Source organism: Williamsia limnetica (assembly GCF_003217475.1).
Taxonomy (GTDB): Bacteria; Actinomycetota; Actinomycetes; order Mycobacteriales; family Mycobacteriaceae; genus Williamsia; species Williamsia limnetica.
This window is the reverse complement of sequence record NZ_QJSP01000005.1, coordinates 170,558-285,900: the sequence shown is the minus strand read 5'-3', so window position 1 is coordinate 285,900 and position 115,343 is coordinate 170,558. Positions and strand designations below refer to the sequence as shown.

General features: G+C 65.0%; 105 protein-coding genes and 4 pseudogenes (2 of these 109 running past the window's edge). 42 read left to right on the top strand and 67 right to left on the bottom strand.

Features of this window, described 5'->3' with window-relative positions:
* Both DFR67_RS10610 and DFR67_RS10605 read left to right on the top strand, forming a co-directional pair.
* Positions 1-1,148, top strand: partial view of a lysylphosphatidylglycerol synthase transmembrane domain-containing protein gene (locus DFR67_RS10610; protein WP_110469474.1) — the 3' portion only. It extends 13 nt beyond the left edge of the window; the window shows 1,148 of its 1,161 coding nt (coding positions 14-1,161); its start codon lies beyond the left edge, outside the window; the stop codon is at positions 1,146-1,148.
* A gap of 30 nt (positions 1,149-1,178) precedes the next feature.
* Positions 1,179-1,580: a DUF3054 domain-containing protein gene (locus DFR67_RS10605; RefSeq protein ID WP_110469473.1), complete on the top strand. Its 402-nt coding sequence runs from the start codon at positions 1,179-1,181 to the stop codon at positions 1,578-1,580.
* Here DFR67_RS10605 and DFR67_RS10600 read toward each other — a convergent pair.
* A complete protein-coding gene (locus DFR67_RS10600; RefSeq protein WP_110469573.1) occupies positions 1,548-2,465 on the bottom strand; it encodes an RNA polymerase sigma-70 factor in 918 nt (305 codons plus the stop codon). The genes DFR67_RS10605 and DFR67_RS10600 overlap by 33 nt on opposite strands.
* A gap of 146 nt (positions 2,466-2,611) precedes the next feature.
* On the opposite strand from DFR67_RS10600, the gene DFR67_RS10595 reads away from it, so the two are divergent.
* Positions 2,612-3,364, top strand: coding sequence for an SDR family oxidoreductase (locus DFR67_RS10595; RefSeq protein WP_110469472.1), 753 nt, complete (start codon positions 2,612-2,614; stop codon positions 3,362-3,364).
* Positions 3,365-3,366: 2 nt separating this feature from the next.
* Here the strand turns inward: DFR67_RS10595 and DFR67_RS10590 are convergent, their stop codons facing one another.
* A complete protein-coding gene (locus DFR67_RS10590; RefSeq protein ID WP_110469471.1) occupies positions 3,367-3,978 on the bottom strand; it encodes a TetR/AcrR family transcriptional regulator in 612 nt (203 codons plus the stop codon).
* 10 nt (positions 3,979-3,988) lie between these two features.
* Positions 3,989-5,629, bottom strand: a complete 1,641-nt coding sequence (locus tag DFR67_RS10585) for an NTF2-like N-terminal transpeptidase domain-containing protein (RefSeq protein ID WP_110469470.1) — start codon at positions 5,627-5,629, stop codon at positions 3,989-3,991.
* 141 nt (positions 5,630-5,770) lie between these two features.
* Here DFR67_RS10585 and DFR67_RS10580 point away from each other — a divergent pair, with 141 nt between their 5' ends.
* Positions 5,771-6,520, top strand: coding sequence for a pirin family protein (locus DFR67_RS10580; protein ID WP_245937865.1), 750 nt, complete (start codon positions 5,771-5,773; stop codon positions 6,518-6,520).
* Positions 6,521-6,760: 240 nt separating this feature from the next.
* Here DFR67_RS10580 and DFR67_RS10575 read toward each other — a convergent pair whose 3' ends face one another.
* From DFR67_RS10575 to DFR67_RS10565, 3 genes are read right to left on the bottom strand one after another with little or no spacing between them, the layout of a single operon-like run.
* Positions 6,761-7,564 (bottom strand): ABC transporter ATP-binding protein, encoded by an 804-nt coding sequence (locus DFR67_RS10575; protein WP_245937864.1) that lies wholly within the window; start codon positions 7,562-7,564, stop codon positions 6,761-6,763.
* On the bottom strand, positions 7,548-8,600 hold the full coding sequence (locus DFR67_RS10570) for a taurine ABC transporter substrate-binding protein (protein ID WP_110469468.1): 1,053 nt from the start codon (positions 8,598-8,600) through the stop codon (positions 7,548-7,550). The genes DFR67_RS10575 and DFR67_RS10570 overlap by 17 nt, the downstream gene beginning before the upstream one ends.
* Before the next feature lie 54 nt (positions 8,601-8,654).
* A complete protein-coding gene (locus tag DFR67_RS10565) occupies positions 8,655-9,524 on the bottom strand; it encodes an ABC transporter permease (RefSeq protein WP_110469571.1) in 870 nt (289 codons plus the stop codon).
* A gap of 471 nt (positions 9,525-9,995) precedes the next feature.
* Here DFR67_RS10565 and DFR67_RS10560 point away from each other — a divergent pair, with 471 nt between their 5' ends.
* Both DFR67_RS10560 and DFR67_RS10555 read left to right on the top strand, forming a co-directional pair.
* Positions 9,996-10,679, top strand: a complete 684-nt coding sequence (locus DFR67_RS10560) for a PAS and ANTAR domain-containing protein (protein ID WP_110469467.1) — start codon at positions 9,996-9,998, stop codon at positions 10,677-10,679.
* A 55-nt stretch (positions 10,680-10,734) separates the two neighbouring features.
* Positions 10,735-12,732 (top strand): M13 family metallopeptidase, encoded by a 1,998-nt coding sequence (locus DFR67_RS10555; RefSeq protein ID WP_110469466.1) that lies wholly within the window; start codon positions 10,735-10,737, stop codon positions 12,730-12,732.
* 68 nt (positions 12,733-12,800) lie between these two features.
* Here DFR67_RS10555 and DFR67_RS10550 read toward each other — a convergent pair whose 3' ends face one another.
* A complete protein-coding gene (locus DFR67_RS10550; protein ID WP_245937863.1) occupies positions 12,801-13,721 on the bottom strand; it encodes a L,D-transpeptidase in 921 nt (306 codons plus the stop codon).
* Between the two features lie 242 nt (positions 13,722-13,963).
* On the opposite strand from DFR67_RS10550, the gene DFR67_RS10545 reads away from it, so the two are divergent.
* Positions 13,964-14,656, top strand: coding sequence for a GAF and ANTAR domain-containing protein (locus DFR67_RS10545; RefSeq protein WP_110469465.1), 693 nt, complete (start codon positions 13,964-13,966; stop codon positions 14,654-14,656).
* Between the two features lie 17 nt (positions 14,657-14,673).
* Here DFR67_RS10545 and DFR67_RS10540 read toward each other — a convergent pair whose 3' ends face one another.
* The 6 genes and pseudogenes from DFR67_RS10540 to DFR67_RS10515 all read right to left on the bottom strand — a co-directional run bounded on the left by DFR67_RS10540 (position 14,674) and on the right by DFR67_RS10515 (position 21,496).
* A complete protein-coding gene (locus DFR67_RS10540) occupies positions 14,674-15,525 on the bottom strand; it encodes an alpha/beta fold hydrolase (protein WP_110469569.1) in 852 nt (283 codons plus the stop codon).
* 74 nt (positions 15,526-15,599) lie between these two features.
* Positions 15,600-16,265, bottom strand: coding sequence for a TetR/AcrR family transcriptional regulator (locus tag DFR67_RS10535; protein WP_110469464.1), 666 nt, complete (start codon positions 16,263-16,265; stop codon positions 15,600-15,602).
* A gap of 228 nt (positions 16,266-16,493) precedes the next feature.
* Positions 16,494-17,219 (bottom strand): annotated as a pseudogene (locus DFR67_RS10530) (ABC transporter ATP-binding protein); the annotation flags it as partial.
* A complete protein-coding gene (locus tag DFR67_RS10525; protein WP_110469462.1) occupies positions 17,216-18,049 on the bottom strand; it encodes an ABC transporter ATP-binding protein in 834 nt (277 codons plus the stop codon). The gene DFR67_RS10525 and the pseudogene DFR67_RS10530, both read right to left, overlap by 4 nt.
* Entirely contained in the window at positions 18,039-20,063 is a 2,025-nt protein-coding gene (locus DFR67_RS10520; RefSeq protein ID WP_110469461.1) for an ABC transporter permease, read from the bottom strand. Before DFR67_RS10520 ends, DFR67_RS10525 begins: the two co-directional genes overlap by 11 nt.
* A 164-nt stretch (positions 20,064-20,227) precedes the next feature.
* Positions 20,228-21,496 carry an ABC transporter substrate-binding protein gene (locus tag DFR67_RS10515; RefSeq protein WP_211324996.1) on the bottom strand — a complete coding sequence of 423 codons (1,269 nt, stop codon included), beginning with the start codon at positions 21,494-21,496 and terminating at the stop codon, positions 20,228-20,230.
* Between the two features lie 413 nt (positions 21,497-21,909).
* Between DFR67_RS10515 and DFR67_RS10510 the strand changes: the two genes are divergently transcribed.
* Positions 21,910-22,731: an SGNH/GDSL hydrolase family protein gene (locus DFR67_RS10510; protein WP_110469460.1), complete on the top strand. Its 822-nt coding sequence runs from the start codon at positions 21,910-21,912 to the stop codon at positions 22,729-22,731.
* A gap of 64 nt (positions 22,732-22,795) precedes the next feature.
* Here the strand turns inward: DFR67_RS10510 and DFR67_RS10505 are convergent, their stop codons facing one another.
* Together DFR67_RS10505 and DFR67_RS10500 are read right to left on the bottom strand one after the other, a co-directional pair.
* Positions 22,796-24,973, bottom strand: coding sequence for a 3-hydroxyacyl-CoA dehydrogenase NAD-binding domain-containing protein (locus tag DFR67_RS10505; RefSeq protein ID WP_110469459.1), 2,178 nt, complete (start codon positions 24,971-24,973; stop codon positions 22,796-22,798).
* A gap of 45 nt (positions 24,974-25,018) precedes the next feature.
* On the bottom strand, positions 25,019-26,230 hold the full coding sequence (locus DFR67_RS10500; RefSeq protein ID WP_110469567.1) for an acetyl-CoA C-acetyltransferase: 1,212 nt from the start codon (positions 26,228-26,230) through the stop codon (positions 25,019-25,021).
* Positions 26,231-26,377: 147 nt separating this feature from the next.
* On the opposite strand from DFR67_RS10500, the gene DFR67_RS10495 reads away from it, so the two are divergent.
* On the top strand, positions 26,378-27,622 hold the full coding sequence (locus DFR67_RS10495; protein ID WP_110469458.1) for a TetR/AcrR family transcriptional regulator: 1,245 nt from the start codon (positions 26,378-26,380) through the stop codon (positions 27,620-27,622).
* Positions 27,619-28,569, top strand: a complete 951-nt coding sequence (locus DFR67_RS10490; RefSeq protein WP_211324995.1) for an adenylate/guanylate cyclase domain-containing protein — start codon at positions 27,619-27,621, stop codon at positions 28,567-28,569. The genes DFR67_RS10495 and DFR67_RS10490 overlap by 4 nt, the downstream gene beginning before the upstream one ends.
* Positions 28,570-28,652: 83 nt before the next feature.
* Here the strand turns inward: DFR67_RS10490 and DFR67_RS10485 are convergent, their stop codons facing one another.
* The 4 genes from DFR67_RS10485 to DFR67_RS10470 are packed head-to-tail and all read right to left on the bottom strand — an operon-like array spanning position 28,653 to position 31,682.
* Complete coding sequence (locus tag DFR67_RS10485) at positions 28,653-29,714, bottom strand: sulfate/molybdate ABC transporter ATP-binding protein (protein ID WP_110469457.1); 1,062 nt, start codon at positions 29,712-29,714, stop codon at positions 28,653-28,655.
* Complete coding sequence (locus tag DFR67_RS10480) at positions 29,711-30,517, bottom strand: ABC transporter permease (protein WP_110469456.1); 807 nt, start codon at positions 30,515-30,517, stop codon at positions 29,711-29,713. The genes DFR67_RS10485 and DFR67_RS10480 overlap by 4 nt, the downstream gene beginning before the upstream one ends.
* Positions 30,514-31,281: a molybdate ABC transporter substrate-binding protein gene (modA, locus tag DFR67_RS10475; protein WP_110469455.1), complete on the bottom strand. Its 768-nt coding sequence runs from the start codon at positions 31,279-31,281 to the stop codon at positions 30,514-30,516. Before modA ends, DFR67_RS10480 begins: the two co-directional genes overlap by 4 nt.
* Positions 31,278-31,682 carry a TOBE domain-containing protein gene (locus tag DFR67_RS10470; protein WP_110469565.1) on the bottom strand — a complete coding sequence of 135 codons (405 nt, stop codon included), beginning with the start codon at positions 31,680-31,682 and terminating at the stop codon, positions 31,278-31,280. The genes modA and DFR67_RS10470 overlap by 4 nt, the downstream gene beginning before the upstream one ends.
* A gap of 152 nt (positions 31,683-31,834) precedes the next feature.
* Here DFR67_RS10470 and DFR67_RS10465 point away from each other — a divergent pair, with 152 nt between their 5' ends.
* From DFR67_RS10465 to DFR67_RS10455, 3 genes are all read left to right on the top strand, one after another.
* On the top strand, positions 31,835-32,650 hold the full coding sequence (locus DFR67_RS10465) for a VOC family protein (protein ID WP_110469564.1): 816 nt from the start codon (positions 31,835-31,837) through the stop codon (positions 32,648-32,650).
* 248 nt (positions 32,651-32,898) lie between these two features.
* Positions 32,899-33,894: an ATP-binding cassette domain-containing protein gene (locus tag DFR67_RS10460; protein WP_110469454.1), complete on the top strand. Its 996-nt coding sequence runs from the start codon at positions 32,899-32,901 to the stop codon at positions 33,892-33,894.
* Positions 33,891-34,745, top strand: a complete 855-nt coding sequence (locus DFR67_RS10455; RefSeq protein ID WP_110469453.1) for an ABC transporter permease — start codon at positions 33,891-33,893, stop codon at positions 34,743-34,745. The genes DFR67_RS10460 and DFR67_RS10455 overlap by 4 nt, the downstream gene beginning before the upstream one ends.
* An 86-nt stretch (positions 34,746-34,831) precedes the next feature.
* Here the strand turns inward: DFR67_RS10455 and DFR67_RS10450 are convergent, their stop codons facing one another.
* The gene (locus DFR67_RS10450) at positions 34,832-36,154 is read right to left on the bottom strand and encodes an ROK family protein (RefSeq protein ID WP_110469452.1); all 1,323 of its coding nucleotides are present in this window, start codon (positions 36,152-36,154) and stop codon (positions 34,832-34,834) included.
* 410 nt (positions 36,155-36,564) lie between these two features.
* On the opposite strand from DFR67_RS10450, the gene DFR67_RS10445 reads away from it, so the two are divergent.
* Genes DFR67_RS10445 through DFR67_RS10435 form a run of 3 tightly spaced genes read left to right on the top strand, consistent with a single transcriptional unit; the run spans position 36,565 to position 40,110 of the window.
* Positions 36,565-37,743 (top strand): LLM class flavin-dependent oxidoreductase, encoded by a 1,179-nt coding sequence (locus DFR67_RS10445; RefSeq protein WP_110469451.1) that lies wholly within the window; start codon positions 36,565-36,567, stop codon positions 37,741-37,743.
* Between the two features lie 28 nt (positions 37,744-37,771).
* Positions 37,772-38,890 carry a dimethylsulfone monooxygenase SfnG gene (sfnG, locus tag DFR67_RS10440; RefSeq protein ID WP_110469450.1) on the top strand — a complete coding sequence of 373 codons (1,119 nt, stop codon included), beginning with the start codon at positions 37,772-37,774 and terminating at the stop codon, positions 38,888-38,890.
* Positions 38,887-40,110: an SfnB family sulfur acquisition oxidoreductase gene (locus tag DFR67_RS10435; RefSeq protein ID WP_110469449.1), complete on the top strand. Its 1,224-nt coding sequence runs from the start codon at positions 38,887-38,889 to the stop codon at positions 40,108-40,110. Before sfnG ends, DFR67_RS10435 begins: the two co-directional genes overlap by 4 nt.
* A gap of 9 nt (positions 40,111-40,119) precedes the next feature.
* On the opposite strand, the gene DFR67_RS10430 is transcribed toward DFR67_RS10435, so the two are convergent.
* Both DFR67_RS10430 and DFR67_RS10425 read right to left on the bottom strand, forming a co-directional pair.
* Positions 40,120-41,100: a YihY/virulence factor BrkB family protein gene (locus DFR67_RS10430; protein ID WP_110469563.1), complete on the bottom strand. Its 981-nt coding sequence runs from the start codon at positions 41,098-41,100 to the stop codon at positions 40,120-40,122.
* Between the two features lie 60 nt (positions 41,101-41,160).
* Positions 41,161-41,979, bottom strand: coding sequence for a DUF72 domain-containing protein (locus DFR67_RS10425; protein WP_110469448.1), 819 nt, complete (start codon positions 41,977-41,979; stop codon positions 41,161-41,163).
* 129 nt (positions 41,980-42,108) lie between these two features.
* On the opposite strand from DFR67_RS10425, the gene DFR67_RS10420 reads away from it, so the two are divergent.
* Positions 42,109-43,146 carry a sigma-70 family RNA polymerase sigma factor gene (locus DFR67_RS10420; RefSeq protein ID WP_110469447.1) on the top strand — a complete coding sequence of 346 codons (1,038 nt, stop codon included), beginning with the start codon at positions 42,109-42,111 and terminating at the stop codon, positions 43,144-43,146.
* On the opposite strand, the gene DFR67_RS10415 is transcribed toward DFR67_RS10420, so the two are convergent.
* The gene (locus tag DFR67_RS10415; RefSeq protein ID WP_110469446.1) at positions 43,125-43,529 is read right to left on the bottom strand and encodes a VOC family protein; all 405 of its coding nucleotides are present in this window, start codon (positions 43,527-43,529) and stop codon (positions 43,125-43,127) included. The two genes, DFR67_RS10420 and DFR67_RS10415, sit on opposite strands and share 22 nt — an antisense overlap.
* A gap of 134 nt (positions 43,530-43,663) precedes the next feature.
* Here DFR67_RS10415 and DFR67_RS10410 point away from each other — a divergent pair, with 134 nt between their 5' ends.
* The 3 genes from DFR67_RS10410 to DFR67_RS10400 all read left to right on the top strand — a co-directional run bounded on the left by DFR67_RS10410 (position 43,664) and on the right by DFR67_RS10400 (position 46,333).
* Complete coding sequence (locus DFR67_RS10410) at positions 43,664-44,926, top strand: sensor histidine kinase (protein ID WP_158539940.1); 1,263 nt, start codon at positions 43,664-43,666, stop codon at positions 44,924-44,926.
* Entirely contained in the window at positions 44,923-45,585 is a 663-nt protein-coding gene (locus tag DFR67_RS10405) for a response regulator (RefSeq protein ID WP_110469562.1), read from the top strand. Before DFR67_RS10410 ends, DFR67_RS10405 begins: the two co-directional genes overlap by 4 nt.
* 88 nt (positions 45,586-45,673) lie before the next feature.
* Positions 45,674-46,333, top strand: coding sequence for an NADPH-dependent F420 reductase (locus DFR67_RS10400; protein WP_110469444.1), 660 nt, complete (start codon positions 45,674-45,676; stop codon positions 46,331-46,333).
* A 102-nt stretch (positions 46,334-46,435) separates the two neighbouring features.
* Here the strand turns inward: DFR67_RS10400 and DFR67_RS10395 are convergent, their stop codons facing one another.
* The gene (locus DFR67_RS10395) at positions 46,436-47,071 is read right to left on the bottom strand and encodes a TetR/AcrR family transcriptional regulator (protein WP_110469561.1); all 636 of its coding nucleotides are present in this window, start codon (positions 47,069-47,071) and stop codon (positions 46,436-46,438) included.
* Positions 47,072-47,263: 192 nt separating this feature from the next.
* On the opposite strand from DFR67_RS10395, the gene DFR67_RS10390 reads away from it, so the two are divergent.
* From DFR67_RS10390 to DFR67_RS10365, 6 genes are read left to right on the top strand one after another with little or no spacing between them, the layout of a single operon-like run.
* Positions 47,264-48,832 (top strand): amino acid permease, encoded by a 1,569-nt coding sequence (locus DFR67_RS10390; protein ID WP_110469443.1) that lies wholly within the window; start codon positions 47,264-47,266, stop codon positions 48,830-48,832.
* A gap of 31 nt (positions 48,833-48,863) precedes the next feature.
* Entirely contained in the window at positions 48,864-49,718 is an 855-nt protein-coding gene (locus tag DFR67_RS10385; protein ID WP_110469442.1) for an urea amidolyase associated protein UAAP1, read from the top strand.
* On the top strand, positions 49,718-50,386 hold the full coding sequence (locus DFR67_RS10380; RefSeq protein WP_110469441.1) for an urea amidolyase associated protein UAAP2: 669 nt from the start codon (positions 49,718-49,720) through the stop codon (positions 50,384-50,386). The genes DFR67_RS10385 and DFR67_RS10380 overlap by 1 nt, the downstream gene beginning before the upstream one ends.
* A 5-nt stretch (positions 50,387-50,391) precedes the next feature.
* Positions 50,392-52,395, top strand: coding sequence for a 5-oxoprolinase/urea amidolyase family protein (locus tag DFR67_RS10375; RefSeq protein ID WP_110469440.1), 2,004 nt, complete (start codon positions 50,392-50,394; stop codon positions 52,393-52,395).
* Positions 52,392-54,053 (top strand): allophanate hydrolase, encoded by a 1,662-nt coding sequence (gene atzF / locus DFR67_RS10370; protein ID WP_110469439.1) that lies wholly within the window; start codon positions 52,392-52,394, stop codon positions 54,051-54,053. The genes DFR67_RS10375 and atzF overlap by 4 nt, the downstream gene beginning before the upstream one ends.
* Positions 54,054-54,108: 55 nt before the next feature.
* Positions 54,109-55,974: a glycosyltransferase gene (locus DFR67_RS10365; RefSeq protein WP_110469438.1), complete on the top strand. Its 1,866-nt coding sequence runs from the start codon at positions 54,109-54,111 to the stop codon at positions 55,972-55,974.
* Between the two features lie 2 nt (positions 55,975-55,976).
* Here the strand turns inward: DFR67_RS10365 and DFR67_RS10360 are convergent, their stop codons facing one another.
* Genes DFR67_RS10360 through DFR67_RS10345 form a run of 4 tightly spaced genes read right to left on the bottom strand, consistent with a single transcriptional unit; the run spans position 55,977 to position 60,980 of the window.
* A complete protein-coding gene (locus DFR67_RS10360; protein ID WP_110469437.1) occupies positions 55,977-57,035 on the bottom strand; it encodes a class I SAM-dependent methyltransferase in 1,059 nt (352 codons plus the stop codon).
* Complete coding sequence (locus DFR67_RS10355) at positions 57,025-59,772, bottom strand: HAD family hydrolase (protein ID WP_245937862.1); 2,748 nt, start codon at positions 59,770-59,772, stop codon at positions 57,025-57,027. The genes DFR67_RS10360 and DFR67_RS10355 overlap by 11 nt, the downstream gene beginning before the upstream one ends.
* 52 nt (positions 59,773-59,824) lie before the next feature.
* A complete protein-coding gene (locus tag DFR67_RS10350; protein ID WP_110469435.1) occupies positions 59,825-60,685 on the bottom strand; it encodes a TIGR03621 family F420-dependent LLM class oxidoreductase in 861 nt (286 codons plus the stop codon).
* 58 nt (positions 60,686-60,743) lie between these two features.
* Positions 60,744-60,980 (bottom strand): DUF3263 domain-containing protein, encoded by a 237-nt coding sequence (locus DFR67_RS10345; protein ID WP_245937861.1) that lies wholly within the window; start codon positions 60,978-60,980, stop codon positions 60,744-60,746.
* Positions 60,981-61,138: 158 nt separating this feature from the next.
* Between DFR67_RS10345 and DFR67_RS10340 the strand changes: the two genes are divergently transcribed.
* Positions 61,139-61,825 carry a histidine phosphatase family protein gene (locus tag DFR67_RS10340; RefSeq protein ID WP_110469434.1) on the top strand — a complete coding sequence of 229 codons (687 nt, stop codon included), beginning with the start codon at positions 61,139-61,141 and terminating at the stop codon, positions 61,823-61,825.
* Positions 61,826-61,938: 113 nt separating this feature from the next.
* Entirely contained in the window at positions 61,939-63,420 is a 1,482-nt protein-coding gene (locus tag DFR67_RS10335; RefSeq protein WP_110469433.1) for an SDR family oxidoreductase, read from the top strand.
* A gap of 6 nt (positions 63,421-63,426) precedes the next feature.
* Here the strand turns inward: DFR67_RS10335 and DFR67_RS10330 are convergent, their stop codons facing one another.
* The 4 genes from DFR67_RS10330 to DFR67_RS10315 all read right to left on the bottom strand — a co-directional run bounded on the left by DFR67_RS10330 (position 63,427) and on the right by DFR67_RS10315 (position 67,185).
* Complete coding sequence (locus DFR67_RS10330) at positions 63,427-64,173, bottom strand: SDR family NAD(P)-dependent oxidoreductase (protein WP_425451267.1); 747 nt, start codon at positions 64,171-64,173, stop codon at positions 63,427-63,429.
* A 17-nt stretch (positions 64,174-64,190) separates the two neighbouring features.
* Positions 64,191-65,216 carry a phosphotransferase family protein gene (locus DFR67_RS10325; protein WP_110469431.1) on the bottom strand — a complete coding sequence of 342 codons (1,026 nt, stop codon included), beginning with the start codon at positions 65,214-65,216 and terminating at the stop codon, positions 64,191-64,193.
* On the bottom strand, positions 65,213-66,427 hold the full coding sequence (locus DFR67_RS10320; protein ID WP_110469430.1) for an acyl-CoA dehydrogenase family protein: 1,215 nt from the start codon (positions 66,425-66,427) through the stop codon (positions 65,213-65,215). Before DFR67_RS10320 ends, DFR67_RS10325 begins: the two co-directional genes overlap by 4 nt.
* Before the next feature lie 113 nt (positions 66,428-66,540).
* Entirely contained in the window at positions 66,541-67,185 is a 645-nt protein-coding gene (locus DFR67_RS10315) for a TetR/AcrR family transcriptional regulator (RefSeq protein WP_110469429.1), read from the bottom strand.
* Positions 67,186-67,293: 108 nt separating this feature from the next.
* On the opposite strand from DFR67_RS10315, the gene DFR67_RS10310 reads away from it, so the two are divergent.
* Complete coding sequence (locus tag DFR67_RS10310) at positions 67,294-68,529, top strand: MFS transporter (RefSeq protein WP_110469428.1); 1,236 nt, start codon at positions 67,294-67,296, stop codon at positions 68,527-68,529.
* On the opposite strand, the gene DFR67_RS10305 is transcribed toward DFR67_RS10310, so the two are convergent.
* Positions 68,513-69,145, bottom strand: coding sequence for a TetR/AcrR family transcriptional regulator (locus tag DFR67_RS10305; protein ID WP_110469559.1), 633 nt, complete (start codon positions 69,143-69,145; stop codon positions 68,513-68,515). The two genes, DFR67_RS10310 and DFR67_RS10305, sit on opposite strands and share 17 nt — an antisense overlap.
* A 109-nt stretch (positions 69,146-69,254) precedes the next feature.
* On the opposite strand from DFR67_RS10305, the gene DFR67_RS10300 reads away from it, so the two are divergent.
* The gene (locus DFR67_RS10300; protein ID WP_110469427.1) at positions 69,255-70,139 is read left to right on the top strand and encodes an oxygenase MpaB family protein; all 885 of its coding nucleotides are present in this window, start codon (positions 69,255-69,257) and stop codon (positions 70,137-70,139) included.
* Between the two features lie 61 nt (positions 70,140-70,200).
* Here the strand turns inward: DFR67_RS10300 and DFR67_RS10295 are convergent, their stop codons facing one another.
* Both DFR67_RS10295 and DFR67_RS10290 read right to left on the bottom strand, forming a co-directional pair.
* The gene (locus DFR67_RS10295; protein ID WP_110469426.1) at positions 70,201-70,908 is read right to left on the bottom strand and encodes an SDR family oxidoreductase; all 708 of its coding nucleotides are present in this window, start codon (positions 70,906-70,908) and stop codon (positions 70,201-70,203) included.
* An 82-nt stretch (positions 70,909-70,990) separates the two neighbouring features.
* Positions 70,991-72,295, bottom strand: coding sequence for an alpha-hydroxy-acid oxidizing protein (locus DFR67_RS10290; protein ID WP_110469425.1), 1,305 nt, complete (start codon positions 72,293-72,295; stop codon positions 70,991-70,993).
* 132 nt (positions 72,296-72,427) lie between these two features.
* Here DFR67_RS10290 and DFR67_RS10285 point away from each other — a divergent pair, with 132 nt between their 5' ends.
* The gene (locus DFR67_RS10285) at positions 72,428-73,447 is read left to right on the top strand and encodes an NADP-dependent oxidoreductase (protein ID WP_110469558.1); all 1,020 of its coding nucleotides are present in this window, start codon (positions 72,428-72,430) and stop codon (positions 73,445-73,447) included.
* Between the two features lie 71 nt (positions 73,448-73,518).
* Here the strand turns inward: DFR67_RS10285 and DFR67_RS10280 are convergent, their stop codons facing one another.
* Together DFR67_RS10280 and DFR67_RS10275 are read right to left on the bottom strand one after the other, a co-directional pair.
* Positions 73,519-74,328, bottom strand: coding sequence for a siderophore-interacting protein (locus DFR67_RS10280; RefSeq protein ID WP_110469424.1), 810 nt, complete (start codon positions 74,326-74,328; stop codon positions 73,519-73,521).
* Entirely contained in the window at positions 74,325-75,392 is a 1,068-nt protein-coding gene (locus tag DFR67_RS10275) for an ABC transporter substrate-binding protein (RefSeq protein WP_211324994.1), read from the bottom strand. The genes DFR67_RS10280 and DFR67_RS10275 overlap by 4 nt, the downstream gene beginning before the upstream one ends.
* Before the next feature lie 114 nt (positions 75,393-75,506).
* Here DFR67_RS10275 and DFR67_RS10270 point away from each other — a divergent pair, with 114 nt between their 5' ends.
* Entirely contained in the window at positions 75,507-76,367 is an 861-nt protein-coding gene (locus tag DFR67_RS10270; RefSeq protein ID WP_211324993.1) for a helix-turn-helix transcriptional regulator, read from the top strand.
* A gap of 219 nt (positions 76,368-76,586) precedes the next feature.
* Here DFR67_RS10270 and DFR67_RS10265 read toward each other — a convergent pair whose 3' ends face one another.
* The 3 genes from DFR67_RS10265 to DFR67_RS10255 form a co-directional block, all read right to left on the bottom strand.
* Positions 76,587-77,690: an NAD(P)-dependent alcohol dehydrogenase gene (locus tag DFR67_RS10265; RefSeq protein ID WP_110469423.1), complete on the bottom strand. Its 1,104-nt coding sequence runs from the start codon at positions 77,688-77,690 to the stop codon at positions 76,587-76,589.
* Positions 77,687-78,154: a DUF4334 domain-containing protein gene (locus tag DFR67_RS10260; RefSeq protein WP_110469422.1), complete on the bottom strand. Its 468-nt coding sequence runs from the start codon at positions 78,152-78,154 to the stop codon at positions 77,687-77,689. The genes DFR67_RS10265 and DFR67_RS10260 overlap by 4 nt, the downstream gene beginning before the upstream one ends.
* 70 nt (positions 78,155-78,224) lie before the next feature.
* Positions 78,225-78,845 carry a LysE/ArgO family amino acid transporter gene (locus DFR67_RS10255; RefSeq protein ID WP_110469421.1) on the bottom strand — a complete coding sequence of 207 codons (621 nt, stop codon included), beginning with the start codon at positions 78,843-78,845 and terminating at the stop codon, positions 78,225-78,227.
* 73 nt (positions 78,846-78,918) lie between these two features.
* On the opposite strand from DFR67_RS10255, the gene DFR67_RS10250 reads away from it, so the two are divergent.
* Entirely contained in the window at positions 78,919-79,827 is a 909-nt protein-coding gene (locus DFR67_RS10250; RefSeq protein WP_110469555.1) for a LysR family transcriptional regulator ArgP, read from the top strand.
* Here DFR67_RS10250 and DFR67_RS10245 read toward each other — a convergent pair.
* From DFR67_RS10245 to ku, 8 genes and pseudogenes are all read right to left on the bottom strand, one after another.
* Complete coding sequence (locus tag DFR67_RS10245) at positions 79,765-81,126, bottom strand: MFS transporter (protein ID WP_110469420.1); 1,362 nt, start codon at positions 81,124-81,126, stop codon at positions 79,765-79,767. The genes DFR67_RS10250 and DFR67_RS10245 overlap by 63 nt on opposite strands.
* A 184-nt stretch (positions 81,127-81,310) precedes the next feature.
* Positions 81,311-82,369: a DUF8129 domain-containing protein gene (locus DFR67_RS10240; protein ID WP_211324992.1), complete on the bottom strand. Its 1,059-nt coding sequence runs from the start codon at positions 82,367-82,369 to the stop codon at positions 81,311-81,313.
* A 144-nt stretch (positions 82,370-82,513) separates the two neighbouring features.
* Entirely contained in the window at positions 82,514-84,118 is a 1,605-nt protein-coding gene (locus DFR67_RS10235; RefSeq protein WP_110469419.1) for an FMN-binding glutamate synthase family protein, read from the bottom strand.
* 9 nt (positions 84,119-84,127) lie between these two features.
* Complete coding sequence (locus DFR67_RS10230; RefSeq protein ID WP_110469418.1) at positions 84,128-85,690, bottom strand: flavin-containing monooxygenase; 1,563 nt, start codon at positions 85,688-85,690, stop codon at positions 84,128-84,130.
* Between the two features lie 55 nt (positions 85,691-85,745).
* A pseudogene (locus tag DFR67_RS31585) lies at positions 85,746-86,468 on the bottom strand (energy-coupling factor transporter transmembrane component T family protein); the annotation flags it as partial.
* A gap of 261 nt (positions 86,469-86,729) precedes the next feature.
* Positions 86,730-87,116 (bottom strand): annotated as a pseudogene (locus DFR67_RS31580) (ATP-binding cassette domain-containing protein); the annotation flags it as partial.
* Between the two features lie 291 nt (positions 87,117-87,407).
* A pseudogene (locus DFR67_RS31575) lies at positions 87,408-88,544 on the bottom strand (DUF2232 domain-containing protein); the annotation flags it as partial.
* Between the two features lie 89 nt (positions 88,545-88,633).
* Positions 88,634-89,566 (bottom strand): non-homologous end joining protein Ku, encoded by a 933-nt coding sequence (ku, locus tag DFR67_RS10220; RefSeq protein ID WP_110469416.1) that lies wholly within the window; start codon positions 89,564-89,566, stop codon positions 88,634-88,636.
* 61 nt (positions 89,567-89,627) lie between these two features.
* On the opposite strand from ku, the gene DFR67_RS10215 reads away from it, so the two are divergent.
* Together DFR67_RS10215 and DFR67_RS10210 are read left to right on the top strand one after the other, a co-directional pair.
* Entirely contained in the window at positions 89,628-91,970 is a 2,343-nt protein-coding gene (locus DFR67_RS10215) for an ATP-dependent DNA ligase (RefSeq protein WP_110469415.1), read from the top strand.
* Positions 91,971-92,076: 106 nt separating this feature from the next.
* On the top strand, positions 92,077-92,820 hold the full coding sequence (locus DFR67_RS10210; protein ID WP_110469414.1) for a metallophosphoesterase: 744 nt from the start codon (positions 92,077-92,079) through the stop codon (positions 92,818-92,820).
* A 10-nt stretch (positions 92,821-92,830) separates the two neighbouring features.
* Here the strand turns inward: DFR67_RS10210 and DFR67_RS10205 are convergent, their stop codons facing one another.
* The gene (locus DFR67_RS10205) at positions 92,831-93,778 is read right to left on the bottom strand and encodes a YdcF family protein (RefSeq protein ID WP_146240416.1); all 948 of its coding nucleotides are present in this window, start codon (positions 93,776-93,778) and stop codon (positions 92,831-92,833) included.
* 218 nt (positions 93,779-93,996) lie between these two features.
* Here DFR67_RS10205 and DFR67_RS10200 point away from each other — a divergent pair, with 218 nt between their 5' ends.
* Positions 93,997-94,572, top strand: a complete 576-nt coding sequence (locus DFR67_RS10200; protein WP_245937860.1) for an LURP-one-related/scramblase family protein — start codon at positions 93,997-93,999, stop codon at positions 94,570-94,572.
* Between the two features lie 2 nt (positions 94,573-94,574).
* Here DFR67_RS10200 and DFR67_RS10195 read toward each other — a convergent pair whose 3' ends face one another.
* The gene (locus DFR67_RS10195; protein ID WP_110469412.1) at positions 94,575-94,847 is read right to left on the bottom strand and encodes a hypothetical protein; all 273 of its coding nucleotides are present in this window, start codon (positions 94,845-94,847) and stop codon (positions 94,575-94,577) included.
* A gap of 36 nt (positions 94,848-94,883) precedes the next feature.
* Complete coding sequence (locus tag DFR67_RS10190; RefSeq protein ID WP_110469411.1) at positions 94,884-95,474, bottom strand: TetR/AcrR family transcriptional regulator; 591 nt, start codon at positions 95,472-95,474, stop codon at positions 94,884-94,886.
* Between the two features lie 122 nt (positions 95,475-95,596).
* Here DFR67_RS10190 and DFR67_RS10185 point away from each other — a divergent pair, with 122 nt between their 5' ends.
* Complete coding sequence (locus DFR67_RS10185) at positions 95,597-97,372, top strand: acyl-CoA dehydrogenase (protein WP_110469410.1); 1,776 nt, start codon at positions 95,597-95,599, stop codon at positions 97,370-97,372.
* A 105-nt stretch (positions 97,373-97,477) separates the two neighbouring features.
* Here DFR67_RS10185 and DFR67_RS10180 read toward each other — a convergent pair whose 3' ends face one another.
* The 7 genes from DFR67_RS10180 to DFR67_RS10150 form a co-directional block, all read right to left on the bottom strand.
* Complete coding sequence (locus DFR67_RS10180) at positions 97,478-97,915, bottom strand: MaoC/PaaZ C-terminal domain-containing protein (RefSeq protein WP_110469409.1); 438 nt, start codon at positions 97,913-97,915, stop codon at positions 97,478-97,480.
* Positions 97,916-97,920: 5 nt separating this feature from the next.
* On the bottom strand, positions 97,921-99,363 hold the full coding sequence (locus DFR67_RS10175; protein WP_110469408.1) for an NAD(P)(+) transhydrogenase (Re/Si-specific) subunit beta: 1,443 nt from the start codon (positions 99,361-99,363) through the stop codon (positions 97,921-97,923).
* The gene (locus DFR67_RS10170) at positions 99,360-99,689 is read right to left on the bottom strand and encodes an NAD(P) transhydrogenase subunit alpha part 2 (RefSeq protein ID WP_084839465.1); all 330 of its coding nucleotides are present in this window, start codon (positions 99,687-99,689) and stop codon (positions 99,360-99,362) included. Before DFR67_RS10170 ends, DFR67_RS10175 begins: the two co-directional genes overlap by 4 nt.
* 3 nt (positions 99,690-99,692) lie before the next feature.
* Positions 99,693-100,808 (bottom strand): Re/Si-specific NAD(P)(+) transhydrogenase subunit alpha, encoded by a 1,116-nt coding sequence (locus DFR67_RS10165; protein ID WP_110469407.1) that lies wholly within the window; start codon positions 100,806-100,808, stop codon positions 99,693-99,695.
* Positions 100,809-101,039: 231 nt separating this feature from the next.
* The gene (locus DFR67_RS10160; protein WP_110469406.1) at positions 101,040-101,843 is read right to left on the bottom strand and encodes an anti-sigma factor; all 804 of its coding nucleotides are present in this window, start codon (positions 101,841-101,843) and stop codon (positions 101,040-101,042) included.
* Positions 101,836-102,417 (bottom strand): ECF RNA polymerase sigma factor SigK, encoded by a 582-nt coding sequence (gene sigK, locus DFR67_RS10155; protein WP_110469405.1) that lies wholly within the window; start codon positions 102,415-102,417, stop codon positions 101,836-101,838. Before sigK ends, DFR67_RS10160 begins: the two co-directional genes overlap by 8 nt.
* A 26-nt stretch (positions 102,418-102,443) precedes the next feature.
* Positions 102,444-104,054, bottom strand: a complete 1,611-nt coding sequence (locus DFR67_RS10150; RefSeq protein WP_245937859.1) for a molybdopterin-dependent oxidoreductase — start codon at positions 104,052-104,054, stop codon at positions 102,444-102,446.
* Positions 104,055-104,318: 264 nt separating this feature from the next.
* Here DFR67_RS10150 and DFR67_RS10145 point away from each other — a divergent pair, with 264 nt between their 5' ends.
* Positions 104,319-104,990, top strand: coding sequence for a fasciclin domain-containing protein (locus DFR67_RS10145; protein WP_110469404.1), 672 nt, complete (start codon positions 104,319-104,321; stop codon positions 104,988-104,990).
* A 180-nt stretch (positions 104,991-105,170) separates the two neighbouring features.
* Positions 105,171-105,695 carry a GtrA family protein gene (locus DFR67_RS10140; RefSeq protein ID WP_245937858.1) on the top strand — a complete coding sequence of 175 codons (525 nt, stop codon included), beginning with the start codon at positions 105,171-105,173 and terminating at the stop codon, positions 105,693-105,695.
* 89 nt (positions 105,696-105,784) lie between these two features.
* On the opposite strand, the gene DFR67_RS10135 is transcribed toward DFR67_RS10140, so the two are convergent.
* The 3 genes from DFR67_RS10135 to DFR67_RS10125 all read right to left on the bottom strand — a co-directional run bounded on the left by DFR67_RS10135 (position 105,785) and on the right by DFR67_RS10125 (position 108,778).
* Positions 105,785-107,236, bottom strand: a complete 1,452-nt coding sequence (locus DFR67_RS10135; RefSeq protein ID WP_110469402.1) for an FAD-binding protein — start codon at positions 107,234-107,236, stop codon at positions 105,785-105,787.
* Positions 107,237-107,279: 43 nt separating this feature from the next.
* Positions 107,280-108,143, bottom strand: a complete 864-nt coding sequence (locus DFR67_RS10130) for an LLM class flavin-dependent oxidoreductase (protein WP_158539939.1) — start codon at positions 108,141-108,143, stop codon at positions 107,280-107,282.
* 83 nt (positions 108,144-108,226) lie between these two features.
* Positions 108,227-108,778, bottom strand: coding sequence for a helix-turn-helix domain-containing protein (locus tag DFR67_RS10125; RefSeq protein ID WP_110469400.1), 552 nt, complete (start codon positions 108,776-108,778; stop codon positions 108,227-108,229).
* Positions 108,779-108,868: 90 nt separating this feature from the next.
* Here DFR67_RS10125 and DFR67_RS10120 point away from each other — a divergent pair, with 90 nt between their 5' ends.
* On the top strand, positions 108,869-109,561 hold the full coding sequence (locus tag DFR67_RS10120) for an AzlC family ABC transporter permease (protein ID WP_110469399.1): 693 nt from the start codon (positions 108,869-108,871) through the stop codon (positions 109,559-109,561).
* The gene (locus tag DFR67_RS10115) at positions 109,558-109,884 is read left to right on the top strand and encodes an AzlD domain-containing protein (RefSeq protein WP_110469398.1); all 327 of its coding nucleotides are present in this window, start codon (positions 109,558-109,560) and stop codon (positions 109,882-109,884) included. The genes DFR67_RS10120 and DFR67_RS10115 overlap by 4 nt, the downstream gene beginning before the upstream one ends.
* 15 nt (positions 109,885-109,899) lie before the next feature.
* Here DFR67_RS10115 and DFR67_RS10110 read toward each other — a convergent pair whose 3' ends face one another.
* Both DFR67_RS10110 and DFR67_RS10105 read right to left on the bottom strand, forming a co-directional pair.
* Complete coding sequence (locus DFR67_RS10110; RefSeq protein ID WP_110469397.1) at positions 109,900-110,265, bottom strand: GNAT family N-acetyltransferase; 366 nt, start codon at positions 110,263-110,265, stop codon at positions 109,900-109,902.
* Between the two features lie 38 nt (positions 110,266-110,303).
* Positions 110,304-111,278: a pirin family protein gene (locus DFR67_RS10105; RefSeq protein ID WP_110469551.1), complete on the bottom strand. Its 975-nt coding sequence runs from the start codon at positions 111,276-111,278 to the stop codon at positions 110,304-110,306.
* Between the two features lie 213 nt (positions 111,279-111,491).
* Here DFR67_RS10105 and aqpZ point away from each other — a divergent pair, with 213 nt between their 5' ends.
* On the top strand, positions 111,492-112,274 hold the full coding sequence (gene aqpZ, locus DFR67_RS10100) for an aquaporin Z (RefSeq protein ID WP_110469396.1): 783 nt from the start codon (positions 111,492-111,494) through the stop codon (positions 112,272-112,274).
* A 98-nt stretch (positions 112,275-112,372) separates the two neighbouring features.
* On the opposite strand, the gene DFR67_RS10095 is transcribed toward aqpZ, so the two are convergent.
* From DFR67_RS10095 to DFR67_RS10080, 4 genes are all read right to left on the bottom strand, one after another.
* Positions 112,373-114,604: a heavy metal translocating P-type ATPase gene (locus DFR67_RS10095; RefSeq protein WP_110469395.1), complete on the bottom strand. Its 2,232-nt coding sequence runs from the start codon at positions 114,602-114,604 to the stop codon at positions 112,373-112,375.
* A 4-nt stretch (positions 114,605-114,608) separates the two neighbouring features.
* A complete protein-coding gene (locus DFR67_RS10090) occupies positions 114,609-114,812 on the bottom strand; it encodes a heavy-metal-associated domain-containing protein (RefSeq protein ID WP_110469394.1) in 204 nt (67 codons plus the stop codon).
* A gap of 16 nt (positions 114,813-114,828) precedes the next feature.
* Positions 114,829-115,137, bottom strand: a complete 309-nt coding sequence (locus DFR67_RS10085) for a metal-sensitive transcriptional regulator (RefSeq protein ID WP_110469550.1) — start codon at positions 115,135-115,137, stop codon at positions 114,829-114,831.
* A gap of 98 nt (positions 115,138-115,235) precedes the next feature.
* Positions 115,236-115,343, bottom strand: partial view of a hypothetical protein gene (locus DFR67_RS10080; protein WP_146240415.1) — the final stretch only. 606 nt of this gene lie beyond the right edge of the window; 108 of the gene's 714 nt are visible here — the last part of the coding sequence; its start codon lies beyond the right edge, outside the window; it ends in the stop codon at positions 115,236-115,238.

Here is a 115,343-nt window from a genome sequence, read left to right as displayed (position 1 = left end):
AACCGACCCGCCGCCGCTTCTGGTGGGTGCGCTGGGTGGCACTCGCGTTGGTCGTGGTGATCCTCTCGGTCGAGGCATACCTGGTCTGGCCGAAGCTGCAGGAAACCTGGTTCCACCTCGACGAGATCGAGTGGGAATGGGTGGTCCTCTGCATCCTGGCGGCCATGCTCTCGATGGACAGCTTTGCCCAGGTACAGCGGACACTGTTGCGGTCGGCCGGAGTCAAGGTCAAACAGTGGCAGTCCCTGTCGGTGGTGCTGGCGGCGAACTCCCTGAGTCAGACGATGCCCGGCGGGCAGGTTCTGGCGCCCGCGTTCACCTACCGCGAAACCCGCAAGTGGGGAGCGACGCCGGTCATCGCGTCGTGGCAGGTCGTCATGTCCGGGTTGTTGATGGGGGTCGGTCTCGCGGTTCTCGGACTCGGCGGCGCACTCCTGGCCGGTGCCAAGACGAGCCCCTTCTCGGTCATCTTCTCGATCAGCGGCTTCATCGCCTTCGCTCTCGTCGCCCAGTACATCGCCAGGCATCCCGAATCGATCGAGAGCGTCGGCGTCACCCTCCTCAAGTGGGTCAATCACGTTCGTGACAAAGCCCAAGACCACGGCGTCGTGCGGTGGGGTGAGATCTTGCGGCAACTACAGGCCGTGCAGCTCAAACCCAAAGAAGCGTCGCAGGCGTTCGGGTGGTCGCTGTTCAACTGGGTCGCCGACGTCGCCTGCCTGGCGTTCGCCTGTTATGCCGTCGGTGGGCAGCCCAGCATCGCCGGGCTGATGGTGGCCTACGCGGCATCGAAGGCAGTCGGCACCGCGATCCCGCTGCTGCCCGGTGGGCTCGGGGTCGTCGACGGCGTGCTCGTGCCTGCCTTGACGTCTGCCGGTATGGGCGCGGCGGAATCGGTCACCGCGGTCCTCGTGTACCGCATGATCAGTTACCTCTTGGTGGCGTTGGTCGGCTGGATAGTGATCCTCGTCATGTTCCGGGGTACGTACCGAGCCGAAGCAGACAGCGCGGACACGATCGAGAAAGAAGTCTCCGAAGAGCTCGGCGACGTCGCGGAAAACCGCTCGAGAGGTGTCCGTTCCGACCCCGACCCACCGGTCATCCAACCGTCCGACGAACGGCCGGATTCGCCCGATTCGGTTCGCTGAGCCGGCGCCGCGCCCGCTACGGTGGCTCGTATGCGCCGAACGCTCACCGCCCTCAGTGATCTACTCGCGGTGCTCGTCTTCGCGTTCATCGGCCGATTGAATCACGCCGAGGGCATGTCGATCGAGGGCGTGTTCAGCACCACCTGGCCCTTCGCGATCGGCGCAGCGACCGGCTGGGCCCTGGCGTATCTTTTCGCGCACATGCGGGACGACCACGGATTCGACTACAACTTCCGGCCCGAACGACTCCTGCCTGATGGCGTGCTGGTGTGGGTCGGTGCGGTCGCCATCGGCATGACCTTGCGGCATCTCTTCCACCAAGGCGTCGCATTCAGCTTCGTCATCGTCGCGACCATCGTGCTCGGCGCGTTCCTGCTCGGCTGGCGGGCGGTTCGCGTGCTACTCGTGCGCCGCTCGGTCTTGACCGCCTGACGCCGGTTCGGCAGGCGGGATCAGCGAGCGCAGCCGCGTGAGCTTGCCAGGGTTCCGTACGAACATCAGCGTGCTGATCCCTCCCTCTGTCACCTCGAACGCGAGGAGCGTGTCGGGCTCCCCGTCGCGCACCGTCAACACCGCAGGCCCACCGTTGCACTCGACGAGCAAGGGGTACGACCCGACCGCGAACTTCGTAAGGGCACCGAGGAAGAACCGGGCGACCTTGTCGCGACCTTGCAACGGGACGCGTGCCGCACTCACCACACCACCACCGTCGCTGATGGACACCACATCCGCGGTGAGCACCGTCTCGAGCGCTGCGAGATCACCTGCCTGAGCAGCCGCGACAAACGCGGTCATGATGCGAGCCCGCTGCTCGGGGTCCACCGAGGAGTGGCGTTCGCGTCCGACGTGCTCCCGCGCCCTGCGGGCCAGCTGCCGGGCATTGGCCTCGCTGGTCTCGAGCAGCTCGCCGATGGCGCGGTAGGGGTAGTCGAAGGCTTCGCGTAGGACGTACGCCGCTCGCTCCCGAGGATCGAGCCGTTCGAGGAGCAAGACCACCGCCATCTCGAGGGCCTCGGCACGATCGGCCCCGAGTGCGGGATCCCCGACCGTCGACACCGGCTCCGGTAACCAGGGCCCGATGTAGGTCTCTCGTGTCGCTCGCGCCGATGTCACCGCATTGATCGACAACCGGGTGACAACGGTGACGAGGAACGCCTCGGCATTGCGAACCGTCTCGCGGTTGGTCTTCTGCCAGCGGACCCAGGCATCTTGCACCACGTCCTCCGCTTCACCTGCGGCGCCGGTCATGCGGTAGGCGATACCGAACAGACGTGGACGTAGTCGCTCGAACTCGTCGAGCGCGGTTGCCAGCGTCATCGCATACCCTTTCGCCAGGTCACGGCCGCCCGATCCGACCATGTGTCCGCCCTGTCGATGAGCTTGTCACATTCGAGATGCCTCGCCGGTCTGAGGTTTTGCCAGGGCAAACACACGCCGGCCGACACAGCGAGAGGCAGAGCACAATGACGACATTTCTGGTCACCGGAGCCACCGGGAGGATCGGTGTCCCGACCACCACTCAACTGCGCGCCGCCGGGCACGACGTCCGCGCACTGAGCAGGCGCGGCGGTCCGGGCCTGGTCACCGGAGACTTGCTGGTCGGGCTCGATCCCACAATTCTCGATGACGTCGACATGATCATCCATCTGGCAACCACCAACGGTCCGAAAGACATACGCGTCGCGGAGAACCTCTTCCGTGCGGCTTCTGCGGCAGGCGTCCCGCATGTGGTGCTGCTGTCGATCGTCGGCATCGACTCCATCCCGATGGGGTTCTACAAGCAACGCGTCGAGATCGAGAACATCGCGCTGAGATCCGGCGTCCCGCTGACCCTCCAGCGGGCCACGCAGTTCCACCCTTTCGTGGAGGCGATGTTCACGGCGCAGCGATTCACCCCGGTCTTCGTGAGTCCGTCGATCCGCTTCCAGCCCATCGCCACCGACGAGGTCGCGGCGAGACTGGTCGACCTGGCGGCGGGTGCACCTGCAGGCCGTGTCGATGACATCGGCGGTCCCGAGCAACGCACCGCCGCCGATCTGCTCGACGCCTGGAAACAGGCCACGCAGCGACACCGCCCGCGGATTCCACTACGCCTTCCGGGCAAGCTGTTCACAGCCTTCGCAGCCGGCGAGAACCTGGTCCCGGGACCAGGTTTCGGCTCACAGACCTTCGAACAGTACCTCGCGGAGAAGTACCAGACCGTGCACCAGCACTGAGCTCATCGGGCCCGGTGACCCACCGCATCGCGGGCCACTGCCTGATAGCGCGCGATCACCTGCTCCTCGGTGGCCGCACCACCGGGCCGGAACCACATCGCGACAGCCGTGCACGCGGTGACCACGAACCGGGAGGCCTCGACCGGGTTGTCCGTGTGGAACTCGCCTCTCCGGACTCCGTCGGCGACGACGCGATCGAAAATCCGCTGTTGCGCATCCCGGTTGGCGATCACCCGTTCCAGGGCAACGGGGTCGAGACTGCGGAGTTCGGAGTTGCCGATGTAGCTCTCGAGTGGGTTCTCGGCGTGCACACCTACGTGTGTTCGGACGATGGCGTCGAGTCGCTGAGCCGGCTCTGCAGGCGCGTCGAGCAGCGCCCGCTCGGTCGCCTCGACCAGCGCTTCTCCGCCGCGAACCAGAATGGTCACCAGCAGTTCGTGTTTGGACCCGAAATGGTTGTAGATCGAACCGGCGCTCAGGCCCGCGAAACCGGCGATGTCGCGGACGGAGGTGCCGTGGTATCCGCGGGCGGCGATCATCTGCACGGCCGCACTGAGGATCACCCGGGCTGTGGGGTCGTCGCTGTCGCGGATCGCGGCAGTGGTGAAGGTCATCGGCGAGAAACTACTGCGGATACACGCGTGGGGTGAAGAATCGTTGCGCCACTGCCAGTGCCCCGGAACCGGATCGCTCGCCCTCGGTGTAGACGACGATGACCCGATCACCCGATATGCCGACAAACCATCCGGGTCCCTGGGGACCATTGGTCCCGACCAGTGCCCGCAGTCCCGGCGCGTTCGTGAGATCGCTGGCATCGCCGGTGGTCGCGGTCGACTTCATCGCACCGTTGACCGTTGCCAGCACCTTTTTGTCGACCGCGCCGAGATCGCCGCCCTCGACCCGCCCGGGTTGGCCGGAGATGATGGACGGGACAACCGAATTCGTCCGCGCGATCGCGACGCCCAGTGCCCCCATGTTCAGTGCGGACACCTTGAGGTCTTCAGGCCTGAAGGTGACCGGCTCGGCGGTCGGACCACTCTGCGGGGCCGACGGACGGATGCCCGGAATCGTGAAGTCGACGTCGAGGCCGAGTTGCGCCAGCAACTGCGCGGCGCGGGCGTCGTCGGATCCGGCCAGCTGATTGATCACGGACGCAACCGGTTCCAGAGTGCTGCCCGGCGTGTAGTCCTTGTCGATGGTGATGTCCTGCTCGGCCGCGGCGTCGTTGCGCATGGATGCGCGAATGGTTCCGGACTTGGCATCGAGCACCAGAATGCTCGCGGGTTGCGCAACCTCGACCACGGCATCGAGTGCGTCGAGCTGCGTGAGGGGATCGATGGTGGTGCCCACGTTGGGTCCGGGAGGCCCTTGCTCACCGGCGAGTTGCACGGGCCGAACTCCCGGGGCGACCATCTGCGCCGACCAGCCGGACGTGGCGTCGCGAATCGCCTGCCAGTAGTCGTTGACGCCGTCCAGGACGGGCGAGGCAATCCGCCGGTCGAGAAGAACGAGTTGTGGCACCGGCTTGACCGACACCCCCGGCACCGATTTCGGGTCGCCCGCGAGGGCGACCATGTCCGAATCCCGCACGGACACCACTGTCACCGGCTTGTTCTGCGCAGCCGCGAGTTGATCGCGGATGACGGTCGGGGTGACCAGTTGTGCGAGTGGCTCGATGATGGTCGCGAGCGACCCGATCGACGAGTTCAGGTTCGGGGTGGCCGCGGGGTCGAGGACGATCTCGTTGATCGTCTGCAGGGTGAGCATGTTCTTGCCGTGCCGGTCCTGCACCACGGGTGCCGGGCGCGCGTCGGTGCGTAGGTTCCGCAGGCTGCCACCGGCGGGCATGTTGTGGGCGAGCACTTCGGGCTGCCACTGGATCCGCCAGCCGAGCGACAGGCGGCGAGCCGATCCCGAGGTCTCGGTCTTCAGCTCCCGGTCGCCGCCGAGCAACCACGTCGTCGTGAGCTCGAAGGTGGCGGTGCCGTCGGTGTACTCCTCTGCTCGTTCGACGTCGACATTCACCTTCTGCGCGCCCATGCCGTCGAACGACGCCGCCAGCGATCCTTCGGCCTGCCCCGGCGCCGAGGTGAGTGCGGCGGCTGCGAGTGCGTCCTGGTCTTCCATCGCGGTGGCGAACGAATCGAGCAGCGCCGCCGCGCCGGTGTCGAGAGGTTTGCTGAAAGCGCCGCACGAGGTGACACCGAGCGCACAGACGAGCGCGATAACAGCAGTGGCCGCGAGGCGGCCGGGGGAACGACGCATAGTCCCAATTTTCACTCCTGTAACAGGGTGAATGCCACCAATGTGGTTCCCAACTTGCTTACGAGGTCGTCACAATCGAGTAACTACCCTTAATCTGCCCTCATTTGGGGCCTTTTCCGGCACCGGAGGATGATGGTCGGGGTGAGCGATCGCTATCAACTTCACCGGGCCGACGACCGCCCGGACACCCGAACCGAGTGGCTCGAGTCGCGACACAGTTTCTCGTTCGGCGACAATTACGACCCCGCCAACACCCACCACGGGACGTTGATGGTCCACAACGACGAGATCGTCGCGGCCCAGCAAGGCTTCGACAGCCACCCCCACCGCGACATGGAGATCATCACCTGGGTGCTGTCGGGTTCGTTGGTCCATCAGGATTCGATGGACCACAGTGGGGTGATCTTCCCGGGGCTGGCGCAGCGTATGAGCGCCGGCACCGGCATCCGGCATTCAGAGCGGAACGACACCTGGCGCGCCGATGCGACGACGGGCACCGAGCCCGTCCATTTCGTGCAGATGTGGGTGCTCCCGGATGAGTCGGGCATCGAACCGGGCTACGACCAACTCGACATCTCCGACCAACTGGCGACCGGTGGGCTCGTCACGGTCGCCTCCGGGATGCCGGCGTACGACTCGGCGATCCGCATCGCCAACAAAGACGCCGCGTTCCATGTCGCGCGGCTGCCTGCCGGGCGCTCCGCGACTCTCCCCGACCTGCCGTGGGGCCACGTCTTCGTCGCCTCCGGCACAGCGCGGCTCGAAGGCACCGGCGCGGATCTGCGGACCGGCGACGCAGTCAGGATCACCGGTGGCGGCGGAGAGAAACTCACCGCCATCACCGATGCAGAAATCCTGATCTGGGAGATGCACAAAAAACTAGGAGGCTAGCCGAAGTTATCGGCACACTCGACGGCGTTATCGGCACGCTCGACGGGTCGACCCCCGGGAGGCAACCACCTAGAACTGGCACCGCCCGTGTGCGGCCCGCGTGCTCTGGACGAGGGAGCGAGGGAGCGCAGCGAGTGAGTCGACGTAGGAAGAGCACACGACAAAGGGCCGCACACCCCGCGTAGCGAAGCGGAGCGAAAAAACCCAGCTGGTGAGACAAACAACAGGCCTGAGCCCAACTCAAGCGGCCGCCGCCTTCACCGCATGACTCACTTCCGAACGCAGTGAGTTGTAGTCCCGTGAGTTCCTGAGTTCGTCGAAGTCGATCCTCCCGCGAGGCAGATCCACCTCGAGGTCGAGAGCGATCTGCCCCGGGCGCTTGGAGAGCACCACGATCCGCGATCCGAGGAACACGGCCTCGTCCGCGCTGTGGGTCACGAACACCGAGGTACGGCCGGTGTCGCTGCTGACTCCGCGGACGTCTTCCTGCAGCCGTTCCCTGGTGAGCGCGTCGAGCGCCGCGAACGGCTCGTCGAGCAGGAACAGCGGGTTCTCGGCGGCCAGCGCCCGCGCGATGGCGACGCGCTGTTGCTGGCCGCCGGAGATCTCCCAGATCCGCCGGTCGGCGGTGCCTTCGAGTCCGACCCGCTCGAGTAGCTGATCGCGCCGGGCCCCGCGGTCGGCCTTGGCAATCCCGGCATACTTCAGCGCGACGTCCACGTTGCCGCCGACCGTCCGCCACGGGAAGAGCCGCGGCTGCTGGAAAACGACTCCGGCGGACTCGCCCGGTGTCGGGGGTTTGCCGAGGACGTCGACCTGACCGTCGGTGGGTTGTTCGAAACCGGCGATCAGCCGCAGCAGCGTGCTCTTGCCGCACCCCGATGCTCCCACCAGGACGAGGAACTCACCGGCCGGGACATCGAGGGAAACCGGGCCCACTGCGGTGACGGTGTCGTCGCCTGTGCCGTAGCGATGCGACACGTTGTCGAGGTGGATCGCACCCGACCCCTCTGTTCCGATCGGGCGGTCACTGGTCGAAGGCACCGGGCAGACCTTCGACGTAGATGGCCTCCTGCAACTGCGCCAGGGTGGGCGCGGAGTCGATCTGTTTCTGCGCCACCAAGAATTCGGCGGCATCGAGCAGGTTGTTCGCGATGTTGCCGACCGCCCCGGGGGTACCGAGCCACTGCGGTGAGGCGACTGCGGCCGGCGTGAGGTAGATACCCTGCTTCAGCTGGCCTTGGGCCTCTTCGGCGCTGATGCCCAACTCCTGGCCGACGAAACCTGCGGCAGCGGCCGGATCGGTGTTGATCAGATCGAGGGCGCGGGCCTGCACCTTGCGCCAGGCGTCCACCGCCGCGGGGTCGTCAGAGATCAGCTTGTCCGACACGACACCGAGGTCCAGGGTCGGGTTGGACTGGCCGATCGCCCGGCTGGTGACCAGGTCCTTACCCGTCTTGCGAAGCTCGTCGAGAGTCGGCAGCCAGGTGTAGGCGGCGTCGATGTCGCCGCGTTCCCACGCCGCGATGATGGCCTGGGGCTGCAGGTCGACGATCTTGACGTCGTTCGCCGAGAGTCCGGCCTGTTCCAGCGCGACGAGCAGGCTGTAGTGCGCGGTCGACGCGAGTGCGGTCCCGATGGCCTTGCCCTTGAGCTCGGCGACACTGTTGATGTTGGTGCCGTTGCGGGCGACCAGGGCCTCGTTGTCGCCGGCGACGTCGAGAACGAACGCGACCTTGTAGCCGATCGGCGAGTTGCCGGACAGGCCCCGGGCCACGGGGCTCGAGCCGATGGCACCGATGTCGATCGAGTTGCCGATGAAGGCCTGGTTGATCGTGGCGCCGGACTCGAATTTGGTCCACTTGATCGTGTAGTCGGGCAGAGCCTCCTCCAGCCACTTCTGGTTCTTGACGACGAGGTCGCCACTGGGAAAGGCCTGGTAGCCGACGGTGATGGTCTTCCCGCCGCTGGTGTCATCGGAGCAGGAGGCCATGCCCAGGGTCAGCGTCAGTGCGGACAGCGCGGCGACGAGCACCACCCATCCTCGACGCGGTCGGGCAGAGCGGCGTGATCGGCTCATGTTTGTTCGTTCTTTCTTCTCGTGGGATACAGATGAAGGCGGGTGCAGACTGCTCTAGACGCGTCCGCGCCAGGGCACGGTCTTGCGCTCGATGAGCTGCAACAGACCATCGATGATCAAGCCGGAGGTCCCGATCGCGATGATGCCGACCAACACCACCGGAGTGTTGTTGTAGTTGGATGCGTCTCTGACCATGCCGCCGATGCCGGGTAGGCCGTTGACGAGTTCGGCAGCCACCAGCGAGGAGTAGGCGACACCGACTGCGAGCCGGATGCCGGTGAAGGTCTCGGGCAGAGCAGAGGGGATCACGACGTCTTTGATCACCTCGAACTTGCTGGCGCCGAGTGCCTTTGCCGCCTCGATGAGGCTCTGCGGCGCGGCGAGCACCGCGGAGGTCGTCGCAACGGCGACCGGCGGAAACGCGGCGATCGCCAACAGGGTGATCTTGGGTTCCTCGTTGATTCCGAGCCAGATGATCAGCAGCGAGAAGTAGGCGAGCGGCGGCAGCGTCCGCAGGAAGGTGATCCAGGGCTCGAACAGCGCGCGGATCTTACCGAAGGTCCCCATGAGCAGCCCGAACGCGATGCCGACGATGATGCCGATGGCGATGCCGTAACCGATGCGCTGCAGGCTGATGAGGAGGTGCTCCCACAGGTACTTGCCTGCGTAACCACGGACGCCGTCAGTTGTCGTGTTCGTCTCGATGAATGAGTCCCACACCGCACTCGGCGGCGGGATCAGAGTCTCGTTCCATATCTTCAGGCTCACCACCAACTGCCACAACGCGATGAAGACCACCAGCGACAGCAGCGGTAAACCGACCCGGGACAACAGTTTCGACGCGCGCCCGGATTCCCGGCGCCGCTTGGTCGTATTCGGGCCGACCGTCTCGGTCGGTGCGGCGATGGCCGGTATGACTGACATGTGAAGAACCCCTGGTGAGCTGGCCGAGGCATCGATGATCACCATCGATATCTCAGGAGGGAGGTGTCGCGCGGGTCGAGGCAGGCGTCATCGAAGAGCGCGGAAAGCGGAAGTGTTGCAGCCGCTTCACGTTGAGCGGACTACAACTTGAAGTTGCTCACCGACAACAGTTCTGAGCACCGAGGCGGCAGAGGTCCACCGCGAGTCGCCGCACCAGCATCGTCTTGAGCACCGCGTCACAGTAGCCCGCCGACTTCGACTCACGCGGAGTTGAAGTCAGCCCACCCGAAAGTGTTCTCTTCGGCGACCCACCCTGCTATATGCACCCTTTGTGTCCGCAAACGGCTGCGGCATGCTAAAAAATCACTAGCTCGAATCGAGGGCTGCGTCTTTGCCGACAGCCCGGTGGCAATCCCCTGCCCCATGGACGCTCGGCTGACTTCCATACAGGTTTGAACAGGGAGCAGTTTCATGGAGAACAGCAGTACCGACACCCAGTCGATGCAGGACGTGCTCGGTGGCAGCACTGTCCAGAAGGTGGGTAGTTTTCGGTACCTGATCGCGCAGGATCAGTGGCATTGGTCCGATGAGGTCGCCGCGATACACGGCTATGGCGCCGGTGAGGTCTCGCCCACCACCGAACTACTGCTCGCGCACAAGCACCCAGAGGACCGCCAGCGCGTCGAGCGGGTGATCGACGACCTCCTGAGGGAGGGCAAGTCGTTCAGCAGCAGACACCGCATCATCGATCGCCGTGGACAAACGCGGCATGTCCTCGTCATCGGTGATCGCCTGATGGACCCATCCGGAGCCCTCATCGGCACCGAAGGATTCTACGTGGACCTGACAGACGTGCACGAGGGTGAGCTCAAGGAGACGATGGATGCCGCGGTCAAGGACTTCGCGGTATCCCGGGCCGTCATCGAACAGGCAAAAGGCATGTTGATGCTCGTCTACGGCATCAACGCCGACCGCGCTTTCGACGTCTTGACCTGGCGTTCACAGCAGACCAACACCAAGCTCAGGACGCTGGCACAGAACATTGTCGCTTCCGTGGACGGCAAGGTGCCGTTCGACGACGAGAGCAGGCGGATGTTCGACCATCTGCTGCTCACCGCGCACCAGGGTTCGGACGGGTCCGTGGCGGCGGAGTGACGGCCGGGGATCGGGCGCGGCTGACGGATCGCCGGTTCGGTGCCAGGATGGTCTGGTGACTTCTACCGCAGACACCGCCAATTCCACCGCTGCACGGTCCGGCATCGATCTGAGCTGGGTCGACGAGTCGGTGCGACCGCAAGACGACCTGTTCGAGCACGTGAACGGCACCTGGTTGCGCGACCACGTCATCCCCGAAGACCGCGCTGTCGACGGAGCCTTCCATGTGCTGCGCGACCGCGCAGAAGAAAACGTCCGCGACCTGATCACCGAGTGCGCCGAGTCCTCCCCTGCCCCCGGCAGCGACGCCCAGAAGATCGGTGACCTCTTCGCCAGTTTCATGGACACCGAGCACATCAACTCCCTCGGCATTGGCCCGATCAGCGCCGACCTCACGGCCCTCGGCGACGCGAGGTCGCGAACCGAGCTGGCCGAGCTCATCGGGGCAGCACAGCGCCGCGGTACCGGTGGCCTGTTCGGCTACTACGTGGACACCGACGCCAAGGCGTCAGATCGCTACCTGATGCACATCACCCAGTCCGGGATCGGACTCCCCGACGAGTCGTACTACCGCGAGGACAACCACGCCGAGACCCGCGCGGCGTACCGCGCTCATGTCGAGAAGATGTTCGCGCTTGCAGGATTCGACGATGCCGGCGCCCGCGCGGATACCGTCGTCGATCTCGAGACCGCCATTGCATCCCAGCATTGGGATGTGGTGCGCCGCCGCGACGCCGACCTCACGTACAACCTCCGCACGCTCTCCGAGTTCATCAGCGAAGCAACCGGATTCGATGTCGACGCCTGGATCTCCGGGCTACAGACCACGGGGGCGCAGACCTTCGGTGAGGTGGTTGTCGGGCAGCCGTCGTTCGTCGAGGGTGTCGCGGCGCTCTGGGGCGCACGCGACCTCGGCGACTGGCGGGTGTGGGCGCAGTGGCGGCTGCTGCATTCGGCCGCGCCGTACCTTTCCGATGAGTTCGTCGACGAGAACTTCGATTTCTACGGCAAGACCCTCACCGGGTCGGAGGTGAACCGCGATCGGTGGAAGCGTGGAGTGGGTCTCGTCGAGCAGGGCCTCGGATTCGCCGTCGGTAAACTGTACGTGGCCAAGCACTTTCCGCCTGAGGCGAAGGCCCGCATGGACGTCCTGATCGAGAATCTCGTGAAGGCGTACCGGCGCAACATCTCCGATCTGGACTGGATGAGCCCGGACACCCGCGAGAAGGCCTTGGTCAAGCTCGAAAAGTTCACCCCGAAGATCGGTTACCCCGCCACCTGGCGCGACTATTCGTCGCTGCGCATCGAGCGCGACGACCTCTTCGGGAACATCGCTCGTGCAAGCGCTTACGAAGAGGATCGGGAGTTCGGGAAGATCGGTGCGCCGGTCGACCATGATGAGTGGTTCATGACCCCGCAGACGGTCAATGCCTACTACAACCCTGGCATGAACGAGATCGTTTTTCCCGCAGCGATCCTGCAGCCTCCCTTCTTCGATCCCGAGGCGGATGACGCCGCAAACTACGGTGGTATCGGTGCGGTGATCGGTCACGAGATCGGCCACGGCTTCGACGATCAGGGCGCGAAGTACGACGGTGACGGCAATCTGCTGGACTGGTGGACCGACAGCGACCGCACCGAATTCAGCACTCGCACACGCAAGCTCATCGATCAGTATGGCACTTTCACCCCGAAGGGCCTCGACGAGAAGTACAAGGTCAACGGCGACTTCACCATCGGCGAGAACATCGGCGACCTCGGCGGTCTGTCCATCTCACTCGTCGCCTACCAGATCGCCCTGGACGGGCAGACCCCGCCAGAGATCGACGGACTGACCGGTCTGCAGCGGGTGTTCTACGGTTGGGCGCAGGTGTGGCGCACCAAGACGCGCGATGCCGAGGCGATCCGTCGACTGTCGATTGATCCGCATTCGCCGCCCGAGTTCCGCTGCAATGGCGTCATCAGGAACATCAATGCGTTCTACGACGCATTCGGGGTGCAGAAGGGCGACGGCCTGTACCTCGACGACGCGGACCGCGTCCACATCTGGTAGCCCCGAAAATGGTGGGTTCTGGCGACGCCGACCTGCGGGTTTGGTCGCCAGAACCCACCAAGATCGGACTAGCGGGTGAAGTCCGTCAGTCCGTCGGCGGGATCTGCGGTGCCGCCGATCGTGTTCTGGACGACGACGGGCGCACCCTTGGGTGCATTCTCGAAGAACCACCGTCCGTCGTCGGTGCTGACATTGAGGCAACCGTGCGAGACGTTGGTGTTGCCCTGCTGTCCGACCGACCACGGCGCGGCGTGCACGAAGATGCCACTGTTCGAGATGCGCGTCGCGTACTCGACGTACGTGCGGTAGCCGTTGGGTGAGTCGACGGGCACCCCGTAGGTGGACGAGTCCATGTACATGTCCGCGAATCGCTCACCGACCGTGTAGGTGCCGTTGGGCGTGGGGTGATCATTGGCGCCCATCGACGTCGGCATCGTCCGGACCACCTCACCGTCGACCGTCACGGTGATGGTGTGGGTGTTGTCGTCGGCCGTCGCGATCCAGGACTCCCCGATCGTGAACGCCGAGCCGGCGCTACCGGCCTGGACCGACACCTTGGTGTGCGCCGGCCAGAACTCGTCCGGCTTCCAGCGGAGTTCCTTGTTGCCCACCCAGTACAGACTGCCGTCGACCGGCGGCGTGGAGGTGACCCGAATGGCCTTCTCCGCCGTCTTCTTGTCGTCGACTGCAGCCTGGAAGGTGATGATCACCGGCTGGGCGATCCCCACCGTCTCACCGCCGGCGGGATCGATTGCCGGAGTCGAGAAGTTGGCCCGCCCCAGGGGCTGATCGGGGGCCGTCGTCGGCGCCGGGCTCGCCGGACCGGGCTTGGGCAGATCAGGTGCGGAGATGCCGGGCACCTCCGGGCCTCCGGGCCAGGCCGGTTCGGCCGTCGCGGTGATGGTGGACGCCCCGAGGACGAGCGTCACACCCGCGACCACCGTCACGAGCCGGGGGAGGCAACCATGCCTCATCCTGCCGAGCTGCATGCGATGTCCCCTTTTGGTATCCCCCGAGCGCCCAAGATACGTCAGAGCCCGAACATTCTCCACCATCTTCAGCGCTCAGCCGCCTATCGCCGCTGCGCCGGAGGTCGCACGCTGCGTTTGACCACACGCGGAGCGGTTCGAGAGCAGTATGTAAGTCGTCGTCCGGCCGCGGCGAATTGACATCGATAAGTAGACTTCCAGAATTGTCTAGCAGTACAGTCCGTAGCAGGAATCAGGAACACATGACACCACCGAACACCCACTTGTCGGAACAGATGGCCGCCGTCGCGCGGCTGCTGCGGTCCGAGAGCAAGGACACCGACACCGTCCTGCGCGCCATCTCGAAGTCAGCTGTCGAAAACGTTCCGGGCGGGGAGTACGCCAGCGTCACCTTGGTGACGGCCAACGCCAAGGTCGAGACGCCGGTGATGGTGGGCGACCTGGCAGGCAAATGCGACGAACTACAGCAGGAGTTCGGCGAAGGCCCGTGCATCCGGTCGGCGCTCACCTCCGAGACCATTCAGATCGACGACATGGGCTCGGAGACCCGGTGGCCGCGGTTTGCCTCGGGAGCCGAAGGCCTCGGCATCAAGTCGATGATCTGCTTCTGCCTGTACATCGAGGACGACACCTTCGGCGCACTGAATCTGCACAGCTCGACAGCGAACGCGTTCGACGACGAATCGATCTCCATCGGCTCACTGTTCGCCGCCCATGCCGCCATCGCATTCGCCGCGGTCCGGGAGAAGGACCAGATCCGGGCAGCGCTGACCAACCGCGACATCATCGGTCAGGCCAAGGGCATGATCATGGAACGCTACAAGCTGGCGCCCGACGACGCCTTCCGGCTTCTCGCCCGCCTGTCCCAGGACTCCAACGTCAAGCTCGCCGACATCGCGCTTCAGGTGGTCACCGCGGGGCCGGACGAACGCTAGCCCCCGGCCCCAGCGCGTCATCGACTCAGAAACTCCCCCACTGCGCTCTCGAAGGCGCGCTTGGCCTCGATCATCACCCAGTGCCCGCAGTTGGGGAAGACGTGCAGCTCGGCCTGAGGTATCAACCGCATCGGGACCATCGCCATGTCCGGCGGGCTGACCCTGTCGTCTCGACCCCACGTGAGCAGGGTCGGGCAGCTGACCTTGTGCATCATCGACCAGTACGGCGGGGTGTCGGATGCGGCCATGAACTCCTGCTGCATCGCGAAGGCCGCCGAGCCGTACATCATCTGGGCCGTCTGCTGAGCGTCCGGGTTGATGGCGGCCTCCCAGCGCTCTTCGATCAACTCGTCGGTCACCAGCGCGCGATCGAACACCATCGCGGTCAGCCAGCGGACCAGCTTGTCCCGGTCAGGGGCGTCGGTGAACTCCTGCAGCAGCCGCAGCCCCTCGCTCGGGCTAGGACTGAACACATTCGGTCCCACGCCGCCGATGGTCACCAGCTTGCTCACCCGGTCCGGTTTCTTGATGGCGAGGTTGACGCCGACCACACCTCCCATGGAGTTGCCGATGACGGGAGCCGATTCGATGCCGAGCGCATCCATGAAACGGATCACCGACGATCCGGCGGTCAGGACGGGGTGCCCCTTCACGGGATCGCTCACGCCGAACCCCGGGAACTCCAGCACGTAGCAGTGGAAGTTCTCGGCGAACACCCCGAGGTTCCCCCGGTAGTTACGCCAGCCGGTGACACCGGGGCCGGAGCCGTGTAACAAGATCAGCGGCGGACCGGACCCCGCCTCGTGGTAGCGCAGCACGCCGCTGTCGGTCTGCAGTTCTCGCTTGGACTCGTCATAGGTCACGTTCACCACATCAGATTAGAACGTGTTCCAGTTCTGTGTGCCCGATGGGGCACGATCGTCCGGCAAGCGAAAATCGGACCTCACACGTCGAGAGACTCGTCGATCGCGTGGAGTTGGCGAACTTCCACCGATCGCAGCACTGCGAGCGACGCGGTCACCGCGAGATCACATGCGGCGTCGATCCCCGCACCAGAGACGATCACCGCGCGGTAGGCGACATCGAGGCTCATCCCGAGCAACATCGACGCCAGGGTGTCTGCGCCGGCGCCGACCGTGTCGCCCTGCTCGGCGTAGTTTCCACGAAGCCGCTCGGCGATGCGGGGTTCGAGCGCCGCGAAGAGCCGCCGGCCAGGGTCGTGATCTTCATCGCGGTTCGTCAACAGCACCCGGAAGCCCCTGGGTTGACTGCGCGCGAACTCGAACAGCGCTTGGACGGAGTACCGGGCCCGGTCGCCGTAGGCCATCGTCTCGCCTTTGTCGTACGCGGCGAACATCCATTCGGTGAGCGCCGTGAGCTCACGGTCGATGACCGCCTCCACCAAGGAATCCCGCGAACCGAAGTGCGCGTACAACGTCACCCTGGAGGTACCGCCACGTTCGGCGATCATGTCCATGGTGGCCCGCTGCGCACCGACGTCGGCGATCACCGACAACGCGGCATCGAGTAATTCATCGTCGGTCGGCCGGTTACGGGTACTGCGAGTGGTCTTCGCTGGGACCTCGCCCGAGCTGGTCGTCTTCGGCACTTACCCTCCTCCAGCGAGACACCGCGCCCCGCCCCGGGTGCTCCGGGACGGGCCGCTCCCACATGCATGCCTCGAGTTCAGGCGCTAGTCGACAACCTTTGCCGCCGCATCGGTCTCACCGGACTCACGCGGCTCACCGGTCGAGCTCCGCTGCGCTTCGTCTCCCACCAATCCGGTCGAGCTCCGCTGCGCTTCGTCTCCCACCAATCCGGTCGAGCTCCGCTGCGCTTCGTCTCCCACCAATCCGAAGTATGCAGCCTCTACCTTCTCCCGTTGCCCACGCAACTCCTGCGCCGGCCCCGCCAGAGCCACTCGGCCATGGTGCAGGACTATGGCGGAGTCGGCAATCGCAAGCGCCAGGTCGATGTGCTGCTCCACCAGCACCACCGCCATCTGTTGCTCGTCGGCGATGGTGCGCAACCGCGGCAGCAGATCCTTGACGGCGATGGGTGACAACCCGAGACTCAGCTCGTCGATCAGCAGAACCTTCGGTCTGGCCAGCAACGCCTTCGCCAGCGCCAGCATCTGCTGCTCGCCACCCGATAGGTTTCCGCATCGCCGGCCCTTGAGCGTTTTGAGTTTGGGGAAGTACTCGAACACGTCGCTCAGTTCGGCGCCACCCTTGCGTTTGGCCAGCCGCAGGTTGTCGGACACGGTGAGTTTGTGGAACACGCCGCGGTTGTCGGGGACCAAGGTCAGCCCCCGGCGCGCATTGCGCTCGACTCGCCTGTCCAGCGGTTCACCGAGGACAGTCACCGATCCCGAGAGGAATGTCAACGCGCCGACCGCGGCGAGCAGGGTCGTGGTCTTACCCGCCCCGTTCGGTCCCAGCAGGGCAAGGATCTCCCCGGCGCGCACACTGGCATCGAAGTCGCGGACGGCGGGAACCCCGCCGTAGCCCACGTTGAGTCCTGCGATGGTCAACACCGGTTCTGTGGCCGCAACAGTTGTCATTGTGCCGTCCCTTTCTGCAGTAGGGGCGAGGCCGCGGGCCCACCGTCAGCGTCGATGTCGACCTCTGCTTCGACCTCCGCGCTGCCCAGGTAGGCGGACACCACTCTCGGGTCGTCACGTATCTCCTGCGGAGCGCCGGCCGCGATGACCTTGCCGAAGTCCAGGACGTACAGCCGGTGACACACGTCCAGGACGAGCGACATGTCGTGATCGATCAACAGCACCCCGATGCCGGTGGCGGCGATGCGGCGTAGTTCGTTTCCGAAGTCGCGACTCTCGTGGGTGTCGAGCCCGGCGGCAGGTTCGTCGAGCAGCACCATCTTGGTGCCACCGACAAGCGCGCGTGCCACCCCCACCAACTTCTGCTGGCCCAGCGCCAGCTCACTCGGGTGCCTGTCTGCGGCATCGGTCAGACCCACCATCGTCAACGCTTCGTCGATTGTTTTCACCGGTGGCTTCGAGCCGGTGAAGATGTCTGCGAACAACGCCTTGAGGCCGGGTTTCTGGACCGCGACCGCCAGGTTCTCGGCCACCGTCAGATCGGCGAACAGTTCGCCCGCCTGCCAGGTGCGGGCCATCCCTGTACCGCGTCTGCGGTGCGGGCTGTATCCGTCGATCCGGACCCCGCCCATGGTCACCTCCCCTGTTGACTTTGTGAAGCCGGTGACCGCGTCGACGAACGTGGTCTTGCCGGCTCCGTTGGGGCCGATCAGACCGACGATCTCCCCCGCACCGACGTCGAGTGTGATGTCGTCGTTGGCGACCACGCCGCCGTAGCGCACTGACAGACCTCGCGCCTGCAGCAATGCACCTGCTGCTTCAGCCGACATGAGAACTCGCTTTCGTTTCGGAGGGCCCGACCGCCGGCGTCGCAGCCGCGGAGTCCGCGGTCCGCTGCCCGATTCTGTTGGATCTCGCCTTGATCTGGTCGACGACTTCGCGGACTGCACCGACCACGCCAACCGGGTTGAGAACGGCCATCAGCAACAGGCTGCCCGCCGCGATGAGCTCGTAGTACTTACCGAAATCGAGAGTCTGGGTGAGGAATACGTATCCCACCCCCAGCGGACCGATGATGCCGGCCACGAAGGCACCCGACACCGAGGTGATACCGCCGACGTATGTCATCGCGAGCAACGTCAGGCCGATGATGACGGTGAACGAGCCCGCCGACAGCTGCCCGCGGCTGTACCCGATGAGACATCCGCCGACCCCGGCGAGAAACGCCGACAGCGCGAACCCGAGGATCTTGGTTGCTGCCACGTTGATTCCCACCGAGGCTGCTGCACGTTCGTTCGAGCGGACCGCCAGGAACGCACGGCCGGTGGCGCCCGCCATGAACCGCATGACGATCAGCGTCAGTACCGTCACCACCACCAACACCATCATCGAGAACTCGATGGTCGTGAGCTCGCTGCCCTGCCGGACCGACAGATCCCAACCGAACAGCGTGGGGTCCGAGATGAGGTTGCCCTCGAACGGTGTGAGCGCCGGATTGTTGAATACGAAACTCTGGATGGCAAGCGCTGCAGCCAGGGTGACCACCGCCAACTGCGCACCGCGGATACGGAGGGCGGGAACGCCGACGATCACTCCGAGCGCGGTTGCGATCAGCGCCGACAGCAGGATGCTCAGCGGGAACGGGACTCCCCAGTTCGTCGTCACCTTGGACAACGCAAAACCCGCAGCACCGGCAAAGGCCATACTCGCCAGTGAGATCTGACCCAGGTAACCGGTCAACAACACCAACGACAGCGCGATCAACGACAGGATCATCGATGTCACGATTCCGAATCGCCAACTGCCGGAGGTCAACAGGACCGCGATCACCACGGCGGCGACCATCAGTACCACCGGTATCGGACGGATCTTGGGAATGAACACGGCAGGCATCTTCGCCTCGCCGAGCGAGCCACGTGAGGGAATCTTGCCACCGAGCAGGAACAGTGCGATCACCACGACGACAAACGGAACGGCGTCGCCGACCCCCGTCTGCGCCCAGCTCGGCCACCATTCCAGCGTGCTCGCCCAGAGGATCACTGCCTGGAACGCGCCCAAGACCAGTCCTGCCACACATGCGACACCGAACGAGGTGAGCCGTCCGACGAGCGCGACCGCCAGCGCCGGGATGATGTAGAACGTGTAGCTCGTGGCATCGAGACCGATGGTGTAGGCACCGAGGACAACGATGAGTCCGGACGCGGCACCGGTGATGACCCACACGATCGCGGCGAGCCTGTCCGGAGAAAAGCCCGCCAGGCGTGCGGCCAGTTCGTCCTCTGAGCCCGCCCGAGTTGCGACACCCAGAGTGGTCAGAGAGAAGTACGCCCACAGCAGCAGTGCGATCAGTACGGCGACGACTGCCATGAGGATGTCGCTGACGTTGACGATCGCGCCGGCGATCTCGAAGGTGTTCTGCGGCAGAATCGGTAGTGCCATCAGCGAATCGGTACTGAAGCGCAGGTGTACCAGGGCAGTGATGAACAGCATCAGACCGACGGAGGCGACCACCTGTGCCAGTACGGGAGCACGGCGCAGTGGCCGGAAGATCAGATAGTGCGCGAGGAGCGCCCAGAGTGCCGCCGTCGCGACGCCGATCACGATGGCGAGCACCATCGGTGTCGGGTTGTCCTCACTGCCGATGCTCACGCTTCCGACAGGGAGTACAAGAGTTCCGTCGGTACGCAGTGCTGCAACAACATACACCGCCCACAGGGCTATCGAACCCTGCGCGAAGTTGATGACCCCGGTTGCCGCATAGATGCCCACCAGGGACGTGGCAAACACCGAATAGACGGCGCCGACCGCAAGGCCGAGGAACACGAATTGGATGAATTGACTCATGGGTCGGTGCCCACCTCACTGTGCGTATCTACGTAAGACCAGGGATGCATCCACGTAAGACCAGGGCGGATATGCGCGATCAGACATTCTGGCACCGGAGGTGGATCGTTCGAGGGTTCGAACGATCCACCGCCGGCATGGTGCTCGTTGTCGAGCGCGATCAGCTAGCTGGCACCGGGGATGGCTTGGAGCGCAGCCGGGTTGGGCTGGGTCAGGCCGCCACCGATGGGCTCGGTCTTTTTGTCACCGACCACCTCGAAGACGAACATCTCGGTGGTGCAGTTGGGCGTGGTCGGCTTGCCACAGTTGAGCTTCGGTCCCAACCAGCTCTGGTAGTCCGTCACGCCTTTGAGTGCGGCGAGCACAGTCGGACCGGTGTACTCCGCAGGCTTGGCCGCGCCGAGGGTCCGGGCGAAGTCGACGAAGGTCGAGAAGGTGCCGTAGGCGTAGAAGCCACCGGACTCGCCGGCTTCATCGACGAACTTCTTGGTGGTTGCCAGGTTTTCCTGCATGTCGGCGGGCGCGGCATCCGACGCCGGCTCGAGCCAGATCGGCGAATACGTCTGGGCACCAACGGCTTGTGCTCCCATCGTGTCGATGAACTCGGTGCAGGCCGCAAGGAACATGGTGTTCTTGAAGCCGACCGACTTCAGCGACTGCGCGAGCTTGGTGCAGTTTGCATCTGTCTGCGAGGTCATCAGACCGCCCGCGTCCGGGTTACCGGAGTTGATGGTTGATGCCAGTGCGGTGTAGTTCGGGTTCGTCGGCGAGTAGTAGACACTCTTGACGTCGAGGCCGAGCTGCTGACCCAGTGGCATCAGAATACGTTCGAACGTCTGCCGCGCGGCGGCGACGTCAACGTTCGCCAGCGTCAGGGAGTTCTTTCCCTGGGCCTTGAGAGACTGCATCACGCCGACCAGGAACGAGGCCTGTGGCGGTCCGAAGTACACGCGGTTGTCGGCTGACGAGCCGGTCACCGAGTCGAACGGGATCTGTCCCACCAGTGGGATGTTGGCCGACTTGAGGATCGGCAGGGCTGCACTGGATGCGGCGTCGTAGCCGTCGATGACGGCAGTGACGCCCGCCTGCACGAGCTGGTTGGCGCAGCCGATGGTGGACTCCGGCGCCGACACATCGACGGCGCAACTCGTCACCTCGATGGGATGGCCGTCTATGCCGCCGAGCGTGTCATTGATGTACTTGACGGCAGCTTTCTGTCCCACCTCGACGCCGGGCTGGGTGATCGGTCCATTCGATGGATTGAGGAAGCCGACCTTGATCGGCGTACCGGTGGCCTTGGTGCCACTTTCCGACGGTGCGGCTGCGGTGCTGCCGCCGTCATCGGACCCGCTGTCGTCGCTACACGAGACGACGGAAAAGACACACGCCGCCGCGACAAATACCGCCGCAATCCGGCCGGTTCTCCTACGCATTTCAATGCCTTTCCCGGCGGCTTGTGACAGGAACGAATTCATGCAATCCGATCAGCTCGTCGACACGACGAAATGGGATTGAGCAGCACGAACAAGCCCGGCCAGGCCCTCCGACTTACACGAAGTTTGCTACCGAATCGCGAGTTTGCAATTCGCCAGTGCCCGATCCGGGTGTGATCTGGGCCACTCGAAAAATAGCCCCTGCCTTACAGCGGTGTCAAGGTGGATCCGTAACCAAAATTCTAGACAGAAATGCCTATGACGGGGTTTCCCAAACCGCCCGTATTGCCCGAATTCAGGCGTATAAACAAAGCCCGGAAAAGTCTTTCGCAATGCGCACTGATTCGCCCAGGACATCGGCGCACCGTGCGCCTTGCTCCCCGGTGTCGCTGCACGGCTCTAGACTCTGCGGCGTGAGCTACTCACGATTCGTCGCGATCGGCGACAGCCAGACCGAAGGCATGTGCGACGGCGACGACGACACCGGCTACCGCGGCTGGGCCGATCGACTGGCCGATGAATTGGCCGGGCACAATCCGGACCTGCGCTACGCCAACCTCGCCGTCCGCGGCCGGACAACCCGACAGATACGCGACGTCCAGCTCGGCCCTGCGATCGCGCTACAGCCTGATCTGGTGGCAGCTCCCCTGGGCATGAACGACGTTCTCGCCAGGACCCCGATGTCCCAGGTGCACGAAGACCTCGACTTCGTCTACGGCGAACTGCACAACACCGATGCGACCGTACTGATCTCGACCTTCCCGAACCTCGCACGCATCGTGCCGATCGCCAAACGCATCGAAGCGCGACTGCTCATGGTCAACGCGATGATGGAGGAGTTCGCGACACGATATGGCTTCGTCCTCGTCGACCTGAACGCCGCACCGGTGCTCACCGATCCCCGGTCGTGGTCACCGGATCGTCTGCACGCCTCACCGTTTGGGCACCAGCGATTCGCCGCAGGCGCCGCACACGCCCTCGGGGTCGTCGGCAGCGACCCTGAGTGGGGCAAGGCGTTGCCACCGCGCCCACCGCTGACCATCGCGCAGACCGTTGCGCGCGAAGCCGAGTGGGGCCGAACTTTTTTCATACCTTGGATGATTCGCCGCATTCGAGGGGTATCGCTCGGAGATGGCCGCGAACCCAAACGCCCGGAACTGACGCCGGTGGTGCCGCAGACGCACCACGGCCCGCTTCCGGTGCAGGAAGCGGGCCGTGACGAGCGCAGTGGCTAGGGAGTGATTGTTTCTTGCACGCCTCTCACATAGCCGCGCACAAACCTCTCCCGGTCAGGAAATCTCAGTACTTCTCACCTTTGGCAGCCTTGTCGACGAGCGACTGCGGCGGCTCGAAGTTGCTGCCGTACTTGCCGGCGAGATCACGGGCACGATCGACGAAGCCCTGCAGTCCACCCTCGTACTGGTTGATGTACTGGATGACACCACCGGTCCAGGCCGGGAAGCCGATGCCGAAGATCGAGCCGATGTTGGCGTCGGCGACGGTCTCGAGCACACCCTCGTCGAAGCACTTGACGGTCTCGAGGGCCTCGGCGAAGAGCATGCGCTCTTTCATGTCCTCGAACGGGATGGTCGTCGAGCCCGAGTTGAACGCCTCGCGCAGACCGGGCCAGATGCCGATGCGCTTGCCGCTCTCGTCGTAGTCGTAGAAGCCCTTGCCACCCGAACGACCCGGACGGCCCAGCTCGTCGACCAGCTTGTCGACCACGGCGGACGATCCGTGCTCGGGAACCGTCTTGCCCTCGTTGGCGAGTGCCTTCTCGGTCTCCTTGCGGATCTTCTGCGGCAGGGTCAGCGTCAGCTCGTCCATGAGCTGCAGCGGCGGTGCCGGGTAACCCGCCTGTGCACCTGCCTGCTCGATGAACGCCGGCTCCACGCCCTCGCCGACGGCCGCGATGGCCTCGTTGATGAACGTGCCGATGACCCGCGAGGTGAAGAAGCCGCGGCTGTCGTTGACGACGATCGGCGTCTTGCGGATCTGCAGGGTGTAGTCGATGACCTTGGCCAGGACCGCGTCAGAGGTCTTGGCCCCCTTGATGATCTCCACCAGCGGCATCTTGTCCACAGGCGAGAAGAAGTGGATTCCGATGAAGTCCTCGGACCGCTTCACTCCCTCTGCCAGGCTGGTGATCGGCAGGGTCGAGGTGTTCGAGCCCAGGATGGCGTCGGGTTCGACGATGTCCTCGATCTCCTGGAAGACCTTGTGCTTGACCTCAACCGACTCGAACGCGGCCTCGATCACGAGGTCGACACCCTTGAAGTCGGCGGCGTCGACGGTCGGGGTGATCCGTGCCAGCAGGGCGTCGGACTTCTCCTGGGTGGTCTTGCCGCGAGAGAGTGCCTTCTCTTCGAGCTTGATCGCGTAGCCCTTGCCCTTTTCGGCAGCCTCGATGTTGACGTCCTTGAGGACCACATCGATGCCGGCTTTCGCGGAGACGTACGCGATGGCTGCGCCCATCATGCCGGCGCCGATGACGCCGACCTTCTTGGCCGTGTACTTCTCGTAGCCGTCCGGCCGCGAGGCGCCACCGTTGATGGCCTGCAGATCGAAGAAGAACGCCTTGATCATGTTCTGCGCGACCTGACCGGTCACCAGCGACACGAAGTAGCGGGTCTCGATCTCGTCGGCGCTGTCGACGTCGACGTAGGCACCCTCGACCGCAGCGGCCAGGATGGCGCGCGGCGCAGGCATCGGCGCACCCTTGAGCTGGCTACGCAGCAGTGACGGCATGGCCGGGAGCACCTGTGCCAGTGAAGGACTGGAAGGTCCACCACCGGGGATCTTGTAGCCCTTCTTGTCCCACGGCTGTGCGGCCTCGGGGTTCGCGGCGATCCATGCCTTGGCAGCCGGGATCAGTTCGTCCACGGTTCCGACGACCTCGTCGACGAGGCCGGTCTCTTTTGCCTTGGTCGGATTGAAGCGGGTGCCCTGCAGCAACACACCCATCAATGCGGTCTGGATGCCCAGGAGCCGCACGGTACGGACCACGCCGCCGCCACCGGGCAGTAGGCCGAGGGTGACCTCGGGAAGTCCGAGCTGGTTGCCCTTGACGTCGGCCGCGATGCGGTAGTGCGTGTGCAGCGCGATCTCCAGGCCACCGCCGAGCGCAGCACCGTTGATGGCTGCGACCACGGGCTTGCCCAGGGTCTCGAGCCGGCGCAGCACTGCCTTCATGCTGTTGGTGGTGTTGGTGATCTGGGTGGCCAGTTCGACCTTGTCGACGCCCTTACGGTCAGACGTCATGTCCTTGAGATCGCCACCGGCGAAGAAGGTCTTCTTGGCCGACGTCAGGATGACACCGGAGATGCTGTCCTTCTCGGCCTCGAGACGATCGACCGTTGCGGCCATCGAGGTGGTGTAGAGCGCGTTCATCGTGTTGGCGCCCTGATTGGGGTCGTCCAGGGTGAGCAGGACGACGCCGTCGCTGTCCTGTTCCCAGTTGATCATGTTGTCGGTCATAGGTATTCGCAACTCTTTCGTGAAGGGGGGAAGGGCCGGAGAGGGTCAGACACGCTCGATGATCGTGGCGACACCCATGCCGCCGCCGATGCACAGGGTGATCAGGCCGTAGCGGCCGCCGGTGCGCTCGAGTTCGTCGAGCACGGTTCCGACCAGCATCGCGCCGGTGGCACCGAGCGGGTGGCCCATGGCGATCGCGCCACCGTTCACGTTGGTCTTCTCGTGCGGGATCTTCAGATCCTTCATCCACTTCATGACCACCGAGGCGAATGCCTCGTTGAGCTCGAAGACGTCGATGTCATCGACGGTCAGACCGGCCTTCTTCAGCACGGCCTCGGTGGCCGGGGTGGGGCCGGTGAGCATGATCGTGGGATCGCTACCGGTCTGAGCGGTGGCGACCACGCGTGCACGCGGGGTGAGTCCGGCCTTCTTGCCTGCCGCCTCGGAGCCGACGAGCACGAGGGCGGCGCCGTCGACGATGCCCGACGAGTTGCCGCCGGTGTGAACGTGATTGACCTTTTCGACGTTGACGTACTTCTGCCGTGCGACGTCATCGAATCCACCCATGGCGGCGATGCCCTCGAAAGCCGGCTTCAGCTTGCCGAGGCTCTCGACGGTGCTGCCCGGACGACGATGCTCGTCGTGGTCGAGCAGGGTGACGCCGTTCATGTCCTTGACGGGCACGACGGACTTGGCGAAGTAGCCACCGGACCAGGCGGCCTCGGCGCGGGCCTGCGACTCGGCCGCGTAGGCGTCGACGTCTTCACGGGAGAAGCCCTCGATGGTGGCGATCAGGTCGGCACCGATGCCCTGGGGCGCGATGTAGAGGTCGTACGCCGTGGTCGGGTCGGTGAACATCGCGCCGCCGTCGCTGCCCATGGGCACGCGGGACATCGATTCGACACCACCGGCGATCACGAGGTCGTCCCAGCCGGAGGCGATCTTCTGGGCGGCGAGGTTGGTGGCTTCGAGGCCCGAGGCGCAGAAGCGGTTGATCTGGGTGCCGGGGACCGTATCGGGCAGACCGGCGACGAGTGCTGCGGTACGCGGCAGCACCGCACCCTGCTCGCCGACCGGCGAGACGAGACCGAGGACGACGTCGTTGATGTCGGCGGGATCGAGGTCCGGGAAACGAACCTTGAGTTCATTGATGAGGCCGACCACGAGGTCGACGGGCTTCACGGTGTGCAGTGAGCCCTTCCGTTGCTTGCCACGAGGCGTGCGGATGGCCTCGTAGATAAATGCTTGTTCACTCACGCTGGGGTTTCCTTTCACATGAACGGCGCTGTTCGCCAGCACTCGCCTTCGATCTGACACCAGGCTAACGCGCTGTAACTTATTTGACCATACCCCGACTACAAAGCGGCATTGCGCACGTCGATCATGCGCTAGGGTTGATTCACAATGTCCTCGAACTCCGACGTCGCGGGCGGCCAGCGGACGCAGCGTCACAGCCGCCCGGCCGACCGCAAACACCAGCTCACCGACCGTGCTGCCGAGCTCTTCCTGGCGCGCGGATACGACCATGTCTCGGTGGCGGACATCGCGAAGGCCGCAGGCGTGACCGGACCGTCGATCTACCGGCACTTCGTCGACAAACAGGCAATTCTCTATGCCGCGGTGATGTCCGGCGTCGAGGACATCGAGAAGTGCACCGACACCGCACTGGCCCCCGCCGACAACGGGGAGATCCCGATCGACAAGGCCATCGAGAAACTGTGCGCGCTCGGTGTGACCAACCCGCGTTCCGCGGCGCTGTGGCGCTGGTCCACGGCCCATCTGACCCCCGACCAGAACGATGAGGTCGCCCGGCGCACCCGAAAGGTGCTGCATCGATGGTCGGGCGCGGTGTTCGCCCACCGCACCGACCTGTCCGCTCGCGACATCGACCAATTGGCATGGTCGATCCTCAGCGTCAACGGCAGCGTGTCGGTACACCGGACGAGGATCTCCACGTCGAGGGCCGTCGCCCAGTTGGTCAAACTCGTGGCCCGGGTCGTCGAGCTGACCCCCGAGCACGCCGTCGCCATCCCCCCGATGCCCCGGGCGATGGCCGAACCGTCGGGTCGCCGGGACGAGATCCTCGATGCCGCCGCGGCACTGTTTCAGCAGCGCGGTTTCGCCACCGTGGGTGTCGACGAGATCGGCGAGGCGGTGGGCATCACCGGACCGAGTGTCTACAAACACTTTCCGAGTAAGCAAGCGATTCTCATCGGCATCAGTCAACGAAGCGCGAACCGCCTCGAAGCCAGCGCCATCGCGGCATACTCCGTGGCCTCCGACCCGGCGTCGCTGCTGGCGCTGCTCGTGGACTCGTACGTCCAGGTGTTGACGTCGACACCCGATCTGTCGGTGTCCTTCAACAGTCGCAGCGTGCTCGAAGGCTTCGACAATGGCGATCTCATCACCTATCAGCGCCGGTACGTGGGACGCTGGGTGAACCTGGTCGAGCAGATCGAGACCGACCTACCGACCCCGGAGGCCGCGGTGACCGTGCACGCAGCACTGACAATCGCCAACGACGCCATGCGCTTGCGGCGAAACTGGAGCAGGCCAGATATGCCGGCCCTGCTGGCATACCTGATGAAAGGCGTTCTCGGACTACCCGAGGCCGCACCGAACACTCAGGCGGGGCTCGCACTCTCGTGAGCGACCAGCCCGATATCAGCCCGCCCGATATCAGTGCCGAGACCATCGAGTCGCAGTTACTCGGCGGCGAGCGACTTTTCACGCTCGAAGACATGACCGCAGCCCTGAACATCTCAGAAGACCACGCACGGCGGGTCTGGTCGGCGTTCGGCTTCACGATGGACGGCGACGACAAACTCTTCACCGCCGACGACGTGCAGGCGCTGCAACTGGTCCGGGGTCTCGACGAGGGACAGCCACCGGAGTTCGAGATCGCGATGGCCCGCGCCCTCGGCCAGACGATGTCGCGGCTTGCGGACTGGGAGGCCAATAACATGGCCGATCGCATCCGGAGCGGCGACAGTCCAGATCTCGAGACGATGCTGAACGCCGTGCAGCGGGTGCAGACCCTGGTCTGGCGCCGCCACCTCGCGTCCGCGCTGCAGAACGCACTGGCGACCACTGATGGTGTGAACCGCACTCTTGCTGTCGGTTTCGTCGACATAGTCGGATACACGAGCCTGTCGCGCAAGATCGGGATGGACGAACTCGACGGTCTGCTCGAGACGTTCGAGACGAACGCCTACCTGGTGATCACCTCGCGTGGCGGCCGGGTGGTGAAGACCCTCGGCGACGCCGTGATGTTCGAGGTCGAAGATCCCACGGCAGCGGCCGACATGGCCCTTACGCTGCAACAACTTTCCGACGAGCACGGACTCCCACCGCTGCGTGTCGGCATCGCCTACGGCACCGTCCTGACCAGGCTCGGCGACGTCTTCGGCGAACCGGTCAACATCGCAGCCAGGTTGACCAGCTCCGCCCGACCCGGCACGGTCCTCGCCGATACCGAACTGGGGACTGCGATCGACGGCGACGACCGCTTCTTCCTCAAATCGATAGGCAGCCTGCACGTGCGAGGCTACAAACGGCTACGCGCAAGCGTGCTCGAGGCGAACAAGAAAGCCTGACCCAACAAAAGCACACCGTTCAGTCACAATCACATGTTTGAACGTGTGTTTGTGACTGAACGGTGTGCATTTGTCTGCAGGATCTATCTCGCTGGATAAACCGTGACCTCTGTCGCCTTGATCACGAGAGCCACCTCGTCGTCGGCGACCAGTCCGAGTTCGCTCACTGCGGCCCAGGTGATCGCCGCGGTGACCACACCATCGCCGACCAGACAGTCGACCCGGGCCAAATCTCCCTGCGGCACCACCTGCACCACAACACCTTTGACAACGTTACGCGGACTCCCCGAAGGAGGTTCCCGGTACACGGCCACCGCGCGTGGCGAAAATGCGGCCATCGCGGATGCACCCGCGGCCGGCGTCTCATCGACCATCCCCGCGATGGCGAACCTGCCGGACTCCAGTACCCCGCCCGACCAGCGACCACTGATCAGGTTCAGACCTGCCAGCTGCGCGGCGAATTGATTCACCGGACTGGCCAGAAGCTCTCGCACAGGCCCCTGGGCGACAATCTTTCCTTCGCCGAGAATGATCGCCGAATCTGCGAGCGTCACCGCGTCGGCGATGTCGTGGGTCACCAGCAAGGTCGTGCGCGTGCGATCAAGCAGAATGCGACGCAGCATCGACCGGATGCGATGCACCACATCCACATCCAGCGCGCTGAAGGGTTCATCGAGCAGCAGCAGATCGGGATCCGCTGCCAGCGCCCGGGCCAGCGCGACCCGCTGCGATTGGCCACCCGACAGCTGCCCCGGTTTGCGGTCAGCCAAGTCTGTCGCATCGACCGCGTCCAGCCATCGCTTCGTTCGAGAGCGCACCTCGACGCGCGACAGGTGCGCGGCGGCCGGGGCAAAGGCCACGTTCTGAGCAACGGTCAGATGCGGAAACAGCATGCCTTGTTGTGAGAGCATCGCTATCCCGCGTTTGTGCGGTGGCACAAACGTTGTCGATCCGACGAGTTCTCGCTCCCCCACCGCGATCGAGCCGGACTCGGGCCGCAGCAGTCCGGCAAGCATGTTCATCAGCGTGCTCTTACCGGCACCATTCGGACCGAGGATCGCAACGGTCTGCCCCTGCGGTATCTGAATGCTCAGCTCGAGGAACGGCACTTCGCTGACGAGTTCAGCGACGAGATCCCCGCTCACAGGGTCGCCGTCCGCGTCGAGTCGCGCAGATGCACCGCGATCACCACCAGCAACGCCACAATCACCAGGACGATGGACAGCGGCAGCGCCTGTTCCGGCTCACTGATCGACTCGACGTAGATGGCCAGCGGCGCCGTCTGGGTGACACCCTGCAGGTTGCCCGCGAAGGTGATCGTCGCGCCGAACTCACCCAGCGCCCGGGCGAACGCAAGGACCATGCCCGACAGCAGCGCCGGGAACACCAGGGGCATGGTCACTTTCCACAGGGTCCGGGTCGGTGACGCACCGAGGGTTGCGGCAACCTGCTCGTAGCGACTGCCGATGCTGCGCAGCGCACCTTCGAGGCTGATCACCAGAAAAGGTAATGCGACAAAGGTCTGGGCCAAGATGACCGCGGTCGTCGAGAACGCTATGTCGATACCGATTGCGGCCAGGGGTTCACCGACCAGGCCGAATTTCCCGAAAGCATAAAGCAATCCGATGCCACCGACCACCGGCGGCAGGACCAGCGGCAGCAGCACGACCGAACGCAACACCCGGATCGGCATACCGGTGCGCCGGGCGAAAACGATGGCCATCGGAACTCCCAGCACAATGCACAACACCGTACTGATCGCCGCGGTCCGCAAGCTCAGTTCGAGGGCGTCGACCGAAGATTCGGAGGTGATGTTGCCCCAGAAGTCATCCCACGGGGTGTTCACCGCCAACGCGATCGGCGGTAGCAGAACCAGCGCCACACCGATCGCGGCCGGCAGGTAGAGCCAGGCCGGAACCGCTTTCAGCGCGGATCCCGAGTTTTTCAATTCGCGGCACCGAAGCCCTGGGCCGAGAGCAACGCACTGCCCTCGGGGCCGAGCACCATGTCGACGAACCGCTGCGCCGCAGCGCGATTCTTCGTCGCTGCGACCACACCGATCGGATATCGGTTGACCACCGCAGCGAAAGCGGGGTCGGACACCGAGGTCACCGCATCACCGGCTCCCACAGCGTCGGTGACGTAGACGAGACCGGCGTCGGCCTGCCTGGTCTGCACTTTGGTGAGCACGCCGGTCACCGCAGTCTCCTCACTGACCGGCTTGATATCGACTCCGGAACTCTCTTCCACCTTCGCGGTGGCGCTTCCACACGGCACCTCGACCGCGCAGACCACCGTGCTCACATCGAACTTCTCGAGATCGCCGAGACTCTGGATGTTCTTGGGATTGCCGGGCTGGGTGATGATCGTCAGGACGTTGGTCGCGAAGATCTGCGGGTCGGCGATCTGCTCACCGAGCTTGTCCATGTTCTTCTCATCGGCGGTGGCCAACACGTCGACGTTCGCACCCTGCTCGACCTGAGTCGCAAGTACCTGCGAGCCGTCGAAGTTGAACTTCACCTCGACATCAGGGTTGTCGGTGTAGAAGCGCTCGGCGAGCTCGGTAAAACTCTTCTTCAACGATGCAGCCGCGAACACCGTGAGCGTGATGTTCCCATTCTCCGCCGACCGTTCCCCCTCGCTGGTCGACGAACAGGCCGTCACCATCAGCACCGCCGTGAGCACGAGCGCCGCGAAGATCCTGGACTTCATCCGAGTGACCTGGTCTCGACGATCACATTGGTCGCTTTGACGACGGCCGTGGCCACCGACCCGGGTTTGAGGTCGAGCTCCCGAACGGCGTCGGTGCTCATCAAAGACGTGACCTCGAAGGGACCGCACTGCATTGTCACCTGGCTCATCACCAGATCCGACTTCACCTCGGTGACCAGCCCGACGAAACGGTTGCGGGCCGACCGCACGACCGGTGCGTCGGCGCTGGAGAATGCGGGCGCGCGCTCCCCGGCCAGCCGCGCGAGATCCGCACCGTCAACGACCTGCCTGCCACTGTCGTCGGTATGGGAACGCAGCTGGTTTCCAGCGATCAATCGCCGGACCGTGTCGTCGCTGATTCCCAGGAGCTCGGCCGCCTGCCGAATTCGCACTTCACTCACCTGTTGAGGATTGACCGCTGATGCGGCTGTGTCAAGGGAGAGTAGCCGCATCCGCGGAGAACACGCTCGAGTCGATGCGCTGCGATGAGTTCCGAGACCGACCCTGGTCTATGCCTGTGACGACCTTTTCGAACCACCACAAGGAGCCCGCCATGCCAGCCATCGACTCCCATCCCGACGGCGTCGCCGTCTGGATCGATCTGTCCAGCACCGAGCCGGACCGCGCCGCCACCTTCTACGGCGACCTGTTCGGGTGGGACCGAACCGAGCCGGACGAGCAGATGGGTGGCTATTCACAGTTCACCCACCAGGACAAACTCGTCGCGGGCCTGGGACCGAAACAGAGCCCGGACGTGCCCGACTTCTGGTGCACGTACTTCCAGACGCCGGACATCGAGGCCACCGTCAAGCAGGTGTCGACCTCCGGCGGGAGCGTCTTTGTCCCGCCGATGGAGATCCCAGGCCAAGGGACGATGGCGATCGTCATGGACCCGGGCAGCGACCCGGGGGCCAACGGTGGCCACAACGGTCACGGCGCCGTCTTCGGTTTCTGGGAACCCCGCGAACACAGGGGATTTCAGCTGTACATGGAGGCGGGAGCGCCCTGCTACTTCGAGCTGCTCACCACCGACTTCGCGAAAGCGGTCGACTTCTACCCGGCGGCTACCGGCAGACAGATCGTGACGCTCAGCGACACCGACGAGTTCCGGTACGCCCAGTTGAGCCTGCCCGACACCGCTCCGGGTGAGGGATACGCCGGGATCATGGACGGCAGCGGCTTCCTGCCCGCGGAGGTCCCGAGCCACTGGTCGATCTACATCGGCGTGGCCGATGCCGACGCAACAGCCACGCGGGTCGGCGAACTCGGCGGCACCGTCGTCGACGCTCCGACCGATACCCCGTACGGACGACTCGCGACGATCAGCGATCCGTGGGGCGCACAGATCAAACTGCAGCAGGTTCCCTGATTTGCCCTCGGCCCGTCGGATTCTCCGTCCGTTCGACGACAGAAGGAAAAGTGGGGCGGGCCAGCTCTTGACTTCAAGTTCACTTGAACTCGGAGGATGACGGAACGATCAACAGATGAACAGCCGACGACTTTCCTACGACAGATCCGACGCGATCAGACCTCGAATGCAACTAGGAGAACAACGTGTCAACGCTCAGCAATAAAACTGCTGGCCCGATGTCCGACTCGGTCGCTACGGTAAGCCCCATGACTTCCACCGCAGTCACCACCGAATACGCCATCGAGGCCATCGACCTGGTCAAAGAGTTCGACGGCGTCCGAGCCGTCGACGGAGTGAGTTTCACCGTCCCGCCGGGCTCGGTGCTGGGTCTGCTCGGCCCCAACGGCGCGGGCAAGACCACAATCGTCCGGATGATGACCACGCTGAGCCTGCCCACCTCGGGTACGGCCCGCATCGCGGGGTACGACGTGACAGAGAATCCCGACCTGGTCCGGAGCAGTATGGGCCTGACCGGGCAGGCCGCCACCGTCGACGAGTTACTCACCGGCCGCGAGAACCTCTGGATGATCGGCAGCCTGTACGGCTTGCCCCGCAAAGAGGTCCGCGCCGCAGGTGACCGACTTCTCGAACAGTTCTCGCTCACCGACGCCGCCGACCGAGTGGTCAAGACCTACTCGGGCGGTATGCGCCGCCGACTCGATCTCGCCGTCAGCCTGCTGGCCTCACCGCCAGTGCTGTTTCTCGACGAACCGACGACAGGTCTCGACCCGCGAAGCCGGCAGGAACTCTGGGACGTGCTCAAATCGCTCGTGAGCCACGGCACCACCCTGCTACTGACCACCCAATATCTCGAAGAAGCCGACCAACTGGCTGACAACATCGTCGTCATCGACAAGGGCAAGATCATCGCAGCCGGTACCCCGTTGCAGCTCAAGGAACAAGCAGGCAAGGCCAGTCTCGTTCTGACCGTCTCCGCCGCCGAGGATCTACCCGAGGCGACCCGGCTCCTGCGGGAGAACAGCGGAGAGGTCTTCGTCGACGAGTCGCAGCGACAGCTGACAGCGAGCGCCGACGGCATCGCCGATCTCACCAAGATCGCCGGGATCTTCGAACGCAGCGAAATCGCTGTCGACGACATCGGACTCACCCGCCCAAGCCTGGATGACGTCTTCCTCTCCCTCACCGGGCACCGAGCTGAAGACGCCGACGCAGCCGCAGACGCCGAGGAGAACAAGTCATGACCACCACAACCAGCAACGCCGGAGCGACAAAGGCAACGCCGCGATCGGCGATCGGCAAACCAGACATAGTGCGCGAGTCACTGGTGATGGTGCGCCGCAACCTGATTCACACCAAACGTCAGCCTGAGATGCTCTCGGACGTGACGGTGCAGCCGATCATGTTCGTGCTGCTGTTCGCATACGTCTTCGGCGCGTCCATCAGTCCGGGCGACGGCTTCGATTACAAGGAATGGCTGCTGCCCGGGATCATGGGACAGACCATCGCGTTCTCGGCGTTCATCGTCGCTCTGGGTCTGACCAACGATCTCGAGAAGGGCATCATCGACCGCTTCCGGTCACTGCCGATGGCACGTTCCTCGGTACTGGTCGGACGATCCGTGGCAGCGCTGATCCACTCGTCCATCGGAATCGTGGTCATGGCGCTCACCGGACTGCTCATCGGCTGGCGCATCAACGAGGGCTTCGCGAAAGCAGTCCTCGCCTTCGCGCTGGTGCTGCTCTTCGGCTTCGCCATGATCTGGTTCGGCATCCTCATCGGATCGGTGATGCGATCACCGGAGGCGGTGAACGGGGTAATGTTCACCCTGCTGTTCCCGATCACGTTCCTGTCCAACGCGTTTGTGCCCACAGAGCCGATGCCGAGTTGGCTGCGCGCGATCGCAGAGTGGAATCCGATCTCGTCACTCGTGCAGTCGATGCGTGAACTCTGGGGCAACGGGCCGGCGGCTCCGGCCGACGCCCCATGGCCGCTGCAGAACCCCGAGCTCTCGACGGTGCTGTGGTCGATAGCGCTGACCTTGATTTTCGCGCCGTTCGCCTTGCGGGCGTATCACAAAAGAACAACTGACTGACGGACCCACTGCAAAAGCACACGCTTCAGTCAAAAGCACACGTCGCGACGTGTGCTTTTGACTGGAGCGTGTGCTTTTGTGTCGAACTATGCCGTCCTGGACAGAGCCTCTACCGGGTCACTGTAGATCGCGTCGAGTGACACCGCACCAGCAGCTTGCTGCTGGACCGTGGCGCCCGAGCGCGATACCCGGACGTCGCGGCGCTCGGCGACCGAGGTCTCGCGGACGGCCTGGGCGACGATCGGCAGGGTCGACGGGGCGTCGGTGAACGCCTGCCCGCCGAGGACCACGTGATCCGGGTTGAAGATGTCAGCGATCAGGCCGACCGCCTTGCCCAGGAGCCGAGCGCGCTCGTCGAGGATGGCGCGGGAGATCTCATCGCCCGCCGCTGCCAGCTGGTGGACGTCGTCCACCGACTCGATCGCCAGACCTGCTGCGATGGCGGCGTCGACGATGCCGGTGTCGCTGACGGTGGGTTCGAGCCGGCCAGTGCCGTGCGGATCGAGGAGTTCGGTGCGACCGACCGGGAAGTGGCCGATCTCCGGCGGGCCGGCGGTGGGGGTGTAGACGCTGCCGCCGACGGTGAAGGCGATGCCGACCGTTTCGCGAGCGTAGAAGTAGACGAAGCTGCCACCCTCTTGGCCCGGATCCACCAGGAGCTCGGCCTGGGGATTGAGCAGCAGTTCGGCTGCAGCCATCGCCTCGACGTGCGAGGCAACGGAGATCGGCAGTCCGATGACAGAGGCAAGAACCTCTCCGACGGGTGCCGACTGCCATCCGAGGCGGGAGTGACTGACGCGACCGGCCTTGTCCACCCGGCCGGCGAGTGCGACGCCTGCCCACAGAACCTTCTTGTTCTGCCACCGCGACAGGAAACGCTTCGCGCTGAGCCCGATGGCCGTCAGCGTCTGCTCCGGGCTGTCGGCGATCGGGGTGGGGATCTGGATGGCGCCGACCACCCGATGGAAGAGGTCGTGGGTGGTGATGGAGGTGACCTTGAGGCCGATATGGATACCGACGGTCAAGAACTCGGCGGTGTTCAACTCGAACGGCAGCCGCGGACGGCCGATCGCGCCGGCGGGTGCGAGGTCGGCGCGCTCACGCAGCAGACCCACCTTGAGAAGGGCGCTGACCTGCCGGTTGACCGTCGAGATACTCAGACCCGAAGCGCTGGACGCCGCGTCACGGAAGACCGGGCCGTGCAGGCGTGCAGCTCGCAAGACCACTGCCGCCGGTTTGGTCGACAGGTGCAGCTGCGGGGTGGCGATATGGATCTTGACAGCCTTTTTCGGGCTGGGGACACCCAGCGGACGAGCAGGACGAGCAGGCGCGGCGATACGAGAGCCCGTTGGACGGGTCGCGGACGGACGGGTGGTTGTAGCTATGCGGTGATCAAGTGTGGCAGTCATCGAGAGTCCTCGTCGAGTTGTCGCGCCGGGACCACAGAAATGGCCAGGCGGGAGATGTCAGAACGGAATGCCGCGAGCGCGGCGGATTCGGATCAGGACATTCGACAACAGAGGACGCGAGCGAACGGCAGACGACATCCCAGAGCGGTGGTCATGTAGGTGACCTCCGGGATGTAGTGGCCTGTGCTCGTCATGAACGCCAACCTAGCAGCGGTTCGAGAGTCCGTGCAACGCGGACACCAAGCAGACCCGGAGAGCTGAACGCCCGTCACAGAGGCGTTCACCGGCGAGAATAGCCGCCGCGCGGATCTCACCGGCGACTTGGAATCACCGCGATCTGAACCCTGGGAACGCGGCGCGAAAGCCACCCACACTGAGGGCAATTCCCCGATTCAACCGAAGGGCTGCCTGTGTCACTGCATTTCCACTGGTTCCTGCCGACGTACGGCGACTCACGGAATCTGATGGCTGGTGGTCACGGATCCAACATGTCCGGCGATCGCCCCGCTGACCTGCGTTATCTGAACCAGCTGGCCGGTGCCGCCGAGGTCAACGGCTTCGAAGCCGTCCTCACCCCCACCGGACTCTGGTGCGAAGACGCCTGGCTCTCGACCGCGATGCTGCTCGAGACGACCGACACACTGAAATTCCTGGTCGCTCTCCGGCCGGGGCTGACGAGCCCGACGCTCGCTGCCCAGATGGCCTCGACCTATCAGTGGCAGTCCAAAGGTCGACTTCTCCTCAATGTCGTCACCGGCGGCGAATCGTCCGAGCAGAGGGCTTTCGGCGACTTCCTGTCCAAAGAGGCACGGTACGAACGCTGCGGCGAGTTCCTCGACATCATTCGTCAGCTGTGGACCCGCGAAGAGCCGGTCGACTTCGTCGGCCGCCACCTGCGCGTCGAAGGCGCACAACTAGCGCGTAAACCAGATCCTCTGCCCCCGGTGTTCTTCGGAGGCTCCTCTCCCGCTGCCGGTGCCGTCGCATCGAAGTTTGCGGACACCTATCTGACGTGGGGCGAAAAGCCCGACGCCGTCGCCGAGAAGTTGAACTGGATCCGCAGATTGGCCGCTGCAGAGGGGCGCGAACTGACCTACGGGATCCGGCTCCACGTCATCTCCCGCGACACCTCCGAGCAGGCCTGGGCCGAGGCCGATCGACTCATCGGGGCCCTGGACCCGCAGGTCGTCGCACAGGCTCAGCAGAATCTCGCCAGGTCGGAGTCCGAGGGACAACGCCGGATGCGCGAGCTGCACGGCGGCGGGAGCGCCTTCAGTGCCGGTACCGACGCCCGCTCCTTGGAGATCTACCCGAACCTGTGGACGGGTGTCGGACTGGTCCGCGGTGGCGCGGGAACTGCTCTGGTCGGATCGCACGACGAGGTCGCCGACCGGATCGCGGAGTACGCCGACCTCGGACTCGACCACTTCATCCTGTCCGGATACCCGCACGTCGAGGAGGCCTATCACTTCGGGGAGGGAGTGCGGCCGAGATTGATCCAACGTGGACTCCTCGACGCCGACGACCGGGCCGCCGAGCCCGTCCGCGGCGCCTTCCTGCCTTCACTCACACCCGCCAGCGCATCCTGATCAGCGCCGAACACCCTGGAGCACAACCATGACCACTGAAAAAATCTCGGACGAGATCAAGTTCGCCTACTGGGTTCCCAACGTCAGTGGGGGGCTGGTGACCAGCAAGATCGAGCAGCGGACCAGCTGGGACTTCGAGTACAACAAAAAGCTCGCCCAGACCGCGGAGAAGAACGGCTTCGAGTACGCGCTCTCACAGGTGCGCTACATGGCCTCGTACGGCGCCGAGTTCCAGCACGAGTCGACGTCGTTCAGCCTGGCCCTGTTGGGTGCGACCGAGAAGCTGAAAGTCATCGCCGCGATCCACCCGGGGCTCTGGCATCCGGCGGTACTCGCCAAGTTCGGTGCCACCGCCGACCATCTGTCGAATGGCCGGTTCGCCATCAACGTCGTGTCGGGCTGGTTCTCCGGCGAATTCAAGGCACTCGGCGAGCCGTGGCTCGAACACGATGAAAGATACCGTCGCAGTGCGGAATTCATCGAGGTGATCCGCAAGATCTGGACCGAGGACAACGTCGAGTTCGCCGGCGACTTCTACCGGATCCGTGACTTCACCCTCAAGCCCAAGCCGCTGAACACCCTCGAGCGCCCCAATCCAGAGATCTTTCAGGGCGGCAACTCGACGGCCGCCCGCAACAACGGTGGCCGGTTCTCCGACTGGTACTTCTCGAACGGAAAAGACTTCGACGGCGTCACCGAACAGGTCGACGACCTACGGGCGGTCGCCCGGGCGCACAGCCGCGAGGTCAAGTTCGGGTTGAACGGGTTCATCATCGCGCGCGACACCGAAGCCGAGGCCCACGACACCCTGCGGGAGATCATCGAGAAGGCGAACCGCCCTGCGGTCGAAGGTTTCCGGGACGCCGTTCAGCAGGCGGGCGCGTCAGCATCCGACGGCAAGGGCATGTGGGCAGATTCGAAGTTCGAAGATCTCGTGCAGTACAACGACGGTTTCAAGACCCAGCTGATCGGCACCCCGGAGCAGATCGCCGAACGTATCGTCGCCTACAAACGTCTCGGCGTCGACCTCATCCTCGGCGGCTTCCTGCACTTCCAGGAAGAGATCGAGTACTTCGGTGCCAAGGTCCTGCCCCTCGTCCGCGAACTGGAGGCGGCCGACACCGCTGCCGGCGTCGGAGCACCGTGAGCACTGCCATCGCGGCACGTATCGACTCTGCGGAGCAGGCCCTCTCGGTCGCACGAGACCTCGCGCATCACTTCGCCACCGGGGCCGCAGCACGCGACCGGGACCGCAAACTCCCCTACAAGGAGATCGATCAGCTCTCGGCCAGCGGCCTGCTGGCGATCACCGTGCCTGCCCGGTTCGGCGGCGCCGACCTCCCTCCGAGCGTCGTCGCCGAGGTCGTGCGGATCCTCGCCACCGCCGACCCCAACATCGCTCAGATCCCGCACAGCCATTTCGTGTACCTGAACCTGCTCCGGCTGGCCGCCGAGCCACCACAGCAGCGGGAATTGTTCGAAGATGTGTTGGGTGGCAGCAGGATTGCGAACGCACAGTCCGAGCGGACGGGCAAGACCGTCGCGGACATCGCAACCTCGATCCGCCCCCACAACGGCGGCCTGCGCCTGGACGGGTCGAAGTTCTACTGCACGGGCTCGCTGTACGCGCACACCCTCGCGGTCCTGACACGACTCGACGATCCGGAAGGCAAGACCGGTCTGCCCGACGGCGAATACGTGGCATTCATCCCCGCCGATGCTGCGGGGATCCGCATCATCGACGACTGGAACGGAATCGGGCAGCGCACCACGGGAAGCGGCACGATCACGTTCGAGGGCGTGTCCGTCCGCGGTGACCAACTGGTGACCAGGTCCAGGGCCGTGGGCGCCCCGAGCGGGTACGGCGCCTTCGCGCAGCTACTGCACGTCGCCATCGATGCGGGTATCGCTCGCGGCGCATTGTCGGCCGCAGCGGAATTCGCCCGTACCAAGAGCCGGCCCTGGTTCGAGGCAGGTGTCGACAACGCCATCGACGACCCGCTGTTGATCCAGCGCTTCGGCGAACTCGCGGTCGAGGTGACCGCAGCAGAAGCAACTCTGACGGCCGCCGGAACGGTGGTCGATGCCACGGTCAGCACGTCGGCCCGCAGAGCGGGACAGGCCGCCGCCGCAGCCTCGATCGCGGTGGCGACGGCAAAGGTCGTCGCCGACCGCGCGGCCAACGAGGTGTCCTCGGCATTGTTCGAGGTGTCGGGGACTCGCAGTGCGGGCGCTGACCTCGGACTCGATCACTTCTGGCGTAACGCGCGCACCCACACCCTGCATGACCCGGTGCGTTGGAAATATCAGCACATCGGGCGGGCCCTGCTCCATCACACAGCGCCGCCCACGCACGGGGTCATCTGAGGTCCGACGCTAGCGGGGCTCCGGCTCGTCGGTCTTTTTCGCCTTCTCGAAGGTCACGGTGACCTGCTCGAAGCCCTTGGCGCGCTGAGCTTTGGCCTGCCTCGTGTAAGCAGTGCGGTCGCCCTGGGTCAGTTCGACCTCGTCGGTGAACGGCGTGAGCAGGGCACGTGGATAGAGCTTGTGCACGCGGACGACGTTGATCTCGGCGGTCAAGACGACAGCGACCGCTGCAAGGTAGAAGTACGCCAGCAGACCGAGCACCACGGCGAAGACGCTGTTGGTGGTGCTGGCGTTCTTGACGACCTGTGTCACGTAGAACGTTCCGAAGGTCTGGAGCAGCTGCCACAGGATCGCCATCACGATCGCTCCGGGCAGGACATCGCGGTAAGTCACGGTGTTGGTGGTGCTCAGCTTGTACGCCACCATGAAGACCGCCGAGTTCACGACCACCGCCGTGATCCCGATCGCCCAGCTGTCCCACCGACCCAAGAGTCCCCAGACGCCGCCATATGTCGACATCACTGTGGTTCCGACCAGGGTGAGGGCGAGGACCGTGAGCAGGAGCAGGCTGCGCAGCCGGGAGAAGATCGGGTTGGGGCGCTTGTTGCGAGGGACCGCCCAGACCGTGTTCATCGCGTTCTGAGCCGCCTGACCGGCACCGGAAGCACCGTAGAGGGCGCCGACGATTCCGATGACCACGCCCCAGATCCCACCGCTCAGTTCCTGCGGCTGGCCGAGTTGGTCTCCGATGACCGGGAACTGACTCAAGGTCGAGTTCAGCACCCGCTCCTGTAGCCCCGGGTTCCCGTCCAGCACGATGCCGACCCCGGTGGTCAACAACAGCAACAAAGGGAACAGCGCGAGGAAGGCGTAGTACGTCATCAGGACCGCGAGATAACCACCCTGATCGTCGGCGTACTTGTAGATGACGGCGATGCCGAATCCGAGGACAGGGTGCTTGCGTTGCAGCTTGTCCAAACGCTCGATCATCGATTGCACCCCAGTCGTCCGGTGGCGCGCCGTCACTGGCCCGAGCGCTAGGCGACAACGCTACCCGAGCGCGCCGGGAATCAAGCGATCGAGCAACCCGCGCGCATCGTAGGGGGCGTGCACCTTGGCGTCGTTGTCGAAGTAGACGTACACATCGTGATCGGCTGCACGCTCCCGGAACCGTGCCGCCCAGGCATCGAGCGCTTCGTCGGTGTAGCCGCTGGTGTACAGCTCCTGGTCACCGTGCAGGCGGGCGTACACGAAGTCCGACGTCACCTCGTCGATCACCGGGAACTTGCCGGCCGAGTCGGCCAGCACCAGCGCGATATCCAGTTCTCGCAGGAGTTCTGGCAGTTCCGGGTTCACAAAGCTCGGGTGGCGTACTTCCAGGGCGTGTCGCAGCGGGCGGTCGGCGTCGGTCGTCGTCCAGGACCGTCCGGCGATGTGATCGCTGTGTCCCTCGGACATCGCCGCCGCCGCAGCGGTGGTCCGGGGCAGCAGGTTCGCAAACGCCGACAGCGCCGCCGGGTCGAACGGGAGGTTCGGTGGGAGTTGCCACAGCAACGGACCGAGTTTGGGCCCAAGGGCGAGCACGCCGGAGGCCAAAAAGGTCGCGAGCGGTTCGTCGACGCCGACCAGCCGCTTCATATGGGTGATGAACCGCGGTCCCTTCACCGAGAAAATGAAGTCGTCCGGGGTCTGCTCGGCCCATTTGAGGTAGCTCGCCGGCTTCTGAAGCGCATAGAACGAGCCGTTGAGCTCTACTGAGTTGAGCTCCCGGGAGATGTACTCCAGCTCCCGCCGCTGCGCGAGACCCTCCGGGTAGAAGGTCTTACGCCACGGCGGATACACCCACCCGGACGTGCCGACTCGAATCACACCACAACGTGTACACCACCACGCTCTCGGAGAAACATGACCTGAGACAGGTGAGGGCCGCCCATGGCGCCGCCGGGGACCGGCGATTACCCCTCGCTGTTGTCACACCGCCGGAGTAATCTGACCCCCATGACTGTCGAGGCCTCGGTCGATCCTGACTTCCTGGAAGTGACCGAACCGTACCGCCGCGAATTGCTGGCCCACTGTTACCGGATGATGGGCTCTCATCACGACGCCGAAGACCTCCTGCAGGAAACCTACATCCGGGCTTGGCGCGGCTACGCACGATTCGACGGTCGGGCCTCGGTCCGGACATGGCTCTACAAGATCGCCACCAACACCTGCCTGACCGCTCTCGGGTCCAAACAGCGCAGGCCACTGCCGTCGGGGCTGGGGGGCGACGCCTACGACCCCGAGGCACCTCTCCTGCAAGACCATGAGGTCCCGTGGCTCGAACCCTTCGCGGACACCGACGAGACGCTGGCCGAAACCGCGGATCCGGCCACGATCGTCGGATCCCGGGAATCGATACGACTCGCCTTCATCGCCGCACTCCAGCATCTGCCCGAGCGTCAGCGCGCCGTACTGATTCTCCGAGACGTGTTGCAGTGGCGGGCCAATGAGGTCGCCGAGACCCTCGGCCTGACCACCGCCACCGTCAACAGCCTGCTTCAGCGCGCCCGGGCACAGCTCAAAGAGGTCTCACCCGAACGTGATTCGGTGTCAGAGCCGCAGGACGCGGCCCAGAAAGAGTTGTTGCAGAAGTGGGTCGAGGCGTTTCAGTCATACGACATCGACGCGATCGTGCAGTTGTTCACCGACAAGGCGATCTGGGAGATGCCACCGTTCACCGGTTGGTATCAGGGCGGCGAGGCCATCGGGCGCCTCATCCACGGCAACTGTCCTGCCGAGAAGGCCGACGACATGCTGCTGTTGCCCGCGACGGCAAACGGTCAGCCGGCGTTCGGGCTGTACATGCGCGACCCCGAGGACGGGGTGCACCGGCCGTTTCAGCTGCAGGTCCTCGACATCACGGAAGGTGGCGTGGCCCATGTCGTGGCGTTCTTTTCGGACACCATGGAGGCCGACTTCGCGCGGTTCGGTTTGCCCGCGACCGCGAGCCTGCCGGCCTCCGGGGAGTCGGTTCAGCCGGCGATGGCCGACTGATCCATCCAGGTGATCTCCCAGACGTGACCGTCGAGGTCGCGGAAGCTCCGGCCGTACATGAAGCCGTGGTCCTGTGCGTCCTGCCACGGCGACCCACCGATCTCGAGAGCCTTGTCGGCGATCGCGTCGACCTCGTCGCGGGACTCCGCCGACACCGCGATCAGCACCTCACGCTCCTTGCTCGTGTCGGTGATCCCGCCGGTGATGAAGTCCTGGAAGCGCGCCGGGGTCATCAACATCGCGAACGTCTGGTCGTTGATGATGAGGCACAGCGTGTTCTCGTCACTGAACGTCTCGTTGAACTCGAAGCCGAGCTCGCTGAAGAACTTCCGCGTGGCGGGGATGTCGGAGGCGGTGGTGTTCAGGAACATCATGCGGGACATGGCAGTAACTCCGTTTCGTGGTTATGTCTGTGTTGTCACCCTTTCAGACCGCAGTCGTCGCCGAAAGTAATCGGACACCCGAGTTCACACTTTCGCCTGATGCCCGACTCGCTCAGATCATGGACCATCGGGGTATGAGTTCCGCAGGTGTGCCGATCCCGACGTCGGGCTGGGAGACCCTGCCCGCACGCCGTGCCTGGATGCCCGGCGCGGTGCGCGAGACCCTCGAGGCAGACCCGCACCCGCTGACGGGCAAGCGCACCACCCGCGACGTCGCCATCGATGTGCTGATGGTCGTCCTCGCACTGGCCATCGGCGTCGTCGGCGTCTGGGGTCGCTTCGGCAACTGGGGACCCTTGCTGGCCACCGACATCGCCATCGGGCTCGTGGGCTGCGGCGCCCTGATCTGGCGGCGACGGTGGCCGCTCGCGATCGCCCTGATCCTGACCCTGGTCTCAGGTGTTGCATCCTTCGTCGGCGGGGCGTCCTTCTTGGCCTTGTTCTCACTGGCCGTACACAAGCCGCTTCGGTACTCGGTGTCGATCGGTGCGCTCGGGATCTGCGCGGCGATGTCGAACTTCTTCTTCTACCCGGACGCCCAGACCGACGTCTGGTACGCGGTGTTGCTCTACTCGATTCTCATCACGGCGGTCGCGGTCGGGTGGGGAACGATGGTGCGCAACCGCCGCCAACTGCTGATCTCGCTCGCCGAACTGGCGCGCAACGTCGAATCCGAGCAGCGCGAGCGGATCGCTGCAGCGAGGGCCACCGAACGGGAGCGCCTGGCCCGCGAGATGCATGACGTGCTGGCCCATCGCATGAGTCTGCTGTCAGTGCATGCCGGCGCCCTGGAGTTCCGCGAAGACGCCTCCTCGGACGAAGTTCGACGGGCCGCCGGGGTGATCCGTGCCGGCGTCCACCAGATGCTCGTCGACCTGCGCGATGTCATCGGCATGCTGCGGGAGGAGACCGACGACCTCGCCTCCCCGATGCGGACTCTGGCGTTCGTCGACGAGTTGTTCGCCGAGACCGAACTCGCAGGCAGCCCTGTTCGGGCCACCATCGAGATCGACGACCTCGACGAGGTTCCCGGGGTCATCAGCCGCGCCGCCTACCGCATCGTGCAAGAGGGACTGACCAATGCCCGCAAGCATGCGGGAGAGGTGACCGTCACCGTGATCATCAGCGGCGCGCCGGGACAGGGACTCACCATCTGTATCCGTCAGCCCCTCAATCCTGTTGCTGCGATGCAGAATCCGATACCAGGGACGGGTTCTGGACTGGTCGGGCTGCAAGAACGCGTCACCCTCGCCGGCGGAGAATTGGAACACGGTGTGAAGGAACGAAACTTCGTGTTGACCGCACGACTTCCCTGGGAGACCGAGTGCCCGAGATGACCCCATCCATCCGGCTGCTGCTCGTCGACGACGAGTGGCTCGTGCGAGCGGGGCTGCGCACCATGCTGAGCGGCCAACCTGACGTCGACATCGTGGGCGAGGCCTCCGACGGTACCGCGATACGCGAGAACGTCGCCGAGACCGGGGCCAACATGGTGCTGATGGACATCCGGATGCCGAAGGTCAACGGCCTCGAAGCCACCGAAGCACTCCGCGCCCTGCCCGATCCTCCTCATGTGGTCATGCTCACGACGTTCGACAGCGACGACCTCGTCTTGCGTTCGCTCCAGGCCGGCGCCAGCGGATTCCTGCTCAAGGACACCCCGCCTGCGGACCTGATCGCAGCCCTGCGCAAGGTCGTGGCGGGCGAACCGATCCTGTCCCCGGCCATCACCCGTAAGTTGATCAACCGCTTCACCGAACCCGGCGAACGGAAGTCGCGCGCAGACGCCCAGTTCGGCCAGCTCACCCCGGGTGAGCAGCGCGTGGCGGTGGCGGTCGCCCGAGGCATGTCCAACTCGGCGATAGCCGAGGAGCTGTTCGTCTCGGTGGCGACCGTCAAAAGCCATATTTCGCACATCCTGGACAAGTTGGGGTTCAACAATCGGGTACAGATCGCACTACTGGTCCACGATGCCCGGCCCGGCGAAGTGCTCTGACCTCGGTCACCGACGATTCGGGAATGAACCCCCGGCCGCAGGAGTTGGCCCGATGAATGTGTTTTCCGCGACGTAAGGGGTCATCAGAGTGAAGATCGGAATCATCGGGGCAGGCTTCATCGGCGGGACGCTCACGCGTCGCCTGACGCAGCTGGGCCATGAGGTACGCGTGTCCAATTCGCGTGATCCGCAGACGCTGGCGGAGCTGGCCACCGAAACCGGCGCCAAGGCCGTGTGGGCCAAAGACGCCGCAGAAGACGCCGACCTGGTCATCGTCAGCATTCCGCAGAAGAACACCCCGGACCTGGCGAAGGGCATCCTGTCCGCGCGCAAGCCCGGCGCACCGGTGATCGAGACCAACAACTATTACCCGCAACAGCGAGACGGCAAGATCGCCGCCATCGAGGAAGGCCAGCCCGAAAGCGCTTGGGTGTCCGAGCTTCTCGATGTCCCTGTGTACAAGGTGTTCAACGGCATCTACTGGAAGCACCTGCTGGAGAAGGGGACCGCGGCCGGGACCGAGGGGCGGATCGCCCTGCCGATCGCAGGCGACGAGGAGGACGGCAAGAAGATCGTCTCGGCCCTCGTCGACGAACTCGGGTTCGACCCGGTGGATGCGGGCACCATTGCCGAGTCGTGGCGTCAGCAACCCGGAACACCCTCGTACGGAAAAGATTACAACGCAGCCAAGCTCACCGAGGCGCTCGCAGAGGCCACCCCGGAACGCATCGCTGAGTGGAAAGCCTGACCGTCCGCTCGTACACAAACCCAGCTCTTGCAGGCAAAATCAGGTGTTGCAACACCTGGGTTTGCCTGGACGAGCTGGGTTTACGGGTTCTGTGGGCGCCGGCTAGGTGAGGACGAGTGCGACGCTTTCGACGAGCACCCCGACGAGATCGTCGAGAGAATCGACGCCGAGGGCACCTACCATCGCGTCCGAACGCATACTGATCACCGATTCGACGAGCCGGAACGGGACGTGCCTGCGCGGGTCGGACTGATCCCCGAGGACCTCACCGGCGAGCTGCGCGTATATGCGTGCGAGATCAGTACGCGCCTGCCGGAACTCGACAAATCGTTCCGTGCGCAGTTCAGGAAGTGAATACAGAGCGCCGAGGTTCCAGCGGGAGGTCGCGAGCTGGCCGGCGTCGAAACCCGCCAACTCCTGGAGCCGGGCGAGGGTCGGACCATCGGCCGCGGCGACCTCGCGCGCCTTCTCCAGCGGCGCCGCCACGGTGTCCTCGAGCAACGACTCGAGGATGTCGTCCTTCGTCTTGAAGTGGTGATAGAGCGAGGCCTGCCGGATTCCCACCGCCTCGGCGATCATCCTGGTGGACGTGCCCGCGTAGCCACGCGTGGTGAAGAGTTCGGCGGCGGCGTCGCGGATCTCTTCGCGAGCGGTGGCGCCGCGACGACGCTGCTCCACCAATCGGGGGCGCCCTGGTCCTGCCGCAACGTGAGTCACAAGTCCTGACCTTACTGTCATCTGCGCACGCCTGATGTGATCCGCACCGGTCAACGATCCCCTGACCTGCACCGAGTGCGTTCTCGGAAACATACTTGTTTCACGCGTTTCCGAGCCCGAAACAAACCTGTCACTCGACAGAAATAGCTGCGCGGTTATCTATCACCTGACAGATAACCAGGGCTCATGGGCCCATTAGCAGGAAGATCTCCCATGACCGCAACCGCGCAACCCCCCACTGCACCAGTGACCGGCGGTGCCGTGACCAACGGAGACGCCAATGATCTCTCCGAGTTCGGTTACACCCAGCAGCTGCATCGCTCACTGGGAACCTTCGCGTCGTTTGCGGCGGGATTCTCGTTCGTCTCCATCCTGACCACGATCTTCCAGCTGTTCGGTCTCGGCTTCTCGTTCGGCGGTCCGGCCTTCTTCTGGACGTGGCCCATCGTCTACATCGGCCAGTTCCTCGTCGCGCTGTGTTTCGCCGAGATCGCAGCCCGCTACCCGATCTCCGGTGCCATCTACCAGTGGTCGCGCCGCATGGGCGGTGAGGTCATCGGCTGGTTCGGTGGCTGGTTCATGATGCTCGCCCAGATCGTCACCGCCTCCGCTGCCGCGATCGCCCTCCAGGTGGTCATGCCCTCGATCTGGGACGGCTTCCAGATCATCGGTGATGATTCCGCACTGACCACCACCAGCGGCGCCGCGAACGCAGTCCTGCTCGGGTCGATCCTGCTGGTGATCACCACGTTCATCAACTGCATCGGCGTCAACTGGATGAGCCGGATCAACAACATCGGCGTCACCTGTGAGATCGTCGGCGTCACCGCGGTGATCCTGGCGCTGTTCACCCACGCCGAGCGCGGCCCCGACGTCGTGTTCGACACCGGATTGCCCGGCCAGCAGCCCGGTTACATCTGGGCCTTCATCGTCTCCGGACTCATGGCGGCCTACGTGATGGTCGGCTTCGGCTCCGCAGGTGAACTCGCAGAGGAGACGAAGAACCCTCGTCGGGTCGCACCGCGGACGATCCGGCTGGCACTGACGGTGTCGGCGATCGGTGGCGGGCTCATGCTCCTGGGCGCCCTCATGGCCGCGCCCAGCCTCGGTGAGGAACTGGCGGTCGGCGGCCTGCCCTACGTCCTCGATTCGGTACTCGGCTCCTTCTGGGGCAAGGTGCTGCTCTGCGACGTCGTCGTCGCGATCTTCATCTGTACCTTGGCCATTCAGACCGCCTGCTCACGGCTGATGTTCTCGATGGCTCGCGACGACCGGCTGCCCGCGTCGAAACTCTTGAGCCACGTGAACACCCGCACCGGAACCCCCATCGCCCCGTCCGTGCTCATCGGCGTCCTGTGCATCGGCGTCCTCGTCGTGAACATCGGCAACTCCGCGATCTTCGCGACCCTGGCCAGCGTCTGCATCATCCTGATCTACCTCGCCTACCTCTCGGTCACCGGGCCGATGCTCTGGCGCCGGCTGAAGGGCTGGCCGGGCAACACCACCAGCGCCGTCGACGCCGAGGGCAAGAAACTGTTCACGTTGGGCCGCTTGGGAATCCCGCTGAACCTGCTGGCAGTTGTCTACGGACTGCTGATGGTGATCAATCTTGCCTGGCCACGTGCCGAGATCTTCGACCCTGCCGGCGAGATGCCCATCCTCAAGTGGGCGGGCCCGATCTGCATCGTGGCGTCGATCCTGATCGGCATCGCCTGCTTCCCCCATGGCAAGAAGCACCCGATGCCCGTGAAGGTGTTCACCCCCGCAGTAGACGGCAAGTAGCAGTCCCCGATACCGAAAGGACACACCGGATATGACGATGACGTCCACCGGAACCACCGCCGGAGCTCGCGAGCACGCTCGCGCCCAAGCCGCCGCAATCACAGACACCATGCCCGTCGTCCCGGCATCGTCCTGGCCTGATCTGCCCGACAATGTTGCGGGGCAGGACATGACGTGGGCCGAGACAGTGCCTGGTGGGCGGTACACCGTCAAGGTGCTCGCCCGCGGCACCAGGCTCCGTCTGCGCGACGTGGCGGGGACAGGCTGTGCCAACGTGCTGCTCTGGCGCGCCGATGCACCCTGGGAGCGGCTCAACGTCGCGGACACCGTCAAGGTGCCCTGGCAGGCTTACCTGGGCACCGGCCATCCCCTGCTCAGTGACCAGGGCCGGGTCCTGGCCACCATCGTCGACGATGACTCCGGCCATCACGACGCACTGTGCGGGACCAGTACGCTGGCCGGGAACACCGCCAAATACGGTGCCGGTGAGGTCTACTCGCAGACTCCGGCCGGGCGTGAGCTGTTCTTGCTGGCCGCCGCGAAACACGGATTGCACGCCGCCGACGTCGCGCCGTCGCTGTCGTTCTTCCACGGCATCGTCGTCGAGTCCGATGGATCACTGACCTCCAAAGGGTCGGCCGGACTGAACAAGCATGTCGACCTGCTGCTCCATCTTCCGTGCACGGTCGCGATCGCCAACACTGCGCACCCCCTCGATCCCTCACCCGGATTCGACGTGGGCCCCGTAGAGGTCCTCGCGTGGCAGGCTCCCGGTGATCTCGAGAACCTCCTCACCGGCCTGCCCGGCACCGACCCGGAATACCAACGTGCCGCACTCAACTCGGAGGACATTTGGGGCGCAGCACATTTCGAGAGGAAAGCGTGATGAGCACCGCAACCGCAACATCGGCAGCCGCACTGGCCCTGGTGCCCGGGGCGGTGATCGGAGATCACGAGATCGGGGCCCGCGCGCCATGGTCGGGCGTGGTCGCCGCCGGAGACGTGCTGACGATCGTCGACCTGTACGGCAACCAGGCCGTCGACACCCTGTTCTTCGGCGGTCACGACCATTCGATCCGGTACTCTGCGCAGGCGACCATCGCTGCCCAGGGCAACATCTTCTTGACCACCGGATCGGTGATCCGAGATCAGGATTCGACGCCGATGATGACCATCGTGGCCGATGAGGTCGGAAACCACGACACCCTCGGCGGCGCCTGTTCACAGGAATCGAACACGCTGCGGTACGGCCACCACACCAAGCATCAACACGCCTGCGTGGAGAACTTCCTCATCGGCGGCGCCCGTCACGGTCTGGGCAAAGCCGACATGGTCGGAAACGTCAACTTCTTCATGAACGTGCCCGTCGACCCCGACGGATCGCTCGGCATCGTCGACGGACTGTCGGCACCGGGCAAGCGACTCGCGCTGCGCGCGGAGGCCGACACGCTCGTGCTGATCTCGAACTGCCCACAGATCAACAACCCGTGCAACGGATTCGATCCCACCGCAGTACGGGTCATCGTGACCCGGCCCGGCGTGAGCGAGGCCTGATCACGATGTCGAGTATCTCCATCTTGCGAGCAGGACCGCAGACCACGATCCAGGACTGGCCCGGGCGGATCCGCTACTGGCACGTCGGTGTTCCACCGTCGGGGCCGATGGACGACCTCTCGTTCCGGCTGGCGAACATCGCGGTCGGCAACGCCGAGGGTGCGCCCGGACTGGAGTGCACCCTGATGGGTCCGCGATTGCAGTTCGACACCGACACCATCGTCGCCGTCACCGGCGCCCCCGTATCGATGACCGTATCCGGCCACTCTGTCCCACAGTGGATTCCGATCACCCTCAAAGCCGGTGAAGTCCTCGACATCGGAGCGGTCGGCTTCGTGGGGATGCGAGTCTATGTCGCTGTCGCCGGCGGCATCGACGCCGAGCTCTACCTCGAGAGCCGATCGACGTTCACCCTCGGCAAGTTCGGTGGCAAGGACGGCCGCGCCCTGGCCGACGGCGACACCCTTGCCACCGCCGCGACAGCTCCGTCCGGGGTGGCCCGACGCATCCTGGGCGACGAGAAGCCTGCGCTGACCAACAACTGGCATCTCGCGGTCACCGTGGGCCCGCACAGTGCCCCCGAGTTCTTCATGCCCGAGGACATCGACGATCTCTACAACACCCCGTATGAGGTCCACTTCAACTCCGACCGCACCGGCGTCCGGCTGGTCGGGCCGCAACCCCGGTGGGCACGCAACGACGGAGGCGAGGCGGGCCTGCATCCGTCCAACATCCACGACACCGCGTATTCAGTGGGGGCACTGGACTTCACCGGCGACACCCCGATCCTGCTCGGTCCGGACGGGCCGAGTCTCGGCGGGTTCGTCTGCCCGGTGACGGTGACCACCGCGGAGCGGTGGAAGCTCGGACAGCTCAAACCCGGCGACACGGTGCAGTTCGTACCGGTCCGCGCAGCCGAGGTCGCGAGCGTCGCGAGTTTCGGTGAGCGCCGACGCGCAGGCTTCAGCACCGTCATCTCCGCCGGCACCGACCTGGACGACGGGGTGCTCGGTGGATCGATGACGGCCGACGGCACCACCACGGTGACCTACCGGCGCAGCGGTGACGACAACATCCTGGTCGAGTACGGCGACATGACTCTCGATCTCGCGCTTCGTGCCCGAGTTCATGCGCTCGCCGAGCGGATCGACGCCGAACGCCCGCCAGGCCTGATCACCTTGACTCCCGGTATCCGATCGCTGCAGATCAAGGTCGACCCGACCGTGATGCGGCAGTCGACGCTGCTCGACTGGCTGACCGAGTGCGAGGCGCAGCTGCCGTCGGCGTCGGAGCTCGTCGTCCCCAGCCGCACAGTGCATCTACCGCTGTCCTGGGATGATCCGGCCACCCGGGAGGCGATCGAGCGGTACATGCTCGGCGTCCGGTCGGACGCCCCCTGGTGCCCGTGGAACATCGAGTTCATCCGCCGGATGAACGGTCTCGACTCTGTTGACGACGTACATCGCATCGTCTACGACGCCGAGTACCTGGTGCTCGGCCTCGGCGATGTCTACCTCGGGGCACCCGTGGCAGTGCCGCTGGATCCCCGCCATCGGCTGATCACCACCAAATACAACCCCGCCCGCACCTGGACACCAGAGAATGCGGTCGGCATCGGCGGCGCGTACATGTGCATCTATGGGATGGAGGGCCCGGGCGGGTACCAGTTCGTCGGCCGCACCACCCAGGTCTGGAACCACCGCCATCCGCTGCGCGCGGCGGGCTTCGAACCAGAACATCCCTGGCTGCTGCGCTTCTTCGACAAGATCAGCTGGTACCCGGTCAGCGCCGACGAACTCCTCGACCTTCGGGCCGACATGGCCGCGGGGCGTGGCACGGTGGAGATCAGCGACGGCACCTTCTCACTGGCCGAACATCAGCGGTTCCTCGATGACAACGCCGGGGCCATCACCGCGGATCGTTCCGCGATGGAGGCCGCCAGGGCAATCGAACGGCAACGTTGGTCCGATGGTGGCGAGTTCGCCACCAAGACAGGAAAAGTGGCATGACCCGGATCGCTGACATCTACGATCGCATCGACGCGGCCGATCGACCCGAGGTGTTCATCACCCTGCGTGAGAAGGCAGACGTCGAGCAGGACTACGCAGCCTCAGTCGCCGCAGGCGGAGCGCTCGCCGGGGTGGTGCTCGCGGTGAAGGACAACGTCGACGTCGCGGGCCTGCCCACCACGGCCGCCTGTCCTGGGTTCGAATATCTGCCCGGCCGCGACGCCGCAGCAGTGGCCGCACTCCGTTCCGCCGGGGCGGTGGTCATCGGCAAGACGAACCTCGATCAGTTCGCCACCGGGTTGGTGGGAACCCGCAGTCCGTACGGCGCGGTACGTGATTCGCGGCGTCCCGGACACATCTCCGGTGGCTCGAGTTCGGGGTCCGCGGTTGCCGTCGCGCTGGGGTTCGCCGACATCGCCATCGGCACCGACACGGCGGGATCCGGACGGGTGCCCGCGGGTCTGCAGGGGATCGTGGGTATCAAACCCACGCTGGGTGTGGTGAGTACGGCCGGCGTGGTCCCGGCGTGCGCCAGTTATGACTGCGTCACCGTTCTCGCGCGCGATCTCGATCTCGCCAATCGCGCGATGGGAGCGATGGCACAGTCCGATGGTTGGTCCACAGCGGTGCGTTTCGCGGCGCCGGACAGTCCGGTGGTTGCCGTCCCCACGCAGTTGCCCGGATTGGATGCGCGGTGGCAGGACGCATTCGAAGCTGCCATCGAACAGGCAGAATCCGCCGGTGTCCGGGTGAAGCGGATCGACATCTCGGACTTCCTGGCCGCGGCGAAGCTTCTCTACGAGGGGGCGCTCGTGGCCGAGCGGTACGAGGCCGTCGGCGAGTTCATCTCCGCAGCAACCGAAACCGCTGCTCTTGATCCGACCGTCGCGGCGATCATCGGCGCGGCCGACCGGTTCAGCGCCGTCGAACTACTGGCCGACCGGCGCCGGGTCGAGCGACTTCGGGTCCGGGCTCTGGCGGCACTCGGTGACGCCGACGGCCTGCTCGTCCCCACTGCACCCATGCACCCGACCCTCGATCAGGTCACCGCCGACCCGATCGGCGTCAACGCGACGATGGGCACATACACCAACTTCTGCAACCTCTTCGATTTCTGCGCGGTGGCCGTACCAGCAGGCGTGGTCGCGGAAACCGATGGCGGTCGAGCGCAATTCGGTGTGACCGTGATCTGTCGCGACCACGACGATGCCGTCGCGCTCGATATTGCGGGCCGAATCGGAACCCTGTCTGCCGCGCAGGGACCCTCCTGGCCAGAACTGGCGGGTGCCACCACCGCCGAGGTGTTCGTCGTCGGTGCGCACCTGCGGGGGCAACCGCTGATGCACCAACTGACCGACCGCGGGGCCCGCTGGACCGGAGAAGCCGCCACTGCTGCGGCCTATCGGCTCGTCGCACTCGACACCGAGCCCGCGAAACCGGGGCTGGTTCGCGACACCGCCGCCGGGACCTCCATCCGGGGTGAGCTGTGGACGCTGTCGCCCGCCGCACTCGGGGAGTTCCTCACCGCGTTGCCGACACCCATGACCCTCGGCGCCGTCGAGCTCGAGGACGGCCGCTGGACGGTCGGGTTCGCATGCGATCACGAGGCGGTTGCCACTGCCGAACCATTGAGCGTGACGCACTGGCTCGAGCGCTGACCCGGTCACGACCACCTGGCGGCGCCGATCGGCTCTCCTGTAGCAGGATGGCCGTATGAACCAACGCGCCGAAACCGCTGCGCAGCTCGTTCCGGGCGACGCCCCGCTGGTCCTGCAGCGGGTGCTCTTCGCCGGCCCGACGCCGAACACCGACGTCGACGACCTATACGCCACCGTCGACGGAACAAGCGGCGCAGACCGCACCCGAACGTCGGTACAGGCCCGCAGCGGGACCACCGTCGACACCGACACCTACTTCGGGCGTGTACCTGCCGCCTACTTCGCTCGGTGGACGACCCTGACGGGTGTCGATCTGGGTTTCGAGTTCCAGACCGCCGGCAGGGCCTACGCGGTGATCCGCGGCTCGGACAGCCAGGGACGGGTTCATGAGGTGACGCGCCTCGACCTCGAAGGGGCCGGCACGGCGACCTTCACCGTGCCCCTGGACGCCTACGCCGGGGGTGGCTCGGTATGGGTGAGCTTCGTCGCCGGCGACGCCGACCTCACCGTCGACAACGCCGTGTGGTCGACGACCGCCCCGCGACGGATGCGTGCAGCCGCGGCGGCGATCTGTACGTTCAACCGGCCCCTCGACTGTGTCGCGACTCTGCAGACGCTGGCGTCGGATCAACCGACACGCGAGCAGCTGACCGCGGTCTACGTCGTCGATCAGGGTACGGACCAGGTGTGCGACCAACCCGGGTACGACCGGATATCCGCCGCATTCGGCGGCAGTCTCGCGTACATCAGGCAACCGAATCTCGGTGGCGCGGGCGGTTTCACCCGGGGGATATCGGAGGCCGTCGCACAAGACAACGACGTCGACCTGATCCTGATGGACGACGACATCCGCTGCGAACCCGACACCGTGCTGCGCCTGTCGGCTTTCGCGAGCGTGACCCCCGACCCGATGATCGTCGGCGCCCAGATGCTCTATCTGATGAACCCCACCAGGCTGCACGTCGGCGCGGAATACGCAGACCTGCACACGCTCAGGGCAGGCCGGTGGGCAGGCAATGCCCTGCACGACGCGGACATGCTCAGCGAGCGTCAGGATCGACCCGCCGACGCCGGTTACAACGGTTGGTGGACGTGCCTGCTACCGGCTGAGGTCACCACGAAACTCGAACTGCCACTGCCGATGTTCTTCCAGTGGGACGACATCGAATACGGCATCAGAGCCGCTCGGGTCGGTGGAGTGGAGACCGTGACCCTGCCGGGAGCGGCAGTGTGGCACATGGACTTCTCTCGCAAGGACAACGACGACTGGACGAAGTATTTCAGTATCCGGAACTCGCTGATCACCGCGGCACTGCACAGCGATCTCGACGTCCAGACCCTGAGCACACGGATGTTCCGCGAGATCTCGCAGTACATCGTCTCGATGCAGTACGGCCTGGCGCACACGATGATCCGCGGAATCGAGGACTTCCTCGCCGGACCCGACATCCTCCACGATGGCGGCCGAACGGCGCTGGTGGACATCCGCCGCGAACGCGGCTCGTTCCCCGAGACCGTGGTGCATCACGAATCCGAACTTCCCGGAGTGATATACCGGGAGCTACCCGTTCGGCCGGCCGGGTTCGAACCCGACAAGAATCGCTTCGACGTGGTGCTCGCCAAACGCGCCGTGGTCCAACTCGCCGGTCGGGTCGAGCGAGGATGCGTGGCGATCCCCGCCACCGACGCCCACTGGTGGCACGTTTCACTCTTCGATCAGGTCGTCGTGGCCGACGCATCGGGAGAAGGCCTGCGCCTGCGCACCCGCGACACGCGCGTTGCCCGAGCTCTCGGCATGCGAAACCTGGTTTTGCGCAGACGCTTTCGCGCCGAGGCCGAACAGGCCCAGCAGGCCTACCGGACAGCGGTGCCCACACTGACCAGCCGCGAGAACTGGGAGCGACTGTTCACCACCGAGTGAGCCTACCGTCGGGCCTTGTCCCGCAGGGCCCGCGCCTTACGACCGGCCTTGCGGACCGCACGGCCGCCGATGTTCCGAATCGAGATCGGCGGATTCGCCCGCAGGGCTTCGAGTTCGTGCTGGTGGACCCGGATGAGCCGATCGGTCTCCTCGCGCTGCCGACGTAGTTCGGCGTCCAGTTGCGCGACACGACCGGCCAACTCATCACGGTCGATCGCACCTGCGGCCATCTCGTACTGCATGGCGAGCACCCGCGTGTACAGCGCGATCCGGTTGTTCTCCATGGCTGCCAACAACGGAGATCCGTTGTACGGCTCGAGTGCCGCGCGTAGGCGGGCGGTTTTGTCCGCATCGGTGGTCGGGTAGATCACGCCGAGGCCGAAAACGGCCGGTATCAGGGCCAATTCGTGCTTGCCCACCACGTCCGCCGCGAGCGCGTCCTCGATGGCTGTCAGTACCCCGTTACGTTCACCGCCGGCGTCGACCGCAGCGGTGAACTGCCCGAGGCCGACAAATCCCGCCGCGGTGACATCGTCGTGCCAGACGGTCGGACCATCGGCGCCGTGTTCGTGTACGTCGGCCGCGTCGAGCCCTGCAGCGTTGTAGTACAGATCCCGACGTCCCCACGGCCACAACAGATCGTGCAGGATCACGACGGCGTCCGGGGCATTGGTCAATATCCAGTCGAGCTCGCCTCGCACGGTGGCGTAGTTGTGGTCACCATCGACGACGTACACGTCGCCGAGGGCGATGTCGGCGAGTATCGCCGGCGAAAGCCCCTCGATCAGATGGAGATCGGGGTTCTGACCCAGCGCATCGCGCATCTGCTCGGTCGGCGCCGGTTCCACGCAGTACACCGCGTCTGCTCCGTGGTCGAGATAGATCGAACTCGCCCCACCCGACTCGACCCCGACCTCGACGATTGTCCGCGGCTGCGTCGCAGCGAAGATCCGGCCGATCACTTCGGAGAACAACGTCAGGGAATGCAGGAGCAACGGCGCCTGTCGCGCCGCCTGCGCTTGCACATGCGGGTGGTTCCGATCCCCGAACTCAGTCTTCATCTTTGTCTTTCTTCTCATCGTCATCCGGAGGTGTAGCCGGGGCACCGGCCCGTCCGACGATGCGCGCCACACCGGCCGCCAAGGCCAGTGGGCCACCGGACCGATACTCGGCCTTGGCCCGCGCAGTCAGTCTGGTCAGTCTAGGTGCCTGCGGTGCCCGGTGTGAGAGTCCCGACAGCGATTGCGGCAGCACTGCGAACGCGATGGTGATCTGAGCCGAACTGACCGGAGCACCGGCACGATCGATGAGCGACAACCAGACTGCCGAGTGCGGTGCGTGGAACTCGACGAGATTGCCACCGAGCCACGCTGATTCGGCGTAGACGAGGCCCGCGAAGTCCTGGGCTTGCTCCCAGCGCAGCGGAGTCGGGTGCCGGTGACCACCGGCGGTCACCGTCGCCTCGATCCAGTCGAGTCGCACCAGCGCAGGCCGACCGGGTATGGCAAGTGAGATGTCCGTGGCATCGAAGGCCTCGAAGTTCAGCCGCGCGAACGACAGTCCGTTCCGATTGATCCGGAGCGGAACCTTCGGACCGTCATGCCACTTGCCGTCGCCCGTTCGAAAGCGCAACACCGTCTCGCTCTGCGGCTCATCGGGTTCGAACACCGAAGCCGGCACGGCACCCGAGCGCACTGCATCGGCTGCAGAAGCAAGTCGGGGGTCTGCGGCGGCCAGCACCTGGGGCCAGAACGCGTCGCGCATCCCGAGATCAGCGAGGTCGCCGGGCGACATGTAGCGAACCGCCGGGAGCAATTCGGTGGGGATCACGTGGCTGACGAGGTCGGAGCCGAAGTTGTCCTCGTGCTCCCAGGCGCCGAACACAGCAGCCTCGTCGGGGGTCGGCGCGGTGATGGACGACGCGATGATGTTGCCCAGCAACGACACCTCGCCGCCGTTGAACGACGGCCACAGATCGGATTCGCCCTCGTAGCGGAGCCATTCGTCCTGGAACGCGTGCACTCCCTGGTGTAGCGCTCGTCGCGCGTGGTTCTGTTCCGCGGAGCCTGCGATCGGGCCCAGGATCGGATCTCCCTCGAGGGTGAAATCGAGCAGCGATCCGCACAGACTACTCACGCCCTGCTCCACGATCTCCGGGCTCCGGGTGATGGCGCCGACCACACCCACGGGTTCGCCGGCCGTGCCGAGATACCCTTCGACACGCAGTCCGCGGAGCATCACCTTGGTGCTGCGTTTGTCGGTTGCGAGATACAGACCGGCCGGTGTGATCGGCACTCCCGCCAGACCGAGTGCGACCCCGAGCTGGTTTTGGATGGTGGCTCCCCACCCGAGGTCGACGATGGTCAGATCATCGCTGTCGAGGGCGCCGGCGGTGCGAAGATGCGCGAGCAACCGTTCGCGCGTCGCAGTCGCCGTGGTCGCGATCCGATTGCGCAGATGTGGCGTCTCGACCAACGCGGTCGCAACGTCGTCGGCGATGATGCCGTTGTCCAGGACCACGTCGAGGCGGTCGGCCAGCGCCGGTACGTCGCCAGGTCGCAATTGCAGGATCGCCAGCAGCCCACCGATGGTCATACCGTGGCGTCGCCGCATGAACGTGTGGATGCTGTCGGTGTCGAGGACACCGAGCGCGGCGACCGAGGTCAGATGCCTGGAGAGCCAGATCGGTTTGCCGACCACATCCAGGCCGCTGCTGCGGGCCGCCTTGTTGATGAGGTCGGCCAGCATCTCGCCTTCGCGCATCGGGCACCACAGCACCTTCGTGCCACGTTCCGCCGCGCGATGAACCGCCCAATCGGCGAATCCCGTCAGCACCGGACCGAGTACAGCTGCGCCGTACCTCCAGGAGCACGCCACGTCCGGGGCGACGGCGTCGAGGTTCGCGTTCTCGATCAGTTTCGCGCGCAGGCTCGTGATGCCGTAGTCACCCTCGATCAGATCGAGGTGGGGAGCACTCACCCCGAACGGTTCCAGCGGCGCACCTTCGCGGCGCAGGATCGATTCGTAGTCGTCGGTGATCCTCGTGAAGTGCACGGTGCGCACGCCCAGCTTGCCGGGCGCGGTGACGTCGGGGCGTTTGTTGTCGCCGATGTGGACGATCTGACCTGGCCGAACGCCGAGACCGGAGATCACGACTTTCCACAGACCGTGCGCCTTGTCGACTCCGTGCTCGTGGGAACGGAAGAACCGCGCAGATTTGAGCGGTTCGAGATGCGGTCGGTCGAGGAAACGATCGAGGTGTTCTTGCAAGAAATAGGTGTCGGAGACCACGACGATGGGCACCGAGTGGGCATGCGCGGTGTTCACCAGTTCAGCGATGTCGACGTCCGGAACCAGTATCCGGCGCTCTTCGGTGACCTCGGCCTCGACGTAGTACTCGATGTCGCCGCTGAGCAAGATCTCGGCGGGCATCTCCCGCCAGATGTCGTAGATGGAGACCTCGGGACCGAGCTTGCCGCGTCGCTCCCGGGAGTCGATCTCGGCGGTGATCCGCATCGTCCTGAAGGCGTGGGGTTCCACCCAGTCGGGCAGCGCACCCTCGCGCCGCAGTCGCTCACCGAGCAGCAGGAACAGATCGGTCGGCCGTGGGACCCGCCGCCACAGGATGGTGTCGAAGATGTCCAGCGAGAGCACCGAGCAGGACCCGTCCCGCAACATCTGGTGAACGTCCTCGAGGGTCGTGCGGCCTCGGCGGACGATCTGGGCGTTGGGTTCCGTCACGTCGGTGATCAGGGCTTTTTCCAATCCGGTCGGTTGTCGATCTGGTCTCGGGCTCACGCCTGGACCCATCGTAGTGATGCCTGCTGCCCGGGTCCGGTGAACGCCGCGCTCAGGGAGCGCTCCGGAGTTCGCCGATCACCCGGCCGTACGCGTCGAGGTCGCCGGACGACGGTTCGATCGGGGTGAGGTAGGTGACGCCGAAGGTGTCACGGAGCTCACGGATACGCGCCACCACCTCGTCGTGCGTGCCGTGCAGCGCATTGGGCAGGCGCAGCAGCTCGCTGTCGGTGGCGCCCGGCCTGTGACTGCGCAGCGTCGCCAGGTCCGGTTCCCGATCAATTGCCAGATCGACGACGATCAGGTTGATCTCCAGTTCGGCGAACCGCTCGCCCGCCTGGTCCCGAAGGAATCCGACTCGTTCGGCGAGCGCCTCGTCGTCGGCCAGCACCGCGAGGGCAACGATGTCTGCGTGCTCCGCCGCCAGGGACAGCACCTTGTTCCCTGTTCCGGCGATCATGATCGGCGGTGGCGATTGCACGGTCGGCGGCACGAACTCGGGGTCGGACAGCAACGCCTTCAGCTGCAGCACCGTCTCCCGTAGATGGTCCACCCGCCGCCCGGGGCTCTCGAAAGGCAGACCGACGGCGTCAAACTCCGCCTTCACGTACCCGGCGCCGAGTCCGATCTCGAACCGCCCGCCGCTGAGTTGATCGACACTGGCGATGTCGCGAGCCAACAACGCCGGACGGTAGAACCCGGCATTGAGGACAAAATTGCCGACCCGCATGGCCGGAGCCGCAGCTGCAGCGGCCGCCAGCATCGGGAAGGGCGCACCCAGTTCGAGGTGATCCGGGAGCAGCACGATGTCGATCCCGCAGCGCTCCGCGTGTCTGACCTGACCCAAGAACTCATCCGCGCTGCCGCGCCCCAACAGATTGACCCCGAATCGGAAGTCCCGCCTCGCCTCCATGCGGGTCAGCCTAATCGCGGGCCGGGCCCGTCCAGCACTGCGAGTGCTGCTGAGCCCGTCATCGCGCGAGCCACAACCGTCTGCGGATCACGCCACGCATCATGGCCAGCTCATCGGGAGCGATGTCGTCGAACAAGTCGGCGCCCGACACCAGATCGTTCAGCTCCGTGAAGAAGTCGCGATCGGACATCCCGAACCTGTCATGGATCTCCTCGGAGGGCCCACCGCCCAGGCGATACCACTTCGACTCGAAGTCGAGCATCTCCCCGAGCTTCGATCCTGCGTGTGTGTCCATACGAACCACCTCCCGACCTCACTGACCTCTTGACCCTGTTGTACCCAGGTGACCCTGTTGTACCCAGGTCGGCTGAACGCCAAGCGACGTGGAAGCGACCATGTGGGGCCGGCGACCTCGATGACCCCGACGGCTGCGGTAACCGGCAAGATGAGCCCATGGGTGTCATCTATCTGGTTCGCCACGGTCAGGCCGGAACCGACGAGAACGGCTATGGAAGTCTCACCGAGCTCGGCAGGCAGCAGGCCCGCAACGTGGGAAAGAAGTTGGCTGCGCGAATCCCGAAGGTCGACTTCACAGTGTCGGGCAACCTTGCCCGCCAACTGGAGACAATCGAAGAGATCGTCGGTCAGTTCCCTGATTCGAACGCTCCCACCCCGGTGGTCAACGCCGGCTGGAACGAGTACGACCTGACCCGACTCGCGCACACGGACGTACCGCCGACCGGCACCTCGCAGGAGGCGGCGCAGGCGCAGCGGAGTTTTCAGCGCAGACTCGACGCGTCGTTGTTGACCTGGGCCGCCGACGAGCAGACCACCGGCCCGGGTTCGTACGTCGACTACCGCGCTTCGATGCTGCAGGCGCTGGAGGAGATCGCCGCGCACGCCGGCCCCGGGCAGGTGGCCATCGCGGCTTCATCCGCGGGCACCATCGGAGCGGTCGTCGCCCATCTCTGGGGCATCAGCCCAGAGAATTGGCCCAGCGTCTCCCGGACGATGGTGAACGCCTCCATCACCAAACTCATCGTCGGCAAGTCCGGGATCAACGTGATGTCCGTGAACGATCACGCACATGCGGATGTCGACGACGACGACGGCCGACGCCTCATGATGACGATGCGGTGAGATCAAGGGCACCTAACCGACGTCGAGACACGGTTTAGCAGAGCGCTGCTCTCGGGTATCCGGTGCCGGGGCACGTAGCCTCGAATCAAAGGCCCTCAAGCATCGGAGCGCTCATGCAGTCCCCCACGTCGCCGCCCCCCAGCGCGCTGGTCACCGGTGCCACCGGATACATCGGCGGCCGGCTCGCTCCCCGCCTGATCGAACGAGGGCACGACGTCCGCGTGTTGGCCCGCACCCCCGAAAAGCTAGCCGGCGCGCCCTGGGCCGACGACGCAACGGTCATCAAGGGCGACCTCGGGGATCTGGCGTCGCTCGAAGACGCTTTCACCGGTGTCGACGTGGTCTACCACCTGGTGCATTCGATGGGTACCAACAAGGATTTCGGCGCAGAGGAGCGTCGGTCGGCGCTCAACGTCGTCAAGGCTGCGCGCAAGGCGAACGTCTCCCGCATCGTCTATCTCAGCGGCCTGCACCCCTCCGACGTGAAGTTGTCGCAGCATCTGAGTTCGCGCACCGAGGTCGGGGAGATCCTGATGTCGTCAGGCATCGAGACGATCGTGCTGCAGGCGGGTGTGGTGATCGGTTCCGGCTCGGCATCCTTCGAGATGATCCGCCACCTCACCGAACGACTTCCCGTGATGACCACCCCCAAGTGGGTCCACAACAAGATCCAGCCCATCTCGGTGCGAGACGTGCTGCACTATTTGATCGAGGCCGCGACCGCCCCGGTTCCCGAGTCCCGGACGTGGGACATCGGTGGTCCCGACGTCCTCGAGTACGGCGACATGATGCAGATCTACGCGGAGGTCGCCGGCCTCAGCAGGCGTCGCATCCTCGTACTACCGCTTCTCACACCCACTCTCGCCAGTCTCTGGGTGGGTAGCGTCACCCCGATCCCGGGCGGGCTGGCTCGACCACTGGTCGAATCACTCGAACACGACGCCATCGCATCCGAAGATGACATCAATGCCGTCATCAAGCCACCGTCGGACGGACTGACCGGCTACCGGACGTCCGTCGAGCTGGCACTTGCCCGTATCGAACGGGGCGAGGTGGAGACCGCGTGGTCGAATGCGTCGCCGGGATACGCACCGTCAGAACCCATTCCCTCCGATCCACAGTGGGCGGGTGAGGAAACCTATACCGACTCCGCGAGTGCTGAGGCCTCGGTGGATCCGGCCACACTCTGGAAGGTCATCGAGAGTATCGGCGGCAAGAACGGGTGGTACGGGTATTCGTCCGTGTGGAAGCTCCGGTCATGGGCGGACGGGCTGCTCGGTGGCGCCGGGATGTCGCGGGGGCGACGCGATCAGCGGCATCTGCAGCCCGGCGACGCGCTGGACTGGTGGCGGGTCGAGACCGTCGAGTCCGGGCAGATGCTGCGGCTTCGGTCGGAGATGCGCACGCCCGGAACCGCCTGGCTCGAGTTCTCGGTCAGTGCCACCGAGAACGGCAGTCGACTCGACCAGCGGACGGTGTTCTATCCGCGCGGCATCGTCGGCCGGCTGTACTGGTTCGCCAATCTGCCTGCCCACAAGACCGTGTTCGCGGCCATGACGAAGAACATCGTCGCGGCCGCCGAATCGCTTCGCTGACTGCGGTCAGGCCCGACCCAGATTCGTTCCGGGCCGAGTGAGCACCACACCCGGGAGCACCGCATACCGGGAGAGCCTGCTGACCGCTTCCACCATCGTCGCGACATCACCGACCGTGATCATCTCCTCGGCCGGGATCTTGTCCTTGGTCCATTCACTCAGGTCCGTGTTCACATAACCCGGCGAGATCGTCGTCGCAGACACACCGGCCTCCGACTCCTCGAGGTTGAACGTCTCGCACAGCGAGATCAGTGCTGCCTTCGTGGCACCGTACGCGGCCAGTTCGGGTTCAGGATGGACACCGGTGATGGACGCGATGGCAACGACTTTCGCGGCGCCGGCGACCTCGGCCGTACTGCGCAGGGTCGGCAGCAACGCCTGCAGCAGGACGTACGCCGATCGCACGTTCACCTGGTAGAGCTTGTCGAATCTGCGTACGGGCAGTTCCGCGATCAGCCCCTTCTGTCCCATTCCGGCGTTGAGCACCAACAGGTCCAGTCGACCGAACGCCTCGGTGTGTGCCGCGGCCAGGGCGTCCAGCTGCTCCGCGTCGGCCATGTCCGCGACGGCGACCGCGACCCGCACCCCGAACTTCTCACCGAGCAGGTGCGCGAGTTCGTCGAGGGGCTCTCGGCTGCGGGCACTGATCGTCAGGTCCCACCCCGCCTCGGCGAATCGGGTCGCGACCTCTGCACCGATTCCGCGGGACGCGCCAGTCACCAGTGCCGCTTTGCGCTCGCCGGCAATTCCCACTGTCATATCCCCACCGCTCAGTTGTTCTTTCCCTTGATGGCGCGCAACCCGGCCGCCATGAACTCCCCGGTCACCGCAGCGGCCTGATCCGCTCCGGCTCCCGCTGATGACCCGCTTCGCGCACGGTGCGTGATGCCTTCGCCGATCACGCCGAGCTTGAAGTTTGCCAACGCGAGATAGAAGTTCCAGTCGGACAACTCGCGACCCGACACGGTGGCGTACCGCTGGGCGATGTCCGCGCCGGGCGGGTAACGGTCACTGGTCCACGCCGCCTTCATCCCCAGGATTTCGTCGAAAATCGGTTCCCGATATGTGCACATCAGCGCGACATCGGTCAGCGGATCGCCGAGGGTCGACATCTCCCAGTCGACGACGGCCTTCACGACGCCTGGATCATCCGCGGAGAGAATGGTGTTGTCCACTCGGAAGTCGCCGTGCACGATCGAGTTCTCCGACCGCGCCGGGATGGATTCGCTCAGTGCGGCGTGCAAGGTGGCCACGTCGTCGAGCTCCTGGGTCTTCACGTGCTCCCACTGACGAGCCCAGAGCTTGACCTGCCGGGCCACGAATCCGTCCGGCCTGCCGAACTCACCGAGGCCCACTGCCTGGTGGTCGACGGCGTGCAGATTCGCCAGCGCCTGTACCAGTCCGTCGAGATTGCGGTTCACGTCGTCGTCGCTCAGCGCCTTGAGCTCGTCGGCGCTGCGCACCACGAGTCCGTCGACGAATTCCACGACGGTGAAGGGGGCACCGAGGATCTCGCCCTCCTTGTCGAAGGCGACCGTGCCCGCCACCGGCACATCGGTGCCCTGCAACGCGTTCGTGACCGTCCACTCACGGTTCATGTCATGCGCCGACGGCGTCAGGCCCCCGGTCGGCGGACGTCGCACCACCCATCGCGAATGGTCGTCGTGCGCAGTGAAAGTCAGGTTGGAGCGGCCACCACTGATCAGCTCGACAATCAGCTCGCCGGTGACCGGGACACCGCGGTCGACGAGGAACTGACGCAGTTTGGCGGTGTCCATGCCGGGCAGTTCGCTCATGGCTTACCGCCGGCGGCAGCAGCTTTCCTGGCCTTGCCCACCGCGCGCTTGGCGAGGGCCCAGCGATGGACCTCGGACGGGCCGTCGTAGATCTGGAAGGGACGCAGTTCACGCTGTAGTCGCGCCAACGGCAGGTCGTCGGAGACACCCATGCCGCCGCACATCTGGATCGACCGGTCCACCACCCGCGAGAATGCCTCGGCTGCAAAGGTCTTGGCGATCGAGGTCTCGTCTCCACCGTGCCCACCCTGATCGAGCACCCAGCACGCCTTGACCAGGAGCGATCGCGCCGCCGCCAGGTCGATCTCGTTGTCGGCCACCATCTGCTGGATCATCCCGAGGTCGCCGAGCTTGCCGCCGAAGGCCTCTCGTCTGGCAACGTAGTCGATGGCGATGTCGCGCGCGCGGTTGGCACTGCCCATCCACCGCATCACGTGGGTCATACGCGCGGGACCCAGTCGTACCTGTGCGTAACGATAGCCTTCGTCGACCTCGCCGAGGACGTCTTCGTCGGGGACGAAGACGTCGCGGAACGCAACCTCGCAGTGGCCGCCGATCATCGCGCGATCGATCGTGTTGATGTGCCGCCCGACGGTGATGCCCGGGGTGTCGGCCGGGGCGAGGAACATCGTCGCGCCGCCGCGATCACCGGGCTCGCCGGCGGTGCGGGCCATGATGATGAAGAATCCCGCGCCGTCGGCACCGGTGATGAACCACTTGTCGCCGTTGATCTTCCAGCCGCCGTCGACCTTGACTGCGGCAGTGCGCAACGCCGCGGGATCGGAACCTGCGCCGGGCGCCGGTTCGGTCATCGCGAAGGCGGATCGGACGTCTCCGCGCGCGAGCGGTGCCAGGTATTTCTCTTTCTGCTCCGCGTCGGCAACGTGGGCGAGCATGTGCACGTTGCCCTCGTCGGGGGCGCCGATGTGCAGTGCGATCGGTCCGAACACCGAGTAACCGGCGGCCTCGAACACTGGTGACCGGTCGGACATGTTCAATCCGAGGCCGCCGTACTCGACGGGCGCATGTGGTGCCAGGATTCCGAGGTCGCGAGCGCGATCACGGAGTTCGAGCCGCAGTTCGTCGCCGCCCGCTGCGGCGATGTCGCCTGCGAACTTCTCTTCGATGGGCAGCACGTGACTGCGAACGAACTCGCTGGTCTTGTCGATCACGTCCTGGACAACTGGATCGTAGGAAAGGTCAATCGCCATGGGGCACCTCCTGAAAGTGCGGCGCCCGGCAGGTCGGCTGTCCCGACCGAGCGATCGTTCGGTTGCGGGTAACAGACTGTCACGGCCGGGCAGGGGCAGTCAACCCGGCAGGACTAAGACGCAGCGTCGAAGTAACCGACCATCTGCCGGGCGATCAGCAGGTACCGCGCGACGAGTTCGTCCGGGCCCAGCCTGCCGGAGGGCCGGTACCACGTCGACACCCCGACACACATCGTCGTCACCGCACGTCCGGCGTCCACAGGGTGCGGGGTGCGGAACTCGCCGGAATCGACGCCCGCCTGCACGATGGCGTCGACCATGCGTTGCTGCTCGTCCCTGGTGGCGATGTATTCCACCCTGAACACCGGCTCGAGACTGCGGATCTCGGTCGACCCGACAAATGCCTGGGCCCGCCGGTACATGTGGAACAGCAGCAGCGATTCGACCACCGCGTCGAACCTCTCCACCGGCGAACCGCCCGCCTGCTCGAGTGCCGCTCGAGAACGGCCGAGCAGGTCGCTCATCGTCAACTCGAGCAGGCCCTGCAGCAGCGACTGTTTCGACGGGTAGTGATGGTAGAGCCCGGGAACGCTCAATCCCGCTCGCGCGGCGATGTCCCGGACCGAGGTCCCGTGATAGCCGTGCTCTGCGAACGCTGCGAGCGCGGCAGCCAACGGCGCAGGCAGATCTTCTTCCCCATAGTGACGCCAGAGTCCCTCGCCGTACTCGCGCGGCGCTGGCCGAGCCCCGGTATCCATACCCCTAAACCTACTGTGCCGCCGCAGTGAGACCGAGCGATACCGCCCCGCCGGCGATAACGCTTTGTCCGATTCGATCGGGCGACGCCGATCCGGCAGGGTGACACCGTGACCTCTGACCCGCCCGTTCCCGACGGGTCATCCCCGTCGAAATCGACCGGCATCAGCAGCCGTCTCGTCCTCCTGTTCGCCGTCACCTGTGGCGTCTCGGTGTCGTCGCTGTATGTGCTCCAACCCGTCCTCGAGGAGATCCGTACGGACTTCTCCATCTCCACGTCCACCGCTGCGCTGGTGGTCACCGCCGCGCAGTTCGGATACGCGATGGGTCTGCTGCTGCTGGTTCCCCTCGGCGACCTGTGGAATCGGAAGGTCCTGGCGCCCAGCATGATGGCCGCCTCGGCAGTGGCACTGTTGCTGTCGGGACTGGCCCCGGGCTTCGCCGCCCTGTTCGTCGCATCGCTGCTCGTGGGGGTCTCGGCGGCGACCGCGCAGATCGTGGTCCCGTGGTCGTCCTCGCTCGCACTGCCCTCCGACCGCGGTCGCGTGGTCGGGGTGGTGATGAGCGGGTTGCTGCTCGGAATCCTGCTCGCGCGGGTCATCAGCGGCGCGATCGCCGAGATCGGCGGCTGGCGGGCCGTGCTGTTCGTCGGCGCGGCGCTCATGGCGGTCCTGTCGGTGGTGGTCTACCTTCTCGTCCCGGCCGATCGGGCGCGGCCGCCGCAGGCGTACGGCGCGTTGCTCGCCTCGGTCGGGCGGATGATCGCCACCGAAGCCATGTTGCGTCAGCGGATGGCGCTGGGCTTCTTGACGATGTTCGGCTTCAGTGCGATGTGGACGTCCATCGCCTTCCTGCTCTCCGGGAGCAGGGGTGAACGCTTCTCGTATTCCGAGGCGATGATCGGGGTGTTCGCCCTGGCGGGTGTGGCGGGTGCCGTCGCCGCACCGATGTTCGGCAAGCTGGCCGACCGGGGGCATCTGCGGGCGGCGACAACCGGGGCGTGGGTCATCACGATTGCCGGATGGTTGCTGCTCGCCTGGCCCGGGACACCGCTCGCTGCCCTGATCCTCGGTTTGGTCGTCTTCGACTTCGGGGTGCAGGCCTCGCAGCTGTCGAATCAGTCAGCGATCTATTCTCTGTCGCCGGATGCGCGTAGTCGCGTGACCACCGCCTACATGGTCACCTACTTCGCGGGTGCAGTGGCGGGATCCGTTGCCTCCGGGTACGCCTACGACGGCGGCGGCTGGAAACTGCTGTGCCTGATCGGGATCGGCTCGGCCGTCGCAGGGCTACTGCTGTGGGCCGGATTCGACAGATGGAACAGCCGCCTCACTCGACCCCGGTGACGTTCTGCGGCAACAGTTCGACGACTGCGCCGTACATCATCGTCACACACAGATCGATGAGTTCTTCGTCGCTGCAATCGATCCGGCCATCGATCCAGGCACTGAGCACCTGCCCGAGGCCACCGACGTAGAAGTGCGCGGCGCCCTGCACTGCGGCACCCTCGAAGTGGGTGCCCGATGTCTGTATGGTCAGCGCAGCGAACATCATCGCCGCATCCATACGTTTGGACGCGAGCTTTCCGCTGAGCAAGGTCTGCGAGAACAGGATCCTGCCGCGCCGACGGTCGGAGTCGATGCGGCGCACGATGGCACCGACCGCCGAGCGGATCTGATCCTTGGGTGAGCTCCCACCCGCAGCGACCGCGGCCTGTGCCGACTCGGCGATGTCGAGGACGACGACGTCGTAGGTGGTGCCGACCAGGTCGTCGACATCGGTGAAGCTCTCGTAGAAGTAGCGGGCGGTGAGGCCGGCTTGACGGCACACCCCCCGAACGCTGATGGCGCCGCCATCCGGTGACCCCATGATGTCCAACGCGGCGTCCACGAGTGCCGCCCGGCGACGTTTCACCCGGTCAGCTCCGTTTTCGCCGCCGTAAGGGCGCATTGGGTCAGGCATGTGACCCATCATCCCACCTTCGGTTCTTCGCAATTGACAATCACCACAAACGAGACTTCAATTGAAAGCGACAACACGCGTTCTCACAATCATGGCAGGAAGGCCGACAATGACGTCTGGCACCGTTGAAGGCAGCAGCGCTCTCTCCGATCTCTCCCCTCAGGCGCCGGCGTGGACACGCGAGCAGGCGGACAGCGCACAGGGCGATCTCCTGGAGATGCCGGGTATCAGTGCCCTCGCAGGCGCAGCGAACGTGATCATGCAGCTCGCGCTTCCCGCCGTGGGTTACGGCGTCGCCGAGAGCAGGGTCGACAGCGGAAACCTGTTCAAGCACCCCCTCAAACGCGGTCGCACGACCCTCGCCTATCTCGCGGTGGCCGTCAACGGCTCTCCCGACGACCGCAAGGCGTACCGCCGCGCCGTCGGCCACTCCCACGCGCAGGTCCGGTCGACCGATTCGAGTCCGGTGAAGTACAACGCCTTCGATCCGGCCCTACAGCTCTGGGTGGCTGCGTGCCTCTACAAGGGCTGGGAGGACATGCAGGTCCTCTACGGCGACCCGACTGCGTTGACCGAGGAGGCCTACCAGCAGGGCGCACTCATGGGCACCACGCTGCAGATGCCCCGTGACATGTGGCCCGCCACCCGCGCCGACTTCCAGCGGTATTGGGATTCGACCGTGTCCGAGCTGGACATCGACGACACCATCCGCGAGATGCTCGTGAGCATCGCGAAGTTCGAGTTCCTGCCGAAGCCGGTCTCATTTCTGATCGGCGACTTCGGCCTGTTCGTCACCACCGGTTTCCTGCCCCAGGAGTTCCGCGAGAAGATGCTGCTGACGTGGACCCCCCGTCAGCAGCGCCTGTTCGACCTCCACAACCGGATCGTGCGCACGGTGGTCCAGCGGTTGCCGAAGCCGCTGCGTGCCTTCCCGTTCAATGCTTACCTCTGGGACACCCGGCGCCGCATCAAGGCAGGCAAGCCACTCACCTGAGTTCCGAAAATGGGTCGTTCTGGCGAACAAAACCCCTGGTCGACTCCGCCAGAACAACCCGTTATCGGGACGGCGCGAACTGCGGGTACAACGCCTCGACGGGTGCAGCCAGACCGGCTTTGACCTGGATGCTCACGTCGTCGGCGAGAACTTCCAACTGGCCGGCCTCAAGGCCGTCGTAGGCGTCGCGGATGACGTCTGCCGGGTCGTTCTTCTCGGCTGTGACACCCGCGGTCATCGGGGTGTCGGTGTAGCCGAGATGCAGGCCGAGGACCTGGGTCCCCTGCGGCGCCAACTCGAGACGCAACACGTTGGTCGCCATCCACAGTGCGGCCTTCGACACGCTGTACGAGCTACCGATACCGATCCAGCTCAGCACCGAGTGGACGTTGATGACAGCGCCGCCGCCGTTCGCTGCGAGGACCGGGGCAAAGGCCTTGGTCACCGCGATCGGCCCGTAGAGGTTGGTGTCCATCAACGCTTTCAGTTCGCCGACCGGCTGATCGACTAGCCGGCCGGCAGTCGTCTGACCTGCATTGTTGATCACGATGTCGACGTCGGCAGCCGATGTTGCCGCGGCTTCGATCGACGCGGCATCCGTGACGTCCAAACGGATCGGCACGACCCGGTCGTCGTCCCAGTCCTTCGGCGTGCGGGCCGCCGCGTACACCTTGCGCGCACCGCGTGCGAGCGCCTGCGTGACGAACTCGGTACCGAGCCCGCCGTTGGCGCCGGTGACCAGGACGGTGGCGTTGTTCAGCGTGACCATTGTGTCTCCCATCGAACCGCGCCGAGATCGGTCGATCCCGGGCGTCGACTCCACGGTACCCTCTGACTTCGGTTAACCGAAGTCAGGTAACCTTCTTCAGCGCGGCAGGCGTGAGATCAGCCGTACTGGTGTGCCCGGACAGCCCGAGCGTGAGGTCGAGTTCGGCGATGATGTTGGCGACCACGTCCCGTGCACCGTCGGCACCGTCGAGCGCCAATCCGTACATGTGCGGCCGGCCGACACACACCGCGTCGGCACCGAGCGCGAGCGCCTTGAAGACGTCCGCGCCGCCGCGAATCCCGGAGTCCAGCAGCACTTTCGACCTCCCGTCGACAGCCTTTGCGACGTCGACAAGAGCATCGATGGAACTGATCGCACCGTCGACCTGCCTGCCTCCGTGGTTGGAGACGAGAATTCCGTCGACGCCGTGGTCCACCGCCTGCAGCGCATCATCGGGATGCAGAATGCCCTTGAGCACGATCGGCAGCGATGTCCGATCGCGTAGTCCGGCAATGTCCGTCCAGTTCAACGACGGCCTCGAATAGATTTCCAGAAACGTCTGCACCGATTCTCGCGGCACCGGTGAAACGAGATTGCGCACAGCACTTCCCGGTGCATGACGAGCCATGGAGATCAGCGACTTGACCGCGCCCACGGTGATCGCAGGTTTTTCCCGTGGCAGCGCCGCGGCGATCCGATCGCGGACGATCGAGATGAACCGTTCATCCGAGGTGTACTGATTGATACCCAGCCCCTGCGCGAAGGGCAGCGACCCGAGATTCAGATCCTGGGGTCGCCACCCGAGCATGGTGGTGTCAAGAGTGACCACTATTGCTGCAGCGCCGGACTTTTCGGCGCGCTGCAAGAAGCTGTCGACCAGGTCCTCGTCCGTCGACCAATACAGTTGATACCACCTCGGCGCACCGGGGGTGACCTCGTCCATCGCCGCGGCAGTGTCTTCCATCGACGCGCTACCCTGGCTCGAGAAGATGTATGGGATCCCGAGTTGTGCTGCTGCCCTGCCGATGTGGATGTCCGCGTCAGGGTAGGCAAGAGCACCGGCACCCACCGGCGAGAACAACACCGGCGCGGGAAGACGTTGCCCGAACAGTTCGGTCTCCAGACTCCGCTCGGACACGTCCCGGAGCATCCGTGGGACGATCGCCCAGCGCTCGAGCGCCGTCCGATTTGACCGCATCGTGCCGCCATCGCCGGCCCCACCAGCCACATAGGCCCAGGCCTTTGCCGACATCTTACGCCGTGCGGCACGCTCCAGCGCCTCAAAGTTTGTCGGCACCTTGGGCTTTCGTCCGAAAACCCCGTCGGTGTAGATCTGGTTCTGACGGGCACGACCGGGTGAAGGTACTGGTGGGGTGACGTCGCTCATCGATCTACACTATCGATCCCCTGTTCGCCGAACAACGACTTGAGGTACCTCACATTCGCCTACGGTGAGGAACATCAGCTCCGGTCCACCGTGTTGCACCAACGGAAACCAGATGTCGAGATGAGGAGAAGCATGACCAACACCACCCGGATAGTGCTCGCCGAACGCCCCCACGGTGAACCGAAGGACTCAGATTTCCGGTTCGAGGAGGTGGCACTTCCAGAGCCCTCATCCGGAGAGGTGGTCTTGCAAACGCTGTACCTCTCGCTCGATCCGTACATGCGCGGTCGCATGAGCGCCGCCAAGTCGTACGCTGCGCCGGTGGAGATCGGCGACACCATGGTCGGAGCGACTGTCTCACGAGTCCTGCAGTCGACTGTCGACGACTTCGCCGAAGGCGACATCGTCCTCGGCTACGGCGGTTGGCAGACACACTCGGTCGAGAAGGCCAAGTATCTACGCAAGCTCGACACCGACACAGTGCCTGCCTCGACGGCGCTCGGTGTGCTGGGGATGCCCGGCTTCACCGCCTACTCCGGTCTGCTCACCATCGGCAACCCACAGCCCGGCGAGACCGTCGTGGTCGCCGCCGCGGCCGGTCCGGTGGGCTCTGCTGTCGGCCAGATCGCGAAGATCAAGGGTGCTCGAGCAGTCGGTATCGCCGGTGGACCCGACAAGGTCAAGTACCTCACCGAAGAACTCGGCTTCGACGCCGCAGTCGACCACCGCGCCGACGACTTCGCAGAGCAGCTCAAGGCGGCGACCCCCGACGGCATCGACGTGTACTTCGAGAATGTCGGAGGCAACGTCTTCGACCAGGTGATTCGCCGGATGAACCTCTATGGCCGCATCCCCGTCTGCGGACTGGTTGCCAACTACAACCTCACGTCGCTGCCCGACGGCCCCGACCGGACCGGGCAGCTGATGAACACGGTGCTGATCAAGAGCCTGACCATTCGGGGCTTCATCCAGACCGAGTTCGCAGGCGAGCAGATGCCTGCGTTCCTCGACGAGGCATCAGGCTGGGTCGCTGACGGGTCGCTGAAGTACCGCGAAGACGTCACCGAAGGCTTCGACAACGTCCTCGACGCGTTCCGCGGACTTCTCGCCGGCCGAAACTTCGGAAAAGCTCTGGTCAAGATCGCCGACTAGCCCGATCTTGGTGGGTTTCGGCGACGGAAAGCCCAGGTCGGGCTCGCCAGAACCCACCAAGATGGGTGTTTCTAATCGCCGTCGTGATCGGCTGAGCCACGCTTCCAGTAACCCGTGACCAACCGGTCGGTTCCGCGGCGACGTAGGGGTCGGATGTCGTCGGCCTCTCCGGCCCCGAACAGGAAGACGCGGCCGGGCGGGAGGTCGAGCGCGTCCACTGCGTCGGCCAACATCGAACGGTCGGCTGGTCGGACAAGCCATTGCACCCGCACCCGGTCACGCTCGGCCAGCGGGTACTGCGTCTCGTCCTCGTGCGACACCTCGACGATGACGTCGGCGGACACTTCGGACGGGGACTCATCCAACCATCGGGCCACCGCAGGTAGTGCTGTTGCGTCGACGGCGAACACATAGTGGTCGAAGTTGTGCGCGAATGCGTGGGCCCCGGGTGGACCTGCGATCACGACGGTGTCGCCTGGCTGCGCGTCCACTGCCCACGTCGACGCCACTCCGCCCTCGTGGAGGACGAAGTCGAGAACAAGTTCGAGTAGCTCCGGATCGTATCGCCGGATCGTGTACTTGCGCCCGAGCGGTAACGGCCGCGGCCAATCCAGCTCTTGCTTCTCATTCGGAACCGGCGCCCGGACAGCGCCGTCGTCATCGGGGAAGACGATCATCACGTGATCGTCGGCCTGGTACGTGTGAAACCCCTTCAGCTCCGGTCCTGCGAGCGTGAGCCTGATCATCCGCGGCGAGACAAGCTCACGGCGCACGACCGCGACTGCGCGCACCCCGATCGGATAACCGATCCGAGCCGTGCCGTCGCCCGATTGATGGTGGGCGGCGACCCGGCTCCGTGGATCGTCTCGGGTGATCTTCACGACCCGCTGGGGGCCGAGGATGCGGGAGCCGAGCTGCTCGGTCCGGCCGATTCGGTCAGCAACGGTGCCAGCGCCTCGTCGATCGCATCCAGTGTCTGCAACGCAGACGTGTAGGTGGCTGCCTCGGTGTACCGGAGGCCGTAGACCTTGCCGGCCCGGACGGCAGGCAACGTCTTGAACAACTCCGAATCGAGCACGTACTGGACCTCGGGTCCGACCGATCCGTCGGGCTCGACGGTGTACGTGATCACGTCGGCGTCGGCGAAGCTCTCCGGGATGTTCTCGATGGCCGGGTACTCGGAGCTGTCCTGCGACCCACCCAACTTCTCCTTGACCTCGCCGTAGTAGTTCACCCCGACGTCCTGCGCAATGTTGGTGCCCCACGACCCGGCGAACTCCCGCTGGAAATTGCCCGCCGCCGATTCGCCGTACGCACCCAGGTGTCCGAACTCCAGCGATCCGAGGACGCCCGCGTACTTTTCTTTGATGCCGGCGGCCTTTTCGTCATAGGTCGCCTTGTTCGCCTCATAGGAGTCGAGTTGGCCCACGGCATCGAGTTGGCGCTCGGTCAGCTCGCTCCAGGCCGCGGGATTGGTCGGCCCGATGGCGACGACCGGTGCGATCGCTTCGAGCGCGCCCAGGTCGAGGTCGACCATCGCCGGTTGCGGCACCCCGATGACGATGAGGTCGGGGTCGACCCTCGCGATGGCCTCGTAATTGGTGTCGGCAGCCGACATGTCGCCGGCGATCTTCTCGAGCGACTCGTACTCCGCCAGATCTTCCGGTGTCATCAACGGGATCCCGCGCTTCCATTCGGAGATGCCGACCAGTGGTGCATCCGACTCGATCAGCGGCGGTACCGCGTAGCCGGTCGCCACGATCCGCTGCGGGGCCACCGGGATCTCGATGTCTCCGTTGTCGGCGGCGAATACCCGTGTCTCACTACTGATCGATTCGGATGCGGAAACGCTGTCGGAATCACTGCCGCAGGCCGCGGCGGACAGAGCAAGGCCGAGCGTGGCCGCAGCCGCAGCCAGGCGAAACCCGATGGGACGAGCAAGCACGATGAACTTCTTTCCTCAATTATGCGGATCTACGACGCAACCCCGGCGCGTCGAGCTTTCTAGCTGAGGCTAGCCTTACCAACGACTGCAGCGGCTTCGTCGGGAGGACACTCTGTGACGCTCGGAGGACACTTCGACAAATCCGGACCTGCCGGCCCCTTCGGAGCCGGCGCCGATCCACTGTGGGTCGAGGAGTACGGATACGGCCTTGGTCCGCCGACCGGGATCTTGATCCTCAAGTACGGCTCAGGCGGCGCCCTGGAGATCCCGGAATCCCGCAGCGACTTCGTGCACCAGCTGTACTGGACCCCGGATGGGATGTTGTCGGTGCGCCACGCCAACAGAACCGAGTTCATCGGCACCACCGAGGCACTGTGGGTGCGACGCGGAGTGACCCACGAGGTCTTCGCCTCGCGGAAGCAGATCATCTACCGCATCTGCCTGCGCGAAGTACCACTGAGCCTCCGGTCGTTGCGGGTGGCCGCGGTGTCGGCGGATCAGCAGTCGCGCAACCTCATCGAGCAGATCGCCCGACCGGGTCAAGATGAGGCCGAGGCACTGGCGGCTCGGATGACGATCATGGCGGGTCTCGGTGCCACCCACCGCGATTTCGTCGGCCGTGACCCCATCGGGACACCCTCGTCCTCACGCACCACGGGGTTCGCCCAAACCATCGCCCGAACCCTTCTGCACGACCCCGCCGACCCCACTCGACTCGAAGAGTGGGCGGCCCGGTTGCACACGAGCACCAAGACCTTGCAGCGAGACTTCGTCCGCGAGTTCGGTATGTCGTATTCGCAGTGGCGCAACCGGATTCGCCTGGACGCAGCTGTCGTCCTACTCGAGACCAAATCGGTGACCGAAGTGGCACATCGCGTCGGATACTCGAGCGTGCCTGCGTTTGTCACCGCGTTCGCCCGCGAATACGGCCATACCCCCGGACGCTATGCCTTGGGGGCCACCGACTCGGCCTGACAGTCGTCTGCATCAACTCGACGGCGGATGGCCAAGAAGTCACACCAGACAGTTCTCACGCCACCTGACACTTCCTCCGACTTCAGCCACATCCTCCTACTCCAACGGAGGACCTGACCACGACCGGAGGAACTGCAACTTCCTCCGACTTCGGATCGGCACGGTCAGCGTTCAGCGTTCAGCGGGCACGGTCAACGTTCAGCGGGCACGGTCAACGGGTCAGAAGGTCAGGACCGGCTTGACCGCAGATCCCGATTGCGCCGCAGCCCAAGCCTTGTCGAATTCGTTGAAGTCGTATCGCGTGATCAGCTTTTCGAGAGGGAGGTCGCCACGTAGATGGAAATCGATCAGGTCCGGGATGAATGTCATCGGCACACTGTCACCCTCGACGACACCCCGGATCCGTAAACCCTTACCCATGATCAGCCCCACCGGGAGCGCGGCGGTCGGTGCCCCGAGGCCGACGATGCCCAGCTGTCCGCGCGGCCGTAAGGCCGTGATGGCGTCCGCCAACACCGCCGGTATCGCCGTGGTGTCCACACCGTGGTCGGCGCCGCCCTTCGTGTACTCCGCCAGCATGGGAAGTACATCTGTGGCCAGCGGGTCCACGGTGTGCGTGGCGCCGAGAGCAACTGCGATGGAACGGCGTTCGGCGACCGGATCGACCGCGACGATCGTTCGACAGCCCGCGATCCTCGCACCCATCACGGCTGACAGACCCACCGCGCCGGCCCCGAAGACGACCATGCTCTGGCCCGGCACCGGACGCAGCGCGTTGAGAACGGCGCCGACACCGGTTTGCACACTGCAACCAAGCGGCGCAGCGAGCGCGAAGTCGATCGAATCGCCGATGGGTACCGTATTGCGTTCGTGGGTGAGCGCATGCGTCGAGAAACTGGATTGTCCGAAGAAGTCGCCGTTGACGGCGCCCTGCCGATCGACGATCGACCCCGACTCCACGCCGCGGTCACCCCGCATGTTCAGCGCCGTCGAATGTCTGCAGTAGGCGGGCTCGCCGCCTTCACAACCATCACATCGACCGCAGCTGTTGAATGTCAACGCGACTCGGGTCCCCACCCGCATCGAGCCGGCCGGCCCCACCGCCTCGACCACTCCGGCGCCCTCGTGCCCGAAGACCATCGGCATCCGCCGCTCCGGCCACCGCGCGGCCAGCGAGATGTCGGTGTGACAGATGCCGGCGGCATGGATCTTGACGAGAATCTCATCGCCGATCGGTTCACGGATCTGCACGTCCCGCAGGGCGGGGGCAGCGCCCACCTCACCGAGGACCGCCGCCCGCGCCACGGTGGGAGATCGGGTCACTCGCGTTCGAGATAGAAGTAGAAGTGCTTGTCGCGCACCAGTGAGGTCTTGCCGTTCATGATGCCCATGACATGTGTGTCGTCGACCTTCTTGAAGTGGTCGATGACAGGCTGGCCGTCGTAAACCATGGCCGCGGTGGTCTCGCCGCGAAACTCGACCGCCCACAGGCTGGCCTCGCCTTTGCCCAGTTCCTTGTTGGAGTACAGGTTTCCCTCGTCGTCTCGGCAGACCAGCGGCTTCACGTCGTGATAGGCGTCGAACGTCTTACCGTGCCAGTTGACCTGCTTCAACTGGCCGTCCATCGCATGCCCGCTGGGAAGCTCGCCACCAGACCACGCTCCGAGCATGAAGTCGCGACCGATCGGCTCGAGCGCCGCCCACAGCTCATCCAGGTCGGCGGGCTCGCTGATCGCCTGGCTTTCTTTCAACTCGAAAAACGTTGCGACGGCCTTGTCGTTGTTCATCTCTACCTCACTGCCGGGGAAACTCTGAGAACAACAGTAGTCAGAAATATGCGGGGAACCAAGGTCCGCGTCAGAACACGGCACTGAGGATCAGGCCGGCACCCAGTGCACCCATGACAACGGCGACCAGCGCATCGAGCATCTGCCAGGCCCGCTGCTTTGCGAACAACGGGGCCAGCCGAGCCGATCCGAACCCGAGCGCGGCGAACCACAGCAGCGACGCCACACAGGCGCCGGCAGCGAACACCCACTTCTCCTGCGGACCGTGACTGTTCGCAATCGCCCCGAGGGTGATGAGGGTGTCGAGGTAGACGTGCGGATTGAGCCAGGTCAGGGCCACAGCGGTACCGATCGCCGCCCAGCGACTGACAGCGACCACACCACCTGCCGTGTCCATGGAGACGGGTCGGACCACCCTTCGCGCCGCCATGGCCGCCAAGATCAGCAAATACCCACCACCGGCGATCGTGGCGATATCGACCACCTCGGGAAATGCCGTCACCAGCGCCCCGAGACCGGCAACACCGCCGAGTATCAACACGATGTCGGACGCGGTGCACACGGCCACCACCGCCATGACGTGTTCGCGTCGGATGCCTTGCCGCAACACGAAGACGTTTTGGGCACCGATGGCGATGATGAGTCCGGCGCCGGTGAGCAGACCCGCGAGGGCGGGGACGAAGTAGGTCACCCGACACACGCTATGACCGACAACAGGTGTCAATCCAGCGAATGATTTTCACGAACCATTAGAATCATTCATGATGGACATCAGTAGTGAGGGCTTACAGACACTTGCCGCGGTGGTGCGCGAAGGGACATTCGACGCCGCAGCCGAAACACTGCATGTGACGCCGTCGGCCGTGAGTCAACGGATGAAGGCCCTGGAGGCGGCGGTCGGACGAGTCCTGGTGCAGCGCACGAAGCCCGCCAGAGCCACTCCCGACGGCGAGGTCCTGCTCAGACTCGCGGCCCAGTGGGATCTCCTCCGGCTCGAGGCCGCGGCCGATCTCACGGGGAAACCCGAGACGCACCACGAGGATTCGCGGGACACTCCTCGGATGCACCTGCCGATCGCGACCAATGCCGACTCGATGTCGATCTGGCTGCTTCCGGTGGTCGCCGAGATCCAGCGTCGTCATCCCGTCGCCGTAGAGATCCTCCGAGACGACGAGAGCCACTCCACCGGCTTCCTTCGGGCCGGACAGGCCGTAGGTGCGGTCACCTCCGATCCGCGACCGGTGCGAGGGTGCTCCGTGCTGCCGATCGGCGCCATGCGCTATCTACCGGTGGCGAGCGTCGAGTTCATCGAGACGTGGCTACCCGACGGACTGCGGGCCTCTGACCTCGGCCGGGCGCCGATGGTCGCCTTCGACCGCAAGGACACCATCCAGTTCGATCTACTCGGGCGTTTGACCCGGCGCCACGTCGATCCGCCGACCACCTACGTTCCTGCGTCGGCCGAGTATCACCGCGCGGTCGAACTCGGTGTGGGCTGGGGTGCGGTGCCGGCGTCGCAAATTCAGCCCGCGCTCGACGCCGGCACGGTCAAGACTCTCGGCAGTCGGCACGTGGACGTCCAGTTGTTCTGGCAATACTGGAAATTGGAGTCACCGATCATCAACGACCTGACCGATCTGGTCCAAACTGCCGCCGGTGAGGTTCTTTACTAGGACCACCGGCGTGGCGATCACCTCGATGATCGGCTCGTCACGGAGCGGGTGGGCGATCTCGTCGGCACTCAACTTCGCCCAGAAGTAGGCGATCGCGGCAATGGGCACGGGCACGATTCCCGCGATGACAAATGTCGCTGTCAATCCGATCCATTGACTGATGGGTGCCGCGATCGCCATCGACACCGGCATCAGTGCCACCGACACGAAGAAGTCGAGGCTCGATACCCGGCCGAGCATGTGCAGCGGCACTCGGCGCTGCAGCAATGTTCCCCAGATGACCATCGGTCCGTCGAACGCGAACCCCAAGACGAAGCCCGCGACGACGAACACCCACACCTGGTCGGTCAGACCCATGACCACCAGCGGCAACGACGACAGGCCCCAGATCACGAACATGACCGTGAGGTACCGCCGGGGCATCTGCATGGACGCCAGCACGAGAGAGCCGGCCGCGCCCCCGATTCCGAAGGCGGCCAACACCATCGCGTGCGATCCGGCGTCGCCGCCTGCCCTGTCCTTGAGGGCGAACGGGATGAGTACCTCCAACGGCCCCATCACCAACAAGACCAGCACCATCGCGAACAGCAAGGTGGCCAGCAGCCACGGGGTCCGCCACATGTAGACGAATCCCTCGGCGATGTCGTTGATCGTTCCGCGCACGAGTTCGGCCTTGGGTCGGGACTCGGTGCGCGACGGCGTCGGCCGCATCAGCAGATACAGGATCCCCGAGAGTGCGGACGCCACGGCCGATCCGATGATCGCAACCGCGGGCGACGACATCGCGATCAGTCCCCCGGCGACGGCTGGACCGGCGGCCTGAAAGATCGTGGGACGCAACGTACCTTCGATACCGTTGGCGGCCATCAATTCATCGCGAGGTACCAGCGTCGGTAGCAACGCCGAATACGTCGGATAGTAGATACCGGTGGTGATGCCACCCACCAACGACACCAGGACGAGGTGCCACAACGCGATCGAATCCGTCAGCGCGAGCAACCCGACCCCGCCGATCGCAACCAGCTTGGCGGCCTCCAATGCGATCAGGATCGTGCGCTGCGACATCCGGTCCGCGAGCACGCCGCCGAGGAGTGTCGAGGCGACCATGCCGATCGCCGCCACGGCCGTCACGAGTGAGAGCTGACCGGGCCCACCGCCCATCCCGATGACCTGCCAGACGACGCCGACGGTCCAGATACCGTCCGCGAACATCGCGAGCACCAGTCCCATGCACAGCAACCGGTACTGCTGATGCCGAAACGGCTTCAGCGCCCGGGGCAGTGCGGAGGGTGCGGTCACCGATCAACTGTGCCCCACGGGCTCCTCCCGGGGCCACTCATTTCCCCGATCTTGGTGCCTTCTGGCGACACCCACCTGCGGAAACGCTCGCCAGAAGCCACCACAACCGGGTGGCACAAGCAAGCCCGCCGCCACCGGATTGCGGTGACGGCGGGCGTAGGTCCAGCGTGATCGACCGATCAGATCAGTTCACGCCGACGATTTCTTCTGCGATCGCGGCAAGGCGGGTCTGGGCTGCCGAGATGACGCCGGCACGCGCCTTGTGAGCCTCTTCGTACGCGATCACGGTGCGGATCTCGGAGGGCTCATCCAGCTTCTTCACCGCTGCGACAACCGAGTTCACGTTGAGTGAGTCGTAGTCGTCGATCGGCAGATCTTCGGGGTCGAGGATGCCGGTCGCGTCGCGAACCGCGTGGATCGCGTCGGCGGCGCCGGTCGCGCCCTGTGCGCGAGCGGTGTCCTCGGCGGCATCCAGTGCTGCGTCGCGAGTGGCCTTGGCGGTCTTGCTCGCCGTCTTGCCCGCATCCGATGCGCGCTCGACCACCGCGTCACCGGCGTCGCTCACACGCTTGACGGCCTTGTCGCGGGCGTCGGTCGCCAGTGCCGCGACTGCCTCGCCCGCCTCCTCGGTCTTGTCGACGAACCCGCCGAGTCGCGCCGGGGCGTTACGCAGGACGTCGACCGCGCGATCGACGCCACGTGCGGTGAGGGTCGCGGGGATGCCGGCGACACGCAATGCCGCGCCGCTCGCAGCCTGCAACGGTCCGCGTCGCAGAGCGACGGGTCCACCGATCGCCTCTTCCGCGAGGACGATGGTCAGCCAGTCGACGGTCGCCTGATGGGCGGTGATCAATCGTTCTGCCAACGCAACGACGCCGGGCTCGTTCTCCGCGGTGGCCAGCGCCTTCACGTAGATCGACCGGTCGAGCAACTGGTGCTCGAGTGCGAGGTCACCCAGCAGCGCCTCATCGAGGGGCTGTGCCTGCTCGGCGAGCGCCTTCACGGTGGCGGCGAGCCGGCCGAGGACGGGGCGCAGGGCATCGGGCAGCCCACCCAGGTCACGGATGGCCTTCTCGATGGCCACCGCGCGGATACGACCGTTGGCCGCGTTCTCGGACAGTTCCTTACGAACAGCCTCCGTGCGGGCCTGGGCGATGCGGGTCTCGGCCACCTGGACCTCGGTGTTGGTCAGGGTCAACAGGGTGCGCAACTGGTTGCGCAAAGTGCTCGTGGACATGCTCATATCAGTCTCCTTCGGTTGGGATGGGGTCGATATGGAGCGTTCGAGAAAGGCGTACCCGCTGGACGGCCCAGCAAACGATCCCGAGATCGACATCACAAGCGAAGCCGGATGTGAGTAACGGGTGTGACCAGGGGGTCGGATGAGCTAGGCGGTGCGCACTTTCGGTACCGCGAACGTCGTCGGATCCGCTCGTTCCCAGTCCCGATTCCACTCCCGGCGCTGCGATCCGCGAACCAGTTCACCCTCATCGAGCCATTCGAAGAGGTCCTCGAACGACTCGGCCGACGAATGTCCGACCCTGCGCATGACCAGCGCAGGACCCAGATCCTCAAAGCTGCTCAGCCCCATGGCGGCCAGTACCTGCATGGCGGACTCGACCGTGCCCTGTTGGTAATTGAGGACCCGGTCACCCTTGTCCTGCACATTCAGGGCTCGCGCGCGTCGCGGGTCCTGCGTGGCAACTCCGACCGGGCAGCGGTTGGTGTGACAGCTCTGCGCCTGGATGCAGCCGACCGCCATCATCATGGCGCGCGCAGCATTGGTGAAGTCGGCGCCCAGCGCCAGAGTCTTGACGATGTCGGTACCGCTGGCGACCTTTCCCGCCGCGCCGATCTTGATGGCGCCGCGCAGGCCCGACCCCACCAGCGCGTTGTGCATCATCATCAGACCCAGTTTCAAGGGTGTACCGACATGATCGGAGAACTCGGGAGGCGCTGCGCCCGTGCCTCCTTCTGCCCCGTCGACCGTGATGAAGTCCGGCAAGACACCGGTCTGCAACATCGCCTTGCACAGGGCGAGTAGGTCGGTGCGGGTCCCGACACAGAGTTTGAAGCCGACCGGCTTACCTCCGCTCAGTCGCCGCAACGTTCCGACGAAGTGCATCAGCTCGATCGGGCTGGAGAACGCACTGTGGGCCGGCGGGCTGATCACCGTGACACCGGGCGGCACACCCCGCGCCTCGGCGATCGCGGCGGTCACCTTGGCACCGGGCAAAACTCCACCGAGCCCGGGTTTCGCACCCTGGCTGAGCTTGATCAGGATCATCTTCACATTCGGATGAGATGCCTTCTGCGCGAACAGCTCCGGGTCGAAGTGCCCGTCCCGGTCACGGCAGCCGAAATACCCTGACCCGATCTCCCAGACCAGCGGCGCACCGTATTCGAGGTGATGTGCGGTGATTCCGCCTTCGCCGGTCTCGTGCAGGAATCCACCGAGTGCCGCACCCTTGTTCATGGCGCGCACCGCGTTGGCCGACAGAGCACCGAAGCTCATGGACGAAATGTTGAACAACGACGCATCGAACGGCGCACTGCACTGCGGACCTCCGATCCGGACGGTCGGAACCGCGGCCCCGATCTTGACCGGCGCCATCGAATGCAGCAGGTAGTCGTACCCGGGTTCGGTGATCTCCCGCTCAGTGCCGAAGGCCTGCTCGGCATGTAATCCTTTGGACCGCTGGTAGATCAGCGAGCGGACGTTGCGATCGTACGGTCTGCCATCGTAATTGCGCTCGATGAAGTACTGCTGCAGCTCCGGCCGAATGGATTCCAGCAGGAACCGCATATGTCCCAGCACCGGATAGTTGCGGAGGATCGCATGCTTCTTCTGCACGACATCATGGATCGCGACAACCGACACGATCACCACCATCGCGACCGCGAACCACCAGGTGGTGTCTTCGTTGACCGCGGCAGCGAACGTGAGGACACCGGCCACGCCCAACAGTCCACACAGTACGTAGAACTTCATGTGGCGAGCCTATAGCTGGGCAGCACCGCTTTTCGCCACTGCGCCGAACTCATCAGGACTTCCGGCGGTGCCGAACACCATCGACTCCTCGATCCGGTCGAAGCGGTGATCGAGGTAGTCGAGCACGAAGTTGTGGCGGACGTTCCACGGCCGCTTGGTCCCTGATTTCGGCAGCGCGTGCGGGTTGCGCTGCACATAACCGGCCTGCAGGTCAAAAGCCGGCTTCTGCGCCATGACCTGGTCACCGAGATGCGGATAGCAGTGCGTGTAGCCCTTTTCGCCCATGTACGCCAACAGCTTTGCGACCGCCTGCGCGGTCATGTCCGAACGCATCGTCCAGGAGGCGTTGGTGTAACCGACGCACCAGGCGAGATTGGGTACGTCCTCGAGAAGATGTGCCTTGTAAACAAATCGATCGCTGGGTTTCACGTCGGCGCCGTCGACGCTCACCGACACCCCGCCGAGGGACTGCAGTTGCAACCCGGTGGCGGTGACGACGATGTCGGCATCGAGCCGGCCGCCCGACTCGAGCAAGATGCCGGACTCGTCGAACCCGGAGATCCGGTCGGTGACCACCGCCGCACTCCCCTGGGTGATCGCCTTGTAGATATCCGCGTCAGGAACGGCGCACACCCGTTGATCCCAGGGCTGGTAAGTGGGCTTGAAGTGGGTGTCCACGTCATACCCGGCCGGCAGGTTGGTGACCGCGACCTTCCGTAGGTACTTTTTGATCGCACCCGGCAGCTTGCGGGCGGCCGCGTAGGAGAGCACGATGACGGCGATGTTCCGCCACCGGATGATGGCATGAGACACCTTGCGGGGCAGTATCTTCCGAATGAATGCGACCGTAGGTGTCTGCCTCCTGATCGAGCCGATGTACGCCGGCGATCGCTGCAACATGGTCACCCGGGCGGCAGCTGCGGCCAGTGACGGGATCAAGGTGATCGCAGTCGCGCCGCTGCCGATGACCACCACTTGTTTACCGGCGTATTCGAGATCCTCCGGCCAGAACTGGGGGTGGACGATACGACCTTCGAACTGATCCATCCCGGCGATGTCAGGGGTGTAGCCGTCGTCGTAGTTGTAGTAGCCGGTGCCGAAGAACAGGAATCGGCAACTGTAGGTGAGCGGGACACCATCTTGTTCCGCCCGCACCGTCCAGGTGTCCGTGCTCGAATCCCAGTCGGCGGAGAGAACCCGGGTGTCGAAGGTGATGTGGCGATCGATCTCGTGTTTGCGTGCGGTCTCTGTCAGGTAGTCCCTGATGTCGCCCCCGTCGGCGATCGATTCGGGCCGCGTCCACGGCTCGAAGGGATAGCTCAGCGTGAAGATGTCGCTGTCCGACCGGATGCCCGGATAGCGGAACAGATCCCAGGTGCCACCGATCCGGCTGCGTCGCTCGAGAATGGTGTAGCTCAGGCCTGGGTTCCGCTGTTTGATCCGGTAGGCGGCACCGATACCGGAGATGCCTGCCCCGATGATCAGGACATCGGTGACGAGGGCGTCCGGTTCGGGAACGTCCGCCCCGACATGGTCGTGCGCTGAACGATCGTGCGCTGATGATGCGGTCATACGAGAGCTCCCAGGTGGTCGGCATCGGTCGGGGCACGGCCACACCGGACCACTGTCAGCCCAGGGTGATCACCGCGCCGACCGACCCGAGCACCACGATAAGCACGATGAGGTCGATAAATCTCGGACTCCGGTCGATGCGTGCCACCGATCCGATTCCACCCCTGGCCTCGATGGCCGCAGCGAGCTCACGACCGTTCTGCACCGCCAGCGAACAGACGACCGGCAGACAGGCGGCCCAGCCGTTGATGCGTTCGTTGACACTCTGCTTGTGCTCCGGTTTGCGCTGGGCGATGGTGTGCAGCAACGTGCGGAAGTCGCTGATCAGGAAGGGGCACAGTCGCAGCGCGAGCGCGACCGATACTGCGGCCGACTGGGCCGGGATCCCCACCCGCGCCGACCAGTCCACCAGTCGTTGTGCGAATGAAGGAATCTCGACCATGGGTGTGGTCCAACAGAACAGCAACGCACAGTACAGAGACAGCACGGTCATCGATATCAGGATGCCCCAGTAGGAGGCACCGCCCAGCCCCAATTCGACCCCCGCCACGGTGACGTACGGATCGGCCCCGCCGAGCGCGGTGATCAGACCGCCGAACAGGGTGATCCAGATCAGCCACAGAGGGAGCCTCGGGACGGCGGCGCGCGGCACCTTGCCCAGCAGGGTCCAGCCGGTCGCGATCCCCACCCCCACGGCGACACTGAGCCAGGTCGGCTCGAGCGCGAACATCACCGCGATCGAGGCCAGCATCAACAGCTTGGTGCCGACCCACCATCCACGGGCCGGCGATGCGTTCGGAAGGGTCCGCACGACGCTCGCCAAGTTCGCGGTCGATTTCAGCGTCGACGGGTCCGGGGCCGCAGCCACCGGCTGCCCGTCGATGGTCCCCTTGTCCACGACGATGGTCCGGTCCACGAGTCCGGCGAGCTCCCCGACGTCATGCGAGATCACGATGAGCGTGGTGCCGGAAGCCTTGACCCGGGACAGGGCTCGCACCATCGCCGCCCGAGCCGGTGTGTCCAGACCGGCCAGCGGCTCGTCGAGCACCAGCAGCCGCGGCCGGCAGGCCAACAGACCGGCCAGCGCCACCCGGCGTTGCTGCCCCACCGACAGTTGGTCGACAAGGGCGTCGCCGAGTACGGCGGGATTGAGACCGAGTTCGATCAGGGCGACGTTCACGGCGGTGTCGTCGACGCCCGCAGCGTCGCGGATGTCGGAGCGCACCTTCGACCGGACCAGTTGCAGACGGGAGTACTGGAACCCGAGCAGCGCGTGCTTGCGACCGTTGCGTACCGGCGCCCCGTCCACCAGCACCGACCCGCTGGTCGGTGGTTGGAGTCCGGTGAGAACCCGTGCGAGCGTCGACTTCCCGGCACCGTTGGGTCCGGTGATCAGCACCGCCGAACCGGCGGTGATCTGCAGGTTGAGACCACTGAAGATCTGGTTGTGCCACGGGGTGCCGGCGTCGTGGGCATAGCCGACGTCGTAGAGGCCGACGTGCGCGCCCGGGATGTGCCCGATGCCCCTGCTGGGACTGAGCAACTCGGCCCCGGCGTCGCGGTGGCTCGAGTCGAGCACGACCTCGCGATCGGCGAGAGCCGCTTCGCCCACATCGTGGGTGATCTGCAGGACCGCGGTGTCGCCGCTGTCCGCGAGCTCGCGAAACACCCCGATGACCGCGCGGCGACCCTCCTGGTCGACCATCGCTGTCGACTCGTCGCTGATGAGCACGGCCGGCTCCCGCGACAGTGCGGCGGCGATCGCGAGACGCTGCAGCTGACCACCGGACAACGTGGTCGTCTCTCGCGACAGCATCCCCGACAAGCCGACCCGGTCGAGGAGAACATTCATCTGATCCTCGGTCAGCTGGGGATTGCCCCACGCCAGGTCGTCGGCGACGACCATCCCGAGTACCTGCGTCTCCGGCCGCTGGCTGATCACGGCGGTACCGCCGCGCTCACCCAGACCCACGGCTCCGGGCCGCTCGACGGTGCCTGCCGTGGGGGCGCGGCCCGCGACCACCCGCGCGAGAGTGGATTTCCCGACCCCGTTGGGTCCGGTCACCGCCACGACCTCGCCGGCTCCGAGACTCATCGTCACATCGTGGATCGCCGGTACCGGCGCCCCCGGGTACTGCACGCCGACCCCGCGCAAGTGCAGCGGGAGCGGCGCCACCGGTCCGTGTTCATCGATCTTCTCGTCGACGTGAGGCGCTCCCAGCCGTGCGATCATCCCGGGCACCGGGCCCTTGAGCACCACGTAGACGGCCAGCGCCGACAAGGTCACCCCGATGACACCGGCTGCCGGGATGGCGATCCACCAGTACCGAAGGCACCAGGTGACCGCCGGATCGACGACCTCGGTGAATGCTTCGAGGCCCGCGTTGTTCATCACCCGCTCGGTGCCCTGCCAGCCGTTGCGGATCTGGGTGATCATGAATTCGCGGTAGTCGGACAGGAGCGCGATGAATCCCGTTGCGATGGCCGCGGACGGAACCGCGAGGAACAAGAAGGCCGAGACGGTGACTCTCGGCGCCTTCCAGCTGCGGCGGAAGGCGATCCCGACCAGGGTGCCGAAGATGGCGGCGCTGCCGACGAGATTTGCCGCGGTCACCCCGCCGAAGAGAAATGCGACGACCCAGCCCGTGAAGGCAGCCAGGATGCTGACGCGGAGCCTGCGCCTGCCCGCGAGAATCGCGTATGGCACCGACGCGACCAGCGACGCCGCTCCCCCGATCGGCAGGAATCGGCTCAGGACGCAGATCGCGGCGGCGACATCGGCCAGGGCCGCGGCCTCGGCGATCTCGATGGCGGTGACCCGTCGGCGAGCACGGGCGGTTACGGGCGGCGCCACGGCGTCACCGAGATCGGGTCCTGCTGCTTTGCGTGTGATGCGTCCAGATTGCCAGAGGACGCCGACGCGCGGCCGCGAGACCGTTGCGCTCAGCCTGCTTTGCGTTTGGCAGGTGCCTTCTTCGCGGGTGCTTTCTTGGCTGCCGCCTTCTTGGCAGGGGCCTTCTTCGCCGTCGCCTTTTTCGCCGGCGCCTTCTTCGGTGCGTCCTCGTCCGAGTCGTCGTCGGAGTCCGCGGAGGCCGAGCCGCCCCTGTCCTTCACCGACGCGCGCAACGCTGCCAGCAGGTCCGCGACCTCCGAGTCGTCGTCATCGTCGTCGGACTTCTCGGGTGCGGTGAACGCTTCGGTGCCCTCGGCCTTCGCCTCGATGAGTTTGCTCAATTCCAGCTGATAGGTGTCCTCGTACTGCTCGGGATCGAAATCGCCCGACATCGACTCGATGAGCGAGGCCGCCATCTTCAGCTCTTGCGGCTTCAGATCCGGGGACTCGTCGAGCGAAGGGAACGATGCCTCCCGCACCTCGTCAGGCCACAGCAGCGTCTGCAAGGTCAGGACGTTGCCCACGACCCGTAGCGCAGCCAGCCGGGTCCGATTGCGCAGTGTGAACGTGGCGATCGCCAGCCGATCGGTTTCCTGCAGCGCCTCCCGCATCAGTGCGTACGCCTTGGGAGATTTACTCGCGGGCTCGAGGTAGTACGGCTTGTCGAAGTAGATGGGATCGACCTGCTCGACCGGCACGAAGTCGGTGATCGAGATCTCGGGACTGCGTTGCACGGGCAACTCCGAGAGGTCGTCCTTGGTCAGGACGACGGTCTCGCCGGTCTCGCTCTCGTAGGCGTTGGCGATGGACGAGAACTCGACCTCGTCATCCGTCCCTTCGCGAACCTTGCGGTACCGGATCCGCGTACCGTCCTTCGAGTCGACCTGATGCGACTTCCGGTCATGACTCTCGGTCGCCGAGTACACCTTGACCGGCACATTGACCAGGCCAAAGCTGAGATCGCCCTTCCAAATCGAACGCATATCGTCATTGTGCAGGTATCGGCCATTTGACGCAGCCCCCTGGCGCGGGAAAAGTCGTGTCATGCCCAGCCGCAACAGCCTCGACGTCGACGGGCACACCATCGCGGTGACCCACCTCGACAAGGTGATTTACCCTCGGACGGGGACCATCAAGGCGCAGGTCATCGAGTACTACAGCGAGATCTCCGACGTGATGTTGCCGCACATCCGTGACCGGCCGGTGACCCGCAAACGCTGGCCCGACGGCGTGCAGAGCACCCCGTTCTTCGAAAAGAACCTGCCTGCTCACGCACCCGAATGGGTGGGTCGGGTGCAACTCGAACACAGCGACCGCAGCGTCGTCTACCCGGTGCTGACGTCGCGGGCCGAGCTCGTCTGGCTGGCGCAACAGGCCGCGCTCGAACTGCATGTGCCGCAATGGACGCTCGGATCAGGCGACGGGGGCGTGTCGTACAAACAGGACCGAATGACCGACCGCGTCGTCCTCGACCTCGACCCCGGGCCCGACGTCACCCTGTACCAGTGCGCGCAGGTGGCGTTACGCATCAGGGAGATGCTCGACGGCATCGGGTTACGTAGTTTTCCGGTGACGAGCGGTTCCAAGGGCATCCACATCTACTTCCGGCTCGACGCCCCGATCTCCGCCGACTCGGCGCGCAAGGTCGCCAAACAGATCGCCACCCAGTTGCAGTCGGAAAGCCCTGAGCTGGTGACCGCGCAGATGACGAAGTCGGTCCGGGGCGGTCGGGTGTTCGTCGACTGGAGCCAGAACAGTGCGTCCAAGACCACGCTCGCCCCGTATTCGATGCGGGGCCGGGACGAACCCTGCGTAGCGGCGCCTCGAGCGTGGGACGAGCTGAATGACAAGAAGATCCGGCACATCATGTTCGACGAGATGACGGCCAGACTGGACGAGTTCGGTGATCTGCTCACGGGTCTGGAGGATGTCTCGCCCAGCGGTTCGGCGCCGATTCCCCGCAGCACGGCAGCCGGCACCGACGTCGTGGATCTCGGCGAGTACCGGCGCAAGCGAGACGAGAACAAGACCCCCGAGCCGTTCGGTGACTCGAGAACCGACGACGACCGCGCCGAGGGCCCGATGTTCGTGATCCAGGAACACCATGCCCGCCGGCTGCACTACGACTTCCGGCTCGAACGCGACGGCGTCCTGGTGTCCTGGGCCATCCCCAAGAACCTGCCGCTGGAAGGGGACAAGAACCGACTCGCCGTCCAGACCGAAGACCATCCGATCGACTACGGGAATTTCGAGGGCGACATCCCCGCAGGCGAGTACGGCGGTGGCCACGTCGAAATCTGGGACCGGGGCACCTACGAGACCGAGAAGTGGCGCGACAAAGAGATCATCGTGCGTTTGCACGGGGAGCGGATCCAGGGCAGGTACGCCCTGATCAAAACCGGCGACAAGAACTGGCTGGCGCACCTGATGTCTGACGAACCGCGCCCGATCGTGCCCGACAGCCTGCGCGATCCACGACCGATGCTGGCCACCGACGAATCCATCGAGAAACTGACCGGCGACAAGTGGGCCTTCGAGGGCAAGTGGGACGGGTACCGGATCCTGCTGCGCTACATCGACGGCAAGCTGCGGCTCACGTCCCGGTCCGGCATCGACATGACCAAGGACTTCCCGGCCCTGCGCACCATCGCCGACGACCTCGGACTGCTCGATGTGGTACTCGATGGGGAGGTCGTGGCCTTCGACGAACAGGGTCGAACCAATTTCACCCGCCTTGCCGGCCGCAGCGAGATCGGTGACGTCGACGTGAAGTTCATGCTCTTCGACATCCTGTATCTCAACGGGTCGTCGCTGCTGAAACTCACGTGGGAGGACCGGCGCGGGCTGCTGGAGGAGATCGGCAAAGCCTTCCGCACCGATCTCGTCCAACTTCCCCCACTGCTCGACGGCCCGGGGTCGGCCGCCATCGCGACGAGCCGAGACCGTGGTTGGGAAGGCGTGGTCGCCAAGCGGCGCGACTCGACCTACCAGCAGGGCAGGCGGTCGAAGACGTGGCTCAAACAAAAGAACTGGACCGACATCGAGGTGGTCATCGGTGGCTGGCGGCCGGGCAAAGGGGGTCGCGGCAGTCGCATCGGGTCGCTGCTGCTGGGGCTGCCGGAAGAGACCGGCCTGCGCTATGTGGGCCGCGTCGGGACAGGTTTCAGCGACAGCCAACTCGACGCCCTGATGGCCGAGTTGGAGCCGCTGCGTCGCAAGACCTCCCCCTTCCTCGACACCCTCGATCGCAAGGTCGCCTCGGACGCCGTCTGGGTCCTGCCGAAGTTGGTCGCCGATGTGAGATTCATGGACTGGACCTCTGCAGGTCATCTGCGTCACCCGTCGTGGCGGGGAATCCGCCGGGACAAGTTGCCCGGCGACCTGTGAGTGACGCCCAGAGATTGTGACCTGCGCGGAACCAAACGTTACGGTCGTAGCCAGGTAGCAGATACGGCATCGCCGGGCTGGACCAATGAGACTTGAAGGAGAGCACGTGCTCGTCGTCGCGCACATCAGCGATCTGCATTTCAACGGCACAGCCGGCGGACGTGATCGGGTCACCTCGGTCTTGGACTACATCAATCGCCGGGCCGCCGGTATCGATGCCCTGGTGGTCACCGGCGACATCGCCGACGACGGTCGGCAGAGCCAGTACGAGGAAGCCGCGGCCACCCTGATCACCCCGTTGCCGATGCTGGTGTTGCCCGGCAACCACGACGTCCGCGGTGAATTCGGGCACGCGTTGCTTCGCGGGAGCCCCGACCGGGGACCGCTCAACCACTCGCAGATGATCGCGGGCGCCCTGTTCCTGATGTGTGACAGTTCGATTCCCGGCCAGAACGAGGGGCGCCTCGACGACGAGACACTCACCTGGATGGATGCGCAGATCGCCGGCGCGGGCCCGCACGTCCCCGTCTTCGTGGCGTTCCACCATCCTCCGGTCACGCTGCAGATGCCGTTCATGGACACCATCCGTCAGACGGGTGAGGAACGGCTCATCGCTCTGGTCGACAAGCACCCCAACATCGTCGCGTTCCTGTGCGGACATGCCCATACCGGTGCGGTCACCGCGTTCGCGGGGCGGCCGTTGTGTCTGGCCCCCGGGGTGTCGTCAACGCTCAATCTGCCGTTCGAGGGTTCCGACGTGATCAACGAAACCCAGCCCCCGGGGCTGGCATTTCATGTGTACGCGGAGGGCCGCATCATCAGCCACTTCCGGTCGGTGCCCGCAGCCTGAAGGTCGCCGATCAGGCTGCCGGCGTGATGAAGGCCCGCGGCGCGATCGACGTACCGCGTCCGGCGGGGATCCCTGTGACCTGGGTGGCGTCCTGATAGATCCACTTCTGGTTCACCTTGGACGGCGCAGCCGCGTTGGTCGCCAGGTTCCTGGTCGATGTGGTCGCACCGACGACCGGCACCCCAGCGATCAAGAAGTCGCTCGCCGCACGCCGTATCTCGTCGGGCGAGGTGACCAGGACGACCTCGCGCAGGCGTAATCCGCGTACCGCCTCCGCGGTCAGCAAGGCGTGCTGCGGCAAGGTCTGCGGGCGCGTCTCGAGGTGTATCCGGGTGGCGGGGATTGCGTGGGCAACCAGCCAGCTGCGCATGATGTCTGCTTCGGTCCGGCCGTGGTGTGCGCCGCCCGCCGAGACGATGATCGGGGACTCGTACGCCATGATCGCCTGCGTCCAGGCCGCGAAGAGCCTGCTGGCCGTCTCATCGGTCGGCGACCCGTCGGGCCGCAGGCCTGCACCGAGGACCACGATCCCCGTGGTCTGCGGGTAGTACCGCGGCACCGGGTTGGGCCCGATCCCTACCCCCTTGTCGATGGCGGCGATCGAGTTCCTGACCCGATCGGCGAGCGCCCGATCGAGGTTGTCGAGTGACGTGAGCGCAGATTGCGTGGCCCGGCTGTCGTCGCAATAGTCAGACCAGAAAGCCTGCAGGGCGAGGGCGTCCGTGTCGAGAGGGTTGGCAGCGAGCAACGTGCGCAGTTTGCTCAGGCCGGCGGTCGCATTGCCTCGGGCGAACTCGTCTTGGGCGGCGTTGAACATGCCGGCGACGTCGGCATCCGAGACCGTCGGCACCACGGCGGATGAGGCCGGGTTCATCACCGTCGGGATCAGTGCCACGGCACCGGTCGACATCCCGATGGCGGCAGCGGCAGCCACGAGAGTTCTATTCACACGCGTCACACGAGCAACATGAGTCACTGGCGTAACAGTATCCGACGGAAGCTACAGCCTCGCACTGAAGAGGTCTCAGCTCGATAACACCGGTTACGGGTGCGGCCCCGCCTCCTGCCGAAACCGGAGGAACTGCGACTTCCTCCGACTTCAGCCACCTCCTCCGACTGCAACCGGAGGACCTCGCCACAGCCGTAGGAACTGCGACTTCCTCCGACTCCGAGGGCGTGAGCAACACTCATTCGTCCGAGGTGATGCGCGAGGAATACGGCCCGGGCAGCATCGACGCCATGGGCCTCTTCAATCGATCACGCAACGACGTTCCCGCGCCGATCAAATATCAGATGCGCGAAAAACTCCTCTCCATCGGCGACGACTACTGGATCGAGAACAGTGCCGGCCAGAAGGTCTTCAAGGTCAACGGCAAAGCCGTTCGGTTCCGGGAGACATTCATCCTCGAAGACAGCAGCGGCGCTGAGCTCGCCAAGATCCAGGAGCGCAAACTCAGCGTCCGGGACAAGATGCACATCCAGCGTGGGAGTTCCGAGGCGACCGTGCACAAGGCCCTCATCGGAATCCGGGACCGGTACACGATCAACCCCGACTCAGGTCCGGACCTCAAGGCAAAGGGAAACTTCGTCGACCACGAATACGACATCGAGCGCGACGGCCACACCGTGGCCACCGTCTCCAAGAAGTGGTTCCGGCTCCGCGACACCTATGGCGTCGAGATCAATGCAGCTGAGGACCAAGCATTCATCCTCGCCATCACGGTCTGCATCGACGAGCTCTCACACGACTGACCTCAGCGGTCCAAAGCCCTGATCAGCAAATCCCTGATCTCCGCTTGTCCATTTTCAAGCGAACGGACTCGAGCGTTGGTGTCGCTCGCGGTCGTCGACACGGAACCCAGCCGTTGTTCGACAGCGACAAGCCCGGTTTCCACGTTTCCGAGCCGCTGGGACTGTTCGCGTTGATTCCCGCCGAGCGCATTGATCGCGGCAAGCACTGCTCGATAGTCCGCCTGCGCAGCTTCGAGCGCGGCGATCCGGGCCTCGAGGTCTGCGAGCGTTGCCATGGAGAAAGGATAGCCACTTCCTACGACATCGGATGTCTACCGAACTCCCACCACCAGGCGCGCAGCCAGGTCGGCATAGGTCTGCGCGAGGCGTTCGGGATCGCGGTGGCGGGTCGACGGAAACCACCGGCAGACATCCACGCACAGCGATGAGATCGCCAGCACCACGTCGTCGGGGTCATCGATGTCGAACTCACCTGACTCGGTGCCACCCCGGACGATCGCCGCGATGACATCGGACGTCTGACGTCGAAGGGCGGTGATCTCCCGGTAGTGCGACGGCGTGAGTGCATGCAACTCGTACTGGACGACCCGCGCCACCTGCCGCTGCTCGGCCTGCCAGCCGGCGAAGGCTGCGACGACAGCACGAAGCCGCTCGAGATGTCCGGCACCCGGATCGTCAGCCCCTTGCAATACCTCTAGCGCTGCCCGGTGGCCCTGCAGGCTGATCGCGTAGAGAAGCTCTTCCTTGGACCGGTAGTGCGGGTACATCGCCGTTGCGCTCATGCCGAGGCGTTTGGTGATCTCCCGCGTCGATGTGCCGCCGTACCCCGCTTCCGCAAAAGCCTCGATGGCTGCGCGCCTGATCCGTTCCGCCGCCGCGGAGTCCGAGATCTGCTGGACCATGTGGCCTCCTGCGGGTCGGGGGGATCTTGACGAGATCCGGTGCAGAGTGCATCCTAAGCGAGTGCTCATTTATAAGCGAGCGCTAAGTTCTGATCGAGCCCGCCGACCACAAGGACACATCCATGGCCGTCTCACCGCTGTCTCGTCGTGATCTCGACTTCTTGCTGTACGAATGGCTCGACGTGACCGCACTGACCTCGCTCGAGCGCTACGCCGAACACTCCAAGGACACGTTCGACGGAATCCTCGATCTCTGTGCCGACATCGCGGTCAAACGATTCGCCCCACACAACAAGAAGTCCGATCAGAACGAGCCCCGGGTGGGTGCCGACGGCAAAGTCGTGATCATCGACGAGGTGGGCGCCGCCCTCGACGAGTTCGGCAAGGCCGGGATCGTCGCATCCCAGTTCGACGAGTCACTGGGCGGCATGCAGCTGCCCACCGTTGTGGCCCGCGCGGCCATGGCCTGGTTCCAGGCGGCCAACGCCGCGACCTCGTCCTACCCGTTCCTCACGATGGCGAACGCCAACCTGCTGGTCGAATACGGCACGGCCGAGCAGATCGACACCTGGGTCAAACCAATGCTCGAGGGCCGGTTCTTCGGGACCATGTGCCTTTCCGAGCCTCAGGCCGGATCGTCCCTCGCCGACATCACCACCAAGGCCGACCCCGCTGACGACGGCTCTTACCGGATCACCGGGACCAAGATGTGGATCTCCGGCGGTGATCACGAATTGTCAGAGAACATCGTGCATCTCGTGCTCGCCAAGGCACCGGGAGGCGGTCCGGGCGTCAAGGGGATCTCACTGTTCGTGGTTCCCAAGTTCCTCGCCGACGGCACTCGCAACGATGTTGCCCTCGTCGGCCTCAACCACAAGATGGGTAACCGCGGCACCACCAACACCCTGCTGAACTTCGGCGACGGGACACACCACCCCGTGGCCGAGTCCGGCGCCGTCGGGTACCTGGTGGGCGAAGCGCACCACGGCCTGAGCTACATGTTCAAGATGATGAACGAAGCCCGTATCGGTGTCGGATTCCTCGCCACCTCACTGGGTTACGCGGGATACCTGCAGTCGCTCGACTATGCGAAGACCCGAACCCAGGGCCGTCCGGTGACGAACAAGGACCCGGACTCGGCACCCGTCGCGATCATCGAACACCCTGACGTCAAGCGCATGTTGCTGGCCCAGAAGTCCTATGTCGAAGGCGCTCTGGGACTAGGCCTCTACTGTTCGCGTCTCGTCGACGAGCAGCAGACCGCCACCGACCCGGCTGTCGCCGCGGCACGCCTGCTGCTGCTCGACGTGCTGACCCCGATCGCGAAGAGCTGGCCGTCGCAGTGGTGCCTCGAGGCCAACAACCTCGCGATCCAGGTCCTCGGGGGATACGGCTACACCAAAGAGTTCGACGTCGAGCAGCTCTACCGGGACAACCGACTCAACCCCATTCACGAAGGCGCTCACGGGATCCACGGTCTCGATCTGCTCGGCCGCAAGGTCGTCATGCAGGGTGGCGCCGGTCTGCAACTGCTCGTCGAGACGATATCCGCGACCATCGACCGCGCCGAGTCGGCTGAGCCGGAGTACGCGGTCGCACTCCGCGCTGCGGTCGAGCGCCTCGCGCAGGTCACCGGGACCCTCTGGGCCGCGGGCGATCCCGCCGTCAGCCTGGCGAACTCGACGGTGTATCTCGAGGCCGCGGGACACGTGGTGATCGCCTGGATCTGGCTGGAGCAACTCCTTGCGGTCGGCGACAGCACCGGCGACTTCTACGACGGCAAACGCGCAGCAGCGCAGTACTTCTACCGGTACGAGCTGCCGAAAACCGGCCCACAGTTCGACCTGCTCGCCGGCCTCGACCGCACCACGCTCGACACACCGGCCGACTGGCTCTGATCCGACTGGTTCCCGACCCCAAAATTCGCGCCACCTGCCGCGATTCGCTCCTGTTGTACCTGGCGCGTATCGCAGTAGGTGGCGCGAATTTTGGGTGTGAAGCCGTCAGGCGGTGGGGCGCGTGCGGACGTACATGTCGAGATCGACCGTCAGCACGGTGGTGTCGCCCGTGGCAAGTACGCCTTCGGTGACCACGAGAGCCCGACCCGGCTTGTCGAGATCGACTTTCGTGACCTTCAACGAGCCGGTCAGTTCTTGGCCCGAGCGAACGGGGCTGCGGAACTGCACATCTCGCAACGTCCGTCCGGCGATGACGGCCCAGCGGTTGTAGGCACCGAGCACCGACAGACGCTGAAAGACGGCGAGGGTGTGGATGCCACTGGCGATGACCTCGCCGAAGAATCCGTCGGCGGCGATCGTCTCATCGACGTGAAACCCCTGCGGATCCCACTGCCGCGCAAAGGAAAGGATCTCGTCTCGGGTCACGGTGTACGAACCGAGTTCGTAGGTGTGACCGGAGACGAGATCCTCTGCGTAGAGCATGTTCTCTACAAAGCCTTGAGCTCCTCGATGACGAGGCCGACGGACTTCTTGGCGTCGCCGAAGAGCATTGAAGTGCCCGGTGCGGTGAACAGTGGGTTGTCGATACCGGCGTATCCCGAAGCCATACCGCGTTTGAGGACGATGACCGAGCGGGACTGGTCGACGTTCAAGATCGGCATCCCGTGGATCGGGCTGGACGGGTCGTTGCGGGCGGCGGGGTTGGTGACATCGTTGGCGCCGATGACCAGGGTGACATCGGTACGCGAGAACTCACCGTTGATGTCGTCCATTTCCTTCATCGCGTCATACTCGACATCAGCCTCGGCGAGCAGCACATTCATGTGCCCGGGCATACGACCGGCGACCGGATGGATGGCGTACTTCACCTCGACGCCCTTCTCCTCCAGAATGCTCGCCATGTCCTTCACCGCGTGCTGAGCCTGGGCCACCGCGAGCCCGTAACCCGGAACGACGATGACCTGGCTGGCGTACGCCATCTGGATCGCGGCATCGGCAGCGCTGGTGGCCTTGACGGTCCCCTGCTCGCCGGCCGGACCCGCAGCAGCAGCGCCGCCTCCACCGCCGAACGACCCGAACACGATCGCCGGGATGGACCGGTTCATCGCCGTCGCCATCAGGTTCGTCAAAATGCTGCCCGAGGCGCCGACGATCATGCCGGCCACGATCATCGCGGTGTTGTTCAGCGCCAGACCAGCTGCCGCGGCCGACAAACCGGTCAACGCGTTGAGCAGCGAGATGACCACCGGCATGTCGGCGCCACCGATCGGCAACACCACGAACAAGCCCATGATCCCCGCGGCGATGAGCACCAGCACGATCCACCACTGCGACGAACCCTCACCCGGGGTGGCGTTGATGCCGATGAACACACACGCCGCGAGCGCGACGAGCAGCAACACGATGTTCGCGACCTGGAAGATCTTCGCGTTCTTGACGAACGCCTTCTCCACGTTCTTGTTCAGCAACTCCTGCAGCTTCAGGAACGCGATCAGCGAGCCCCAGAACGACACCGAACCGATGATCGCCGCGAACAGCGACCCGATCACGATGTGGATGGTCGGTTCCTCGCCGTGCTTGAACTCCGAGAAACCTGCGGTCTCGATGAACTCGGTCCAGGCGATCAACGCCACCGTACCGCCGCCGACACCGTTGAACAGTGCCACCAACTGCGGCATCGCCGTCATCTTCGTCCTCTTGGCCGGCGGCACACCCAAGATCACACCGATCGCCAACCCGGCCACGATCAGAATCCAGTTGATGGCATAGGTATCGCGGATCTCGATCAACGTCGCGATCACGGCGATACCCATACCGGCAGCAGCGATCCAGTTGCCGCGCACCGCTGTCTTCGGTCCGGTCAACCCCGACAAACCGAGGATGAACATCGAAAACGCAATGATGTAAAGAATATTGACCAAGTTGTTCACTTGTCAGCTCCCTGCTCCGGCGCCGCCACGGGGGCCTTCTTGCTCTTGAACATGCCCAGCATCCGGTCGGTGACCAAGAACCCACCGACCACGTTCAGGGTCCCGAAGATCAACGCGACGAACGCGATGATCCGCACACCCCACGGAGCATCATCAGGCAAGCGCCCCAGCACGATCAACGCACCGAGCACCACGATGCCGTGAATGGCGTTCGTGCCCGACATCAACGGCGTGTGCAACGTATTGGGGACCTTGGAGATCACCGCAAAACCGACAAAACCCGCCAGCACCAAAATCGCGATATTCGCGAGTAAACCCGTATACATCTTTCAGGCACCAGCCTTCACATCAGTGCCAGAAACATCAGAAGTCGGGGCCTCGCGGGTCACACACGCCGCGGCCAACACCTCGTCAGAAAAGTCCGGCGCGAAATTACCGTCATCATCAAGCGCGAGTTCGATCAACGCCAGAATGTTCTTTGCATACAACTCGCTGGCATGCTCAGGCATCCCCGCGGGCAGATTCAGCGGGCTGCAGATCAGCACATCATGCTTGATCACATTCTCACCGGGCTCGGTCAGCTCGCAGTTGCCGCCGGTCTCACCGGCCAGATCGACCACCACACTGCCGGGCTTCATACCTTCGACTGCAGCCGCGGTCACCAGCCGCGGTGCCGGACGACCCGGCACCAGTGCGGTCGTGATGACCACATCGAAACTCTTGATCGCGTCCTCGAGGGCCTGCTGCTGCTTCGCGCGCTCATCGTCGGTCAACTCACGGGCATAACCGCCTTCACCGGCAGCGTCGATACCCAGATCGAGCCACTGCCCGCCCACGGACTTGACCTGCTCGGCCACCTCCGGGCGCACGTCATACCCCGTGGTGCGGGCACCGAGACGCTTGGCTGTGGCCAACGCCTGCAAACCCGCCACCCCCACACCGAGCACCAGCACCGTCGCCGGCTTCACCGTACCGGCGGCGGTGGTCAGCATCGGGAAAAAGCGCGTGGACTTCTCTGCTGCCAAGATCACGGCCTTGTAGCCCGAGACGTTGCCCTGGGACGACAACGCATCCATCGACTGCGCACGAGAAATACGCGGGATCGCCTCCACCGCAAAGGCCTGCACACCGGCGGCCTTCAATGCGCCGATCTGATTCTCCTGATTGCGCGGCGCCAGGAAACCGATCAACGACGAACCCGACGACAACTTGCCGATCTCGGCATCGGTGGGTGCATCGACCTTCACCACCACATCAGCCGACCACGCGTCACCGACCGACGCACCGGCATCGGCATACAACTGATCCGGAATCAACGCGGCCTCACCCGCACCGGACTCCACGATCACCGGCACGCCCTTGCCCACCAGCGTTGCCACCACCTTCGGCACCAACGCCACCCGGTTCTCCCCAGCTGTCGTTTCACGCACGACACCCACACTCATACAAGCTCCCTCGTCATGGGTATGGGTGGACAACCGATAGAGCTGCTCCGGTGCCCACCCCTAAATAGCCTGATGTGGCGCACGACACGCGTGCGCCACATCACTGCGTTGGAACATAGCACGCGAAGTGCCGGTGTCAGGGTGTTGAACTCGACACACTCAGTAGTTACAGACACCCACGCCGAAGCAGATGGCGGCGTGCATCGTCGCAGTACAACCGCGAATCTGCGCTCAGAACTGGACTGCCGTGATCACTTCGCCGGTCGGCTGCGGAGATCCGCCCTCGGGCTCGATCGTGATGCCCAGCCGGTTCGACCCCGTCAGGTCGTCGAGCGCGATCACCTGACGCCCGGGGTCGCCCTGCATGAGGCCCACCGACGTCGGATCGTGCGCGTCGCCGAGGAGCCACATCTGATACGTCTGACCGGTCGGGGTCGGCGGCAGGCCGTCGGCGAAGACCACCGCCGTGTTCGCCTCGCGGGATGCCGCCACGGTGACGTTTCCGCCTCCCACGGCGTCCTGCCGGAGTTGCATGTCGGGTGCGCTGAGCACCTTGCTGGTGTCCTGCTCGAGCTGGTTCGCCACCGGCGCGCCCGTGTCCGGTGCGGTCACCCTGCCGACCAACACGCCGCCGATGACGAGCATCAGGGCAGCTGCCACAGAGCCGACCGCCAGGCTGATGCGACGGCGACGGGTAGCGAGGTCGATGACGTTGTTCGGTGGGGTACCGGTGTCCACGCCATCCGTGGACAGGTCAAAATCCGGCGACGTCCCTCGCCCGTCTGGCCGTTCCAGCGGTCCTGACGAGAGGTTGGCCATGATCTGTTCACGGATCCGCGGTGGCGGCGGCGTGGCGACCTGGACGGTCATCTGCGCGAGCGCCTCGCGGGTGCGCGAGACCTCGTGGCGGTACCGACGCTGCTCGGCAACGGTCTCGCGGGCGATCTCCACCTCGATCCGGTCGATCTCGGTGTCGTCGAGCGCGCCCACCGCATAGAGCTCGATGTGCTCGTCGAGCCAGCTGTGATCAGCCATGGGGGTTCGCCTCCAAGCATGCCTTGAGGCGGCGCAGGCCGTCGCGGATACGGGATTTGATCGTGGGTAGTGCAGCGTCCAAACGCTCCGCTACCTGCCGATACGTCAGGCCACCATAATAAGACAGTTCGATGCTCTGGCGCTGTGTGTCGGTGAGGCTGCCGAGGCACAACATCACGTCCGAACGTTCTTCCTCGGCGATCACCGAGTCTGCGACGGTGTCACCGGGAGCCTCGAAGTTGGATACCGAGTAGTCGTTGGAGCGTTTGCCTGCGGCCTCTTCGCTCCGCACCCGATCGACGGCGCGGCGATGGGCGATGGTCATCATCCAGCTGAGCGCGGAACCGGCCGACGGATCGAACCCACCCGCCTTCTGCCAGACCTGCAGATATACCTCCTGCAGCGTCTCTTCGGCGTAACCACGATCGCGTAGGACCCGCAGGATCAGCCCGAAAACCCGGGCACCCGTCGCGTCGTACAACTCAGCAAAGGCCTGTCGATCATGGCCGGCCGTTCTGATCAACAGATCAGTCAGATCTACCCGAGCTTCGGGAATGCGGTCGGTCACGTCCATAACACTAGCCATAGTCATCAGATCACCTATTCAATCCGGAACACTCGGTTGTGCCAGCCGGTCGCTCCATCAGGGATCGGGGCAACCCTCTCCTCGGGTTGCACCTGCCCCGTCTCGTCGGTGGCGCGACAATAGACAGTGTGTTGACCTGCGGTTGCGGGCCAGGTCCAGAACCACTGCCGCCAGGTGTCGTTGTTGTACTCCGGCGCGAGCGTCGCGGTGTTCCACGGACCCTTGTCCACGCGTACCTCGACTTTGGAGATACCGCGGTGCTGCGCCCATGCGGTTCCGGCGATGACCACGTCGCCTACGGGATGCCGGGAAAGCCCCTCCGGTCGATCGATCCTCGACGCCGTCTTGATCGGCCCCTTCACGCCCCAGTTCCGCTTCGTCCAGTAGGCCTCGGCCTTGTCGAATCGGGTGATCTCCCAATCGACAACCCATTTGCAGGCCGAGACGTAGCCGTATAGACCCGGGACCACCTGACGTACCGGATAACCGTGCTCGAGTGGGAGCGGCTCTCCGTTCATGCCTATGACGAGCATGGAGTCTCGGCCGTCGGTGATGTCGGCCAATGGGGTCCCGGACGTCCAGCCGTCGACACTGGTCGAGAAGAGCATGTCGGCGTCGCCCTGCACACCCGCGCGCTCGAGGATCTTCGTCATCGGGTAGCCGATCCAGCGGGCGGTTCCTGCGAGGTTGCCGCCGACCTCGTTGGACACACAGGTGAGCGTGATGATCCGTTCCTCGGCCTGCATGTCCATCAGGTCGTCCCAGTCGAGGGTCAGTTCGTTGTCGACCATTCCGTGGATACGGAGTTGCCACTCCCCCGTCGTCAGCTTCGGCACCTGCAGGGCGGTGTCGATGCGGTAGAAGTCGGCGTTGTTCGTCATGAAAGGCGTGATGCCTTCGATGTCGACCTCCGTACCGGCAGGGATGGGTGCTGCCGGTCGGGACGGCCTCGGCAGCCGGACCCGCTTGCGGTCTGCCACCACGTCACCCATCGTCGACACCTGCCTGCCGATGAATGCGCCGGCCACGGACACCGCTGCGATGACTCCCGCAGCTATACCGAACTGTCGACGGGACAGGTCGCGGTCCGTCTTGGTGGTCGCGGCGCCATCGGCATCGGACTGGGGCTTCTCTGTCGTATCGGGATCGCGCCGGCCGGCCGGACCCCTCGTCCGCCCACCCCGCATCGACCCGCTCCAGAGAAAGCCGCGCAAGCCACGCAGCACGAGAATGCCAACCACAGCCGCAATCAACGACGGTGCCGCATACCAGAAGTCGGAGGTCGGTCGATGCAACGCAGCCAACACACCGAATGCCCCGAAGGCCACGATGAGTGCAGAACCGATTGGGACCGTTCGACGTTCGGCGATGCCGGCGACAATCGAAAGCACCACTACGGCAACTGCGATGCCCCACAGGAGAACCGGTTTGTCATTCGTACCGAATGTGTCGATCGCGAATTCGCGTACCGGAGCCGGAGCACGGTCGACAAGAAATGAACCCACGGCGTAGAACGGGGAGGCATACGAGGAGACAGCGGCAGCCGTCACCTCGCCGGCAGCCAACCCGGCACCTACGGCAATCAGGCCCGCAAGCCCGTTGCGTGCCATCGCTGCTGTTCGCATGTCCTGCACCCTTCAGAAGATCTCGATTGGGTAACGCACTGGCAAGTGTTGATAACGAAGGGGATTCGGAGTCATCGGCATTTCGGATGGCGCGGCGGACTCGGCAAAATTCTTTTTCGATCCGACCCATCCGCCCGGCGCACAGCTCCGAACCTGCAGTGATCGACCAAGTGATCGGCAGGAACCAGGGAGCTCCCAGACGAGCGACCGGCAACGTCGGCCACACCGTATTCACGACCGACAGCAATCGATAGGACAGCGAACATGGCTCTCAAACGAATTCAGCGTCTCGCAGTGACAGTGGCGAGCGTTGGCCTGGCAATCGGGCTGGTGGCAGGTTGTTCGGACGACAGTTCCGATTCCTCATCGTCCAGCGCCGCAACGTCGGCCCCGATGACCTCCTCTGAAATGTCCTCGGACTCAAGCGCTTCGATGGAGCCCGCCACCCTGGTCGGACCGGGATGCGCCGCATACGCCGAAGCAAACCCGAGTGGTGCCGGCTCCGTTGACGGCATGGCAGCCGACCCCGTGGCCACCGCCGCAGGCAACAACCCGCTGCTCAAGACCCTGACTGCAGCGGTATCGGGTGGACTCAACCCTGACGTCAACCTGGTCGACACCCTCAACGGTGGCGAGTTCACGGTGTTCGCCCCGACCGACGACGCCTTCGCCAAGCTTCCCCCGGCGACTGTCGAGTCCCTCAAGACCGACAGCGCAACCCTGACGAAGATCCTGACCTACCACGTTGTTCCCGGCCAGCTCACCCCTGAGCAGGTCATCGGCGACCACGCCACCGTCGAAGGTGGCACCGTCACCGTTGCCGGCCCGGTCGACACCCTCAAGGTCCAGGACGCTTCTGTCGTCTGTGGCGGTGTGAAAACCGCCAACGCAACCGTCTACCTCATCGACACGGTGCTGACGCCTCCGGCCGCGTAATCCGCGACTGCGAGAATCAGCATCTGGGGTAGATCAAGACTCGGGTCGGGGCGGTACACCCCCCGACCGACCGTCCCGACTCGAGTCGCTCCTTTGATATGACAAAGATGGAAGTTGTCGCCCCGGCCACCGGCCGGGGCGATAACACATTTTGGGGGGTCCTGCCATATCGTGGTGGGTGTGACGGTAGGCCCGGTCCCCGGAGACGAGATCGAGACCGCTGAGGCGGCGCACGATCCTGCCCGGCGGCAAACGCTCGTCGATCTATTACGCAAGCCCTTGTCGACCCAGGTCTTGCGTTTTTGTGCTGTCGGCATCCTGTGCACATCGGCCTACGCCTTGATGTATCTGTCGCTGCACCCACTGATGGGCGCCCAGGCCGCGAACTTCGTGTCCATGCTCATCGCAGCCATCCTGAACACCGCGGCCAACCGCGCATTCACATTCCAGCTGCGCGGTAGCCATCGATTGCTGGTGCATCACGTGCAGGGCATCTTGGTCTTCGGTTTCGGCGCAGCCCTGAGCGCATTGTCGCTGATGGCGCTGCACCAGATCTCCGAACATCCCTCGAGTCGACTCGAGCTGGTCGTGTTGATGACCGTCAACCTGATCGCCACAGCAGTCAGGTTTCTCACCTTCCGCCACGTCTTCGTGCGCGCCCTGCGACGTCAGATCGGCAAAGAAGAGGTCCCCGTCTCGATGTAGACCGTCTCCCTGTAGAGACCCCTCTCTCCAATCCGGTCGAGCGACGCTGCGCTGCGTCTCCCCATGGCCGCGCAGATGGCAGGGGCGACTCAGCGTGCCGCCGCGTGGCGACCCGCCCTACGGCCGAAGAACGATCCCTCGCCCAGCTGCGTGCCGCTGGCGTAGCCCTTGCCGTCCTGGGCGATGTTCGCCGCTCCCGCGCCGGCAGCGTAGAGACCGGGCACCACCTCACCAGCCTCGGTGAGGACCTCGCCGTCCACCGACGTCGCAACACCGCCCATCGTGAATCCCGCGTACATCGCCTTGCCCAGCGAGAGGTCGAACGCACCCCAGGGGCCGCTGTCCTGCGGCGCAAGCCATTCTGGTCGTTTGTTGAAGTCGGGATCTTCCCCTCGCGCGGCGTTCTCGTTGTAGCGGTTCAGGGACTTCTCCAGGTTGCCCGTCGGGATCCCCAACGCCGCCTCCATCTCTGCCACCGTTTCCCAGCCGTCGATCAATGGCGCGAGCGGGAACTCCGGCCGCTCCAGGTGCGCCTCGTCGACGATCAGGTAGGCGATGGCATCCGGCTGCTCCATCACGAACGCCGACGTCCGGGAATGATACGAGTCCTCGTTGACGAAGCGGTTCCCGTCCTTGTTCACCGCGAGACCGGTCAGCAGGATCGACGGGGGATAAACCGGGGCCGTGACGAAGGGCTGGTCCATGTGCTTGAGTGCGGCGCCGACGGATGCGCCGAGGCGGATGCCGAGCCCGTCGTCGTAGGTGCTGCCCAGCGTGTACGGCTTCTCCGCCATCTGCGGGACGAACTCAGCGACCATCGTTTCGTTCATCACAAAACCGCCGGCCGCGATGACGACAGACTTCGCTTTGATGAAGCCGGTCTCCTGCAGACGCTTCCACTTCACCCCGACCACGGAGCCGAGTTCATCGACGACCAGGTTGCGCGCACCGGTCTCGTACCGGATCTCGGTGCCCAGTTCGGCGAGGCGTTTGACGAGCAGATCAACCACCATGCCCGCTCCGCCGAGGTCACCTTTCACGGGGACCTTGTGTCCCCGGGGAGCCGGCACGGCCTGCTCACAGAACGGCCAGACCTTCTCGTTCCCGGTGTACATCAGCCCCTGGGTCTCCGGCTGGATGACGGCCTTTTCGGGGTAGTAGCTGCGTTCGAACTCGAACCCCAGCGACTCGAGCCAGTCGAAGTGCTCGACGCTGCCATGACTGTAGGCGTGGATCTTCTCGGGTTCGGGGTCGCGCGAGACGGCGAGCAGATACTTCTCCATCTCCTCGGCAGAGTCGTCGTGGCCGGTCGCTTTCTGCACCGCGGTCCCACCTCCGAGATAGAAGTGACCACCGGCCATCGACGAGGTGCCGCCCGCGACAGCAGCACGCTCGAGAACGAGCACCTTGGCCCCATCGGACGCGGCCGCCACGGCGGCGCTGCCACCGGAGACACCGCATCCGACCACGAGGACGTCCACCTCGTCGGTCCACGCATCGACGTCCGCCACGGCCACTACCTCGGGCAACTCTGCCTTCATCACATTCCTCACTGACGCGACCCAAACTAGAACTCGTTCTAATTTAGGCCATATCAGCGATGAGTGCCATGGCCTTGCACTGATCGGCCAAAGTCATCGACGACTGGTTGAACTCCCAGTGCACGTCATCGGCGCCCAGAGCCATCGCCCGGCTGAAGTCGGCGGACAACGTCTCGGCGAATCTTTCCAGCGCACGATCACCCCGGTCCCGAATCGGATTGAGACGCAGTGCGATCGGACCTCTCCCGCCTGCCTCCCGGTAAGTCCGGACTGCCTCGCTCGCGGCATCCCAACACGTCACCGGAAACATGAAGCCGTCGGCGACCGCGGCGGCGCGCGCGATCCCGTCCGGGGTCACCGCGGCGACGAACACCGGCAGCGGGTCCTGGATCGGCTTGGGTTCGACCCAACTCGACCTCAGATCATAAAAACTCCCGGCGTGGGCCACCGGCCCCGGCCGCCAGCATTTGCGCATCAGCTCCAGGTGCTCTGCGAACTGCGATACCCGCGAGGACATCGCCACCCCCGCCGCCTCGTGCTCGTGCGGCGTCCACCCCTGACCGACGCCGACCAGGAGCCTGCCCCCGCTGAGCCGGTCGAGGGTCGCGAGCCGACGGGCGAGCGCCACCGGGGGCTGGAACAGTGAGTGAACCACCGTCGTCGCCAACTGCACACGCGTCGTCTGCGCCGCAGCCCACGTCAGCATCTCGATCGGATCCCAGACCGGCATCGGCAGCTGACAGGGTTTGCCGACGGGTCCCGGGTCAGCGGGCAGCAGCAGCCGATCGGTGGCTGACACGCCGTCGAGTCCCAGTTCATCGGCAGTACGGGAGATCAGGGAAACCGATTCGGGGCCGGCCAGCGGACCGAACGTCGGTAGGCCGATACCGCGGCGAGGTGCCGCCATCGCCGGTACCCCCTTCTGGTCCGTTGGGTCGCGTTCACCCATATGGACCAGGGCGCAGGAGACAACTCATCGCCGGGCGGCACTCAGGTGTGTTCGGAGATCAACACCGCAGTGCAGTCGGGGACCAGCGCCTTGAAGATGTGTGGAAGGTCGCCGGGATAGCTGATGTAGTCGCCGGGCTCGAGTTCGACGGGTTCACCGGTCAGTCCGACCAGCGCCCGCCCGGCGCTGAGCACCACGTGCTCCACCACGCCGGTCGCATGCGGATCGGCTTCGCGGGGCTCCCCGGGCTGGGCGGTGATGAGGTAGATGTCACGACGTGCGTTGGGAGGGCATGCGGCCAGCAAGGTGGCGAGGTAATCCGACCGTTCCGAGAAAACTCCTGGACCCTCGCCCGCACGGATCACCTGCACTCGCGGTACGGGCGGCTGCACGAGGTGCGCGAAAGGGACATCGAGCGCAGTACTGAGCGCCCACAGGGTCTCCACGCTGGGGTTCCCGTTGCCGGCCTCCAGACTCGACAGGGTGGATTTGGCGACCCCTGCCCGCCGCGCGACCTCCGCCAACGACAGTCCGGTGCGCTTGCGCTCGCGCTGTAGAGCTGTCGCGATCGCCTGCAATGGTGCGCCGCTCATGTCGATGGACCTCTCGGATCGATGCGTTCGCCATAGACTACCGCTCGTTCGGGTTGACGAACGATCGCACCATGGTCCATTATTTTGGTCATGCGTTCGATATGGCGAACACTCGACCCTCAACTCATCCGCGACGTCGCCTTGGTCTGCGCGGCGATCTCCGTCGTCGGCCTCTCCTTTGGCGCCATCGCCGTCGGCAGCGGATTGCCCTTGTGGATGCCTCTGTTGATGTCGATCATCGTGTTCGCCGGCGCATCCCAGTTCGCGTTCGTCGCCATCATCGCGGCCGGGGGCGGGATCTTCGCAGCGGTCTCCGCAGGATTGCTCGCCAATGCCCGCCACATCCTCTTCGGGTTCTCCCTCGGAGACGTCCTCGGGAGCTCCCTCGCGAGTCGACTCATCGGATCGCACCTGATGGTCGACGAATCCGTGGCGTTCACCCTTTCGAGAACGTCCGCGGACGAACGACGTTCGGCCTACTGGCTCTGCGGAGGCGGCCTCTTCATCTCCTGGAATGCCGGAGTACTGATCGGTGCGCTCGGCGGCACGCTGATCAGCGATACCGACGCGTTCGGCCTCGATGCCGCATTCCCAGCCGTGCTGCTGGCCTTGATCCTGCCGTCGCTCACCGAGCGCGCGATCCGCCGGGCAGCGGTCGGCGGGGCGGTGATCGCCGTTGCGGTCTCGCCCCTGCTACCGGCCGGTGTCCCGATCCTGCTGGCGTTGTCGGCACTCGTACTCACCGTCCCGCTCCGGCGTCCACGACCGGTGGCCGCATCATGACCACATCGGTCCCGGCCCTGCTCGTGGGCATCGCCGCCCTGGCCGTCGGTACATATGCCTTCCGGTTCGCCGGGCCGGTGCTTGCCGCGCGGTGGACGCTGCCCGGCCGCCTGCAACAGCTCACCACCGCAGGTGCTGTCGTCCTGCTCGCCGCGTTGGTCGCCACCGCAACGTTCATCGACGATGGCGACCTCGCCAGCCCTGCAAGGGTTCTCGGCGTCACCGTCGGCGGTGTACTCGCCTGGCGAAAAGCACCTTTCGTCGTGGTGGTGCTGGCCGCCGCCGCCACCGCCGCGGTGCTCCGGCTGGCCGGTATGCCCTGAGAGCCCAGCGGTCTCCTAGACCCCGAGCCAGGCGAGAATGTCCTTGGTGACCGGGTCGGAGATGTCGGAGTACTCGGGATGCTTCTTGAGATACGCCGCCACCAGCGGGCACACCCCTACGATCCGTTTACCCTGTGCACGAACGTCATCGAGCGCCTCCTTTACCAAGATGGTGGCCAGCCCGCGGCCACCGAAGGCTTCGTCGACCTCTGTGTGGTAGAAAACGCGCTGGGTCGACGCTCCCGCAGTGCGATCGGCGTATTGGGTGAATCCGGCGACCTGGCCCTCCACCGAGACCGTGTACCGCCTCTCGGCCGGGTCCGGTGCCACGCCGACGACCGCGCCGGTCTTGTCTGTCAATGCCTCGCTGTTTTGCGTCATGCCTGCTCAACCACTTTCTCCGGTGTTGCTATTCCGACTCACGTGCCAGGGTTCGAGCGCGGCCTGATTCTCGCATTCGGCAGGGTCGGCGCCGGCAGCCGATCGACCGCACCCGTGTATCCGGACACCTCACCGAAGCGTTCCGAATGATCCTGCCACTGTTGCCGATATTCGACGATCTCGTCGTGACTGCGTCCGACGAAGTTCCACCACATCACCAATTCTTCTCCGAAAGGTGTGCCACCCAACAGGATCAACCGCGACGACGTGTCGTCCGAACTCTGCACGGTGATCTGACTGTGGCCCACACCCACATATCCCATCTCGGTGCGGGCGATCTCCGAACCCTCGAGGGTGACCGTCCCCTGATCGACCAGGACCCCGTGCTCGAAATCGAGCTGTACCGGGATTGTCAGCGACGCCCCTGCGTCGAGGTCGATCTGCGCACCGACCAGCGGGGTGAACGTCGACACCGGCGATGTACTGCCGAGTAGCTCCCCGACGAAGACACTGATGCGGGCGCCCCCGACCCAGAGGGGTTCCGGGACGAAGTGTTCGAACTTCCGCTCCGAGTCACGTGACTCGTCGGGCATCGCCACCCAGAGCTGCACGCCGTGCAACACCGTGGTGTCGGGCGTCGACACCTCGGAATGGCAGATACCGTGGCCGGCGGTCATGAGATTGACCTCACCGGGCCGCACCGTGGCGTGCTCACCGAGACTGTCCCGATGTTCGATCTCGCCCTCGAAAAGCCAACTGACTGTTTGCAGACCGGTATGCGGGTGCGGTGGTACATCCATCCCGCCGGTCTCACTGACGTCTGCCGGACCGTAGTGATCGGCGAAGCACCACGCGCCGATCAGCGAACGGGCTCGCTGCGGCAGGGTGCGGTGCACAACCATCGCCCTGGGGCCACCGAGCGGAACATCGCGCGAGGTCAGAATCTGTACTCGATCCGGGTCGCCCGGAATCGGCAGACATTCGACTTCGGGCCCATCGACGATATTGCTCATCGGTATGACACCGCATTCATCGGCACGATCGGCCACCTTTCTCGATCCGTGACATATCAATTTGCAATCGGACGAACGATTCAGCGGCCACGGTGGTAAAACTTTCGACAGAACAAACGGCGGATTCACCTGTGTTCATCATGGTCGCTCCGTCGCCGCCCCGAGTCTATTCGGCAGCACCCGGCAAGTCCTATTGATGGAGGTATAACCCACATGTCCTCTCCGACCACTGTTCAGAAGCTCGCCGCGGAGGCGCTGGGCACATTCTGGCTGGTTCTGGGTGGTTGCGGTACTGCCGTATTCGCCGCCAAGTCGATTGCCCAAGACGACGACACCGGAACCAGTTTCCAGGTGGGTGTCGGCTTCCTCGGTGTGTCGATTGCGTTCGGTCTGACCGTGCTGACCGGTGTATACGCTCTCGGCCACATCTCCGGTGGCCATTTCAATCCCGCGGTCACAGTGGGTGCCGCGCTGGCCAAACGGTTCGACTGGAAAGACGTACCCGGCTACGTTGTGGTGCAGGTGATCGGCGGTCTGATCGCAGGCGCAGTCATTCTTGTCATCGCCAAAGGCAAAGACGGATTCGAAGCCGAGGGAAACATGGCGGCGAACGGATTCGGTGACCATTCGCCGTCCGGGTACACACTCCTGGCCGCTCTGATCACCGAAGTCGTGCTCACCGCAATCTTTGTCGTCGTGATCCTCGGCGCCACCGACACTCGTGCGCCCGCAGGCATCGCGGGGATCGCGATCGGCCTGACCCTCACCCTGATCCACCTCATCAGCATCCCGATCACGAACACGTCGGTGAACCCGGCTCGATCGACCGCCGTCGCGTTCTTCAACGGCAACGGGGCGCCCGGTCAGCTGTGGCTGTTCTGGCTCGCTCCGATCATCGGCGCCGTGATCGCGGGCGTTCTGTATCCCCTGGTGTTCGGCAAGGGTGCCGACGAGCCCGAACTCGACCAAATTCCGAATCCACCCGTGTCGACCTAGACCGCCAAGCCGTTCAACAAACCCACCCGCTCCGGGCACAGCCAGGTGTTGCAGCACCTGGTTGTGCCTGGGACGGGTGGGTTTGTCCGTGGCAGCGGTCACCGAAAACGGCGCAGTCGCAGACTGTTACCGACCACGAACACCGACGACAGTGCCATGGCGGCGCCGGCGATCATGGGGCTCAGCAGGCCGGCCGCCGCCAGTGGGATGGCCGCCACGTTGTACCCGAAAGCCCAGAACAAGTTGCCCTTGATTGTCCGGAGCGTTGCTCGCGACAGCCGGATCGCATCACCGGCCGCACGAAGATCCCCGCGGACCAGCGTGATGTCGCTCGCCTCGATGGCGGCATCGGTACCGGTGCCCATCGCGAGTCCGAGGTCGGCTTGCGCCAGAGCGGCGGCATCGTTGACGCCATCACCGACCATGGCGACCGTCTTGCCCTCGGACTGCAGTCGTTTGACCACGTCCACCTTGTCGGTGGGCAGGACCCCCGCGATCACGGTGTCGATACCGACCTGCGCGGCGACAGTGGCGGCGACCGTTTCGTGATCGCCGGTGAGGAGCACCGGCGTCAGACCGAGCGCTGTCAGCTCGGCGACGGCCTGTTTCGACGTCGGCTTCACCTCGTCGGACACAACCACCACGCCCCGAACCAGCTTGTCCCAGCCCACGACCACCGCGATGTGGCCTGCCGCCCCCGCGCGATCCAGCGCGGCGTCGAGCTCCGGCGGCAACTCGAATCCACCGTCCATCAACAACTGCGGTCGTCCGACCACCACCTCGGTGTCGCCGACCGTGGCAGTCACCCCGAGGCCTGCGGTGTTGGAGAATTCCGCCACCGGTTGCAGGGTGCCGACACGGCTACGAGCCCCGTCGGCGATCGCCCGCGCGATGGGATGTTCGGATGCATTCTCGACGGCACCGGCCATCGCGAGAACGTGGTCGGCGTTGTCGCCGTCGGCCACGGTCACGCCGCTCACAACCATCTGGCCGGTGGTCACCGTGCCGGTCTTGTCGAGCACGACGGTATCGACCTGCCGAGTGGACTCGAGTACCTCCGGGCCCTTGATCAGCACACCCATCGTCGCGCCGCGACCGGTACCTACCATCAGCGCGGTCGGCGTGGCCAAGCCCAGCGCGCACGGACAGGCGATGATCAGCACGGCGACCGCCGCGGTGAAGGCCTCCGTCGCCCCGTATCCGAGCAGGAGCCAGACCGCGAGGGTGGCGAGCGCGAGCGCGATGACGATGGGTACGAACACACCGGAGATCCGGTCGGCGAGGCGCTGTACTTTCGCCTTGCCCGTCTGCGCCTGCTCGACCAGACGCGCCATCTGAGCAAGCTGTGTGTCGGCACCGATCCGCCCGGCCCGCACCACCACTCGTCCGCCCGCGTTGACCGTCGCACCGACCACACTGTCGCCGGGGTTGACCTCGACCGGGACGGATTCGCCCGTCAGCATCGAGGCATCCACCGCCGAACTCCCGCTCTCGATCACCCCGTCGGTGGCGATTCGCTCGCCCGGTCGCACGACGAATAGATCCCCCACTGCGAGTTTCTCGATGGGGACCAGTTTCTCGACACCGTCGACGAGCAGCGTCACTTCTTTCGCACCGAGACCCAGCAGGGTCCGCAGCGCGGCACCGGCCCGCCGCTTGGACCGCATCTCGAAATAGCGACCGGCGAGGATGAAGGTGGTGACGCCGGCGGCCGCTTCGAGGTAGATGTTGGCGGTTCCATCGGTGCTGCCCATATCCATTGCGCCGTGGGCTGTCTGCGGATCACCCGCAGGCCCGAAGAACAGGGCGTACAGCGACCATCCGAGTGCGGCGATGGTGCCGACCGATACCAGGGTGTCCATGGTCGCGGCACCGTGCCGCAGATTGATGGCAGCGGCTCGATGGAACTGCCAGCCGCCCCACACCACCACCGGCGCTGCAAGGGTCAGAGACAGCCACTGCCAGTTGTCGAACTGCAGCGCCGGGATCATCGCCATGGCGATCACCGGGATCGACAGTGCCGCACTTACCAGTGTGCGGTGCCGAAGTGCGTGCAGTTCGGTGTCTTTCGCGTTCTCGCCCGGGGACTCTTCGTCGGAGGTTGTCGCCGGAGGCGTGGCCGAATAGCCGGCCGCCTCGACCGTGGCGATGAGGTCGGCGGTGTCGATGGGGTCGGCGTATCGAACACTGGCCTTCTCGGTCGCGTAGTTGACCGTCGCCTCGACTCCGTCGAGTTTGTTCAGTTTGCGTTCGATCCGGTTCGCGCACGACGCGCACGTCATGCCGCCGATCTCGAGGTCTATGTGCGCCTGGGGCGTTGCAGTCGCCATGAAGTCACGCCAACCGGTATCCGGCCTCGGCGACCGCGGCCTCGACCTGTTCGCGCGCAACGGGTTCCGTGGCGTGGACACTCAGGCCGCCCGATGCCAGGTCGACCTCGACCCGATCGACTCCGGGCAGCTCGCCGACCTCTTCGGTGACCGACGCGACGCAGTGCTGGCAGGTCATCCCCACCACAGTGTAGGTATCTGTACTCATCTGGAGACTTCCCTTTCTAGGAACGGACCAGCCGGGCAATCGCCTCGGTGGCCTCTTTGACTTTCGCCTGACCGGCCTCGTCGCTCTCGCGGGCGGCGTCGATCACGCAATGGGACATGTGCTCTTCGAGAAGACCAAGGCTGACCGCCTGCAGCGCCTTGGTCATCGCCGACACCTGGGTGAGGATGTCGATGCAGTACTTCTCGTCCTCGACCATCCGCTGGAGTCCCCGGGCCTGCCCCTCGATACGGCGCAGACGCTTGAGGTAGTCATCCTTGCGGTGGATGTAACCGTGGTGCTCGTGTTCTGAATGTTCGTCGGACATCATCGCTCCCTCGTTGGCCTTCTGCGATTTACCATACCCCCCTATGGTATTTATCGCCAGAGACGTCCGCCACAAGGAGCCGCGCGGTGGGTCTGGGATCAGGATCGGTCGGTGTCGTCGCGATGACGAATGGCCCGGGCCAACTCGGCCAGGGCTTCTGCGACCGTGAGCAGTGCCTCGTCGACGGTGGGCACGGCTTCGGACGG

Bases quoted from the DNA above. Each gene is read 5' to 3' on its own strand.
- DFR67_RS10590 (WP_110469471.1), bottom strand. From the start codon at position 3,978: ATGACCTTCACCACTGCCGCGATCCGCGACAGCGACGACCCCACAGCC.
- DFR67_RS10600 (WP_110469573.1), bottom strand. From the start codon at position 2,465: ATGACGCTGGCAACCGCGCTCGACGAGTTCGAGCGACTACGTCCACGT.
- DFR67_RS10430 (WP_110469563.1), bottom strand. From the start codon at position 41,100: ATGATCGAGCGTTTGGACAAGCTGCAACGCAAGCACCCTGTCCTCGGA.
- DFR67_RS10235 (WP_110469419.1), bottom strand. From the start codon at position 84,118: ATGAAGTTCTACGTACTGTGTGGACTGTTGGGCGTGGCCGGTGTCCTC.
- DFR67_RS10180 (WP_110469409.1), bottom strand. From the start codon at position 97,915: ATGCTCTACGCAGAGGATCTCGTCTCCGGTCACACCTACGAACTCGGT.
- DFR67_RS10315 (WP_110469429.1), bottom strand. From the start codon at position 67,185: ATGGATACCGGGGCTCGGCCAGCGCCGCGCGAGTACGGCGAGGGACTC.
- DFR67_RS10420 (WP_110469447.1), top strand. From the start codon at position 42,109: ATGACTGTCGAGGCCTCGGTCGATCCTGACTTCCTGGAAGTGACCGAA.
- DFR67_RS10300 (WP_110469427.1), top strand. From the start codon at position 69,255: ATGACGTCTGGCACCGTTGAAGGCAGCAGCGCTCTCTCCGATCTCTCC.
- DFR67_RS10320 (WP_110469430.1), bottom strand. From the start codon at position 66,427: ATGGCGATTGACCTTTCCTACGATCCAGTTGTCCAGGACGTGATCGAC.
- DFR67_RS10405 (WP_110469562.1), top strand. From the start codon at position 44,923: ATGACCCCATCCATCCGGCTGCTGCTCGTCGACGACGAGTGGCTCGTG.
- DFR67_RS10390 (WP_110469443.1), top strand. From the start codon at position 47,264: ATGACCGCAACCGCGCAACCCCCCACTGCACCAGTGACCGGCGGTGCC.
- DFR67_RS10130 (WP_158539939.1), bottom strand. From the start codon at position 108,143: ATGGCGGCACCTCGCCGCGGTATCGGCCTACCGACGTTCGGTCCGCTG.
- DFR67_RS10250 (WP_110469555.1), top strand. From the start codon at position 78,919: ATGGACATCAGTAGTGAGGGCTTACAGACACTTGCCGCGGTGGTGCGC.
- DFR67_RS10415 (WP_110469446.1), bottom strand. From the start codon at position 43,529: ATGTCCCGCATGATGTTCCTGAACACCACCGCCTCCGACATCCCCGCC.
- DFR67_RS10550 (WP_245937863.1), bottom strand. From the start codon at position 13,721: ATGCAGCTCGGCAGGATGAGGCATGGTTGCCTCCCCCGGCTCGTGACG.
- DFR67_RS10515 (WP_211324996.1), bottom strand. From the start codon at position 21,496: ATGCGTAGGAGAACCGGCCGGATTGCGGCGGTATTTGTCGCGGCGGCG.
- DFR67_RS10085 (WP_110469550.1), bottom strand. From the start codon at position 115,137: ATGTCCGACGAACATTCAGAACACGAGCACCACGGTTACATCCACCGC.
- DFR67_RS10520 (WP_110469461.1), bottom strand. From the start codon at position 20,063: ATGAGTCAATTCATCCAATTCGTGTTCCTCGGCCTTGCGGTCGGCGCC.
- DFR67_RS10565 (WP_110469571.1), bottom strand. From the start codon at position 9,524: ATGTCAGTCATACCGGCCATCGCCGCACCGACCGAGACGGTCGGCCCG.
- DFR67_RS10525 (WP_110469462.1), bottom strand. From the start codon at position 18,049: ATGTCGGCTGAAGCAGCAGGTGCATTGCTGCAGGCGCGAGGTCTGTCA.
- DFR67_RS10375 (WP_110469440.1), top strand. From the start codon at position 50,392: ATGTCGAGTATCTCCATCTTGCGAGCAGGACCGCAGACCACGATCCAG.
- DFR67_RS10290 (WP_110469425.1), bottom strand. From the start codon at position 72,295: ATGAGCGACGTCACCCCACCAGTACCTTCACCCGGTCGTGCCCGTCAG.
- ku (WP_110469416.1), bottom strand. From the start codon at position 89,566: ATGCGTTCGATTTGGAAGGGCGATCTCAGCTTTGGCCTGGTCAATGTG.
- DFR67_RS10295 (WP_110469426.1), bottom strand. From the start codon at position 70,908: ATGGTCACGCTGAACAACGCCACCGTCCTGGTCACCGGCGCCAACGGC.
- sigK (WP_110469405.1), bottom strand. From the start codon at position 102,417: ATGGACGTGACCGACCGCATTCCCGAAGCTCGGGTAGATCTGACTGAT.
- DFR67_RS10505 (WP_110469459.1), bottom strand. From the start codon at position 24,973: ATGACCGACAACATGATCAACTGGGAACAGGACAGCGACGGCGTCGTC.
- DFR67_RS10345 (WP_245937861.1), bottom strand. From the start codon at position 60,980: ATGGACACACACGCAGGATCGAAGCTCGGGGAGATGCTCGACTTCGAG.
- DFR67_RS10170 (WP_084839465.1), bottom strand. From the start codon at position 99,689: ATGTATACGGGTTTACTCGCGAATATCGCGATTTTGGTGCTGGCGGGT.
- DFR67_RS10380 (WP_110469441.1), top strand. From the start codon at position 49,718: ATGAGCACCGCAACCGCAACATCGGCAGCCGCACTGGCCCTGGTGCCC.
- DFR67_RS10410 (WP_158539940.1), top strand. From the start codon at position 43,664: ATGAGTTCCGCAGGTGTGCCGATCCCGACGTCGGGCTGGGAGACCCTG.
- DFR67_RS10385 (WP_110469442.1), top strand. From the start codon at position 48,864: ATGACGATGACGTCCACCGGAACCACCGCCGGAGCTCGCGAGCACGCT.
- DFR67_RS10230 (WP_110469418.1), bottom strand. From the start codon at position 85,690: ATGACCGCATCATCAGCGCACGATCGTTCAGCGCACGACCATGTCGGG.
- DFR67_RS10495 (WP_110469458.1), top strand. From the start codon at position 26,378: ATGTCCTCGAACTCCGACGTCGCGGGCGGCCAGCGGACGCAGCGTCAC.
- DFR67_RS10125 (WP_110469400.1), bottom strand. From the start codon at position 108,778: ATGAGCGGCGCACCATTGCAGGCGATCGCGACAGCTCTACAGCGCGAG.
- DFR67_RS10215 (WP_110469415.1), top strand. From the start codon at position 89,628: ATGCCCAGCCGCAACAGCCTCGACGTCGACGGGCACACCATCGCGGTG.
- DFR67_RS10460 (WP_110469454.1), top strand. From the start codon at position 32,899: ATGACTTCCACCGCAGTCACCACCGAATACGCCATCGAGGCCATCGAC.
- DFR67_RS10325 (WP_110469431.1), bottom strand. From the start codon at position 65,216: ATGAGCGAACTGCCCGGCATGGACACCGCCAAACTGCGTCAGTTCCTC.
- DFR67_RS10185 (WP_110469410.1), top strand. From the start codon at position 95,597: ATGGCCGTCTCACCGCTGTCTCGTCGTGATCTCGACTTCTTGCTGTAC.
- DFR67_RS10160 (WP_110469406.1), bottom strand. From the start codon at position 101,843: ATGGCTGATCACAGCTGGCTCGACGAGCACATCGAGCTCTATGCGGTG.
- DFR67_RS10545 (WP_110469465.1), top strand. From the start codon at position 13,964: ATGACACCACCGAACACCCACTTGTCGGAACAGATGGCCGCCGTCGCG.
- DFR67_RS10090 (WP_110469394.1), bottom strand. From the start codon at position 114,812: ATGAGTACAGATACCTACACTGTGGTGGGGATGACCTGCCAGCACTGC.
- DFR67_RS10305 (WP_110469559.1), bottom strand. From the start codon at position 69,145: ATGCCTGACCCAATGCGCCCTTACGGCGGCGAAAACGGAGCTGACCGG.
- DFR67_RS10135 (WP_110469402.1), bottom strand. From the start codon at position 107,236: ATGAAGGCAGAGTTGCCCGAGGTAGTGGCCGTGGCGGACGTCGATGCG.
- DFR67_RS10595 (WP_110469472.1), top strand. From the start codon at position 2,612: ATGACGACATTTCTGGTCACCGGAGCCACCGGGAGGATCGGTGTCCCG.
- DFR67_RS10560 (WP_110469467.1), top strand. From the start codon at position 9,996: ATGGAGAACAGCAGTACCGACACCCAGTCGATGCAGGACGTGCTCGGT.
- DFR67_RS10395 (WP_110469561.1), bottom strand. From the start codon at position 47,071: ATGACAGTAAGGTCAGGACTTGTGACTCACGTTGCGGCAGGACCAGGG.
- DFR67_RS10450 (WP_110469452.1), bottom strand. From the start codon at position 36,154: ATGACTGCCACACTTGATCACCGCATAGCTACAACCACCCGTCCGTCC.
- atzF (WP_110469439.1), top strand. From the start codon at position 52,392: ATGACCCGGATCGCTGACATCTACGATCGCATCGACGCGGCCGATCGA.
- DFR67_RS10190 (WP_110469411.1), bottom strand. From the start codon at position 95,474: ATGGTCCAGCAGATCTCGGACTCCGCGGCGGCGGAACGGATCAGGCGC.
- DFR67_RS10195 (WP_110469412.1), bottom strand. From the start codon at position 94,847: ATGGCAACGCTCGCAGACCTCGAGGCCCGGATCGCCGCGCTCGAAGCT.
- DFR67_RS10585 (WP_110469470.1), bottom strand. From the start codon at position 5,629: ATGCGTCGTTCCCCCGGCCGCCTCGCGGCCACTGCTGTTATCGCGCTC.
- DFR67_RS10120 (WP_110469399.1), top strand. From the start codon at position 108,869: ATGCGTTCGATATGGCGAACACTCGACCCTCAACTCATCCGCGACGTC.
- DFR67_RS10095 (WP_110469395.1), bottom strand. From the start codon at position 114,604: ATGGCGACTGCAACGCCCCAGGCGCACATAGACCTCGAGATCGGCGGC.
- DFR67_RS10115 (WP_110469398.1), top strand. From the start codon at position 109,558: ATGACCACATCGGTCCCGGCCCTGCTCGTGGGCATCGCCGCCCTGGCC.
- aqpZ (WP_110469396.1), top strand. From the start codon at position 111,492: ATGTCCTCTCCGACCACTGTTCAGAAGCTCGCCGCGGAGGCGCTGGGC.
- DFR67_RS10240 (WP_211324992.1), bottom strand. From the start codon at position 82,369: ATGAGCATGTCCACGAGCACTTTGCGCAACCAGTTGCGCACCCTGTTG.
- DFR67_RS10150 (WP_245937859.1), bottom strand. From the start codon at position 104,054: ATGCGAACAGCAGCGATGGCACGCAACGGGCTTGCGGGCCTGATTGCC.
- sfnG (WP_110469450.1), top strand. From the start codon at position 37,772: ATGACCACTGAAAAAATCTCGGACGAGATCAAGTTCGCCTACTGGGTT.
- DFR67_RS10260 (WP_110469422.1), bottom strand. From the start codon at position 78,154: ATGAACAACGACAAGGCCGTCGCAACGTTTTTCGAGTTGAAAGAAAGC.
- DFR67_RS10465 (WP_110469564.1), top strand. From the start codon at position 31,835: ATGCCAGCCATCGACTCCCATCCCGACGGCGTCGCCGTCTGGATCGAT.
- DFR67_RS10365 (WP_110469438.1), top strand. From the start codon at position 54,109: ATGAACCAACGCGCCGAAACCGCTGCGCAGCTCGTTCCGGGCGACGCC.
- DFR67_RS10350 (WP_110469435.1), bottom strand. From the start codon at position 60,685: ATGGAGGCGAGGCGGGACTTCCGATTCGGGGTCAATCTGTTGGGGCGC.
- DFR67_RS10340 (WP_110469434.1), top strand. From the start codon at position 61,139: ATGGGTGTCATCTATCTGGTTCGCCACGGTCAGGCCGGAACCGACGAG.
- DFR67_RS10105 (WP_110469551.1), bottom strand. From the start codon at position 111,278: ATGAGCAATATCGTCGATGGGCCCGAAGTCGAATGTCTGCCGATTCCG.
- DFR67_RS10285 (WP_110469558.1), top strand. From the start codon at position 72,428: ATGACCAACACCACCCGGATAGTGCTCGCCGAACGCCCCCACGGTGAA.
- DFR67_RS10110 (WP_110469397.1), bottom strand. From the start codon at position 110,265: ATGACGCAAAACAGCGAGGCATTGACAGACAAGACCGGCGCGGTCGTC.
- DFR67_RS10335 (WP_110469433.1), top strand. From the start codon at position 61,939: ATGCAGTCCCCCACGTCGCCGCCCCCCAGCGCGCTGGTCACCGGTGCC.
- modA (WP_110469455.1), bottom strand. From the start codon at position 31,281: ATGAAGTCCAGGATCTTCGCGGCGCTCGTGCTCACGGCGGTGCTGATG.
- DFR67_RS10165 (WP_110469407.1), bottom strand. From the start codon at position 100,808: ATGAGTGTGGGTGTCGTGCGTGAAACGACAGCTGGGGAGAACCGGGTG.
- DFR67_RS10145 (WP_110469404.1), top strand. From the start codon at position 104,319: ATGGCTCTCAAACGAATTCAGCGTCTCGCAGTGACAGTGGCGAGCGTT.
- DFR67_RS10360 (WP_110469437.1), bottom strand. From the start codon at position 57,035: ATGAAGACTGAGTTCGGGGATCGGAACCACCCGCATGTGCAAGCGCAG.
- DFR67_RS10570 (WP_110469468.1), bottom strand. From the start codon at position 8,600: ATGAGCCGATCACGCCGCTCTGCCCGACCGCGTCGAGGATGGGTGGTG.
- DFR67_RS10605 (WP_110469473.1), top strand. From the start codon at position 1,179: ATGCGCCGAACGCTCACCGCCCTCAGTGATCTACTCGCGGTGCTCGTC.
- DFR67_RS10455 (WP_110469453.1), top strand. From the start codon at position 33,891: ATGACCACCACAACCAGCAACGCCGGAGCGACAAAGGCAACGCCGCGA.